The 111734-nt window shown below is 66.5% G+C and carries 113 protein-coding genes, 2 tRNA genes and 1 pseudogene (2 of these 116 running past the window's edge); 54 read left to right on the top strand and 62 right to left on the bottom strand.

Translation table 11 applies throughout. From position 1 onward, the window contains the following. The 6 genes from I7X12_RS06560 to I7X12_RS06585 form a co-directional block, all read right to left on the bottom strand. Positions 1-122 carry the beginning of an ABC transporter ATP-binding protein gene (locus tag I7X12_RS06560; RefSeq protein WP_198063046.1) on the bottom strand. 1756 nt of this gene lie to the left of the window's left edge, so only the first 122 of its 1878 coding nucleotides appear in the window; the start codon lies at positions 120-122; its stop codon lies off the left edge, out of view. After that, positions 119-1981 carry an ABC transporter ATP-binding protein gene (locus tag I7X12_RS06565; protein ID WP_198063047.1) on the bottom strand — a complete coding sequence of 621 codons (1863 nt, stop codon included), beginning with the start codon at positions 1979-1981 and terminating at the stop codon, positions 119-121. Before I7X12_RS06565 ends, I7X12_RS06560 begins: the two co-directional genes overlap by 4 nt. 490 nt (positions 1982-2471) lie before the next feature. Continuing rightward, entirely contained in the window at positions 2472-2852 is a 381-nt protein-coding gene (locus I7X12_RS06570) for a cupin domain-containing protein (RefSeq protein ID WP_198063048.1), read from the bottom strand. 31 nt (positions 2853-2883) lie between these two features. Beyond that, positions 2884-4125 carry an MFS transporter gene (locus I7X12_RS06575; RefSeq protein WP_198063049.1) on the bottom strand — a complete coding sequence of 414 codons (1242 nt, stop codon included), beginning with the start codon at positions 4123-4125 and terminating at the stop codon, positions 2884-2886. 21 nt (positions 4126-4146) lie between these two features. Then, positions 4147-4932 (bottom strand): glucose 1-dehydrogenase, encoded by a 786-nt coding sequence (locus I7X12_RS06580; protein WP_198063050.1) that lies wholly within the window; start codon positions 4930-4932, stop codon positions 4147-4149. A 78-nt stretch (positions 4933-5010) separates the two neighbouring features. Beyond that, the gene (locus tag I7X12_RS06585; RefSeq protein ID WP_198063051.1) at positions 5011-5688 is read right to left on the bottom strand and encodes a helix-turn-helix domain-containing protein; all 678 of its coding nucleotides are present in this window, start codon (positions 5686-5688) and stop codon (positions 5011-5013) included. Between the two features lie 135 nt (positions 5689-5823). Here I7X12_RS06585 and I7X12_RS06590 point away from each other — a divergent pair, with 135 nt between their 5' ends. Both I7X12_RS06590 and I7X12_RS06595 read left to right on the top strand, forming a co-directional pair. Further along, positions 5824-8541 (top strand): cation-translocating P-type ATPase, encoded by a 2718-nt coding sequence (locus I7X12_RS06590; RefSeq protein ID WP_198063052.1) that lies wholly within the window; start codon positions 5824-5826, stop codon positions 8539-8541. A 91-nt stretch (positions 8542-8632) separates the two neighbouring features. Continuing rightward, the gene (locus I7X12_RS06595) at positions 8633-9088 is read left to right on the top strand and encodes a pyridoxamine 5'-phosphate oxidase family protein (protein WP_198063053.1); all 456 of its coding nucleotides are present in this window, start codon (positions 8633-8635) and stop codon (positions 9086-9088) included. A 43-nt stretch (positions 9089-9131) separates the two neighbouring features. Here I7X12_RS06595 and I7X12_RS06600 read toward each other — a convergent pair whose 3' ends face one another. From I7X12_RS06600 to I7X12_RS06615, 4 genes are all read right to left on the bottom strand, one after another. Then, positions 9132-9710: a VIT1/CCC1 transporter family protein gene (locus tag I7X12_RS06600; RefSeq protein ID WP_198063054.1), complete on the bottom strand. Its 579-nt coding sequence runs from the start codon at positions 9708-9710 to the stop codon at positions 9132-9134. Positions 9711-9712: 2 nt separating this feature from the next. After that, complete coding sequence (locus I7X12_RS06605; RefSeq protein WP_198063055.1) at positions 9713-10003, bottom strand: DUF211 domain-containing protein; 291 nt, start codon at positions 10001-10003, stop codon at positions 9713-9715. A gap of 76 nt (positions 10004-10079) precedes the next feature. Then, positions 10080-10499 (bottom strand): universal stress protein, encoded by a 420-nt coding sequence (locus tag I7X12_RS06610; RefSeq protein WP_198063056.1) that lies wholly within the window; start codon positions 10497-10499, stop codon positions 10080-10082. 115 nt (positions 10500-10614) lie between these two features. Then, entirely contained in the window at positions 10615-11694 is a 1080-nt protein-coding gene (locus I7X12_RS06615; RefSeq protein ID WP_198063057.1) for a lysylphosphatidylglycerol synthase domain-containing protein, read from the bottom strand. 310 nt (positions 11695-12004) lie between these two features. On the opposite strand from I7X12_RS06615, the gene I7X12_RS06620 reads away from it, so the two are divergent. Beyond that, positions 12005-14224 (top strand): beta-glucosidase, encoded by a 2220-nt coding sequence (locus tag I7X12_RS06620; RefSeq protein WP_198063058.1) that lies wholly within the window; start codon positions 12005-12007, stop codon positions 14222-14224. A gap of 24 nt (positions 14225-14248) precedes the next feature. Here the strand turns inward: I7X12_RS06620 and I7X12_RS06625 are convergent, their stop codons facing one another. Genes I7X12_RS06625 through I7X12_RS06635 form a run of 3 tightly spaced genes read right to left on the bottom strand, consistent with a single transcriptional unit; the run spans position 14249 to position 16232 of the window. Further along, entirely contained in the window at positions 14249-14884 is a 636-nt protein-coding gene (locus tag I7X12_RS06625; RefSeq protein WP_198063059.1) for a cysteine hydrolase family protein, read from the bottom strand. After that, a complete protein-coding gene (locus I7X12_RS06630) occupies positions 14884-15726 on the bottom strand; it encodes a YqcI/YcgG family protein (protein ID WP_198063060.1) in 843 nt (280 codons plus the stop codon). Before I7X12_RS06630 ends, I7X12_RS06625 begins: the two co-directional genes overlap by 1 nt. A 53-nt stretch (positions 15727-15779) precedes the next feature. Beyond that, positions 15780-16232, bottom strand: coding sequence for an MOSC domain-containing protein (locus I7X12_RS06635; RefSeq protein WP_198063061.1), 453 nt, complete (start codon positions 16230-16232; stop codon positions 15780-15782). Between the two features lie 132 nt (positions 16233-16364). Here I7X12_RS06635 and I7X12_RS20860 point away from each other — a divergent pair. Beyond that, positions 16365-16667 (top strand): annotated as a pseudogene (locus I7X12_RS20860) (toxin-antitoxin system TumE family protein); the annotation flags it as partial. A gap of 23 nt (positions 16668-16690) precedes the next feature. After that, positions 16691-17095, top strand: coding sequence for an HVO_A0114 family putative DNA-binding protein (locus tag I7X12_RS06645; protein ID WP_198063062.1), 405 nt, complete (start codon positions 16691-16693; stop codon positions 17093-17095). 321 nt (positions 17096-17416) lie between these two features. Here the strand turns inward: I7X12_RS06645 and I7X12_RS06650 are convergent. From I7X12_RS06650 to I7X12_RS06685, 8 genes are all read right to left on the bottom strand, one after another. After that, positions 17417-17489, bottom strand: a tRNA-Arg gene (locus I7X12_RS06650). Positions 17490-17563: 74 nt separating this feature from the next. Then, positions 17564-18145, bottom strand: coding sequence for a 2Fe-2S iron-sulfur cluster-binding protein (locus I7X12_RS06655; protein WP_198063063.1), 582 nt, complete (start codon positions 18143-18145; stop codon positions 17564-17566). Positions 18146-18273: 128 nt separating this feature from the next. Continuing rightward, positions 18274-19188 carry a phosphogluconate dehydrogenase (NAD(+)-dependent, decarboxylating) gene (gene gnd / locus I7X12_RS06660; RefSeq protein WP_198063064.1) on the bottom strand — a complete coding sequence of 305 codons (915 nt, stop codon included), beginning with the start codon at positions 19186-19188 and terminating at the stop codon, positions 18274-18276. A 695-nt stretch (positions 19189-19883) separates the two neighbouring features. Beyond that, positions 19884-20831, bottom strand: coding sequence for an ABC transporter ATP-binding protein (locus tag I7X12_RS06665; RefSeq protein WP_198063065.1), 948 nt, complete (start codon positions 20829-20831; stop codon positions 19884-19886). Further along, complete coding sequence (locus I7X12_RS06670; protein WP_198063066.1) at positions 20828-21991, bottom strand: FecCD family ABC transporter permease; 1164 nt, start codon at positions 21989-21991, stop codon at positions 20828-20830. The genes I7X12_RS06665 and I7X12_RS06670 overlap by 4 nt, the downstream gene beginning before the upstream one ends. A 31-nt stretch (positions 21992-22022) precedes the next feature. Then, positions 22023-23093 (bottom strand): FAD-dependent oxidoreductase, encoded by a 1071-nt coding sequence (locus I7X12_RS06675; RefSeq protein ID WP_198063067.1) that lies wholly within the window; start codon positions 23091-23093, stop codon positions 22023-22025. Then, complete coding sequence (locus I7X12_RS06680; RefSeq protein WP_198063068.1) at positions 23094-24326, bottom strand: ABC transporter substrate-binding protein; 1233 nt, start codon at positions 24324-24326, stop codon at positions 23094-23096. Beyond that, positions 24323-25615, bottom strand: coding sequence for an ABC transporter substrate-binding protein (locus I7X12_RS06685; protein ID WP_198063069.1), 1293 nt, complete (start codon positions 25613-25615; stop codon positions 24323-24325). Before I7X12_RS06685 ends, I7X12_RS06680 begins: the two co-directional genes overlap by 4 nt. Positions 25616-25816: 201 nt before the next feature. Here I7X12_RS06685 and I7X12_RS06690 point away from each other — a divergent pair, with 201 nt between their 5' ends. The 3 genes from I7X12_RS06690 to I7X12_RS06700 all read left to right on the top strand — a co-directional run bounded on the left by I7X12_RS06690 (position 25817) and on the right by I7X12_RS06700 (position 28961). Then, positions 25817-26914, top strand: coding sequence for an aminopeptidase (locus tag I7X12_RS06690; RefSeq protein ID WP_198063070.1), 1098 nt, complete (start codon positions 25817-25819; stop codon positions 26912-26914). 78 nt (positions 26915-26992) lie between these two features. Next, a complete protein-coding gene (locus I7X12_RS06695; RefSeq protein ID WP_232343085.1) occupies positions 26993-28060 on the top strand; it encodes a Gfo/Idh/MocA family protein in 1068 nt (355 codons plus the stop codon). Between the two features lie 469 nt (positions 28061-28529). Further along, the gene (locus I7X12_RS06700; protein ID WP_198063071.1) at positions 28530-28961 is read left to right on the top strand and encodes a dCTP deaminase/dUTPase family protein; all 432 of its coding nucleotides are present in this window, start codon (positions 28530-28532) and stop codon (positions 28959-28961) included. Positions 28962-28980: 19 nt separating this feature from the next. Here the strand turns inward: I7X12_RS06700 and I7X12_RS06705 are convergent, their stop codons facing one another. Both I7X12_RS06705 and I7X12_RS06710 read right to left on the bottom strand, forming a co-directional pair. Next, on the bottom strand, positions 28981-29157 hold the full coding sequence (locus I7X12_RS06705) for a hypothetical protein (RefSeq protein ID WP_198063072.1): 177 nt from the start codon (positions 29155-29157) through the stop codon (positions 28981-28983). A gap of 56 nt (positions 29158-29213) precedes the next feature. After that, entirely contained in the window at positions 29214-29441 is a 228-nt protein-coding gene (locus tag I7X12_RS06710; protein ID WP_198063073.1) for a hypothetical protein, read from the bottom strand. Positions 29442-29546: 105 nt separating this feature from the next. Between I7X12_RS06710 and I7X12_RS06715 the strand changes: the two genes are divergently transcribed. Both I7X12_RS06715 and I7X12_RS06720 read left to right on the top strand, forming a co-directional pair. Continuing rightward, entirely contained in the window at positions 29547-29990 is a 444-nt protein-coding gene (locus I7X12_RS06715; RefSeq protein WP_198063074.1) for a GNAT family N-acetyltransferase, read from the top strand. 104 nt (positions 29991-30094) lie between these two features. After that, the gene (locus I7X12_RS06720) at positions 30095-30481 is read left to right on the top strand and encodes a 30S ribosomal protein S6e (protein ID WP_198063075.1); all 387 of its coding nucleotides are present in this window, start codon (positions 30095-30097) and stop codon (positions 30479-30481) included. Positions 30482-30602: 121 nt separating this feature from the next. Here the strand turns inward: I7X12_RS06720 and I7X12_RS06725 are convergent, their stop codons facing one another. The 5 genes from I7X12_RS06725 to I7X12_RS06745 form a co-directional block, all read right to left on the bottom strand. Further along, positions 30603-31775 (bottom strand): inorganic phosphate transporter, encoded by a 1173-nt coding sequence (locus tag I7X12_RS06725; RefSeq protein ID WP_198063076.1) that lies wholly within the window; start codon positions 31773-31775, stop codon positions 30603-30605. Positions 31776-31859: 84 nt separating this feature from the next. Further along, the gene (locus tag I7X12_RS06730; RefSeq protein ID WP_198063077.1) at positions 31860-32561 is read right to left on the bottom strand and encodes a DUF5828 family protein; all 702 of its coding nucleotides are present in this window, start codon (positions 32559-32561) and stop codon (positions 31860-31862) included. Beyond that, positions 32561-32737, bottom strand: a complete 177-nt coding sequence (locus I7X12_RS06735; RefSeq protein WP_232343086.1) for a hypothetical protein — start codon at positions 32735-32737, stop codon at positions 32561-32563. Before I7X12_RS06735 ends, I7X12_RS06730 begins: the two co-directional genes overlap by 1 nt. 224 nt (positions 32738-32961) lie before the next feature. After that, a complete protein-coding gene (locus tag I7X12_RS20585) occupies positions 32962-33888 on the bottom strand; it encodes a hypothetical protein (RefSeq protein WP_232343087.1) in 927 nt (308 codons plus the stop codon). A gap of 3 nt (positions 33889-33891) precedes the next feature. Beyond that, positions 33892-34131 (bottom strand): hypothetical protein, encoded by a 240-nt coding sequence (locus tag I7X12_RS06745; protein WP_198063079.1) that lies wholly within the window; start codon positions 34129-34131, stop codon positions 33892-33894. A gap of 488 nt (positions 34132-34619) precedes the next feature. Between I7X12_RS06745 and I7X12_RS06750 the strand changes: the two genes are divergently transcribed. Next, the gene (locus I7X12_RS06750; RefSeq protein WP_198063080.1) at positions 34620-34763 is read left to right on the top strand and encodes a hypothetical protein; all 144 of its coding nucleotides are present in this window, start codon (positions 34620-34622) and stop codon (positions 34761-34763) included. Further along, positions 34760-35392 carry a hypothetical protein gene (locus tag I7X12_RS06755; protein WP_198063081.1) on the top strand — a complete coding sequence of 211 codons (633 nt, stop codon included), beginning with the start codon at positions 34760-34762 and terminating at the stop codon, positions 35390-35392. Before I7X12_RS06750 ends, I7X12_RS06755 begins: the two co-directional genes overlap by 4 nt. On the opposite strand, the gene I7X12_RS06760 is transcribed toward I7X12_RS06755, so the two are convergent. From I7X12_RS06760 to I7X12_RS06775, 4 genes are all read right to left on the bottom strand, one after another. Further along, positions 35389-37254, bottom strand: coding sequence for a carbon starvation CstA family protein (locus I7X12_RS06760; RefSeq protein WP_198063082.1), 1866 nt, complete (start codon positions 37252-37254; stop codon positions 35389-35391). The two genes, I7X12_RS06755 and I7X12_RS06760, sit on opposite strands and share 4 nt — an antisense overlap. A gap of 151 nt (positions 37255-37405) precedes the next feature. Further along, entirely contained in the window at positions 37406-38377 is a 972-nt protein-coding gene (locus I7X12_RS06765) for an ArsA family ATPase (protein ID WP_198063083.1), read from the bottom strand. Positions 38378-38468: 91 nt separating this feature from the next. Next, positions 38469-38783, bottom strand: a complete 315-nt coding sequence (locus I7X12_RS06770) for a hypothetical protein (RefSeq protein ID WP_198063084.1) — start codon at positions 38781-38783, stop codon at positions 38469-38471. A gap of 61 nt (positions 38784-38844) precedes the next feature. Beyond that, the gene (locus tag I7X12_RS06775) at positions 38845-39267 is read right to left on the bottom strand and encodes an SRPBCC family protein (protein WP_198063085.1); all 423 of its coding nucleotides are present in this window, start codon (positions 39265-39267) and stop codon (positions 38845-38847) included. Between the two features lie 203 nt (positions 39268-39470). Here I7X12_RS06775 and I7X12_RS06780 point away from each other — a divergent pair, with 203 nt between their 5' ends. Both I7X12_RS06780 and I7X12_RS06785 read left to right on the top strand, forming a co-directional pair. Continuing rightward, positions 39471-40001, top strand: a complete 531-nt coding sequence (locus I7X12_RS06780; protein WP_198063086.1) for a hypothetical protein — start codon at positions 39471-39473, stop codon at positions 39999-40001. Positions 40002-40079: 78 nt separating this feature from the next. Beyond that, complete coding sequence (locus tag I7X12_RS06785; RefSeq protein WP_198063087.1) at positions 40080-40523, top strand: thiol-disulfide oxidoreductase DCC family protein; 444 nt, start codon at positions 40080-40082, stop codon at positions 40521-40523. A 619-nt stretch (positions 40524-41142) separates the two neighbouring features. Here the strand turns inward: I7X12_RS06785 and tgtA are convergent. The 5 genes from tgtA to I7X12_RS06810 form a co-directional block, all read right to left on the bottom strand. Then, the gene (tgtA, locus tag I7X12_RS06790; protein WP_198063088.1) at positions 41143-42618 is read right to left on the bottom strand and encodes a tRNA guanosine(15) transglycosylase TgtA; all 1476 of its coding nucleotides are present in this window, start codon (positions 42616-42618) and stop codon (positions 41143-41145) included. A gap of 45 nt (positions 42619-42663) precedes the next feature. Continuing rightward, a complete protein-coding gene (locus I7X12_RS06795; protein ID WP_198063089.1) occupies positions 42664-43098 on the bottom strand; it encodes a type II toxin-antitoxin system VapC family toxin in 435 nt (144 codons plus the stop codon). After that, positions 43095-43370 carry a hypothetical protein gene (locus tag I7X12_RS06800; RefSeq protein WP_232343089.1) on the bottom strand — a complete coding sequence of 92 codons (276 nt, stop codon included), beginning with the start codon at positions 43368-43370 and terminating at the stop codon, positions 43095-43097. The genes I7X12_RS06795 and I7X12_RS06800 overlap by 4 nt, the downstream gene beginning before the upstream one ends. Positions 43371-43640: 270 nt before the next feature. After that, complete coding sequence (locus I7X12_RS06805; protein ID WP_198063090.1) at positions 43641-44375, bottom strand: DNA alkylation repair protein; 735 nt, start codon at positions 44373-44375, stop codon at positions 43641-43643. A 46-nt stretch (positions 44376-44421) separates the two neighbouring features. Then, a complete protein-coding gene (locus I7X12_RS06810; RefSeq protein ID WP_198063091.1) occupies positions 44422-44970 on the bottom strand; it encodes an NUDIX hydrolase in 549 nt (182 codons plus the stop codon). 132 nt (positions 44971-45102) lie between these two features. On the opposite strand from I7X12_RS06810, the gene I7X12_RS06815 reads away from it, so the two are divergent. Continuing rightward, positions 45103-45591 (top strand): NUDIX domain-containing protein, encoded by a 489-nt coding sequence (locus I7X12_RS06815; RefSeq protein ID WP_198063092.1) that lies wholly within the window; start codon positions 45103-45105, stop codon positions 45589-45591. A gap of 34 nt (positions 45592-45625) precedes the next feature. Here I7X12_RS06815 and I7X12_RS06820 read toward each other — a convergent pair whose 3' ends face one another. Further along, complete coding sequence (locus I7X12_RS06820; RefSeq protein ID WP_198063093.1) at positions 45626-46915, bottom strand: outer membrane protein assembly factor BamB family protein; 1290 nt, start codon at positions 46913-46915, stop codon at positions 45626-45628. Between the two features lie 130 nt (positions 46916-47045). On the opposite strand from I7X12_RS06820, the gene I7X12_RS06825 reads away from it, so the two are divergent. From I7X12_RS06825 to upp, 3 genes are all read left to right on the top strand, one after another. Further along, positions 47046-47240 (top strand): hypothetical protein, encoded by a 195-nt coding sequence (locus I7X12_RS06825; RefSeq protein WP_198063094.1) that lies wholly within the window; start codon positions 47046-47048, stop codon positions 47238-47240. 107 nt (positions 47241-47347) lie between these two features. Then, positions 47348-48046 carry a type 1 glutamine amidotransferase domain-containing protein gene (locus tag I7X12_RS06830; protein ID WP_198063095.1) on the top strand — a complete coding sequence of 233 codons (699 nt, stop codon included), beginning with the start codon at positions 47348-47350 and terminating at the stop codon, positions 48044-48046. A 77-nt stretch (positions 48047-48123) separates the two neighbouring features. Next, positions 48124-48804: a uracil phosphoribosyltransferase gene (gene upp, locus I7X12_RS06835; protein ID WP_198063096.1), complete on the top strand. Its 681-nt coding sequence runs from the start codon at positions 48124-48126 to the stop codon at positions 48802-48804. A gap of 38 nt (positions 48805-48842) precedes the next feature. On the opposite strand, the gene I7X12_RS06840 is transcribed toward upp, so the two are convergent. Together I7X12_RS06840 and I7X12_RS06845 are read right to left on the bottom strand one after the other, a co-directional pair. After that, complete coding sequence (locus tag I7X12_RS06840; RefSeq protein WP_198063097.1) at positions 48843-49073, bottom strand: Lrp/AsnC family transcriptional regulator; 231 nt, start codon at positions 49071-49073, stop codon at positions 48843-48845. A 1-nt stretch (position 49074) separates the two neighbouring features. Beyond that, a complete protein-coding gene (locus I7X12_RS06845) occupies positions 49075-49755 on the bottom strand; it encodes a potassium channel family protein (RefSeq protein ID WP_198063098.1) in 681 nt (226 codons plus the stop codon). A gap of 180 nt (positions 49756-49935) precedes the next feature. Between I7X12_RS06845 and I7X12_RS06850 the strand changes: the two genes are divergently transcribed. Next, positions 49936-50166: an Lrp/AsnC family transcriptional regulator gene (locus I7X12_RS06850; RefSeq protein WP_198063099.1), complete on the top strand. Its 231-nt coding sequence runs from the start codon at positions 49936-49938 to the stop codon at positions 50164-50166. Positions 50167-50196: 30 nt separating this feature from the next. Here the strand turns inward: I7X12_RS06850 and I7X12_RS06855 are convergent, their stop codons facing one another. After that, positions 50197-51291 carry a thiamine pyrophosphate-dependent enzyme gene (locus tag I7X12_RS06855; RefSeq protein WP_198063100.1) on the bottom strand — a complete coding sequence of 365 codons (1095 nt, stop codon included), beginning with the start codon at positions 51289-51291 and terminating at the stop codon, positions 50197-50199. A gap of 119 nt (positions 51292-51410) precedes the next feature. On the opposite strand from I7X12_RS06855, the gene I7X12_RS06860 reads away from it, so the two are divergent. Continuing rightward, positions 51411-51764: a hypothetical protein gene (locus tag I7X12_RS06860; protein WP_198063101.1), complete on the top strand. Its 354-nt coding sequence runs from the start codon at positions 51411-51413 to the stop codon at positions 51762-51764. 45 nt (positions 51765-51809) lie between these two features. On the opposite strand, the gene tmk is transcribed toward I7X12_RS06860, so the two are convergent. After that, positions 51810-52409, bottom strand: a complete 600-nt coding sequence (gene tmk, locus I7X12_RS06865) for a dTMP kinase (RefSeq protein ID WP_198063102.1) — start codon at positions 52407-52409, stop codon at positions 51810-51812. Positions 52410-52548: 139 nt separating this feature from the next. On the opposite strand from tmk, the gene arcS reads away from it, so the two are divergent. Next, positions 52549-54342 carry an archaeosine synthase subunit alpha gene (arcS, locus tag I7X12_RS06870; protein ID WP_198063103.1) on the top strand — a complete coding sequence of 598 codons (1794 nt, stop codon included), beginning with the start codon at positions 52549-52551 and terminating at the stop codon, positions 54340-54342. 58 nt (positions 54343-54400) lie between these two features. Then, a complete protein-coding gene (gene aglM / locus I7X12_RS06875; protein ID WP_198063104.1) occupies positions 54401-55699 on the top strand; it encodes a UDP-glucose 6-dehydrogenase AglM in 1299 nt (432 codons plus the stop codon). A gap of 2675 nt (positions 55700-58374) precedes the next feature. Here the strand turns inward: aglM and I7X12_RS06880 are convergent. Continuing rightward, positions 58375-59256, bottom strand: coding sequence for a MarR family transcriptional regulator (locus I7X12_RS06880; RefSeq protein WP_198063105.1), 882 nt, complete (start codon positions 59254-59256; stop codon positions 58375-58377). 269 nt (positions 59257-59525) lie between these two features. Here I7X12_RS06880 and I7X12_RS06885 point away from each other — a divergent pair, with 269 nt between their 5' ends. Together I7X12_RS06885 and I7X12_RS06890 are read left to right on the top strand one after the other, a co-directional pair. After that, positions 59526-60113, top strand: coding sequence for a hypothetical protein (locus I7X12_RS06885; protein WP_198063106.1), 588 nt, complete (start codon positions 59526-59528; stop codon positions 60111-60113). Between the two features lie 80 nt (positions 60114-60193). After that, a complete protein-coding gene (locus I7X12_RS06890) occupies positions 60194-60796 on the top strand; it encodes a metal-dependent hydrolase (RefSeq protein ID WP_198063107.1) in 603 nt (200 codons plus the stop codon). A 37-nt stretch (positions 60797-60833) separates the two neighbouring features. Here the strand turns inward: I7X12_RS06890 and I7X12_RS06895 are convergent, their stop codons facing one another. Further along, on the bottom strand, positions 60834-60995 hold the full coding sequence (locus I7X12_RS06895) for a hypothetical protein (RefSeq protein WP_198063108.1): 162 nt from the start codon (positions 60993-60995) through the stop codon (positions 60834-60836). Continuing rightward, positions 60992-62254 carry a glycosyltransferase family 2 protein gene (locus tag I7X12_RS06900; RefSeq protein ID WP_198063109.1) on the bottom strand — a complete coding sequence of 421 codons (1263 nt, stop codon included), beginning with the start codon at positions 62252-62254 and terminating at the stop codon, positions 60992-60994. The genes I7X12_RS06895 and I7X12_RS06900 overlap by 4 nt, the downstream gene beginning before the upstream one ends. Positions 62255-62811: 557 nt before the next feature. On the opposite strand from I7X12_RS06900, the gene I7X12_RS06905 reads away from it, so the two are divergent. Next, on the top strand, positions 62812-63732 hold the full coding sequence (locus tag I7X12_RS06905) for an NAD-dependent epimerase/dehydratase family protein (RefSeq protein ID WP_198063110.1): 921 nt from the start codon (positions 62812-62814) through the stop codon (positions 63730-63732). A 158-nt stretch (positions 63733-63890) separates the two neighbouring features. Here the strand turns inward: I7X12_RS06905 and I7X12_RS06910 are convergent, their stop codons facing one another. Beyond that, positions 63891-64901, bottom strand: a complete 1011-nt coding sequence (locus tag I7X12_RS06910; RefSeq protein ID WP_198063111.1) for a DUF1616 domain-containing protein — start codon at positions 64899-64901, stop codon at positions 63891-63893. A 95-nt stretch (positions 64902-64996) separates the two neighbouring features. Next, positions 64997-65263: a hypothetical protein gene (locus I7X12_RS06915; RefSeq protein ID WP_198063112.1), complete on the bottom strand. Its 267-nt coding sequence runs from the start codon at positions 65261-65263 to the stop codon at positions 64997-64999. 403 nt (positions 65264-65666) lie between these two features. On the opposite strand from I7X12_RS06915, the gene I7X12_RS06920 reads away from it, so the two are divergent. From I7X12_RS06920 to I7X12_RS06935, 4 genes are all read left to right on the top strand, one after another. Beyond that, positions 65667-66863: a nucleotidyltransferase domain-containing protein gene (locus tag I7X12_RS06920; protein ID WP_198063113.1), complete on the top strand. Its 1197-nt coding sequence runs from the start codon at positions 65667-65669 to the stop codon at positions 66861-66863. Between the two features lie 260 nt (positions 66864-67123). Beyond that, on the top strand, positions 67124-68584 hold the full coding sequence (locus I7X12_RS06925) for a hypothetical protein (RefSeq protein WP_198063114.1): 1461 nt from the start codon (positions 67124-67126) through the stop codon (positions 68582-68584). Between the two features lie 193 nt (positions 68585-68777). Next, positions 68778-70271 carry a lipopolysaccharide biosynthesis protein gene (locus I7X12_RS06930; RefSeq protein WP_198063115.1) on the top strand — a complete coding sequence of 498 codons (1494 nt, stop codon included), beginning with the start codon at positions 68778-68780 and terminating at the stop codon, positions 70269-70271. Between the two features lie 344 nt (positions 70272-70615). Continuing rightward, the gene (locus I7X12_RS06935; protein WP_198063116.1) at positions 70616-71575 is read left to right on the top strand and encodes an alkaline phosphatase family protein; all 960 of its coding nucleotides are present in this window, start codon (positions 70616-70618) and stop codon (positions 71573-71575) included. Positions 71576-71603: 28 nt separating this feature from the next. Here the strand turns inward: I7X12_RS06935 and I7X12_RS06940 are convergent, their stop codons facing one another. Continuing rightward, positions 71604-72683, bottom strand: a complete 1080-nt coding sequence (locus I7X12_RS06940; RefSeq protein WP_198063117.1) for a glycosyltransferase family 4 protein — start codon at positions 72681-72683, stop codon at positions 71604-71606. 132 nt (positions 72684-72815) lie between these two features. Here I7X12_RS06940 and I7X12_RS06945 point away from each other — a divergent pair, with 132 nt between their 5' ends. Continuing rightward, positions 72816-73625 (top strand): glycosyltransferase family protein, encoded by an 810-nt coding sequence (locus I7X12_RS06945; protein WP_198063118.1) that lies wholly within the window; start codon positions 72816-72818, stop codon positions 73623-73625. 368 nt (positions 73626-73993) lie between these two features. Further along, entirely contained in the window at positions 73994-74926 is a 933-nt protein-coding gene (locus I7X12_RS06950) for an alkaline phosphatase family protein (protein WP_198063119.1), read from the top strand. A gap of 150 nt (positions 74927-75076) precedes the next feature. Here I7X12_RS06950 and I7X12_RS06955 read toward each other — a convergent pair whose 3' ends face one another. From I7X12_RS06955 to I7X12_RS06980, 6 genes are all read right to left on the bottom strand, one after another. Beyond that, entirely contained in the window at positions 75077-76186 is a 1110-nt protein-coding gene (locus I7X12_RS06955) for an alkaline phosphatase family protein (RefSeq protein ID WP_198063120.1), read from the bottom strand. 125 nt (positions 76187-76311) lie between these two features. After that, entirely contained in the window at positions 76312-78213 is a 1902-nt protein-coding gene (locus I7X12_RS06960; RefSeq protein ID WP_198063121.1) for a hypothetical protein, read from the bottom strand. A gap of 124 nt (positions 78214-78337) precedes the next feature. Beyond that, a complete protein-coding gene (locus I7X12_RS06965; RefSeq protein ID WP_232343090.1) occupies positions 78338-79519 on the bottom strand; it encodes a glycosyltransferase family 4 protein in 1182 nt (393 codons plus the stop codon). After that, complete coding sequence (locus I7X12_RS06970; protein WP_198063122.1) at positions 79516-80832, bottom strand: sulfatase-like hydrolase/transferase; 1317 nt, start codon at positions 80830-80832, stop codon at positions 79516-79518. The genes I7X12_RS06965 and I7X12_RS06970 overlap by 4 nt, the downstream gene beginning before the upstream one ends. Beyond that, a complete protein-coding gene (locus tag I7X12_RS06975) occupies positions 80829-81041 on the bottom strand; it encodes a hypothetical protein (RefSeq protein ID WP_198063123.1) in 213 nt (70 codons plus the stop codon). Before I7X12_RS06975 ends, I7X12_RS06970 begins: the two co-directional genes overlap by 4 nt. 2 nt (positions 81042-81043) lie before the next feature. Beyond that, a complete protein-coding gene (locus I7X12_RS06980) occupies positions 81044-82315 on the bottom strand; it encodes a sulfatase (RefSeq protein WP_198063124.1) in 1272 nt (423 codons plus the stop codon). Positions 82316-82440: 125 nt separating this feature from the next. Here I7X12_RS06980 and I7X12_RS06985 point away from each other — a divergent pair, with 125 nt between their 5' ends. From I7X12_RS06985 to asnB, 3 genes are all read left to right on the top strand, one after another. Beyond that, positions 82441-83592 carry a glycosyltransferase family 4 protein gene (locus I7X12_RS06985; protein ID WP_198063125.1) on the top strand — a complete coding sequence of 384 codons (1152 nt, stop codon included), beginning with the start codon at positions 82441-82443 and terminating at the stop codon, positions 83590-83592. 513 nt (positions 83593-84105) lie between these two features. Then, positions 84106-84723, top strand: coding sequence for a hypothetical protein (locus I7X12_RS06990; RefSeq protein WP_198063126.1), 618 nt, complete (start codon positions 84106-84108; stop codon positions 84721-84723). Next, positions 84720-86597, top strand: coding sequence for an asparagine synthase (glutamine-hydrolyzing) (gene asnB / locus I7X12_RS06995; RefSeq protein ID WP_198063127.1), 1878 nt, complete (start codon positions 84720-84722; stop codon positions 86595-86597). Before I7X12_RS06990 ends, asnB begins: the two co-directional genes overlap by 4 nt. Here asnB and I7X12_RS07000 read toward each other — a convergent pair. Then, positions 86591-87946, bottom strand: a complete 1356-nt coding sequence (locus I7X12_RS07000) for an RNA-guided endonuclease InsQ/TnpB family protein (RefSeq protein WP_198063128.1) — start codon at positions 87944-87946, stop codon at positions 86591-86593. The genes asnB and I7X12_RS07000 overlap by 7 nt on opposite strands. Before the next feature lie 207 nt (positions 87947-88153). On the opposite strand from I7X12_RS07000, the gene I7X12_RS07005 reads away from it, so the two are divergent. After that, a complete protein-coding gene (locus I7X12_RS07005; RefSeq protein WP_198063129.1) occupies positions 88154-88315 on the top strand; it encodes a hypothetical protein in 162 nt (53 codons plus the stop codon). A 308-nt stretch (positions 88316-88623) separates the two neighbouring features. After that, positions 88624-88782 carry a hypothetical protein gene (locus I7X12_RS07010; protein WP_198063130.1) on the top strand — a complete coding sequence of 53 codons (159 nt, stop codon included), beginning with the start codon at positions 88624-88626 and terminating at the stop codon, positions 88780-88782. A gap of 58 nt (positions 88783-88840) precedes the next feature. On the opposite strand, the gene I7X12_RS07015 is transcribed toward I7X12_RS07010, so the two are convergent. The 4 genes from I7X12_RS07015 to I7X12_RS07030 form a co-directional block, all read right to left on the bottom strand. Next, positions 88841-89755 carry a phosphoenolpyruvate carboxykinase (ATP) gene (locus tag I7X12_RS07015; protein ID WP_198063131.1) on the bottom strand — a complete coding sequence of 305 codons (915 nt, stop codon included), beginning with the start codon at positions 89753-89755 and terminating at the stop codon, positions 88841-88843. A gap of 124 nt (positions 89756-89879) precedes the next feature. Next, a complete protein-coding gene (locus I7X12_RS07020) occupies positions 89880-91667 on the bottom strand; it encodes an ABC transporter ATP-binding protein (RefSeq protein WP_232343091.1) in 1788 nt (595 codons plus the stop codon). Positions 91668-91845: 178 nt separating this feature from the next. Continuing rightward, positions 91846-92292 (bottom strand): lasso peptide biosynthesis B2 protein, encoded by a 447-nt coding sequence (locus I7X12_RS20865; protein ID WP_198063132.1) that lies wholly within the window; start codon positions 92290-92292, stop codon positions 91846-91848. Between the two features lie 9 nt (positions 92293-92301). After that, on the bottom strand, positions 92302-92592 hold the full coding sequence (locus tag I7X12_RS07030) for a PqqD family protein (RefSeq protein WP_198063133.1): 291 nt from the start codon (positions 92590-92592) through the stop codon (positions 92302-92304). A 452-nt stretch (positions 92593-93044) separates the two neighbouring features. Here I7X12_RS07030 and I7X12_RS07035 point away from each other — a divergent pair, with 452 nt between their 5' ends. After that, on the top strand, positions 93045-93785 hold the full coding sequence (locus tag I7X12_RS07035) for a hypothetical protein (RefSeq protein ID WP_198063134.1): 741 nt from the start codon (positions 93045-93047) through the stop codon (positions 93783-93785). A 113-nt stretch (positions 93786-93898) separates the two neighbouring features. Continuing rightward, positions 93899-94414 carry a DUF192 domain-containing protein gene (locus I7X12_RS07040; RefSeq protein ID WP_198063135.1) on the top strand — a complete coding sequence of 172 codons (516 nt, stop codon included), beginning with the start codon at positions 93899-93901 and terminating at the stop codon, positions 94412-94414. Between the two features lie 787 nt (positions 94415-95201). Here the strand turns inward: I7X12_RS07040 and I7X12_RS07045 are convergent. Beyond that, positions 95202-95414 carry a hypothetical protein gene (locus I7X12_RS07045; RefSeq protein WP_198063136.1) on the bottom strand — a complete coding sequence of 71 codons (213 nt, stop codon included), beginning with the start codon at positions 95412-95414 and terminating at the stop codon, positions 95202-95204. A gap of 255 nt (positions 95415-95669) precedes the next feature. Between I7X12_RS07045 and I7X12_RS07050 the strand changes: the two genes are divergently transcribed. From I7X12_RS07050 to I7X12_RS07070, 5 genes are all read left to right on the top strand, one after another. Further along, positions 95670-96107: an NUDIX hydrolase gene (locus I7X12_RS07050; protein ID WP_198063137.1), complete on the top strand. Its 438-nt coding sequence runs from the start codon at positions 95670-95672 to the stop codon at positions 96105-96107. A gap of 436 nt (positions 96108-96543) precedes the next feature. After that, positions 96544-97326 (top strand): MarR family transcriptional regulator, encoded by a 783-nt coding sequence (locus I7X12_RS07055; RefSeq protein WP_198063138.1) that lies wholly within the window; start codon positions 96544-96546, stop codon positions 97324-97326. Between the two features lie 264 nt (positions 97327-97590). Further along, a complete protein-coding gene (locus tag I7X12_RS07060; protein WP_198063139.1) occupies positions 97591-99711 on the top strand; it encodes a PAS domain-containing sensor histidine kinase in 2121 nt (706 codons plus the stop codon). A gap of 835 nt (positions 99712-100546) precedes the next feature. After that, positions 100547-101143 carry a tRNA (pseudouridine(54)-N(1))-methyltransferase TrmY gene (gene trmY / locus I7X12_RS07065; protein ID WP_198063140.1) on the top strand — a complete coding sequence of 199 codons (597 nt, stop codon included), beginning with the start codon at positions 100547-100549 and terminating at the stop codon, positions 101141-101143. A gap of 107 nt (positions 101144-101250) precedes the next feature. Then, positions 101251-101323: transfer RNA gene (locus I7X12_RS07070), tRNA-Pro, on the top strand. 211 nt (positions 101324-101534) lie between these two features. On the opposite strand, the gene I7X12_RS07075 is transcribed toward I7X12_RS07070, so the two are convergent. Beyond that, positions 101535-103520 (bottom strand): ester cyclase, encoded by a 1986-nt coding sequence (locus I7X12_RS07075; RefSeq protein WP_198063141.1) that lies wholly within the window; start codon positions 103518-103520, stop codon positions 101535-101537. A 167-nt stretch (positions 103521-103687) separates the two neighbouring features. Here I7X12_RS07075 and I7X12_RS07080 point away from each other — a divergent pair, with 167 nt between their 5' ends. The 8 genes from I7X12_RS07080 to I7X12_RS07115 all read left to right on the top strand — a co-directional run bounded on the left by I7X12_RS07080 (position 103688) and on the right by I7X12_RS07115 (position 110094). Further along, on the top strand, positions 103688-104590 hold the full coding sequence (locus I7X12_RS07080; protein WP_198063142.1) for a complex I NDUFA9 subunit family protein: 903 nt from the start codon (positions 103688-103690) through the stop codon (positions 104588-104590). A gap of 267 nt (positions 104591-104857) precedes the next feature. Next, a complete protein-coding gene (locus I7X12_RS07085) occupies positions 104858-106042 on the top strand; it encodes a tubulin/FtsZ family protein (RefSeq protein WP_006881922.1) in 1185 nt (394 codons plus the stop codon). Then, a complete protein-coding gene (locus I7X12_RS07090) occupies positions 106020-106793 on the top strand; it encodes a hypothetical protein (RefSeq protein ID WP_198063143.1) in 774 nt (257 codons plus the stop codon). The genes I7X12_RS07085 and I7X12_RS07090 overlap by 23 nt, the downstream gene beginning before the upstream one ends. Continuing rightward, positions 106794-107435, top strand: a complete 642-nt coding sequence (gene cofC / locus I7X12_RS07095; RefSeq protein ID WP_198063144.1) for a 2-phospho-L-lactate guanylyltransferase — start codon at positions 106794-106796, stop codon at positions 107433-107435. It abuts the gene before it with no gap. 320 nt (positions 107436-107755) lie between these two features. After that, positions 107756-108904, top strand: coding sequence for a 7,8-didemethyl-8-hydroxy-5-deazariboflavin synthase subunit CofG (gene cofG / locus I7X12_RS07100; protein ID WP_198063145.1), 1149 nt, complete (start codon positions 107756-107758; stop codon positions 108902-108904). 68 nt (positions 108905-108972) lie between these two features. Continuing rightward, positions 108973-109251 (top strand): AbrB/MazE/SpoVT family DNA-binding domain-containing protein, encoded by a 279-nt coding sequence (locus I7X12_RS07105; protein WP_198063146.1) that lies wholly within the window; start codon positions 108973-108975, stop codon positions 109249-109251. Positions 109252-109267: 16 nt separating this feature from the next. Beyond that, a complete protein-coding gene (locus I7X12_RS07110; RefSeq protein WP_198063812.1) occupies positions 109268-109711 on the top strand; it encodes a type II toxin-antitoxin system VapC family toxin in 444 nt (147 codons plus the stop codon). A gap of 230 nt (positions 109712-109941) precedes the next feature. Next, positions 109942-110094, top strand: a complete 153-nt coding sequence (locus I7X12_RS07115) for a hypothetical protein (RefSeq protein WP_198063147.1) — start codon at positions 109942-109944, stop codon at positions 110092-110094. A gap of 40 nt (positions 110095-110134) precedes the next feature. Here I7X12_RS07115 and I7X12_RS07120 read toward each other — a convergent pair whose 3' ends face one another. Beyond that, entirely contained in the window at positions 110135-110524 is a 390-nt protein-coding gene (locus I7X12_RS07120) for a UPF0146 family protein (protein ID WP_198063148.1), read from the bottom strand. A 40-nt stretch (positions 110525-110564) separates the two neighbouring features. On the opposite strand from I7X12_RS07120, the gene I7X12_RS07125 reads away from it, so the two are divergent. The 3 genes from I7X12_RS07125 to I7X12_RS07135 form a co-directional block, all read left to right on the top strand. Then, a complete protein-coding gene (locus I7X12_RS07125; RefSeq protein WP_198063149.1) occupies positions 110565-111086 on the top strand; it encodes an archaemetzincin family Zn-dependent metalloprotease in 522 nt (173 codons plus the stop codon). A 117-nt stretch (positions 111087-111203) separates the two neighbouring features. After that, positions 111204-111401, top strand: a complete 198-nt coding sequence (locus I7X12_RS07130; RefSeq protein WP_198063150.1) for a hypothetical protein — start codon at positions 111204-111206, stop codon at positions 111399-111401. Between the two features lie 171 nt (positions 111402-111572). After that, a protein-coding gene (locus I7X12_RS07135) for an ATP-binding protein (RefSeq protein WP_198063151.1) crosses the window boundary here: on the top strand, positions 111573-111734 show its 5' end (the start). It continues 969 nt past the right edge of the window; 162 of the gene's 1131 nt are visible here — the first part of the coding sequence; its start codon is at positions 111573-111575; the stop codon falls past the right edge of the window.

The following is a 111734-nucleotide window of genomic DNA, read 5'->3' on the forward strand; positions in this document are numbered from 1 at the left end:
GCGACGATCGTCAACAACACGGCCGCGGCGAACAACCCCAGATGGTGGCGGCCGGCGTGCCGGATGACGTAGAAGAAGGGGTACTCCACGTCGGACTCCTCGGCGAGGTCCGGCTCGCTCATCGGCTCACCTCCACGAACTCCTCGGAGACGGCGTCGATGTCCCCGACTTGCACCTTCCAGAGGTCGGCGTAGCGGTCGTCCCGTTCGAGGAGTTCCTCGTGGGTGCCTTCGGCCGCGATGGCGCCGTCGTCGACGACGAGGATCCGGTCCGCGTCCCGAACCGTCGAGAGCCGGTGGGCGATGGCGAACGTCGTGCGCTCGCCGGCCATCGATTCGAGCGAGCGCTGTATCTGCACTTCCGTCTCGTTGTCGACGTGGCTGGTCGCCTCGTCGAGGACGAGGAGTTTCGGTTCGCGCAACAGGGCTCGCGCGATGGCGACACGCTGGCGCTGCCCGCCGGAGAGCTTCACGCCGCGCTCGCCGACCGCCGTGTCGTACCCCTCCGGGAGTCGCGCGACGAACTCGTGTGCGCCCGCGAGCGTCGCCGCGCGGACGATTCCGTCGGCCGGTTCGTCCGTATCGAAGCGGTCCTCGGCGGCGTACGCGATGTTCTCGGCGATCGTCCCGTCGAACAGCTGCGGGTCCTGCGAGACGTAGCCCAGCTGCCGGCGCAGGCTCCGCAGGCTCACGTCCTGGACGTCTTGCCCGTCGATTCGGATCGTTCCGCTGTCGGGCTCGTAGAAGCGAAAGAGGAGCTTGACGAGCGTCGACTTGCCGGCGCCAGTGGAGCCGACGACGCCGACGAGTTCGCCCGGTTCGGCCGTGAACGAGACGTTTTCGACGGTGGACTCGTCGGCGCCCTCGTAGGCGAAAGTCACGTCGTCGAACTCGACGCGGCCCTCGGTGACTGTCAGTTCGTCGCCCTCGTCGGACCCGACGCGACGCGCCGGATCCGAGAGGAGACCGTCGATACGCTTGGAGGACGCGAGCGCGTCCTCGTAGGCGTCGACGGTGTCGACGGCGAGGTCTTTGACCGGTTCCAGGAACCCTCGCGAGTACAGCATGAACGTCAGGAGGGCGCCCGCAGTGAACGTGCCCGAGAAGAACGCGGGCGGGCCGGCGACGACCCAGTAGCCGCCGAGGAGGAAGACGACCTTCCCGAGGACGTTGTTCGACATCCACGTCACGAGGTCGAAGCCCAGGCGCAGACGGATGGTCTCCCAGTTGTTCTTCCTGTATCGCTTCGACGTTTCGGCGACGCGTTCGCGCTCGAACTCCTCGCGGGTGAACGCTTTCACCGTGCGAACGCCGTTCAGCGAGTCCTCCAGGCGGGCGTTCAGCTCACCGACGGTCTCGCGGACGGCTTCGTGGCGCGGTTGCAGCATCCGGGCGTAGACGCGACTGGCGACCGCGACGAACACGGGGATGACGGCGAGTACGAGCGCTAGCTGCCAGTTCAGCAGCGCCATCAGGGCGAACGCGACCACGACCTGCGCGACGCGGTTCGTGGCGCTGTAGACGGCGCCGACGATACCGCCGAAGTTCTCCGTGTCGTTGTGGACGATGCTCATCACGTCGCCGCTCTGAGAGTCGTCGTAGTAGCGCATCCGCAGGTCCGTCGCGGCGTCGTAGGCGTCCGTGCGCAGGTCGTGGGTCATCGCGACGTTTCCCCGGTTCTGGAACCACGAGGAGAGCCAGTCGAGCCCGTTCTGCGCGACGAACGCGGCCGCGAGAACCCCCGCCGTCAGCCAGAGTTGCGCGACCTGCCCCGCCGGGATCCACGCGTCGGGGACGAGGGGCAGGCTGTACGCCCGGTCGCTCAGGAGGACGGCGTCGAAGGCGACGCCGATGACGAACGCCGGGGCGCGCTGGGGGATCCGAGCGAGCAACAGCGCGAGGAGCCCGAGTCCGAAGTTCGCCGCCTCCGGGCGGGCGTACTCCCGGAGGAGCTTCACGAGCGGGTTCTCGCTCGTGCTCATCGATTCACCTGCGCGTGGTTCGGGCCGGACCGACCGGCGCCGGGCTGTGCTCGCAGTGGCGTGTGTGTCGACATCCGTATCGGTGGTGGAAGTCGGTGAAACGACGATTCGAACGACGGAGCGAGGGAGCGTCCCGGCGCGGCCGGCGGGTGAAGCCCGACCGGGTTACGCCAGAGCACTGTCCGCTACCGTAGATCCGTGCCAGAGCACGGGTCCGAGTCCGGTAGCAGACATCATACCGCGATGAACAATGGTGTGGGATTTAAATTTTGGGGATCTAAGATGTGTAGAGTTTCGACATGTCCGTCGCTGCACAGTATCGGCCGAGCCGACTATCGGTCCGAGTGCGATCGGTCGCCCGCTCGAGGATCTCGTGGCTCTCCGGCGCTCGGCGCGCCCACTCGTTTCACTTCTTGGAGCCGAAGCTCACGCACCCGAGACAGGTCTTCGAGAATACCATCCCAGTGTAACCGAGCCTGGTGAGCCCCGTTCAGGGCGCTTCCTGGATCGCGAGTTCGCCGTCCTCGGGCTCGGCGAGGAAGTAGACGTGGCTGAACGGCTCGTCGGCGTCTTCGCCCGTCCCGTGCCAGTGCTCCTCACCGGGTTCGAAGACGACCAGGTCGCCTTCCGAGACCTCGCGTTCGCCTTCGCGGTTGCCGATCATGCCGGTGCCCTCCGTGACGTAGAGGATCTGGACGCCCGCGTGGGCGTGGAACTTGGTGCGCTCGCCGGGGCGGAAGGTCACTTCGGCGGCGTTGACGCTGGTCCCGTCGAACGCGCTCTCGATACCCTCCGAGAGCAGCGGTGTTCCGACCTGTACCGGGTGGTCCGTCTCCTCGCTGTCGGCCGAGTCCAGACTGGTAACGTCCATGGTTCGGACAGAACTTGGGCCGTTTCGTCCTTCAGTCCGATGCTATGCTGAAAGCCCGTTCAAGTACACCCTGTTCGCTTTCGGGGGCGGTCCCCCAGTAGAACAGGCCGACGCCGACCACGGTGACGATAGCCAGGATGGTCAGCGGGACGCTGTACCCGCCCGTGACGCCGCGGAGCGCGCTGATGGCGAGCGGCGAGAGGAAGGCCGCGCCGGCCGTCGAGGTGTTGAGGAGGCCGACGGTCGCCGTCGCGTTGTCGGCGCCGAATCGCGTGAGCACGATCGGTGACCAGAGCGCGGCAAGCGTCCCGTTGCCGATGCCGAACCCGACCAGCACGGCGTACAGCGCGGGTCGCGACCCGACTGCCGGGAGCACGAGGACGCACGCCGCGGCAAGCGCCACGCAGGCCGCGAACACGGTGCGCGGTCCGAGGCGGTCGCCGACGAAGCCGCCGCCGACGCGAGCGAAGATGCTGACGCCGCCGACGAGGCCGAACGCGCCGGCGGCGACGGCGGCGTCGATGCCGTTCGTCGTGAGGATGTCGACCAGTTGTGACGAGAGGACGTAGTACCAGCCCCACAGCAGGCCGTAGCCGAGCGCCGCGCCGACGAAGTCCCTGTCGGTGAGTCGGCCGCGCAGCCAGTCGAGGCCGACGGTGCCCGTCGACTCCGAGTGTCCCGGGGGCCGCCGGAAGACGAGACTCGACAGGAGGACGACGACGGCGGCCGCGCCGGCGACGACGGCGAAGGCGGTGCGGAAGTCCACCCGCTCGAACAGCCAGAGCCACGCGAACGGGATCGTCAGCACGCCGAGGCCGTTGCCCGCCATCGTGATGCCCATCGCCGTGCCCTCGTGGGCGTCGAACCACTGCGGGACGAGCGAGACGACGACGATGAAGGCCGTGCCGCCGGCCGTCCCGAGCAGCGCGAACGCGGCGACGACGCCGACGTACGAGTCGACGGCGCCGAGTCCGGCGGCGGCGACCGCAAGGCCGACGCCGGCGACGGCGACGACCGACCGCAGCGGGAATCTGGCGGCGACGACGCCGAAGACGCCGCCCGAGATCAGGAACACCGCGGTCGTGATCGAGAACACCGAGGAGGCCTGCAGGTCGGTGAGACCGAACGCGGTCGAGAGCTGGCCCACGTAGACGGTGAACGTGAAGATGACGCCCCAGATGGTCGTGAGCATGGAGACGCCCAGCGCGACGAGCAGCCAGCTCCGCGCGGAGTCGAGGGCCGCTTCGTGCGCGTCGGACGCGTCAGTCGTCACGATTCGAGGTCTCGGACCCGCTCATACCGTCTGGCCTCCGTCGACGACCAGGGGGTGGCCGAGGACGAACGACGCGGCGTCCGAGCACAGCCAGACGACGGCGTTGGCGATCTCCTCGGGGTCGCCCATCCGTCCGATCGGCTCCTGGTCGACCGCCGCCTCGCGGCCGCCCTCCCTGTTGTCGGTGACGCGGTCCATCATCGACGTGTCGACGATGCCGGGACAGACGGCGTTGATACGGAGCTCGGTGTCGGCGTATTCGAGCGCCGCCGACTTCGTGAGCCCGACGACGCCGTGTTTCGCGGCGGTGTAGGCGACTTCGGGGAAGCCCCTGACCCCGGCGCCCGAGGAGACGTTGACGATCGCTCCGCCCGCCTCGCGGACGTGCGGGATCTGGTACTTCATCGAGAGGAAGACGCCGCGCAGGTCGGTGTCGAGGATGCGGTCCCACGCTTCGATCGACAGGTCCGCGGCCTTCACCGCGTCCTGCTCGACGCCGGCGTTGTTGCAGGCGTAGTCGAGCCGGCCGAACTCCGCGACCGTCGCCTCGACCGCCGCCCGCACCTCGTCGGCCTCGCGCAGGTCGCACGTAACGGCGAGGGCGTCGCTGCCCAGTTCCTCGATCCGCTCGGCCGTCTCCTCGTTGCCGTCCTCGTCGATGTCGGCGACGGCGACGGCGGCGCCCTGCTGGGCGAACGCCAGCGCCACCGCGCGACCGATGCCGCCCGCCGCGCCGGAGACGAACGCGACCTCGTCCTCGAAATCGAAGTACTCGCCCTGTGGCGTCGGAAACTCCCGTTCAGTCATCGAGTTTCACCGTGACTTTCAGCGCCGCTGCAGCGTTCATGTAGGCACCCTTTCGGGCCGACCGCCCTGAGCGTGATGCTAGCTGGAAAGCGTGTTTAAGTCGGGTTCCGTCCCGAGCGTCGACGTGAGCAGTTGCCGCTCGCCCCTTCGGAGCAGGCTCGACATGGACGGCTGGGAGATACCCATCTCCTCGGCCAGTTCCTCGGTGCTGGCCTGTCGCGGGCTCTCGTAGTAGCCGCGGCTGATGGCGAGGGTGAGCGCCTCGTGCTGGCGGTCGGTCAGTCCGTACTGCGAGGACTCGTCGTCCTCGGAAGGGTTCTGGGCGATCGAGATCAGGTCGATATCGATGCCGTACTCCTCGCAGCGGGCGCGCATCCCGTTGAACGCCTCGTAGTGCTGGAAGAGCTTCTTCTCGTACCAGCCCTCCGGCGTGACGACCGTCGGCTCCATCTGGGTGGCGGTGAACCGCTCGGGGGAGAACGCCTCCGAGACGACATCGGCCAGTTCGATGGTGACCTGATAGACGTCTTTTCCGCTGGCCCGTCCCAGCGACGTGACCTCGACCACCTCGTCGAACGCCAGGAGGTCGTCCTCGGTGACGCTCTCGTCCGGTTCGAGATAGACGACGAACACGCGGGCGTCGTGTTCGAGACAGAGCCCGTGGACGCACTCGAACTGCCCGGAGTCGAGCGACTCGGCGAGACCGACGAACGGGAGATGGGGCGAACGGATGAGAAATTCGGTCGTGACGGTCATCGGGCGAGCGTTCGCCGCGCGCATAGTTAAGCGTCGGGACTCGCGGGGTAACGGCGGCTTCGACCGGAATTCGGACGGCCGTCCGAGCGCCGGCCGGCCAAACACCGATAGGAACGGAACGAGAAGGCAGTATCAGTGACACATCCCCCACACAGCGACCCGGCCGACGAGGTGCTCGCCGATTCGGGGGTCGACGAGTCGGGGCTGTCGACCGGCGAGGCGAGCGAGCGGCGCGCGGCGCACGGCCCGAACGAGATCGCCCGCGGCGAGGGACGCTCGCCGGTCGGCATCTTCCTCGCGCAGTTCGACAGCTGGCTCATCTGGGTGTTGCTCGCCGCCGCGGCGCTGTCGGTGTGGGCCGGCCACGCCGTCGACGCCGTCCTCATCGCCGTCATCGTCGTCGCGAACGGCGTCTTCGGGTTCGTCCAGGACTACCGCGCCGAGCGGAGCCTCGAGTCGCTGCGGGAACTGACCGCACCGACGGCCGTCGTGCGCCGCGACGGCGAGACCGTCGAGGTTGCGGCGAGCGAACTGGTACCTGGTGACGTGGTCGAGCTGTCGGACGGCGACGTGGTACCGGCCGACGGCCGGCTCGTCGGGGCGACGGGGCTGGAGGTCGACGAGGCGGCGCTGACCGGCGAGAGCCTCCCCGTCTCGAAGGGAATCGAGCCGGTCGACGCCGACGCGCCGCTGGCCGAGCGGTCCTCGATGGTGTACAAGTCCACGGCGGTCACCCGGGGGAAGGCCGCCGTCGTCGTGACCGCGACCGGCGAGGACACGGAGGTGGGCGCGATCGCCCGGCAACTCGCCGCCACGGAGGAGACCGAGACGCCGCTGCAGGCCGAGCTGGACGACCTCGGCCGGACGCTCGGGCTGGGCGTCGTCGGGCTGGCCGCGCTGGTCGTCCCCCTGCTGTGGTTCCGCGGCGTCGAGCCGCTACAGACGGCGCTGACGGCGATATCGCTGGCCGTCGCGGCCGTCCCGGAGGGGCTGCCCGCGGTCGTGACGCTGACGCTCGCGCTGGGCGTCCGGCGGATGGCCGACGAGAACGCCCTCGTGCGGCGGCTGCCCGCCGTCGAAGCCCTGGGCGCCGTCGACGTGGTCTGTACCGACAAGACCGGCACGCTCACCGAGGGGCGGATGGCCGTCAGCCGGCTGTGGGTCGACGGCGGCGTCGTCGACTTCGACGAGGTGGCCGGCGGGGCGGAGGGCGACGGGTCGGCCGCCGCTAACGGCGGCGCGATAGCGGGGGTCGACTCCGAGAGGGACGGGCCTCCCGCCGAGGGCGACCGCGTCGACGTGCTCCTCCGGGCGGGCGCGCTATGCAACGACGCGACCCCCGACGAGGGCGACCCGACCGAGCGGGCGCTGGTCGCGGCCGCGGCCGAGCGGGGGTTCGACGTGGAGCGGATCCGGGCGGAGACGCCCAGAACCGACGAGATCCCCTTCTCCTCGGAGCGCAAGTGGATGGGAACGGTCCACGGGGACCGCGCCTACGTCAAGGGCGCCCCGGAGGTCGTCGTCGAGAAGTGCTCTCGCGTGCTGACCGACGACGGCCCGGTCGAACTGGACGAGGCGGGCGCCGAGCGGATCGCCGAGCGGACCCGCGAGTTCGCCGACGACGCGCTGCGGGTGCTCGCGGTCGCCTACACCGAGGACGGCCGCGGGTTCGAGGCGGACGGCGAGGGCGAACTCGACGGCGCCGACGACCTGGAGGACCTGGTGTTCGTCGGCCTCGTGGGGATGCTCGACCCGCCGCGGGCGGAGGTGGCCGACGCCATCGAGCGCACGCGGCGAGCGGGTATCGACGTGACGATGATCACCGGCGACAACGTGCGGACGGCCGCGGCCATCGGCGCGGAGTTGGGACTCGGCGGCGACGTGGTCGGCGGCGGGGAGATCGAGGGACTGAGCGACGACGAACTCCGCAGGCGCGTCACCGAAGTCGACGTGTTCGCGCGTGCCTCCCCGGAGCACAAGGTCCGGGTGCTGGGTGCGTTGCAGGCGAACGACCGCACCGTCGCGATGACGGGCGACGGGGTCAACGACGCACCGGCGCTGAAAAACGCCGACGTGGGCGTCGCGATGGGCGTCCGCGGGACCGACGTGGCAAAGCAGGCGAGCGACGTGGTGTTGCTCGACGACAACTACGCGACCATCGCGCGGGCGGTCGAGCGCGGCCGGGCCATCTTCGACAACGTCTGGAAGTTCGTCGCGTACCTGTTGAGTGCCAACGTCGCCGAGGTCGCGATCGTCTTCCTCGCCTCCCTGTGGGGGTATCTCGTCCTCCCGGCGGTCCAGCTGCTGTGGATCAATCTGCTGACCGACGGGCTGCCGGCGCTGGCGCTGGGGGCCGACCCCGAGAGCGGCGACGTGATGGAGCGGCCGCCCCGGGACCCGGACCAGGGGATCGTCGACCGGAGCATGCTCGGGGTCGTCGGCGGCACCGGGGTGGTGACGACCGCCGTCATGCTCGGCCTCCTCGCGCTCCTGCTCGACGGCGCCGCCGGGGTCAGCGACTACGTCCGGACGATGATATTCACGACGTTCGTCGTCCTGGAGTTCGGGAAGCTGTTCGTCGTCCGCTGGCTGCGCGAGACGCCGACGCTGTCGAACCGCTGGCTGTTCGCCGCCGTCGCGGGCTCGCTGACCCTGCAGCTGGCCGTGCTGTACACCCCGTTGGGCGAGCAGTTCGAGACGGTCGCGCTCGGGGTCGGCGACTGGGGGATCGTCGCCGGCGTCCTCGGCGTCACGCTCCCGGCGTACCTGCTCGTGGCCGTGGGCGTGCGGCGCCTGCGCGACGTGGACGCGGCGGCGAACGCGAGCCCCGCGGCGGGAGCGGACGGCCCGTGACGAGCGGAGCCGGCGACGAACCCCCGTGAGACCGGCCGCAGGCGGCGCTGCCGGGCGCGAGCTTATTAGCGGGACGTGCGTATCGACACACATGACCGACGCCGAAGAGATCGAGATGGACGCGGCGGAGTGCGACCAGTTCCTGGGGAGCGGCGGAACGGGAGTGCTCTCGCTCTCGACGACGGGGGACGAACCGCCGGACGCCGTCCCGGTGTCGTACGGCTACGACGCGGAGCGTCGCGTGTTTCACTTCCGTATCTCCCTCGGTCACGAGGACGACCCCGGTGACCTGGCCGGGCGTGCGGTAACGTTCGTCGCGTACGGCGACGGCGACGGGAACGGGCGCTGGCGGAGCGTCGTCGCGCGCGGTCGGCTCCAGAGCGCCGAGGAGGAGGGGATCGCCACCGAGACGCTGGCCGAGATGGAGCGGGTCGATATCCCGCTGGTCGACGTGTTCGAGGAGCCGCTGCGGATGGTGTCGTTCGATTTCTTCCGGCTCGACCCCGAGGAGTTCACCGGCCGGCGCGAGTCGCTCGTCAACGAGTGAACGGCGCGCGACTCGGCGAGGGTCGCCGCCGTCCCGCCGTCGCTCAGCCCGGCAGGAAGACGTTGATGACTGCGACGACCAGCCCCGCCAGCCCCATCCGGGCGGCGGCGACGTACCAGCGCTGACCGGATATCGAGCCCATGTACGCGCCGAACGCGCCGAGGACGGCGATACCGAGCGCGACGGAAGCGAGCGCCGCTTCGACCATCGAGAAGACGGTCCCCTCGACGAGGAACGGCAGGAGCGTGATCAGGATGCCGATGAGCGGGCCGAGGCCGCTGGCGACCGCGTGGACGATCCGGGCACCGCTCTGTTCGCGCTGGATGCGCGTGTCGTCGAGATCGGTGAGCATCGCCCGCTCGACGCGGCGGATCTCCGCGCGGGTCTCGGCGCGTTCGATCTCCCAGACGCTCCACACCGCCGAGGTGCCGAGCCCGACCGCCGCGCCGGCGCCGATCTTGAGGACGGTCGCGCCGTCGGGCACGCCCGAGAGGACCGCGCCGACGACGACGCCGATAGCGGTGAGCGTCCCGTCGAAGCCGTTCGAGACGAAGTAGCGGCGGGCGATCGAGAGCACGTCCTCCTTGCCGAGCAGGCGACGGGCGCGGTCGAGGGCGGACACGGTCAGCCGTCCTGTGGCGTGGGGCGGTCCTCGACGACGTAGTCGCCGCATGCGACCTCGTCGACCGAGTGGATCGTCCCGCTCAACTCCTCGACGGCCGACTCGACGGCGTCGAAGTCCAGGTCCTCACCCTCCAGCGTGACTTTGACGTTCTGGACCTCTTGGTCGAGTTCGACGAGCGACGTGCTCGCGCCCTCGACCGAGTCGAGGTCGCCCAGGTGCTCGGTGAACGCGAGCAGTGGCGGGTCGTGCGGTTTCAACACGTCGACGACGAGTCGGCGGACTGGTGCCATGAGCGATCGTCCGACCGCGACTCACAAAAAAGCGAGTCGCCGCTGTCCCGGGCCGCCCCGGTCCGGGTCCGGGGCCTCAGGCGGTCAACACCGGGCGGCCGGCCGCGTGGGCGACTCTATCGGCGACGCTCCCCATGTGGCCCTCCACGTGGTGGGAGTGGCCCTGATAGCCCAGGATCACGAGGTCGGCGTCGATCTCGTCGGCGTAGGTGACGATCTCCTCGTGGGGCGCGCCGTGGCAGACCCGCGTCTCGACGGCGACGCCGTGGCTGTCCGCCCGGTCGGCGATATCGCCGACGAGTTCCCGGCCGTCCTCCTCGAGTTGCTGGAGGACGATCTCGGCGCTGCTCAGGGCGGGCTCGCCGTAGCGGTCGGTGTCGACGACGTACATCGTGTGGACGGTCGCGCCGAACTGCTCGGCGATCTCCAGGGCGTGCTCGACGGCGCGGTTGGCCGGGTCGCTCCCGTCGGTCGGGACGAGGATGGTGTCGTACATCTATCTCCCCGTCGAGCGGTACGGGTCGGTCGACTATCAACTTCGACCCGGCGACCGCACGGGTCGGGGCGCGAGCGGGTCTGACCGCGACGGCCGGCGAGGGGAACGCACCGCGTCAGTCGGAGTCGGCGCCGGCGTCCGGGTCGGGGCCGCGGAACCACCCCAGCGACGCCATCGCGGCGACGGCCGTGGCGCCCGCGACCAGAGCGGGCCCCGACGTGGCGACGCGATAGACGAGGACGGCGCCGGCGGCGACCGGCGCGACGGCGCTCGTGCCCGCCGCGAGCAGGCCGACCAGCGCGGCGTCGACGCCGCTGGCGCCGGGGGCCGGAACGACCGCGGCCGCGACCGCAGCCGGGATCACGGCCAGGAGGACGCCGACCGCGACCGGCTCGCCGACCGCGCGGAACGAGAGCCACAACGCGACGACGGTCAGCCCGTGGGCGACGGCGAGCAGGGCGACGAGCGCCGCGAGTTGGCGGGGCGACCCACCGCGCAGGCGTGAGAGCGCGCTCCGGAACCGACCGACCCGCTCGGCGATGGTCCCCCGGTCGGGCGGGGTGACGCGGGGGACGACCCCGAGCGCGGCGGCGAGTCGGGCGGCCAGCGAGACGGTCCGAGCGGCCGCGCGGTCGCGGACCCGCCAGAGAGCGACCGCGCCCGCCGCGGCCAGCGCGCACAGCCCGACGCCGACGGCCGCCAGCGCGGCCACGTCGGCGCGGCCGGCGGTCGCCAGCAGGTACCCGACTCCGAGGACGCCGAAGGCGCCGACGAGGACGTTGGTGAGCGCACCGACGGCGACGACCGCTGCGACGCCGTCCTCGTAGTCGGCGTCGGACGAGCGGGCGACGAGCAGGCCGTTGACGGGTGCTCCACCGGCCTGGCCACCCGGGACGACCGTGCTGACGACCGTCGTCGCGACGTACGCGCCGAGTACGCGACTCACCGGCGCGTCGTAACCGAGGACCCCCAACAGGACGCGCAGCGCGAGCCCCCTGGCGACCAGCACCGCGACCGCGACGCCGGCGACCAGCGCGACCGTCCCGGCGTCCGCGTCGGCCAGCGCCGCCCCTATCGCGTCGGGACCGACGAGCGCGACGGCCCCGACGACGGCCGAGAGCGTCGCGACGACCGTGAGGACGGTGCGCGCGGCACGGCCGCCGGAACCCCCGGACCGGTGGGTCGCCGAGCTCACGGTACCACCCGCGAGCGACGCTGCCCGCCGTCGCCGTCGTCGGCTCGTCGCCGTGCCCGTTGGCGTGGCTGTTCGCGTCCGTACATGTGAGATCACCCGTGCCGCGTACCCGTCGAGGTGGGACCACAGTTTGGGGACACACCGGCATAACTGTGACGCGAGTGACGCCGGCCCGAATCGGGAGGCGCGTTCACGCCGTCGGTAGTCACGGGTCCGCCCGCGATTGCGGTGAGGACAGCGCCGGAGCGTCCGGGCCGGAGTGAGTGCACTCGTCACAACGGATATGCGGGTGCGGCCCGTCGGTCCGACGATGCGCGACGGCCGGATCGACGCACTCCTCGCAGAGCTGACCCGCGACGAGAAGCTCCGGCTGGTCCGCGGCCGACCCGACCCCGAGGGTCGCGCGACGGGGTACCTGCCGGGCGTCGAGCGGCTGGATATCCCGCCGCTGGGACTCGTCGACGGCCCTCTCGGCGTTCGCGACCGCGAGGCGACGGCGTTCCCGGCGACCATCACGCTCGGGGCGACCTGGGATCCCGACCTCGCTCACCGCGTGGGTCGCGCCCTCGCGGCCGAGACACGCGCTCGCGGTCACGACGTGCTGCTCGCGCCGGGGCTCAACGTCGTCCGGGTCCCCACCGGCGGGCGCACCTTCGAGTACCTGAGCGAGGACCCCCGACTGACGAGCGCAGTCGGCGCCGCCTACGTCGGCGGCGTCGAAGCGGGGGGCGTGGCCGCGACGGCGAAACACTTCGTCGCGAACAACCAGGAGCACCGGCGCGACGTGGTCGACGCCGTCGTCTCCGAGCGGGCGCTCCGGGAAGTCTACCTGCCGGGCTTTCGCGCGGCGGTCGAAGCGGACGTCTCGGCGGTGATGGCCGCGTACAACAGGGTGAACGGCCACTACATGAGCGAACACCGGCCATTACTGGAGGGCGTCCTCCGCGAGGAGTGGGGGTTCGACGGCGTGGTGACGAGCGACTGGTGGGGGACCCACGACGCCGTCGCGGCCGCCGAGGGTGGGCTGGACCTGGAGATGCCCGGTGCGTCCGTCGTCGAGCTGTTCGCCCCCCACAGCCGCGTGCTGCGCGCGATGGTCCGACTGCGGCCCTCGGACCGGCTGGACCTCGACCCGCCGCTGTTCTGGCGGCCGGTCCAGCGGTTGTTCACCGACGACGGCCAGCCCGACCCCTACCCCTTCGATCTCTTCGGCGACCCGCTCCGCCGAGCCGTCGCCGACGGGCTCGTCGCCGAGGCGACGCTCGACCGGAAGGTCCGACACGTCCTCGGGCTGTACGACCGGCTGGGGAAGCTCGGCGGGCCGCGAGGAGAGCGCTCCCGCGGGGCGCCACGGACCGTCGACTGGGAGGGCCACCACGACCTCGCCCGGGAGGTGGCCCGCCGCGGGACCGTCCTGCTGGCTAACGACGGCACCCTGCCGCTGGGCGGGAACGAGTCGCTGGCCGTCGTCGGACCGAACGCCGACGAGGCGAAGGTCGGCGGCGGCGGGAGTTCGGAAGTCACGCCCACCCGGACGGTTAGTCCCGTCGAGGGCCTGCGTGAACGGGCGAGCGCGCCAAACGTCGGCTTCGAACGCGGGGTCAAACCGGTCGCGAACCCGTCGATGTTCGACGTGCCGGGGTCGGGGCTCCGTCGGCGACTCCGTTCGGGACCCGACTTCGACGCCGCCGTGGCCGCGGCGGCCGCCGCCGACGTTACGGTCGTCGTCGTCCAGGACGGCGCGACCGAGGGCGAGGACCGCGACTCGATGGCGCTGCCCGGTGGACAGGACCGGCTCGTCGGTGCGGTCGCCGAGGCGAACCCGCGGACGGTCGTCGTCTGTCGCTCCAGCGGCCCCGTCGAGATGCCCTGGGCCGACGACGTGGCCGCCGTCGTCCAGACGTGGTACCCCGGCCAGGCCGACGGCGCGGCGCTGGCTGACGTGCTCTACGGCGCCGACCCCGGCGGCCGGCTCCCGGTGACCGTCGGCCGACGGTTCGAGGACTACCCGGTCGCCGGCGACGAGCGCCGCTACCCCGGCGAACACGAACACGTCCACTACGACGAGGGCGTCTTCGTCGGCTACCGCGGGTTCGACCGCGACGGCGTCGCCCCCCGCTTCCCGTTCGGCCACGGCCTGAGCTACGCCGACTTCGAGTACGACGACCTCGCGATCGAGCACATCGACACCGACGGCGGGGGCGACGACCTCGACGCCCCAGTCCTCGACGCGACCGTCACCGTCGCGAATCGCGCCGACCGACCCGGTCGAGAGGTCGTCCAGGCGTACGTCGAACCGCCGGCGGCGCCGGCGGGGATCGACCGTCCGCGGCGCGAACTCGCGGCCTTCGAGTCGGTCGGGCTCGACGGCGGCGAGCGGCGGACCGTCCCGCTGTCCGTTCCGAAACGGGCGCTCGCCCGCTACGACCCCCGTGACGGCTGGACGGTCGACGCCGGGGAGTACGCCGTCGTCGTCGGCCGGTCCTCGCGGGACGGACGGGTGCGGGCGAGCGTCGAGCTATCGAAGTAGCGGCGGCCGGGCGCGACCGGCCCGTCAGGAGTCGGGTTCGAGCGCGTCGAGGAGTTCCTCGGCCGACCGGATCGACGCGAACTCCCCGTCGAGCTGGGCCAGCGCCGTGCGGTGGATCAGGTCGGCGTCGAACTCCTCACGGCCGGGCTCGCTCCGCTCGTCCGACGAGCCGCCGGTCGCTTCGCTCCCGGAGACGTCGAGCGACCGGTCGAAGGTGGCGGTCGCGTCGCGGGCGACGGTCACGCCGAACCCGCGGTTCTCGGCCATCCGCGCCGTCGTCGAGACGCAGTGGTCGGTCGTCAGGCCGCAGACGACGACGGACTCGTGGCCACCGTCGCGGAGCCAGTCTTCGAGGTCGGTGTCGACGAACGCGCCGTTGACCCGCTTGACGAACGCCGGTTCGCCCTCCCGGGGCTCGAACCCGTCTTTGAACGCGAACCCCCGTCTGTCGCCCCGCAGCGGCGAGTCGGTCTCCGTCGAGTCGTGGCGGACGTGGGCGACCGGTGCGTCCGCCTCGCGCCAGGCGTCCAGCAGACCCAGCGCCGCGTCCTCGGCGTCGGGGTTGTTGCGCTCGCCCCAGCCAGGGTCGTCGAAGCCGCGCTGGAAGTCGACGAGGACGAGCACCGGTTCGGACGACGAGCGCGGGGGAGAGTCGGACATCAGTCGTCGCCCGCGGCCGTCGAACCGCGCCCGTGACCGGACCCGTGGTCGCACAGCGCGTCCGATTTCGGGTGTTCGCGTGTGACGGTGATAGGGCAGTCGTCGGGCATCGCCGAGTCGTCTTCCGAGAGCATGTACTGGACCCACTCGCGGTCGCCGTCGACGCCCCAGTCGCCCAGGTCGGCGTGGGGGCAGACGCCGTCGTAGTCTCCGAGGCGGTCCTGGATGACCTCGCGTGCGTGCTGGCCGGCGTCGGTGTCACCGGTGACGCCCATGGTCTCGAACAGCGCCCGCGGCTGGAAGGTGATCTCCAGACCGACCGGGCAGAAACGGCTCGTGCGGTCGTCGTAGAAGGGCGCCCGGCAGGTCGGGAACATCGGTTCGCCGCCGAAGGAGAACTCCCAGTAGGGGTCGTCGGGGTCGGTCGGGATATCTGTCGGCCACGGCTCCGGGTCGTGGACGTGCAGGAACTGGAGGACGTGCCACAGGCTCCGGTGGTACTCGGCCTCCGACAGCGGCTCGGCGGGCGGCCGGAAGAAGGTGACGAGCGACGCGCGGTCGCTGTGGTCCCGGTAGGTGTCGAGGTACTCGAGGACCGTCCGCCCGAGGTCGAGCAGCGCGTCCTTGTCGGTCATCGACGGGACGGCGGTGTACAGCGGGTCGCCGTTGGCGACCGACTCGACGCCGAAGAAACAGGGGAAGGGACTGCCGTTGCGCTCGCCGAGTAGCCCCTCCCGGAACGTGTTCCAGTGGGCGGCGACCCAGTCGGGGGCCGCGCCCGAGTCCACCCGCGCCGCGACGGTCTCCTGGTCGACCAGGTTCCCGACCACTCGCTTCGTCATCGATCGGATCCAGATGCCGTATCCAGTTCAATCCGTCGTTGGCGGTCGCCGAATCACGGTCGGCCGACCGGGTCACCGACCCGGATCGCGCCGCTCTCGACGATCCGGCAACGGAGGCCGCCGCGGCCGGCCAGCGCCGCTGTCGCGTCCGGTTCGTCCAGCCGGTCGGCCAGGTACGCGCAGGGTTCGCAGGGCCCCGACCCGACGCAGACCGCGTCGCCGACCCGGAACCGTTCGTCGACCAGCCCGTCGAGGTCGACGCCGGCGACGGTGACGTTTCGCCGGTGGACGCCCGCTTCGATCGAGAGGCCGTACTCGCGTTCGACCGCGGCGAGCGCCTCGCTCGCGACGAGCGTCAGGTCGCTCCCCTCGCGCGAGCCCGGCGAGTCGTCGAAGTAGCGGTCGCCCCGCAGCCCCGCGCCGGCGACCGCTTCGACCCGCTCGACCGGTTCCGGGTCGGCGCCACTCGCCGGGACGACGTGGATCCGCTCGACTGTTCCGTTCATACGGTACGGTCGGGGGCTGTCGGAATAACTGCTGGCAGACGGGAAAGTGAATCAGGTATAGCGGCTGGACGACCTATGTTATCTGATCCATAGGCCTATTCCTATGGAGGCAATACCATAGGGTAACGGAGGGCGTCCTACACGACGGTCGCCGACTGGCAGGATGTCGAAGGGAACTACGTCGTTGACGTTACCATCCGCCAGACCGAGGACGCACAGTACCCGAGCGAGTGGGACTACAGTCTCCACCTCGGGGAAATCGACGGCGACACCGTCCTCCGGTACGACAACGTCCACGAACGGACGAAAGGGCACGAGCGCCACACCGGAGACGAGGTCGAAGTGATCGACTTCCCTGGGATGCTCGCACTCCACGACCGGTTCAACGGAGAGGCGGAGGCGATGACCCCCGTCTCGTGGGACTGGCCGGAGTAGGACGCCATCGGGAGGACCACAGTATGCCAACGCTCAAAGTCACCGTCGGTGAACGCGACCGTCTCGACCAGCGCACGCGGCAGCGAATCGCGGCCGCTCAGGACGGGGAACACCTCGACGACGCGCAACCGGTCCTGAACTTCGGGTCGTACGCGGAACTCAGTCGCCTCCTCAGCCGGACGAATCTAGAACTCCTGGAGACGATCTTCGAGCACGGGCCCGAGAGTATCCGAGAGGCGGCCGAATTGGTCGACCGAGACTATAAACAGGTTCACCGGAACCTCTCGGAGCTCGAAGATATCGGTGTCGTCGAGTTCGAAGGCGGCGGTTCCGGTCGGGCCAAGAAGCCAGTGCTGGCCTACGACGGACTCGAAATCGACATTCCGTTCGCTCGATCAGACGACAGCACCGGTACAGCAGCGCCGTGAGAAAACCGGAACGCAGTCGATATGTCCTACGGCAAGCGAGCCCGCGGGGGTCTCGCGAGCGCAGCGAGTGAGACCTCGCGGGCTCGTCGACCGAGGAACGGAGTGACGAGGAAGACGAGCCCGCGGGGATTTGAACCGAGTGCGAGACGGTCGCCTCGCTCCGCTCGGCGCTGCGACTCGCGTGTTCAAATCCCCGCAGGTGACGACATTTGCCGCTCGCGAATTGCTCGCGGCAAAATGAGCGAGCCCGCAGGGGTCTCGCGAGCGCAGCGAGTGAGACCTCGCGGGCTCGGCGACCGAGGAACGAAGTGACGAGGGAGACGAGCCCGCGGGGATTTGAACCCCGGGCAACTTGGTCCGGAACCAAGCACTCTGTCCACTGAGCTACGGGCCCACGTGTCCGGGTAGCGCGCTGGGACTCTTAATCGTTGTGAGACGGCGGCGAAACGCGGAGAATCCGGGTCGCGGTCAGGGCTGCTCGCCCGTCTCGATCGTGAAGTCGTCGGTCGGGTAGGCGACGCAGGTCAGGCAGTAGCCGTCCTCCATGTCGTCCTCGAACAGCGACTCGTTCTGTTCGTGCTGGATGTAATCGAGCGCGGGGCCGTCCTGGATCTTACCGGCACAGGAGACACACTGGCCCTGCCGGCAGGCGTAGGGGAGGTCCCAGCCTTCCTCCTCGCCCACGTCGAGGATGTTCTCGTTGTTGGCGATCTCGATGGTCTCGCCCTCCTTGGCGAACTCGATCTCGTAGTACTCGACCTCGTCGTCGGCGATAGCCTCGGGGTCGAAGCCCTCCTCGTCCTCTTCTTCCTCGCCCTCGGCGAGCTCGGCGCCGCCCTCGCCGGCGGGGATGGCGCCCGCGGCACCGCCGCCGATCGAGCGATTCATCGGCTCGGGGAAGTCCGTCTCCGGCACCGCCGCAGCGCGCTGTTCGAGGACTTCCTGGGAGATGTCCGCCGGGGGCTCCCAGCCGGTCCCCCGCGCGTAGTGGACCGCGACGACGACGAGTGTCAACGCCGCCCCGATCGCGACACTCACTGTAGTGTCCATATTCGGGCTTCGGAGTGCCCGTATAACTAACTGACGCTTCAACGGTGGCCGACCGCCCGACCCCGGCCCCGAACGTGTTCTCCGGGCGACGGGACCCGCACGATGGGGGCCGGCCGACGGGACCGCGCCTACTCCTCGCGCCGCGGCACCTCGTGACGCCCGAACCCGTAGCGAAGCCGGTTGGCCAGCCGCCGCGAGAACCGCCCCGGCCCCTCGCTGCCGGACGACCGCGAGTCGAAGCGCTCTGCCAGCGCCTGGTAGATCAGGGGGACGGGAACCTCCTGTTCGAGGGCCTCCTGGACGGTCCAGGTGCCCGTCGAGCCGCCCTCGATGCGGTCGGCGACGGTGCCCAGATCGGTGCCCTCCTCGGCGAAGGCCTCCTCGCAGAGTTCCAGCAGCCACGAGCGGATGACGGCGCCGTTGTTCCACGTGCGCGCGACGGATTCGAGATCGAGGTCGTAGCGGCCGTTCGCCAGCAGCTCGAACCCCTCGCCGTAGGTCTGCATCAAGGCGTACTCGACGCCGTTGTGGACCATCTTCACGTAGTGGCCCGACCCCGCCGGGCCCATCCGGTCGTGCCCGTCGGAGCCGGTCGCGACGGCGTCGAAGACGGGGGTGAGTTCCTCGTAGGCCCACTCCGGGCCGCCGACCATCAGCGAGAAGCCCAGCTCGGCGCCCGCGGGGCCGCCCGAGGTCCCACAGTCGAGGTAGGCGGCCGTCGTCGACTCGGCGCGGCGGACCGAGTCCTCGAAATAGGAGTTGCCGCCGTCGACGACGACGTCGTCGGCGTCGAGGTGCGGTTCCAGGTCGTCGAGCGCGGCGTCGACGGCGCCGCCGGCGGGGACCATCAGCCAGATGCGCTTGTCGTCGCCGAGTCGCTCGGCGAGGTCGACCACACTGTCGGCGGGGGTCGCGCCCGCGTCGGCGGCCGTCGCGACGGCCTCCTCGTCGAGGTCGAAGGCCACCACGTCGTGGCCCGCTTCGAGCACGCGGTCGACGACGATCTGTCCCATCCGTCCGAGTCCGACGACGCCCAGTTGCATACGCCGAGTCTCGCCGGGCGCGCAAGTAGGGGTTGTGGTTTCGCGGTTCGCCCGGGCCGAACCGTGTCGGGTGCACCACCGGACCGACCGTCACGTACCCGGCGCGTGACCGGTACGTACCGCGCGACAACACTCTTGACGATAGCCACCGTATCACATAGTGCGGACGCGGCGAGGACAGATCGGACGAGCCGAGTGGGTGCGCCCGACAGGACGGGCTCGCTCGGGTTGGAGGCAAAATCGAATGGCCCGTAAGAGGGCGACGAGATGAACGCCTCGAAGGAGGACCGAAGCGCGCCAGGACCGGTCCGGCCGGCCGGATCGGTGCGAAGGCCAACTACCGGACGCCGGGTGACCGGCGCTCGGGAAGCCGGCCGCTGGCAACCGCTGGTGTGAGTCCAGCTAAAGCCCGGAAGGGCGACGCCGGGGAACCGGCTACAGCCGGAGAACGCCGGAAGAGCCGTACGGTGCGCGGAAAACGTCTCCCGTCCGAGTCCAGATCGTGGCGTCCGGCCGATTTCTTCACGCTCCCGAGCCGAAGGCGCGTCGCGACGATTCGATACACCGGCATACGCTTGACAGCGTCAGACGCCATCGGCTCGGTGGACTCGCGGAGAGGCGCGACGGGGCAGGGGGAAACCGGACGAGAGCGGCCAGAAGTGACGACGAGAGCGGCCAGAAGTGGCGAATCGCGGTCAGTCGTCGCAGTCGTCACTACCGTCGCCGTCGTGGATGGGACGCAGCGGCGTGATCTGCGGGCCGCGGTCGGTCGGGACGACCTCGGCTTCGATCTCGAACACGTCGGCGAGCAACTGCTCGGTGACGACCTCCTCGGGCGAACCCCGGCCATGAACGGCGCCGTCCTGCAGGGCGACGACGCGGTCGGCCAGCCGGGCGGCCTGCTGGAGGTCGTGGAGGACGACGACGACGGTCTTGTCGCTCTCGGCCCGCAGCGTCTCGACGATCTCCATCACCTCCAGCTGGTGGTGCATGTCGAGGAACGTGGTCGGCTCGTCGAGCAGGAGCACGTCCGTCTGCTGGGCGAGGACCATCGCGATCCAGACCAACTGTTTCTGGCCGCCCGAGAGGCTGCCGACGTCGCGGTCGCGGAGGTGGTCGACGCCGGCCAGGTCGATGGCGCGGTCGATGGCCGCGCGGTCCTCCTCGGTGAGGCCGTCGAAGAACCCGCGATGGGGGTACCGACCGTGTTCGACGAGCTTCCGGACGGTGATGCTGTCGGGCGCGACGTTCTCCTGGGAGAGCAGACCCAGCCGGCGGGCCAGGTCCTTGGCGTCCATGTCGGCGACCTCGCTGCCGTCGATGCGGACGGCGCCGGCCTCCGGGGCGAGCTGGTCGGCCATCGCCTTCAGGAGAGTGCTCTTCCCACTGCCGTTGGGGCCGACCAGCGCCGTGACCTCGCCGGGCGCGGCGACGAGCGACTCGCCGTCGACGACGGGTTCCTCGCTGGTGGGGTAGCCGACGACCACGTCCTCGGCTTCGAAGGGCGTCCCGCCGGCGTCGGCGTCACCGCCGGCGGCGATGGCGGGCGCCGAGAGCGCCGACCGGGCGTCGGGGCTCTCGTCGCAATCGGTGTGGTCGTCGTCGCGGTGCGGCGGGGTCGGGGTGGTGTCGCTCTGGCTCATATCTGTCCGAGTTGCTCCTGTTTGCGCATCAGGTAGAGGAAGTACGGGCCGCCCACGAGGCCGGTGACGATACCGACGGGGAGCTGGCCGCTCCCGCCCGCGAGGACGGGGATGGCCAGGCGCGCGCCCACGTCGGCGGCCACGAGCAGTGCCGGCCCGGCGAAGACGCAGCCGACGACGAGCCGGCGGTAATCGCTGCCGACGACGTTGCGGACCACGTGGGGGACGATGAGGCCGACGAAGCCGACGATGCCGGCGACGGCGATGGAGGCGGCGGCGGCGAGGACGCCGACCGCAGAGAGGGCGAAGCGCATCCGCTCGACGTTCATCCCGAGCGAGGAGGCGGTGCGTTCGCCCAGCAGCAGGACGTTCAGCTGGCGGGCGCCGACGAGCGCGAGGCCGACGGCGACGAGCGACCACGGGAGCGCGGTGCGGACCTGCTCCCAGTCGACGCCGGTCAGCGAGCCGGTGGTCCAGGCGATGGCCGACTGGACCACGCCGATGCTGTCGGCGAAGAAGAACAGTCCGGTCTGGAGGCTCTGGAAGACGGTCCCGACGATGACGCCCGCCAACACCAGCCGGACGGGCGAAGTCCCTCCCTTCCAGGCGATGACGTAGACGATGACGAACGCGGCCATCCCGCCGGCGGCGGCGATGATCGGCAGCGCCGCCGCGAGCACTGGGAAGACGACGAGCGTCAGGAGGATGAGCAGGCCAGCGCCCGAGGAGACACCCAGCACGAACGGGCTCGCGAGTTCGTTGCGAGTCACGGCCTGGAAGATGGCGCCCGAGACGGCGAGGTTCGCGCCGACGAGTCCGGCGACGAACACGCGGGGCAGCCGGATCGTCCAGACGATGAGCGTCGGCGTCGCGAGGTCGGGCAGTTCGCCGCCGAAGCCCGTGACCGTTCGCATCAATCCCTCGCCGAGCAGGAAGTTCAGCACCCAGCGGTGGTCGAGCAGGACGGCGGGGTCGACGACCGACCCCCACGCCCGGGCGACCGACATCGAGTACGTACCGAAGCTCACCTGGACGAGCCCGGCGACCACCGTGACCGCCAGACTCGCCAGGCACAGCCCCAGCAGCGACCGGTCGACCCAGTCGAAGCGGGCGCTCTCGGCCGCCTCCGACTCGCCCCCCGGCGCGACGTTCTCCGCCATTCGATCGTTTTAGGTATGCCTAAACAGTGGTTTAGTGGTTGCGGTTCGCCGAGGCGCCCTCCGAGCGGCCGCCGCCGTCGGGCGCATCCCCGGCGGGTGCGTCGCCGGCGGGAACGTCGTCGGGCGCGTCGCCGTCGGGGTCGTTGGCAGCGGTCCGTCCGGCCTCGATCTCGGCGGCGCGTTCGAGGACCGCGTCGTCGTCGAGGTGTTCGAGGAGTCGCTGGTGGCCGCGGTCGGTCAGATCGGCGACTTCGTCGGCGCTCCGGCGGGTGTCGAAGGCGTCGTCGATGTACTCCTCGCGGAGGTCGTCGAGGGTCGCGTCGTCGGCGTCGTGGTCCTCGGGGACGCGCTCGTCGAACCACTCGCGCCAGCGTTCGCGGTCGCCCCACTCGCCCTCGAACTCGCTGTCGGGGCGGAGCCAGTCGTAGTGGCGGGCGAGATCGACGGGGTAGCCCCGCTCGACCCGGCGGTCTTCGAGCAGCGTCCGGGCGACGTGGGCGCCCCGGCCGGCCGCGACGACGGCCTGTACGTCCCGCTGCCCGGCGGGCGAAGCGACGTAGAGCCCGTCGACGGGCGTTCGGCCGTCCGCGTCGGCGTAGTCGGGGTCGACGTGTTCGTGGGTCTCGCCGTCGTGCTCGTGGGCCTCGAACATCGCGTCACCGGTCAGCGGGCGACAGTACTCGCCGGTGTAGCGCGTCGCGGCGATCACCCGGTCGGCGACGACGCGACGGCCGTCCTGGGTCTCGACGGCCAGCGGCGCGTCCGCTGGGTCGGCGCTCTCGTCGTCGGTCGGGTCGGCGTCGCCCGCCCGCTCGACGGATTGGACGAGGTCGTCGACGAGCCGGCAGCCGGTCTCGCGGGCGTGGTCGCGGAGCAGTGCCTGGAACGTCTCGACGTCGATGCCGGCGGGGAAGCCGGGGTAGTTGCCGAGGAACGCACAGCGGTCGAGCGACGCGGTCCCGCGGTCGAAGACGACGGTGTCGAGCCCGGAGCGAGCGAGGAAGACGCCGGCCGCCGCACCCGCGGGGCCGCAGCCGACGACGACGGCGTCGGCGGACTCGAACGCAGATTCGGGTTCGCCACCCTCGCTCGCGTCGCTCATCTACAGGTCACCCGCGACGATCGCCGCGACGCGCTCGCGGTCGAACAGCTCTGCGTCGGCGCCGTACAGTTGGTTCGCGGTCCGCTCGGTCAGCACCATGCTCGTGATCGGGCCCTGGTAGAGGCCCCCGGCGCGGTAGACGTCGCCGTTCCGGACGGCGGTGAGGGTGCCGGCGGTCTGGTGGTCTTCGAGGAACGAGACGACCGTGTTCTGGAACTCGTCGGCGGACATGGCCTCGTAGCCCCGCAGCATCATCACCTCGGGGTCGACCTTCAGCAGCGTCTCCAGGTCGATGGCCGCCCGCGAGCCGTGGAAGTCCTTGATGTCCGTGCTCGCGAGCGCGTCGCGCACGCGGAGGTCGGTGAGGTGCTTGAAGCCGGTCCCCTCGCCGACGACGTAGGGGTAGTACTCCTCGGGCTCGTTGCCGACGCCCCAGAGGACGGCGACTTCCGGTCGGTCGCCCTGGTTCGGGACGACGGGCGCGAGGTTCGACTGGAACTCGTCGTGGACGGCCTCGAACGCCTCGTAGCGGTCGGTGCGGTCGAACACCTGCGCGAGCTTCTCGAAGCCCTCCATGAGGGTGTAGTAGCGGTAGTCCGAATGCCAGGGGTAGTGCTGTGCGTAGATGCAGTTGCCGAAGATGGGCCCGATCTCCGAGACGATCTCGTCGACGTCCGACTGCTCCCACCCTTTGAAGCGGTTCATCAGGAAGTTCGGGTCCATGACGTGGACGTCGGCGTCGAGCTCGTAGAACAGCTCCGTGCCGACGCCGCCGTCCTGGTAGAGCGAGACCACGTCGCTCTTGTCGACGCTGACGCCCGGGATCGAGTCGTAGTAGTCGGTGTGATAGCGGCTCTTCAGCCAGACGCCCTCCGGCGGTTCGAGGCCGAGGGCGATCCCCATGTCGGCCCACGAGCCGTTGTTGGCGACCCAGGTCTCGGGGACGGCGTCGAAGGTCACCTCACCGACGGGCTCGATCGACACCGAATAGGACGTCTCGACCGCCGACGACTCCGTACTGGCCGGTGTCTCCGTCTGTGTTCCGGCGCCGCCGGTCGGCGTCGGCGTGTCGGTGGGCGTCTCGGTCGGCGTCGCGGTGTCGCCGCTCCCGTCGGCGGGCGTGTCGGTCGCTTCGCCGCCCGTACAGCCGGCGAGGCTTCCGCCGCCGACGAGCGCGGCCGCGGTGGTCAGGTAGGCTCTGCGTGTGGGATCGGAGTCGGATTCGTCGGTCATTGTCCGGTGATGATGTCCGCAACGGTGTCGTGGTCGAACAGCTGGTCGTCGGTCGCGAGGTCGGGGTAGGCGCCCTCGGTGTAGCTCGGCCACTCGCCGAAGGCCTCGGGGTACAGTTGCTTTGCGCCCATCTCGATCTGGAAGAGATTGAGCAGCGGGCCCTGGTGGCGAGTGCCCTGGGCGTGGACGCGGCCCTCCTCGACGGCGGTGACGGTGCCGGCGACGGGGTCGTCTTCGAGCGAGTCGCGGATCGCCGCCATGTCGTGAGCGTCGACGACGCCGCCGAGGACGAGCAGCACGTCGGGGTCGGCCTCGGCCAGCCCCTCGTAGTCTACTTTCGCGCCGTTGGCGACGTCCGCGCCGAAGGCGTCGGTCGCACCGAGCGGCCGCGTGTGTGCGGCGTGGTAGCCGAGAGCGTTCACGTCGTAGGTCCACATCCCGTCGCCCGCCGTGGAGGGCAACACCATCGCCACGGAGGGGCGTTCGCTCTCGGGCGGTAGCCCCGCCTCGACGGTGGCGAGTAGATCCGCGCGAACGTCGGTCAGCGCCTCGTAGCGAGCCGTCTCGCGGAGCGCTCGCGCGACGCCGCCGAAGGTCTCCCAGAGGGTGTAGTACTCGTAGGCGTCGGCGTAGGCGTCGGGCGGCGAACCGTGCTGTGCGCTGAAGGTGTTGCCGAACCACGGGCCGACGGTGTCGGCGACCGTCTCGACGCTCTCGCGGTCCCAGTTGCCCATCGTGGCGACGTTCGCCGGGTCCGCGAGGTGGACGTCGCTGTCGAGTTCGTATACTTTCTCCTCGGGGGGGTTCCACGAGGCGAAACAGTCCGACCAGTCGACGGTCACGCCGTCGAGCGCCGGCGTGAACGCGTTCATCAGGGAGTTCGTGTAGTCGACGGCGTACACCGCGTTCACGTCGTCGCCCCGGCCCAGCGCCAGCGCCATGTCGGCGTGGCTGGAGAGGATCGTGAAGATCGACTCGGGCGTCGACTCGAAGCGCACCTCGCCCATCGGCGCCAGCTCGACGCTGTAGGGCCCCGAGGGAGTCGTCGTGGCCGTCTCGGTCGCCGTCACCGATTCCGTCGCGGTCCCGTCGCTGGGCTGTGCGGTCGGGTCGTCGGTGGGCGTCGTCGGGGTCGGGTCCGCCCCGTCGGCGGGGCCGGCCTCGGGCGTCGGCGTCCCGGTCGAGTCGCTCCCGCCGAGACAACCCGCCAGCGCACCGGCAGCGGCCAGTCCGACACCGGCTCGGACGACCTCGCGCCGCGTCCGTTCTCCGTCCGTTCCGTCGTGCATACGTTTTAGGCCAACCTAACTCCATAAAGCCGTTTCGGACTTTAGGCAACCCTAAAAAACGGATGACAGGATACCGTCGTGAAAGAAAGGGAGGGATCGAGGCGAGTTCGGACGCGACGCGGTTCGGTCGGGCGGCGACAGCAGGGAGGCCTGACTCGGGCGTCGCGCCACCGTTTAGTCCGCGGCGGCCGATGGCGGGGTATGGACGAACGCGTACGAGAGCACGCGGAGACGCTGGTCGACTGGAGTGCGCGGATCGAGGCGGGCGACGACGTGGTCGTCTCGGTCGACGAGGGCACCCACGATCTCGCCGTGGCCGTCGCCGAGGCGCTGGGCGAGCGCGGCGCGAACGTGACGACCGTCTACGCCTCCGAGGAGGTTCAGCGGGCCTATCTGCGCGCCCACGACGGCGAGTTCGACGAGGACCCCGCACACGAGTTGTCGCTGTACGAGAACGCCGACAGCGTGCTGTCGCTGGGCGGTGGACGCAACACGGCGGCGACCGCCGACGTGCCCGGCGAGCGCACCCAGCGCTACGGCCGGGCACGAGAGGGGATCAGGGAGGCCCGGCTGGCGACCGACTGGGTGTCGACCGTCCACCCGACCCGCTCGCTCGCTCAACAGGCCGGCATGGCCTACGCGGAGTACGAGGAGTTCGTCTACGAGGCCACGCTCCGGGACTGGGAGTCCCTGGCGGAGGAGATGGACCAGTTGAAGCAGATCCTCGACGACGGCGAGGAGGTCCGGATCGTCAACGAGGGCACCGACCTGACCCTGTTCGTCGACGGTCGTACCGCCGTCAACTCCGCCGCCAGCGTCGCCTACGACTCGCACAACCTCCCCTCGGGCGAGGTGTTCACCGCGCCCTACGACACCGCCGGCGTCGTCACGTTCGACGTACCGATGACGATCCGCGGCCGCGACGTGCGTGACGTGAAGCTCACGTTCAAAGACGGCGTCGTCGTCGACTGGGAGGCCGCCCAGGGCGCGGACGTGATCGACGAAATCATCCAGACCGACGGCGGCTCGCGCCAGCTGGGCGAACTCGGGATCGGAATGAACCGCGGCATCGACCGGCCGACCGGGCGTATCCTCTTCGACGAGAAGATGGCCGGGACCGTGCACCTTGCGCTCGGCCGCGCCTACGACGCCAACCTCCCCGACGGCGAGTCCGGCAACGACTCGGCGGTCCACGTCGACCTCATCACAGACATGACCGGCGACTCGCGGCTGGCGGTCGACGGCGAGGTGATCCAGCGAAACGGTGTGTTCCGGTGGGAAGACGGGTTCGAGGGCTGAATCGGATCCCGTCGACGCGGCGGAGACGAAACTTCCGCGGGCGCAAGGACTACGGGAGCACCCGCGAGACGGCTAGTCGTGACTACTCACGACGTCGCTTTCATCGGGACGGGCGACCTGGCCGACCTGAAGAACCCCAACCCCGAGGGGTTCGCGATGAACTACTACCACGCCGAAGGCTACGAGAAACTCGACGACTGCGAACTCGTCGCCTGCGCGGACCTGGAACGGGAGCGCGCCGCGGCGTTCGCCGGTCGGTTCGACATCGACGATGCCGGCGTCTTCACCGACTACGAGGCGATGCTCGCCGAGACCGATCCCGATATCGTCTCGATCTCTATCTGGCCCGCGGACCACGCCGACGTGGTCCTCGACTGTGCGCGGAGCGACAGCGTCGACGCCATCCACTGCGAGAAGCCGATGGACCTGACGTGGGGGAACTCCCGGCGGATGGCCGAGGGCTGTCGCGAGGCGGGCGTCCAGCTCACGTTCAACCACATGCGCCGGTTCAAGCCGACGTGGGTCGAAGCCCGCGAACGGATCGACGACGGTGCCATCGGCGACCTCGAACGGATCGAACTCTCCCCCGGAAACGTCTACGACGGCGGGACCCACCAGATCGACTTCGCGACGGGCGTCGCCGGCGACCGTCCGGCCGAGTGGGTGATCGGACAGATCGACTACCGCGAGGCGAATCAGTGGTTCGGCGCCCACAACGAGAATCAGGCCCACGCCCACTGGCGCTACGAGAACGGCGTCGACGCCGTCGTCTCGACCGGCGGCGACCGGTCGTTCGTCCCCGCGGACATGCGCTTCGTCGGGGGTGAGGGCGTCCTCGAAATCGGGCCCGAGGACTCCGAGGCGGACCTGCGCTGGCGTGCCGACGGCGACGACGAGTGGGAGGACGAGACGGTCGAAGAGGGCGCCTGGACGGACCCGATCCACGACGCCGTTGCCCACGTCGTCGACTGCCTGGAATCGGGCGACCGGCCGGTGATCGGCGCCGAGAACGCGCTGAACAGCACCGAGATCATCTTCGGGATCTGGGAGTCCGCACGCCGGCGCGGCCGCGTCGACTTCCCGCTGGAGATCGACGACAACCCCCTCGAAGCGATGGTCGAATCCGGCGATCTGGATCCGCAGTAATCGAGACGGCTCTCGCTCGCTCCGTCGTATTCCGTCGGGACCGGTGCTCGGTACAGGAAGTAGTGAGCGATCGCGGTGGCGCGCGCTGTCGCGAGTCTCGTCTCGCGACAGCACCGTGCGAGGGATGAGCGAGTGAGCGCAGTGAACGAGCGAATCGGCTGGGGAGGTTCGTGGCTGTCTGCAGTGCTGTGCGGCTGCGGTCCCTGGTGGGCTGAAAGGGCGAGGCGCGCTCGCGCTCGTTCAGTCGTCTGAGCGGGCACTATCCGCACGGGCCGTGCCGAGAGCGCGGATATCCCGCTCAGCGACCGCGAGCGGGCCGAGGGCTTTCATCGCTCACCGTCGAGTGCGGTCGCTGTCGTCTGCGTTTCTTTCACGGTACAATCTATCGCAACGCTCGCTCAACAAGCACGCGAGACCGAACGTCGGCCTCGACCCCACGTTTTTGAGACGAGCGGTCCCAACTGCGAGCATGTCGGACCTGACGGCGTTCGTCGACGGGATCGTTCACGAGCCGACCCAGACCGAGGGACGCGGTCTCGATCTGACGGCCGCCGAAGTCTACGAGATCGCAGAACCCGGCCGCGTCGACTTCGGCGGGGGCGAGTTGGAAGCAGCCGACCTCCAAGCCCACGACTGCCAGTATCGGAACGAGGAGGACGACTACCAGTGGTGGCACCTCGACGCCGGTCAGTACCTGATCGAGTACAACGAGTCGCTGGCGCTCCCCGAGGACTCGGTCGCGCGGGTCCAGACACGCGACGCAGTGATCGCCCGCGGCGCGTTCCATCCGACGCTGGAACTGTCGGAACTCGGTCGCGTGCCGCTGTCGGTCGGCGGCGCGGGGCTGCGCCTGAAGGAGAACGCCCGCGTCTCGACGGTCGTCGGCGTCGAACAGGCGTGACGCCGTCGAGGCGGTGACGCTACGCGGGGACGGCCCTGCGGGACAGCCGGTAGGCGACGGCGACGACGACGAGTGGAACGACGGCGAGCAGCAGCGACCCCTGGATCACGACCGCGTACCAGCACAGGGCGACGTAGGCGAGCGCGCCGACGACGAGCCACGGACGGGGGACCAGTCGCGTGAACGGTTCGGCCATAGCGGAGCGACGCCCGGCGCCGATAAAATCCTTTCCAACCAACACGTCCGGGCGGGTCACTCCCGTTCCAGCTGTTCGGCGATCCGCTGGATACCGTCGGCGATCGCCTCGACGGCGCCCATGATCCGCCACAGCAGATACGCGCCGACCAGGAGAATGCCCGGCAGCAGTCCGAGGAGGATCGCACCCTGGATGAGCAGGGCGTAGGCGATGACGAGGAGGTACGCGGCGCCGAACGCCGCGACCAGTTCCCGCGAGAGCGACGGGGGAGACCAACCGGACATGGACGGGTGTTCGGAACAACCTGTCAATACAGCTTCGTTCGAGAGCCCCCGCCCCGAACCACCGCGTTTCATCTCGGACGCTCCCGCAGGCGGAACCGAACGCCGATGGCCACCGTCAGATCCGCCCGACGGGACGAACTGGACGAACTGCTCGAACTGTACCGGCAGCTCAACCCGGACGACTCCGAACTCGCCCCCGAGGCGGTGGCGGACCTGTGGGACGAGATGCTCGCGGACGACGACCTCGATATCGTGGTCGTCGAGCACGGCGGGCGCCTGGTCGCCACTTGCCTGCTGTCGGTGACGAAGAATCTGACCAGAGGTGCGCGACCGTTCGCGCTGATCGAGAACGTGGTGACGCGCGAGACCCATCGGGGCGAGGGATTCGGCAGCCGGTGCGTCGAGGCGGCGGTCGAGCGGGCCGACGAGCGGGGCTGCTACAAGGTGATGTTGCTGACCGGCACCGACGAAGCGTGGAAACACGAGTTCTACGAGTCCTGCGGGTTCGACCGCGAGGCCAAGACTGGGTTCACGATGGACCTGCGATAGCGCCGGAGGGACAGCGACGGCCGTGCGAACGGATGGCTCGGCGGGGACAGCGACGGACGGGGCGTTCCGACGGGCTTTTGAACGCGCGTCGAGTTCGACCGGGTATGGCAGATTTCACGGTCGCCGTCTCCGACCCGGAGGACGGCCACACCTACCAGGTCGAGATCGACGGACAGGACGCCAACCGCTTTATCGGCCGCGAGATCGGTGAGGAAGTCGACGGCGGGAGCGTCGGCCTCTCGGGCTACACCGTCGAGATCACCGGCGGCTCCGACGAGACCGGTCGCCCGATGCGCGGCGACGTCCGCGGCACCGAACTCAAGCAGATCATGCTCGAAGGCGGCACGGGCTACGAGCCCGGCCGCGACGGCGAGCGAAAGCGCGTCACCGTCCGCGGCCGCGAGGTCGGCGACGCCACCCGTCAGATCAACGCCCGGATCGCCGAGCGCGGCGGCGAGGACCCCGCCGACCTCCTCGGCGACGACGAGTAAGCTCGCGACCGGCCTCCGGTCGGAGGCGCTGCTGTGTTTTGTTTCGCTCCGGCGTGTGCTGTGTGTTGACTCACGTCGAGGAGTGACGGCGGTCCGCGTATCGTCTCCGTCGGCGACCGAGTCAGAGCACGAAGTCGACGGCGGCGAACGCACCGTAACTCACGCCGAGCGCCAGCACCAGCGATCCGACCCAGGCGGCGACGGTCTTGAGCATCTTCTCGCGGCTGACGGCGCTGTTGCCGGCGGCGTAGCCGCTGCCGACGATGGCCGAGACGATGATCTCGTTGAACGAGACGGGGATCCCGAAGAAGACGGCGGTCTGGGCGATGGCGAACGAGGGGATGAGCGCGGCGATCGACCGCCGTGGGCCGAGCGAGGAGTAGTCCTGCGAGAGGGCCTTGATCATCCGCGGCGCGCCGGTCCACGAGCCGATGAGGAGACCGAGCCCGCCCCCGAGCAGGACGGCGACGATGGGGAGCCCGAAGGGGTCGAGCAGCGGGACCAGCGGGCCGATCGCGAGGCCGACCTGGCTGCCGCCGGCGGAGAAGGCGACGAGCCCGCCGAGCACGAGCAGGAAGTGCCGTTGCCCGCGCTCGCCGTTCGAGCGGATGTCGACCCAGAGCGCGAGCGCCGCGACGGCGGCAAAGGCCAGCGAGACGCCGGCGCGGACGGCGAGTAGCGGCGCGTCGACCCCAGTGGCGACTGCGGTGACGACCGAGTCCTGCTCGCCGGCGGGGCCGAGGAAGACGAACTGGACGTTGGCGAGGATGACGCCGACGACGCCCGCGAGCACGGGGACGGCGAGTCGTTCGGCGACGCCCTCGCTGCGGAGCAGGCGGGCGGTGGCGTAGGCGACGCCGCCGCCGACGAACGGGACGGCGACCCACAGCGCGGCGATCTGGCGGTACTTGGCCCAGGCGGGGTCGCCCCCGAGTGCGAGGCCGACGCCGACGACGGCGCCGGTGACGGTGAAGGCGGTGGCGATCGGGTAGCCGGCGAAGACGCCGACGGCGACCAGTATCGCGGCGGTCGTCAGCCCGACCACGGCGGCGGTCGGCGAGAGCGTCACCCCCTGGATCAGCTCCTGACCGACCGCCTCGGTGACGTTGGCACCCTGGAAGACCGCGCCGGCCAGGCCGAGGATGCCGACGACGAAGCCGGCGCGCATCACCGAGATCGCGTTGGCGCCGACGGCGGGGGCGAAGGGCGTCGACCCCGACGACCCGGCCCCGATCGCCCACGCCATGAAGAGACTCGCCGCGGCCGCAACTACGAGGATCGCCAACGATGCCATCTGGCCACGGCTACCGGACGTTCGCTTAATAGCCTGCCGACTGCGGCGGAGTAGAGCGGGGCAGAAACGAATGCACGCGACCTATCAGGTCGTCTCCGAGTCGGCCTGGTCACCCAGGTCGGGCGCCTCGACGCCTTCCGCGGCCTCGACGGCGTCGGTCTCTTTCTCGGTGTCGACGTGCCACCGGTCGACCGTCGACTCGTAGTCGGCGAGCTTGTTCGACACCTTGATCTTCAGGTCGTCGTCGTTGACGTTGATCTCGAAGACGTACTCCGGGCGGTCGTCGCCGTTGACCCGCTGGAGGTTCGCGCTGACGAGTCCGTTGTCGAAGTAGTAGGGCGCGATCTGGGTCATCACGTTGCGGTAGACGGCGTCTTCGACCTTCCGGACGGCCTTGCGGCCGGCGGAGTCGGCGGCGCGAGCGACGTAGTCCAGCGACTCGCCCCACTTGTCGACGGCCTCGTCGGTCTCCTCGTCTTCGAGCCGTTCGTAGGACTCGGTGAGCTTCTCGCCGGCCTTCTGCAGGTCCTCGTCGGGGTCCTTGCCGGCCTTCTCACCCTCGCCTTCCTCGACGCTGGCCTGGTCGGCGGTCTTCTCGTTGACGTCCTCGTCGAGTCGCTCGTGGCTCTTGGGTCGCCACTCGTCGAACTCGTCGAGGGCGGCCAGGGACACGTCCTCTTCGCCGTCCTCGCGCAGGTCCTTCAGCGCGCGGACGATCCGTTCGCCGTGTTCGACGGCGTCGACCCACCCGCCGCGCTGTTTGAACCCGGAGACGCTCTCCTCCATTATCGCCCGTAGGTAAGCCGCGTCGCGACTTCGTCTAGCTTCCCCTTGACGCGACCCAGCAGGATCTGCGGCACCGCGACCCGACGCATCTCGTCTTCGGGGACCTCGATGCGCGCGTCGCCGTACGGGTCGCGGTCGCCGTCGTCGCTCTCCGTAGTGTCGACGACGCTGCTCATGGCGCAGCGACCGCACGTTTCTGTCTCTTTCGGAGCCATCGATTCGTCTCCGCCTTGTCGCTCGGAGTGGTTAAGCTTTCGCCAGTCATCCTTTCGCCGGTCGGTGGTTTCCTCGGCACGGGCCGCGCCTGCGAGAACCCCCGTCTGCTCACGGCTTCGCCGTTCGCACGGTCCGGGGGAGCGTCGCTCCCTCGCTGCTCACGCGGAAGGCCGAGCGCGGGCGCTCACGCGTCGGCCAACCCGGGCTTGGGATTCGAGACGCGGATCGTCGTGCCGACGCGCGATGTCTCCGAGGGGACGAACACGTCCGTGTCGACCGTCCGCGTCGTGCCCGGCCAGGCGGTCCCGACCTTGCAGGTGCGGCTGGAGATGGACGCGCCGCCCGCGTCGTAGAACTGGACGAGCACGTCGACATCGACCGCCTCACCTTCGTTGCTGACGGTGAGTTCCACGCGGCCGAGTCGATCCCTGATCTCGCTCACGTCGACCTCGTTGCCCTCGCCGTCGTAGAAGACGATGCGGTCCAGAGTGACGTGTTCGGTGTCGCTGTCGATATACCGGAACAGCCCGTCGCTGATCGCCTCGTAGAGGTCGTCCCCTTCGGTTCCCTCCTCGAAGAGCGCGCCGATCGGGTTGAGGTCGGCGCGCAGGTCGCTCGCGATCGTTCTCCGGTTGCCCGTGTTGGTCTTCAGCCGGAGGTAGTCCCTGATGAACGGGTCGAACTGCTCCGGGAGGTCGCCGTCGTACATCTCGGCGTAGGTCCGAAGCTCGTCGTCGAAGTTGATCATCGGCGGGAGGGGGGCCGCCTTCCTGTCCGTTGGCACCCACGGCCGTGCGGACCTATCCGCCCGCCCGGTCGTCGCCACGGCCGCGTCACCCGCCGCTTGCTCGAAGTACCCGAGCGAATCGAGCAGCGCCGCGAAGATGGCGCTGAGAACGGTGACGAACAGGACACCGGCGGTCAGCAGGTGAGAGATCGGCTCCGGAAGCGTGAACTGGAACAGCGCGATGAACACACAGGTCACGCTCCCGACGACGAGCAGGAACGACCCGACGTTGGCGTCCTCGCCGGTGACGAACGTGATGCTCTCGAGGAATTTCGAGTCGGCTGCCGCCGCCGCGCTCTCGTCGGCAGGGTCACTCGAACTCATGGCTCAGCCGACCGCCCTGTTTTCGGCGTTCTCTCTGCTCTTCTCGACCGCCCGCTGGAGCACCTGGACGAGGTGTGACACCCACAGCCCCGCAGTGAAGCCGAACAGGGTGCCGACCGTGGTGATCCGAACGGGGTCCTGGAGCGGTGAGAGCGCGGCGACGATACACAGCGCACCGAACACGACCATCAGGCCGTACTGAACGCGCGTCTCTAGAGCCGCCCGCCGTATCTCGGGTAACATGTGTCTGAATAGAGGAGTCGTATCCGGTTAAGTCTACGGCGGGGAAACGAAGACCATCACGCGAGGATTCCCCGCCTCGACCGCGAGCGGTTCGGTTACAGGGCCGGTGGGTGCGTTCGAGTCTGACCGGCAATACCGGGACGTACCGGAACGGGACCATCGAGTGTCTGCTCGACGGCTGGCCTCCGTCCGGCCTCGCGCTGCTCGGCGATCCCCGGACGCCCGGAACGCCGAAACCGGCCGGTAGCCGAGCGTTCGGCTCGGACGCTCCGGTCACGGGGACGAGTGTTCGTCCGACTGACGACCCGTTACCCGGTTACAGTTCGACCGAGAACGAGAGTTCGACGGATTCGTGCTCTGTATCCGGCACGATTCTCTGGGAGATGCGCTGATCGGTAGGGATGCCGGTAGTCGACGAGCGAAGTGACCAGGTCGAAGATGGGGCCCGGGCCGGACGTTTATGTCGCCCGCCCACGTTCGGGTGAGACATGAGAGACCATCACGTGGAGGTGGCGGGGACGCTCTCCGTCGGGACGCCCGGGGAGACCTACGAGGTGGGGGCCGACCAGGGGGCGGTCGCGCTGGTGGTCGGCGCGCCGGCCGTCGACGACGACCACCCCTGTGAGCCATGAGTGACCGGGAGACCGCCGAGGACGCCGACGAGGTGGCCGCCGCGGATCTCGACGAGAAGACGGCGACGGGGGAGGCGCCCGAGGACGTGCCGGTCTGGGACGACGAGTACGTCGAGCGGGTGAGCGGGCGGCTCATGCACAACTTCGACCTGGAGAAGGGGCGAACGGTCGCGGGGGAGTCGTTCACGCTGTACGGCCGGATGGATATCGAGAGCCGCAAGCAGCTGTTTCACGCGGCGCTGAACTACGCGAACCACGGGTCGACCGAACACCTGTTCGTCGCCCGCCGAGATAGTGTGGGGGTCGCGGATCTGGAAGCCGACGTCGAGTGGGCCCACGACCTGGCCGACGAATGGATCGACGCCGACGAGGAGCACTTCAGCACGGACTTCACGGTGGCACTGGTAGTGCCGGCGATTCCGGCGGCGGTCCGGGAGTTCGTCGAGGGGTTCAAAGACCGGACGCTGATCAGGTACGGCTACTACGGCCACTACGAGGTGAACCTCGTCGTGGTTGCGCCGGAGCGCGAGGAGGTCGTGACGAGTCGAGCGACCGACCTCGACCGGGCGTTCGACCTGTGGGCCGAGAGCGAAGCGGAGTCGTCGGGACTCCTGAGTAGGCTGTTTTAGTCGTCGCCGGCTTCGACGCCGCCGCCTTCGGCCGAGCCGACGATGGCCTCGCGGTCGAGACCGCCGCGGGCCTCCCTGATGTTGTCGTAGCTGAACCAGACGAGGCCGAAGATGAGTCCGACGAGCACCAGCGCGATGACGCTCTGGAAGACGAGCGAGGCGGCGCCGATGGTGCCGCTGTAGTCGCCGGTCATGAGGGCCATGGGGTTGCGGTAGACGCCGATGGTCACCAGCGCGACGACGGTCACCGCGAGCATGAAAACGAGCGGCGCGCCGGTGCTGACGAGCTGTTTGTTGTCGTCCCAGTTGGCGAGCCAGACGGTCGCGACCAGCAGCGCGAGCGCCGCGAGCGCCTGGTTCGCGCCGCCAAAGAGGGGCCAGATGTTCGACCACTGGCCGGAGGCGACGAGGAAGTAGCCCGCCAGCGAGAGGACGCCGGCGTTGACGTAGCGGTTCGTGACCGTGCGTTCGAGGTCGGTCTCGGGCGTGCCGACGATCTCTTCTAACATGTACCGACCGAGTCGCATCGCGGTGTCGGTGCTGGTCAGCAGGAAGCTGACGAAGACGAGGCCGATGAACGTCGCCGCGGCGGTGACGCCGAGGCCGAAGACGGTGAGCAGGGCGCCGCCGCCCGCGGGGAAGGTCACGAGCGCGGAACTGAGCGAGTCGCCCGCGCCGACGACCAGCGAGACGGCGAGGATCGCGGTGACGGCGAGCAGCCCCTCGCCGAGCATGCCGCCGTAGCCGATGAGGCGGGCGTCGGACTCCTGGTTGAGCTGTTTGGCGGTCGTGCCCGAGGAGACCAGCGAGTGGAAGCCGCTGATGGTCCCGCAGGCGATGGTGACGAACAGGAACGGGAACAGCGCCCCCAGGTCCTGGTGGATGAAGCCGGTCCAGCCGGGGATCTGCGTGGTGAGCGACGTGACCCGGACGCCCTCGATGCCCGCGGAGGCGACGTTGATCGTGATGTCGGTGAAGCCGACCACGGTGCCGACGACGGCGCCGAGGATCATGCCGCCGACGCCGACGTACAGCAGGCTGGAGGTGAGGAAGTCGCGGGGCTGGAGCAACACCCAGACGGGCAGGACGCTCGCTGCGAAGGCGTAGAGGACGGTCACGAGCACCCAGCCGGCCATGTTGGGGTTGGCCGCGCTCGCCAGCGGGAGGAACTCGCCGCCGGAGCCGAGCAGGACGATGGTGTCGGCCGGCAGGCCCTCGCGGGCGAACATGGCGACGGGGTACTGGAGGCCGACCCAGACGCCGCCGAACACCATCGCCACGAAGGCGGCGGCCCCCGGCAAGAAGGGACCGTTCAGCTGGTAGAGGTACACCCCGAAGAGGATCGCCAGGGCGATGTAGACGAACGACGCCGTCGCCGTCCACGGGAAGGCGTCGAACACCAGCCCGATCAGATAGGCGAACGCGGCGATGACGAGGATGATCGTCAGGTACGCGAACCACAGCAGCATGTCCTTGCCCCGCTTGCCGACGTACTGGCCGATGATGTACCCGATCGACTTGCCCTCGTGGCGGACGCTCGACGACAGCGACATGAAGTCGTGGACCGCGCCGAACAGCGGGTTGCCGATCGCGACCCAGACGATCGCTGGGATCCACCCGAACGCCGCGGCGGCCGTGATCGGCCCCGCGATCGGTGCGCCGCCCGCGATACTGGAGTAGTGATGCCCGAGTAAGACCGGCTTTTTCGACGGGACGTACTCCTGGCCGTCGTCGTACTTATGCGCCGGTGTCTCGCGGTCGTCGTCGAGCTCGACGAACCGAGCCAGGTACCTGGAATACCCCAGATACCCCACCGAGAACGTTGCCAGTGCCGCGATCGCGAGCCACATCACCTGTACCATGTGTTGTCACCACACACCACACATCTCGAAAGAACACTATAAAACCGGAAGATCATGATATAGATTATTCGATAGTTAACGGCAGGGAAACGGCGGTAAGTGCGGTCGAGCGCCGGCCGCTGGATCGGTCGTCGACGCTCTGGCGGGGCGGTCAGTGTGCCGCGGGCGCGGCGTCGGCGTCGATGGCGAGGTCGTCGGCCACCGCGGCGAGCAGGTCGCCTCTCACCTCGCGGACGCGTGACTCGATCTCGGCGACGACCGGTTCGTCGAACGCCCGGCGGATCTCGTCGATCCGTTCGCGCTCGGTCGCGACGCGCTCGCGCAGCCACGTCGCGCCTCGCCCTTGCTCGTCGTCGTCGGGCGCGGGCGTCACCCGGTTGACGACGAACCCTTCGACGCCCAGATCCTGCTCGGCCATCTCCGCGACCGCCCGCTCGGTCTCGCGGATCGATAGCTCGTCGGGGTTGACCACGAGGAAGAAGGCCGCGTCCTCGCGCAGCGTCCGGCCGGCGAACTCGAAGCGCTCCTTACGGCCCTGCAGGTGGGCGATCAGCGGGTCCTCGTCGAGCTTCTGTCGGGCCTCGCGGTCACCGACGGCCGCCTTCTCGAACAGGTCGACCGACTTCGTCCGCTTGGCGACGAGGCGCTCGATCCAGCCTTCGAGGAACTCCGGGAGCGCGAGCAGCCGTAGGGTCCCCCCGGTCGGCGAGGTGTCGAAGACGACGCGGTCGTAGTCGTCGGCCTCGCGCATGACCTGGACGAATCGGTCGAACAGCGCGGCCTCGTAGGCGCCGGGCGTCCGGTGGGCGAGTTCGATCTGGCGGTCGATCTCGTTGACGATAGCGGCGCTGACCTGCTCGTTCATCCGTCGCCGGATCTCCCCCATGTGTCGCTCGACTTCCTCGTCGGGGTCGATCTCCATGGCCCACAGGCGCTCGTGGCCCTCGACCGCACGCGGGTCGTCGTCGAAGGTCTGGTCGAACACGTCGGCGGTGCTGTGGGCCGGGTCCGTCGAGACGACGAGCGTGTCCAGCCCCGCCTCGGCGCATTTCAGCGCGTACGCACAGGAGACGGTCGTCTTGCCGACACCGCCCTTCCCGCCGAAGAAGACGAACTGCTCCACGGTCAGGTCTCCCGCCGTCCGGGCCCGCTCGGGCCGGACCCCCTTCCGGTCCCGCTCGGTTCGATCCGTCCGCGGTCGGTGGACCCCGCCATCAGTGGACGTGGTACTGCTGGCCTTTGCGTTCGAGCCACGACCCCCGATCCCACATGCGGCGCTCCCAGGCCTCGAACTCCTCGGCGAGGTACGGCAGGAGTTCGGCCGTGTAGTACGACGCCGGGCTCGGAATGCCGAAGGCGTCGGCGAAACAGGCGAACAGGAACGTGTCCTCGACGTCCTCGGCCTCCTTCTCGATCTTCTCGAAGGAGGGATGCTCGACCATCCCGTGATAGAACCCGTGGAGCCACTCCGCGACCCACTCGCGGAACGACGCGATGCGGTCGACGAGCGACCGGCCGTCGTCCATCATGAACGTTCGTAGTAGACCGACGTATTTAAAGATGGCAGCGGACCGACGGGACGGCCGCTCCCTACCCGAGGTCGTCGGCGAGTCGGTCGAACGCGCGGTCGAGTTCCCCGCGGCGCTTCCAGGCGGCGACGCGGTCGGTGACGCGGTCGGTGACGGCGGCCAGCGGAAGCCCCAGGCCGACGCCCGACCGGGCGGTGACGCGCGTCCCCTCGTCGTCGGCCGCCCAGTCGATCTCGGTCCACAGCTCGTCGAACGGGCCGGCGTCGCCGACTTGCTCGTAGCGCAGGCCGCCCTCCCGGGGCTCGAACCGGAGAGCGACGCCGACGCCGCGAGCGCCCGCGGTCACGAACGTCGCCTCGTCGCGCTCCTCGACCTCTAAGACCTCGAAGCTGCCCTCGTACTCGACGACGACGCCGGGTTCGAGCGCGCGGCGCACCGCCGCGGGCGTCGCACCGACGAACCGCTCGACCGTGACTTCCCGCATCGACCCGTGTCTCGCGGCCGCGGGGCTTAAACGCTGGCCCGCCCCCGTGACTCGGCCGGATCGTCGTCCCGTCCGTCGGCCCGGTCGTCGACTCGGCGGGGAAATCCTTACCAGCGACGGGTCCGTTCGCTCGGAGACATGTGTGGGGCGCAGGTGCGCGACGGCGCGTCGAGCGACGAGCGAACGGCGACCGGGAGCGAGCCATGACCGGCGAGCCGTCCGGCCGACTCCACCGAGGGGAGTCCACCGACGACGGATCGTCGTCGGGGCTCACCCGCAGGGCGGCCCTCGCGGCGGTCGGCGCCGGAGCGGCGACGAGCCTGGCTGGCTGTCTCGGTGGCGGCCGCGAGGAAATCGTCCTCACCGGCATGGAGCTGTACAACTGGACCGGGGCCTCGATCACCGTCGAGGTCACCCTCTCGGCGGGCGGGTCGGAGCTGTTGGCGACGACCGAGACCGTCGGGAACAGTTCGAGCACGCGGGTCGTTCGCGACTGGCCGGGCGAGGCCGCGGCCTACCGGTTGCAGGTCGAGGCGGTCGACACGGATCTGGCGGTGGACGCGGACCTGCCGGACGGCACTTGGGCCCGCGGGCGCTGTGCCTGGGCCGAAGTCGACTTCGGCAGTCCCAACCGCCAGCGCGACCCCAGCGGCGCGACGGAAGCGTACTCCGCCGACGCCCGACTCCGCGACAACGACGAGGGCCCATTCGGCGAGCAGTGTCCCGCCGAGTGACCGCGGCGTCTCGCGGTCGACTTCCGTCGCGTCCGCGGTGTGGCGGCCTTGAAGTGCGTCGCTCCCGTAGCCTCGACGATGGCCGAGGAGATCCCGCGAGACAAGCCGATATTGCTGTTCGACGGCGTCTGCAACCTCTGTAACGGGTCGATCCAGTTCGTCATCGACCACGACCCCGAGGGCGTCTTCCGGTTCGCGCCGCTGCAGTCCGAGGCGGCCGAGCGGCTGCTGGACGACGTGGGTTTTCACGACTACGACTTCGACACGTTCGTCCTCGTCGACGGCGACGACTACTACACGAAATCCGAGGCCGCGTTGCGGGTGGCGAGCGAGCTGGAGTTTCCGTGGTCGCTCGCCAAGGTCGGGCGGGTCGTGCCGCGGCCGTTGCGTGATGCAGTGTACGATACGGTCGCGACGCATCGGTACGCCGTGTTCGGTCGGAAGGCCCAGTGCATGATCCCCTCCCCCGAGATCCGCGAGCGGTTTATCGAGATGAGCGCGGGGCCCGAGGCTGACGACTGAGTTCACAGTCCGCCTCGTCACGCCCGGTTCGCCACCACTCGAACAGCTCTCTGACGAAGTATACCGCGAACAGGACCACCAGCGTCGCGACGAACCACTGGTCCGGACCGACCGTGGGCGTGACGAAATCGCTCATGGTTCGATGGGACGAGCCAGCGTTGTAGGTCTTCTATCCGACTCGTGATCGAAGCGAGTGAGAGCAGACGACGAGCGATGAACGCCCTCGACCCGCTCGCTAGCTGGAGCCGTGACCGCAGCAGACGACGAGCGATGAACGCCCTCGACCCGCTCGCTAGCTGGAGCCGTGACCGCAGCAGACGACGAGCGATGAAAGCCCTCGACCCGCTCGCGGTCGCTGAGTCGGATATCCGCGCTCTCCGCACCACCCGCGCGGATAGTGCCGACTCAGACGACTGAACTGGACGCGAGCGCGTCTCGCCCTTTCAGTCCGCCAGGCACAGCATCGCAACGGCAACCGCGACAGCGCCGCAAACGGCCACGATCCTCCCCAGCCGATTCGCTCGCCTCCGGCTCGCTCATCCCTCGCACGACTGTTTCGGGCGGCTCTCACGAGGTTCGAGCACGCCCGACAGCGCGCGCCAAGACGGAAAGTGAGGGCCTACTCGCCGCCCCTCAAATTCCACAGGTCGACGCGGTCGGGCACCCCGGCGAGCGCGCTCGCGGGCCAGTCGTCGTGAGCGAGCGTGAATTCGGTGTCGGAGTGAGCGTCGACGAGGCGGGCGACGCCCGCGGCGGCGGCCTCGTAGGCGGGGGCGTCGAGGCGTTCGGGCACCTCGGCGGTGAGCGGGTAGCCGTCGGCGAGTTCGCGCGGGAACGGGCCGAACGGTGGGAGGACGTTCCAGCACTCGTCGAAGTCCTCGTGGGCGTCGCCTTCGGTCAGGAGGACAGAGTCGCCGCGCGGGTCGAGCCGGTCGAGGCGCTGGCGGTGGCGCACCACTTCGGGCCGGCGGGCGCTCTCGCCGGAGAGGTGGAAAAAAGTGTCCTTGGAGACGGGATCCGTCTCCTCGAGCTGGGCGGCGTGGTCGAGCAGCGCGCGGTAGCCGTCGAGCATCGCCGGGTGACCCCGGGCGCGAGCCTCGACGAGTTCCAGCAGATCGCCACGGCGGATGGCCTGCTTGATGGTGCGGAGTTCGCCGTAGGAGACGTGGAGGTTGTGCTCGGCGAGCAACCGCTCGCGCTCGTCGGCGCCGAGCGAGCGGACTTCCGCGGGTGTGTGGCTCGTACAGACCGGACACGAGCAGGGGAAGTAGTCCAGATCTTCGAGGTGTTCGGTGGTCCGGACCGTCATGTAGCGGTCGTCGCGGGCGTAGATGGCGTAGGCGGCGGAGTCGAAGAGGTCGCAGCCCAGCGCGACAGCGAGGGCGAACATCATGGGGTGGCCGGCGCCGAACAGGTGGACCGGCGCGCTCTCGGGGAGACCCCGTTTGGCGGCGGCGACCACGTCCGCCAACTCGGCGTAGCGGTACTCGTTCATCATCGGGACGACCGCCCCGACCGGGAACACGTCCAGTCCCGACTCGGCGGCGTGGGCGCCGGCTTCCTCCCGGAGGTCGGTGTAGGTCGACCCCTGCACCGGTGCGTTGACGAGCATGTCGCCGGTCTCCACCTCGGCGGCGGTGGCCAGGCGGTCCTGCGTGGTCCCCAGCTCGTCCTCGGCCTGTTCGCGCGAGGCGTCCGGCGGCGTCGGGATGTCGACGGGCGTCCCGATGTCGGAGCCGATGCGGCGCTGGAAGTCGAGAATCTCCTCGGTGGTCACGTCGATTTCGCCGTACTCGGCCAGCTGGAAGGATCCCGAGTCGGTGACGATGGCCCCCGAGAAGTCGAGCAGGTCGTGTAGCCCTTGCTCCTCGACGGGCTCGCGCAGGTCCTCGCTACCGTAGAGGACGTAGGAGTTGGTGATGAGGATCTCGGCGCCGAACTCCGATTCGAGCTGGGCGGGCGTGACGGTCTGGAGGTGGGGGTTGATGACGGGAAGGAGCGCGGGCGTCTCGACCGTGACGCCGGCGCGCGGGACCTCCAGTTCGCCCAGCCGCCCGGCGGCGTCGTAGCGGTCGACCTCGAAGACGTCGGTCATTGCCCGCGCTTTCCCGCGGGCGGGCCTAAGGGTTGTGTTCGGCGGCTATCCGAGATCGGCGGGGTCGATCCGGTCGACGATGCCGTCGAAGTCGTCGTCGAAGCTCAGAACCGAGTCGATACCGCGCTTTTCCAGCAGGGCGATCGTCGTCGCATCGGTGAAGCTGAGGCCCTGATCGTCGAACCGTTCGAACGTGTCGACTGCGTCTCGGAACACAGAGCGGTCGACGTGTTCGAGTGTGACGAGATCCGGGTACTCGGTAGCACCTCGCATCCGCCGCCCGACTCGTTTTGCCTGCTCGAACGAGCCCGTGCGACTGAGCGTCAGGGTCACCGCTTCGTCGTAGAGATAATCGCTTACGTACGGTCGACCTTCTTCGCCGTCGATGAGTGCATCGAACGCACGGACCGCGACATCGTGTCGAGTCGCGTCGATGTCGGCGTGGGCGTAAAATACACCGCTGTCGATGACGACGCTCATCCGTAGAGGATGTCGTCGATATCGTCTTCGTCCGTTTCGACCCCGGAGGCGAACATTCCGCTGTGGAACGCTTCGCGCTCCGCTTCCGAGAGCGGAACCGTCGAATCGCGGAACGAATCGACGATCTCGGACTTGGACTCGTGTGCGTTTTTCAGCAGCCTGGTCAGGATCTCCTGTTGGGTAACCTTGTTTCCGGTCCGTAGTTTGATCTCCGCCTGTAGCTCCTCCAGTAGCGACTTCCCCTCCTCGTCCATTTTAACTGCCGTCGCCATACTCCACGGTATCGTCCGAAACTAAGTTAATGTTTCTACCGGACCATCCATCGCCGTTTCCGTCGCGGCGGATGCCCCTCCGGAACACTGGCAGAAGAACTGGTGTCTCGTCAGCGCTCGTTGTCGACAAGCACGATTTCGACGGTGGCCGTCGACACCAGCGTGAGGACCTGACGACCGTGGTCGAACGAATGAACACGACGACACCACGCGCCGATCGACGCCGGCGGGAGTCGCCGAGGCGCTTCCCGGGACCACGGGCGTGCGCGGTCACAGCCTCGCGAGGAACTCCTCGCGATCGTCCCACTGCTCGACTCGCTCTCGGACGGAGGGATCCTTGTCGAACCACTCTCGTAGGGCGGACGCAGTCGCGCGTCGGACTTTGTACTCGCTGTCACCGGAGAGGCGATACGCCAGTTCGAGGACGTGGTCGCTCCCACCGTACGCGCCCCCGACGGCCTTGGCGGCGTTCCACCTGGTTCGTACGTCGTCAGAGCGACTCCAGCGGTCGAGGAACTCGCTGCCGACTGCTCGGTCCTTGGAGGCGACGACGCTCACCGCGAATCCCCCGCAGCTCTTCTGGACGTAGTCGTCCGAGTCGGACACCAGGTGATCGAGGAGTTCGAGGGCCGGCCGGACCTGCTCTGGTGGGACGGTCATCAACCCGACCTCGCACGCCCGTCGGACGTAGTTGTCGTCGTGTGTCACCCACTCGTGCCAGGCCCCTTTCGTCCGTTCGAACGCGTGCTCGTTCACGTACTTCAGTGCCATCGCGACGGCTTCGCGGACCCGCCAGTCCTCGTGTCGCGAGATGTCTCGGAGGTAGTCCAGCCGCTCCGGGATCGCGTCCTCGACGACTGCTTTACGCGCCCACGCCTCGGCCTTGAACGCGAGGTGGTCTCGGTCGCGCTCCGGAAGCGATTCGATGTCGTCCCACGTGTGGTCACGATAGTATTCGTCGGCACGGTCACGGATCTCGGGAAGACCGATGTCGTCGAAGTCCATCGCTCGGTCGTCGTCTTCGACCACCGGCGAAGTAAACGTTCACAGACTACGCCTCGCCGAACAGCGCGAAGTACAGCACGCCCAACATCGACCGGCCGTCGCGTAGGTCGTCCTCGCGGGCGGCGTCGACGAGGGCGTCGAAGGTGGTCGTCTCGACGCGGATGTCCTCGTTGTAGTCCAGGTCCTGCTCGCCGCGTTGCTCGCAGTCGCGGGCGACGAAGTAGTGGAAGACGGCGTCGGAGAAGCCGTTGGCGGGCTCGACGGTCGTGAGGTGTTCGACCGCGCCGGGCAGGTACCCGGTCTCCTCCTCCAGTTCGCGGGCGACGCAGTTCTCGAGGTCGGCGTCGTCGTCTTCGATGCCGCCGGCGGGGAGGGCTCGATTGACTCGCCCCACCGGCTGGCGCCACTCCTCGATGACGACCACGTCACCCTCGGGGGTGAAGGGGAGGACGACGACGCTCTCGCCCTCGGTGAGGTAGTCGAACTCGGCCTCCTCGCCGTTCGGGAAGCGCACGGAGTCGGTGAGGATGTCGAACCCCTCGCAGGTGTAGGACGTGCGGCTGTCCAGGGTCTCCCAGGCCAGGTCGTCGGGCATAGTGGCAGGGACGGCGCGAGCGGATTAGCGGTGTCGGTTGCCGACGGCGGCGGGACGAACGGGGAGCGTCCGGGTGCCGCTCCGGCGGTGGCGCCTCGAAACGCCGAAGGACGGGGCGGTCGAGGTGGGTCCATGGACGTTCGCGACGAGTTCGTTCCCCCCGAGGAGTTCGCCACCGTGTTGAACCGCGTGCCGCAAGTCTGCGTCGAGGTCGTGCTGGCGGGCGAACGCGCGGACGCGGGCCGCGTCCTGCTCGCCCACCGGACGAACGAACCCGCGAAGGGGGAGTGGTTCTGGCCGGGCGGGCGCCTCTACAAGGGCGAACAGCTGGAAGTCGCCGCACGCCGCGTCGCCCGCGAGGAACTGGGCGTCGAGGTGACCGTCGAGGGTCGTGTCGGCGTCTACGGCCACTTCTGGGACACCTCGCGGATCGACGGCGTCGACGCCCGTCACACCGTCAACGTCGTCTTCCGCGTCGCGCGCGTCGACCCCGACGCGGCGATCGAACTCGACGACCAGCACGACGACTACCGGTTCGTGGCCGGCGACGAGGAGGGGCTCCACGAGTACGTCCGGGAGTATCTGGTCGACATGGGGCTGCGCGAGCGGGCCAGCGAGTGAGGGCGGATCGGGAGCGGCGCTGATACCCGCGTCGTCACGCGCTCGCGTCGACGATCCGGTAGAGCCCGCCCGACTCCTCGGGGTCGGCTTCCTCGTCGTCGGCTTGCCTCGCGTCGAGATACGACTCGGCGGCCCGGTCGGTGAAGTAGACGGCGTCGTCGGTGACCAGCGGCGCGCACGTGACGACGCCGACGCCGTCGACGCTCCAGACCGCCTCGCCGGAGTCCTTCTCGACGGCGTAACAGGTGTCGTCGTAGGCGCCGACGAGGGCGTGCTCGCTCGTGACCGTCGGACAGCCGATGATCGACCCGCCGGTGTCGAACGACCAGCGCTCGCTCCCGTCCTCGAACCCCAGCGCGTAGAGGTTCGAGTCGTGACTGCCGACGTAGACGGTGTCGGTCTCGACCTCGATCGAGGGACCGGACATCACCAGATCGTCGGTCTCGAACGACCACTCTTCGGTCCCGTCGTCGAGCGCGACCCGGTAGATCGTCCGGTCCCACGACCCGAAGACGGCGCTCCCGTCGGCGGTGGCGATCGGCCCCTTGATCTCCTCGCCGGTGTCGAACGTCCACAGGTACTCCAGGTCGGGGTAGCTCCAGGCGTAGCAATAGCCGTCGTTCGAGCCGACGACGAGCCGGCCCGCCTCGCGGTCGATCGCGGCCGTCGAGTGGGGGTGGTTCGTGACTCGCTGGTCCTCCCAGGTCACGTCGCCGGTGACGGCGTCGACGGCAAACATCGCGCCGCTGGGCTCGTGGTACTCGACGGCGATGTAGACGGTGCCGTCGTAGTAGCCCGGGCTCGATCCGATGGCGTCGCCGAGCTTCGACCGCCAGTAGCGCTCGCCGGTTTCGAGGTCGAAGGCGTACAGCGCGCCGTCGTAGGCGCCGATGTAGACGACGCCGTTGGCGACCGCGGGCGTCCCGTGGATGCCTCGCGAGGTCGGATCGACCGACGACCGCCAGACCACTTCGCCGGTCGGCGTCACCCGCCGGATCTCGCCGTTGTCGCCGGGGACGACGATATCGCCGCCGGGCACTTCGACGGGGCTGGCTTTCGCCGCCGTGTGGTCACCCGTGTTGACCTCCCGGAGCGTCCAGTCGACTTCGGGGTCGGTCGGAACCGTCGCGTCGGGGTAGACGCCGCGTCGCTGGAGGCCGCCGCGGAACTGCGCCGTCGCGGCCTCGCTGAGCGGCTCGCCGTCGGTCTCGATCCTGCCGCCGACCTCCGTCCCCCCGGGCGCCGCTGCGCAGCCGGCGAGGCCGGTCGCGATCCCGGCGCCGACCGCCCCGAGAAACGCCCGTCGTGAGTGGGGCTCGTCCATGTAGCCGGTAGTCGTCGCCGCGTCGTTTCACTGTTACGGGCCGGCGACGCGTCTCCGCTCCGATCTATCGCGGGGGGGCTCCGGCCAGTCGGCCCGCACAGCTAAGGGCTCGGCGGCCGCGCTCCACGGTATGGCCACCGACGAGGCGCCCTCGGGGGACATCCGCGTGTTGCTCGTCCTCGACGTGCTCCTCTCGCTGCTGTTCAGCGTCGGCGCCGTCTACGCTCTGGATCTCGCCGGAGTCGGCGAGTACACCTGGCGGAACGTCGCGCTGGCGACGCTCTTTCTCGCCGTCGTGACCTACGTCGCGGTCCTCAGAGAGTGAGCGGCGGCGGACCCGCCGGACGTCGACGACCGCCCCCGCTCCGCGGAGCCGGCAAGCCGCTCGGTCGCCGGATCGGTTACCCGTCTTGATCCCCTAGCGCGCGTGCTATGACAGCCGCACTGTTCGTCGTCAGCGAGGAAGGCTACTGGGGAGAGGAGTGTATCGAGCCGCTCACCACGCTGGAGTCGGCGGGCGTCGACGTGACCGTCGCCACGCCCTCGGGCGACCCGCCGGAGGTCGACGAGCGGTCGATCGACCCCGACGAAGTCGGGGAGGAGACCGCCGAACGAGTCAGGGAGATCCACGAGAGCCACGACGAACTGAACGACCCCGACCCGGTCGCCCGCGTGTCCGCCGACGGCTACGACGCCGTCGTCTTCCCCGGCGGCCACGGGACCGAGTGGGACGTCAATCAGGACCGCCACGCCCGCGCGCTCCTGCGGGAGGCCGTCGGGGGGGAGGACGGGACGGCGCTGGTCGTCTGTCACGCCGTCGGTATCCTCGCGTTTACCCGCACCGACGACGGGAAGTTCCTCGTCGACGGCCGCGACGTGACCGGGTTCCCCAACGAGTGGGAGGACGGGATCGTCGACGACGCCGACCGCATGCCCGACGGCCGGAAGCTGCCCTACTGGGTCGAAGAGGAAGTGAAAGCCGCCGGCGGGAACTGGGACGCCGAACTCGACGCCGACGAGAGCGTCACCGTCGACGGCGACCTGGTGACTGGGCGCGGTCCCGGCTCGTCGGCCGCGGCCGCGCGGACGCTGCTGGACGAACTCGGCGTCGCCGCTCAGGCCGGGGACTGAGCGGACGGCGGGAGCCAGGACGGGACCGGCGGCGTCTCGCGCGGTGGATATTTCACGGGGCCGGCCGCACTGCGGGTATGGCGATCGAAGACCGCGGCGACGCGAGCCTGATCACCCACGCGCTCGCGTCGGACGTGTTGACCCGGCTGCGCGACGTGGAGACAGAACAGGTGGAGTTCCGGAAGGGGCTCGTGAAACTCGGTCGGATCTGCGGCTACGAGATCATCGACGGCGCGATGGAGACCGAGTACGTCGCCGTCGAGACCCCCCTCACCGAGACGATGGGCCAGCGCGTCAAGGGCCTCGACGACGTGGTCATCGTCAACGTCCTGCGCGCAGCGACGCCGTTCGTCGAGGGGCTGCTGAAGGCGTTTCCCCGGGCCCGCCAGGGAGTCATCTCCGCCAGCCGGGACGAGGCGGCGGGCATGGACGAGGCGGGCCAGTTCCCCATCTCCGTCGACTACGTGAAACTCCCCGATATCGAGCCCGAGGACACCGTGATCGTCGCCGACCCGATGCTGGCGACGGGATCGACGATGTGCGCGGTGCTGGAGCGGGTGCTAGAGGGCCAGCCCGAACCCGAGAACCTGTTCGTCATCTCGGCGGTGAGCGCGCCGGAGGGGCTGCTGGCGGTCGGCGACGCCGTCCCCGAGGCGGAGCTGCTGACCGTCGCCATCGACGACGAACTCGACGACGACGGCTACATCGTCCCCGGACTCGGCGACGCGGGCGACCGGGCGTTCCGGACGACGGAGTGAGAGCGAGCGGCGACGTTACGGAGTCGGTCGTGGGGCCGTCAGTCCATCGCGACGTAGGTCTGAGTGTCCTCGATGCCCGCTACGTTCTGGATGTGGGTGGCGGCGACGGCCTTGACCTCGGCGGTCTCGTCGACGGTGACGGTGGCGATGAAGTCCACGTCGCCGGCGACGATGTAGGCGTCGTCGACGCCCTCGACGTCGAGAATCTCGGATTTGAGCCGCTCGGCGTCGCCCGAATGGGCCTTGACCATGACGTAGGCGCGGACCATCTCAGGCACCCCCCGTGGCCGCGACGGCCTCGCCGACGACGATCTGGCGCACGTCGTCCAGTTTCTCGAAGTCCGCGAGGATGGCGAGCGTGTCGCCCGCTTCGAGCGATACGTCCTCGTCGGGGATCGAGAGCGGGTCGCCCTGCTTGCCGAAGGCGAGCAGTTCCGTGTCGGCCGGCAGCTCCAGTTCGTCCAGCGTGTAGCCGCGCATCGGCGACTCCGGCGTGACGGTGAGCTCGACGAGCTGGAGGTTCTGTGCGATGTCGGCGACGGCGCGGATGTTGCCGCCGAGGAGTGCGTTCTTGGCGACGATGGCGCCCAGCCGCTCGGGGTAGATGACCTCGTCGACGTCGGATGCGTACTTGCGGTAGATGTCCTCGCGGTACTCCTCGTCGATCCGGAGGACGGTGCGACAGCCGTGGTGTTTCCCGATCATGCAGGCGACGAAGTTCGTCGAGAGATCGCCCGTCAGCGCGCCCAGGGCGTCGGCCTCCGCCAGGTCGGCGGCGAGCAACACCTGCTCGTCGCTGGCGTCGCCCTCGATGACCTCGTATCCCTCCGCTTGCGCGCGGTCGACTTTCGCCGGGTCGCGCTCGATGAGGACCACCTCGTGTCCGCTGTCTTCGAGTGCGCGTGCCGTCCGCAGCCCGACGCGGCCGGCACCCACGATAACGAATCGCATGGTAACGCGTACGACCAGGCGGGGAATAAAGCTACCTCCGATCACCCCCGATCGGGGGCTTCGAACTCCCGGTCGAGCGGCTCGCCGATCGTGTGCGTGTCACTCTCACCCTACCGGATCAACGCGGGCTTCGAGGTCCGGGGGAAGGTTTTTGGAGTCACCGGGAGAAGTTCGGATACGATGGTGCGGGCCTTTATCATGGTGAAGACGGCGGCCGGGAAGTCCGAACAGCTGCTCGACTCGATCCGGGGGATCGACGGGGTCGAGGAGGCGCACATCGTCGCCGGCCAGTACGACATCATCGTCGAGGCGACCGGCGAGGAGGTGTACGACCTCATGCACGGCGTCGCGACCAGGCTCCGCGATCTGGGCGGTGTCGCCGACACGAAGACGTACATCTGTCTCGATTGAGCGGTCCCCGCGCTCGGGTCTCGGCGCCGTTCACTCTTCAGGGCCGTCACGCTCGGGAGCGGTGCCCTCGCTGGCGGCCCGACCGGTCTCGCCCTCGGTGACGGACCGTCGCCGGTCGCGGACTCGCGGTGGGAACGTCGCGTAGGCGTGGTCGAACACGTCGGTGGGGTCGGGCTCGCTCGCTTCGGCGGCCGCCACGGCCTCGTCCACCTCGTCCCTCGCCGCCTCGCGGGCCGCCTCGACGAATCCCTCGTCGACGACGCCCTCCTCGCGCAGGTAATCGGCGTACCGTTCCAGCGGGTCCGCGGTCCGCCAGTCGGGCAGACCCTCGGCGGCGGCGTCGCGGTAGCGGTCGGGGTCGTCGCTGGTGGTGTGGGCGCCCTGGCGGTAGGTCAGACTCTCGACGAGGACGGGGTCGCCCGCGAGCGCCGACGCGCGAGCCTCGCGGACGACCTCGTAGACAGCGAGGGGGTCGTTCCCGTCGACTCGTACCCCGTCGACCCCGTAGGCGCGGGCCTTCCCCGCGATGGTCGCGCTGGCCGTCTGTCGGTCGGTCGGCACGCTGATCGCCCAGCCGTTGTTCTCGCAGAAGAAGACGACCGGCGCCGAGAACACGCCCGCGAAGTTCGTCGCCTCGTGGAAGTCACCCTCGCTCGTGGCGCCGTCGCCGAGGCAGGCGCAGGCGACCCGGTCGTCACCGCGATAGTCGGCCGCCATTCCCGCGCCGACCGCGTGGGGGAGTTGCGTCGCGATCGGCGTCGCCTGCGTGAACGTGACCGGGTCCCGACCGGGCTCCGCGTCCGTATCGACGACGGGTTCGTACTCGGAGTACCCGCGGCGAAAGCGGAGAATATCGGCCGGCGAGCGGCCGCGGGCGAGTTGCATGGCGTTCGAACGATACGTCGGGAAGAGCCAGTCGTCGTCGACCAGGGCGTGAGCGGCGCCGACCTGCGACCCCTCCTGCCCGACGAAGGGCGGGTAGCCGCTCATCCAGCCCCTGCGCTGGAGCGCGACCGCCCGCTCGTCGAAGACGCGAGCGCGGACGATATCTCGGAGGAGCGTGCGCGCCAGCCCCGGGTCGACGTTCGTCTCGCCCAGCGACCGCTCGCCGATGACGCGGTGCATGGTATCCCGATTGGTGCGGCGGTGAGAAAGCGATTGCGTCGAGCCCGACGGCGACTCGGCCCGACTCGACGCCCGCTCGCAGTCGACACCTCAAAGAGCGCGCGGCGCCAACGGCCGGTATGGTCAGTGCCGTCGACGCGGTCGAGCTGGTCTTCCTGATCGTCGTCCACAGCGCGGTCGCCGCCCTGATGACGCGGTTTTTCCGCGTTCGGCTATCGACTCGCTGGGGTGGCTTCCTCTACGCCGGCATCCTCGTACCCTTCGCGTTGCTGGTCTCGACGCTGTTTTTCAGCGGCGTCCTGCCGCTGGGGCCGAATCTGGGGTCGGCCGGTGCCGTCGTGACGCTGATCATCCTCCTGCCGACGGTGGCGGGCATCACCTTCGACTACTTCTGGATGCCCTCGCCCGACGACGTGGACCTGCCCGACCGCTGGGACCGCAACGAACGACCCAGCCGCTACGAGGACCGCTGACCCGCCGCCGCGCGCTTCGCTCCCGCGGACGCCACCGAAACCGCGTTACTCCAGCAGCGTCAGCACCGCCGCTTCCACGTCCGAAAGCACCGCCGCCTGGGGCCGCGTAGCGTCGATCCGGACGAACCGCTCGGGGTCGTCGTCGATCAGCCGCTCGTAGTTCGTCCGCACCGATTCGAGGAAGGCAACCTGTTCCATCTTGTTGGTCGACCCCGCCCGACGGGCGCCGGTCTCGGGATCGACGTCGAGGTAGATCGTCGCGTCCGGGCGGCGAGTGAACGGGGCGTGTACGTCCCGGACGTAGTCCAGGGGGTCGGCATCGAGGTCGGGGTGGGCGTCGAGCGTCGCGCCCTGGTAGGCGTACCGGGAGTCGGAGTAGCGGTCGGAGACGACGAGGCGACCCTCGGCGAGGGCGGGGCGAACCACCCGCGAGAGGTGGTCGGCGTGGTCGGCGGTGTAGAGGAACAACTCGGCCAGCGAGTCGGCGTCGGCGTCGCCGATAGAGCGGGCGACCGCCTCGCCGTACCACGACTCGGTGGGTTCACGAGTGAACACCGCGTCGGCGGGCAGGGCGTCGCTGTCGGCGAGGTGGGCGGCCGCCGAGGACTTGCCGCTACCGTCGAGCCCCTCCAGCGTCACGAGCATACCTGCCCGTCTCGGCCGCCCCACCTAAACGACTCGGTGGCGGGACGGGCGGAGGCGAACGGCGGTGGCCGAGTCTCCGAGACGGGACCGGACGGCCCGAGACGATAGCCTCATCCCGGCCGACACCGACCGAAGGAGTATGACCGACCACTTCGAGGTCCACGAGCGCGACGGGGCGGCCCGTGTCGCCGAGGTGCGCCTCGACTCGCCGGTGACGACGCCCGCGCTGGTCACCGACGCCGACCGCGCCGACGACGCGCCCGAATCGGGGATCGCGGCGCCGGTCCTGGCCGACGCCGGGACCGGCTGGGCGACCGAACCCGACGCGCCAGAGGGGGACGACTCCCGCCTCACCGTCCTGCCCGCCCGCGGGTTCCCGTCGGGGACGCCCGACGAGGTCCAGGAGGCGTTCGCGCCGGAAGTCCCCGACGCCGACTTCCCGAGCGCCGCCGTAATTTCGGCCGACACCGCCGCCGACCTGGGCACCGACGCCTACGTCCTCTCCGGCGCGCCGGGGATCGCCGGCCACGCCGCGAAGTTCGTCGACTCGATCGTCCAGGTTCGCGAGGCGATCCCCTACGACGCCGCGCTGTATCTCCCGGGTGTCGCCACGCCGGCCAACGTCGCGACGCTGGTCTACGCGGGCGTCGACCTCGTCGACGCCGACCGCGCCGTCGTCCGCGGCACGCAGGGCCGCTATCTCACCGTCGACGACCACCAGTTCCTCGAAGACCTCGACGAACTCCCCTGTGCCTGCCCCACCTGCCAGCAGCCCCGCGAAGAGTTCGACCGGCTGGACTGCGCCCGCCACAACGTCAACGCCCTCGAAGCGGCGCTCAAGACCGCCCGCCGCCGGATCCGCGACGGCCGCCTCCGCGATTACGTCGAGGGCCAGGCCCGTCACGAGCAGTGGCTCACCGCCGTCTTCCGCCGCCTCGACCAGCAGTACGGCTATCTGGAAGAGCGCACCCCCATTTTGCGACAGGCCGAGATCACCGCGGCGACCGAGGATACCATCCGACGCGTGGAGATACAGCGCTTCGCCGAGCGGGTCACCGCCCGCTATCGCAACCGCTTCGACAACCCGCTCGTGCTGGTGCCGTGTTCGGCGGGCAAACCCTACAGCGACTCCCAGAGCCACCGGCAGTACCACGACGCCGTCCAGTGGCGCGCCCACAAGGTGTCGATGACCTCCCCCATCGGCGTCGTCCCGCAGGAGCTCGAACTCACCTACCCCGCTCAGCACTACGATTCGGTGGTGACCGGCCGCTGGAGCGAAAACGAGATCGAGTTCGTCGCGAGCGTTCTAGAGCGCTACCTGGAGAACACGGACTACCCGCGGGTCATCGCGCACGTCCCCGATGACTACCGCCCCATCTGCGAGCGCGTCGAGGCCTCGCTGGGGACGGCGTTCACCTACACCGTCGAAGACCACCCCACGACCACCGACTCCCTGGGCAACCTCGCCAGCGAGCTCTCGGACGAGCTGAAGTACGGCAAGCGCGAGCGCCAGCACAACACCATCAGAGCGATCGCCGACTACCAGTTCGGGGCGGGTGCGGGCGACGAGCTGTTCGACGACCTCGCGGTTCGGGGGAGCCACCCCGGCCTGCAGGCCCACGACGGCGACGGCGAGCAACTGGCCGTGGTCGTCCGCCCCTACGGCACGCTGGCGTTCACGCTCGCCGGCGCGCGCCACTGGGTCGACAGCGACGCCCCGACCAAGCGCGTCGAGATCGACGACTTCGTCCCCCACGGGAGCGTCCTCGCGCCCGGTATCGTCGACGCCGACGAGGACGTCCGCGTCGGCGACGAGGTCGTCTTCGAGGGGCCCAGCGCCTTCGCCGTGGGCCGCGCGGAGATGTCCGGTCCCGAGATGGCCCGGTCGACGCGCGGGATCGCCGCCCAGGTCCGTCACGTCGACGAACTGTAGTGAACACCACCGGATCGATCCGAATCCTGAAGAGCGGGGACGGCGAACCTATCGGCCAATGCACGTGAGCATCGTGGGCAGCGGCTACGTCGGGACGACGGTCGCGGCCTGTCTCGCCGATCTGGGTCACGACGTGACGAACGTCGACGTCGACGAGGACACCGTCGCCGCGATCAACGACGGCGAGTCGCCGATCCACGAGCCCGGCCTCGCCGACCTCGTGGCAGAACACGCCGGGGAGACCCTGCGGGCGACCACCGACTACGACGCCGTCCGCGAGACGGACGTGACCTTCCTCGCGCTGCCGACCCCCTCCGAGGACGACGGCGCCATCGACCTAGCCTACATGGAGGCCGGCGCCGCCTCGCTGGGCGAAGCGCTAGCCGACAAAGACGGCGACCACCTCGTCGTCGTCAAGAGCACCGTCGTCCCCGGGTCGACCGAGGAGGTCGTCGCACCCGCGATCGAGGAGACCTCGGGCAAGACCGCCGGCGAAGGGTTCCACGTCGCGATGAACCCCGAATTCCTCCGCATGGGCACCGCCGTCGCGGACTTCCTCGACCCCCAGAAGATCGTCTTCGGCGCCCGCGAATCGGCGGCCTACGACACGCTGGGCGAGGTGTTCGAACCGCTGGTCGCGGAGAGCGACGCCACCGTCGTCGAGACCGGGATCCGCGAGGCCGAGATGATCAAGTACGCCAACAACGGCTTTCTCGCCTCGAAGGTTTCGCTCATCAACGACATCGGGAACGTCTGCAAGGAGTTCGACGTCGACGCCTACGAAGTCGCCGACGCCATCGCCTTAGACGACCGTATCGGTGGGAAATTCCTCCGGTCAGGGATCGGGTACGGCGGCAGCTGCTTTCCGAAAGACGTGAATGCGATTATAGCAGCCGCACACGACGCCGGCTACGAGCCGCCGATGCTCGAAGCCGCGGTCGAAGTGAACGCTCTCCAGCCCGAACGTCTCCTCTCGCTGCTAGACGAGCGGGCAGACGTGGCCGGTGAGCGCGTCGCCGTCCTCGGGCTTTCGTTCAAGCCCGGGACGGACGACGTTCGGAAGACGCGGGCGGTGCCGGTCATCGAAGGACTGCAGGAACGCGGTGCGGAGGTGGTCGCCTACGACCCCGTGGCGACCGAGCGCTTCGACGAACACTACCCCGAGATCGAGATCGACTACGCCGACAGCGCGGCCGGAGCGCTGGAAGGGGCCCGCGCGGCGGTCGCAGTCACCGACTGGGACGAGTTCGCCGCACTCGATTCGGCGTTCGACGCGATGGCGACGCCACTGGTCCTCGACGGTCGACACGTTATCGAGCGCCGCGAAGGGATCGACTACGTCGGCCTGACGTGGTAGTCGGCCCGAACGGAATACCCGGATCGACCCGGTCTCCCGTTCACGCCCCGTAGCGTTCGCCCCCGCCTCTACCGCTTCCGTATCCCGCTGTCCGACCGATCACTATCAGATAACAGTAGTGTCTACCGGATTAAACATCAAATCGCAGATAATATATGAATAAAATACGTTTTTCGAAACTACCGGAAAATTTGTCGTTCGATACCGGTCGTTCTGACGAGCGGAAGGTCACTCGAGTGTCGACGAGAGAGGCGTTCCGGGAGCAGTCGTATCCGGTCCCGTCCGTCTCCGGAGAAGTACAGGATACGCAGCCTCGGGAGAGAGTCGCCGAGATCTCCGACCAGTCTAGAAAATCTATCGAAACCGTCGAAAACGGGCAATCGCGGCACTTTTAGAACGGGGAGCGGCCGTAACCAGCGACTTCGGGTCGATCGGCGAGCGGGTACCGACGGGAGGTCCCAGTTGAAACTGGCCGTCGAGCCATCGGATCTCGACTTTACGCTGGCTTTCCGTCGAACCGCGGATCGTGCTGCCACCCATTGTCGGGCTGTCGCGCTACTAGTAAAATAAGAATATATTTAATAAATATTGTATATTTCGTATCGACGAGGGAACAGCGCGAGAACAGTTTAGAAGTGGCAGATCTAGTGAATACCGCTGTCGGATTCGTCCGTCCAAACGAAATCCCGACGACACGTTTCCACGCGAAGGCACTGCCCGGAACGAAGCGAGTGACGACGCCGTGAGCGGGTGAAGCGACCCGGCCACACTCGGCGTCGGAACGGGAATCCCACAGAGGGAGACCATGTTCGGGTTCGGGCTGGGTGTGTGGTTGGATGGCGGACGGACTCCCCCTGTGGCCTCGGGCCACCGACGGGGCGCGGATCGTCCCCGGCGAGAAACTAGCTGACTCGCCGACTGTTCGGTGGCACCCGACGATATAGTCACCAGTCATATAAATATTTCTTAGATAACAATATGTAGATCGATTATGACTCGTCTCCTAGCAATTTCGTGAACCGAGGAAGCCGGAAGTTCCGTTCTGTTCCGTTCAGTTTCGTTCGACCGACTGTTCACTCGTACGGATAGGTGTTCGGTTGGAGCGCGGAGGACGCTCTCACACACGTGAACACCTGTGGTCGTTGCCTGACCAGTTCCCCTCGTCGTTACCACAGTTGAATTCGACGCTCCGGGATCGGGGCTCACCCGTACCGATATCCTCTTCGAACGAGGAACTAGTAGTTCCCCACGCCGACTCGAACTGTGCGCCACATCCAGTCGTTCGGTCAGTTTACCCTCCGTTCGAAACCCGTCTCTGCTCGCACTGCACCGGCATCGACGGTTTCTGGACGGGTCGCGGTTTGGCTGTCCCACATCGTGGCTCACGTTTCGTCCGCCCCCCGAGACCACGTTTCGTAGCAGTCCGAGATCGGGCCACGATCACCCGACGATCGATTCCCTACCGAAGGATCGCACCGGGCGATATCAACATCGATTCTACCCCCACGAAACCCAAATACGCTTACATAAATATCCGAATTCGATTATAATGGGCCCCCTATTTCGGTTTTCGAAGTAACCCCTTCGTGTCCGGAATGTAAGCTCGTCTAACAGCTACTGGAACGGCGCTCGCTCGCTATTGCTGGCCTCTCACGGAAATTGTTGTATTGACCGTGAACGCTTGGAACGAAGCGACGTGGTGCGTAGCCCGCGAAATAGATTACAGGACTATATATGTAATCCCAGTGCGTTCGGTGCGCCGATCGACGGTCGGTTGAGTACGATAGGCCACGCACCGCTGTACCCGAGGCATCGGAGTACCGGAGCGAATAGCGTACCGTCGTCGCACGGCAGGTTCCTCGTGGTGCCCGAGTCCATCGATCGGTTCGGTGAGTGCACCGAATCGTACTCTGTTTCGGTATTCTCGCTGGCCTCGTCGCCTTCTGGAACGGTTCGACCAGTCTCGGCGACCAAGGTGCGGTCCGAGGCGACGACTTCAGCGCCACTGAGACCTGCCGTCGAGTTGATCCAGCCCCGACGGTCGCGTCTGTGTCGACTCTCGTTGGGAGTTGCGCGAGCGAGCACCTTCACCCGGGTCGCGGTGGAGACCGACCTCTCGTGTCGTTCGTTTCCGTAGATTTTCGAGGAGCATGCGGTGTCTAATCGGCGGCGCAGCGTGTTCGAATCCGTTCGAACGCAGTTTCTGCGCTGTGTGGTGCCTGGCGTGCTCGAAGAGATCCACCGTCGGATCGTCCAGCGGTTCGTGGAGGCCGAGGCAACCGGGCCGAAAGGATTCGAGACGTGCCTGTGCGACTGTCGTGGTGTCGCTGTCCCGACCGAGCTGTACCAGCGGGGCCGTGCCGATCCCACGGTGGCGGTAGAATCCGGGACCACGAGGGCACGGTCACCGGCCATGGTGACGTACGCGCCGCCGAAACACTGCAGACGCTACCCTTCAAGGGATAGTCGGGTGTAGATCCGGTTGCGATCGATAATATCGGAAATAAATCACTTCTGGACCAACTACAGATACTGATAAGGAGCCGATCCGACCGTGGGACCACGGACTCGAAGAGGGAGCAGTCACGCGTAGCTTCAGTTCGGACTCTGGGAGGAGATATCGAACAGGCCCGTATCGACCGAGTAGCGAGCGCTTGGACGGAGGGGCGAGAGCGTCACAGAATCCGACGGAGGAGCGCCAGTTCGTCTTCCTTCGAGAGGTACTCCGCATCTAGACAGGCGTGGATGATCTTGTGGGCGAGGTCGGGGTCCCACTCCGTGGTGTCGTTCCGGACCGGTCGGTCGCCGATCCGCTCCTCCAACGAACTGATCCGGGACTCGAGGTCGTGGATCTGGTCGTCTCGGTCGGGACGGTTCCGGATCCGTGGGCCGTCGTCGCCCGGTTCCTCGTCGAACAACTGCTTCACGAACGCTCGCCGATTCGTCCAGTCGAACCCATCGATCTCGTTGACTCGTTTCGAGACCGTGGCTCTCGTCACGTCGAGGGTTGTCGCGATCTCCTCCTGAGTCGCCGTCGGCTCCCGGTGAACTACGCGGAGCGTCTCCCACTGTTTGTCCGTGAGTGCCGCGGGATCGGTCACCTGAGCCCCGTGATCCGACCCCGAATCGTCTGAATCCGCTTCGGTGAGCCGGTCGGCCGCCACTCGGTCGGTCCCCGGAGTATCGTCACGGCTGTCGGTTCTCGCTCCGGTGTCTGACTCGGGGGACACCACGCTGTCCGGTGCGTCTATATCTGTCGAACTCCCCGGCTGTCGTTCGGTTCTCGTTTCGTTCGTGAGATCCGGGACTTTGAGTTCAGTCTCTTGGTCGGGACTGTCGTCCATCGTGGATTGGTCGGTGTCGACGTCTGTATCACGGTCGCTCTCACCGTGACCGTCCGCTCGCTTGGTTCGAGGTCTGTCCTTCGCTGGGTCGCCGTACTCCTCCAGGACCCGTTCGACGAACAGCTCCGACGCTCCGTCTACGTGGTCCGCGATCCCCGTGAGTGACGCGTTCGGATTCGACTGCGCGACGTCGAGGATCTTTTTGTGAATCATCGCTCTCGGCCGCGATCCAGCACTGATAGCATGTTCGGCGGTAGTCGTTTCAGATTTACCCATCCGGATCCTCCCGTAACAAAACGATATGCAAATATAACAATAAGTCTTTCGCCCTATATTAAAGCTAACGCGCACGCGGTTGGAAACGAACGAGCGAACGAACGCTCTCACGACAGACCGATCGTCGGTCGGCCCCCCGCGGCTATAGGGTTCGATTCGGACCCGCCCGGAGGTAAAGATAAGTGAGTCGGAGACGACCCCGGGACATGGACGTGATCGATCTGGTCGAGGCCTTCGCGACCAGACTACGGCCGATCACCAGCGGTCGGCCGGGGATGGACCCAGTCGGTGAGACGGCGGCGGTCGACAGTGTCTCGCGCGAGCGCGAAACCGACGACCGGATCGACGACGTCTACGTTCCTGTCGGCGAGGAGTTCGCGGAAGACGTTCCAACACATCTTACGAACTCGCCGTTCGGTAGACCGACGCTCCCGGTCGGCGCCCCCGGAGCCAAAGACGGGACCCACGGCGTCGTCGCTTCGCTCGGAGGGGTGGTCGAGCGCGAGGGCTCCGGGGACGATACGATAGTGATCGTGGACGACGACCTGGTCAGGTTCTCCCTCTCGGACTCCCTCGGTGCGTTCGCCGGCTCGGATCTCGTGGAGAACGTTCGCGTCGTGTGCGGTGCGGCGGGAGTCGAACCGACGCTCGAAGACGCGGACGTGTTCCACGTGGTGACGCTCACCGATCGTGTGACCCGGTCTTCGATCGTCGACACCGGAACAGAGTTGGTGGGTTTGAGGGAGTCAGGGGAACAGACCGGAGCGATCGCCTCGCTAGAATCGCTCTCGTAGAGATGATCGGACGTCCCCCGAACGTCTTCGCCGGAAGTCGTTCGACGACTCCCTCCCGCTCGCTGAGTGGGTCCGCGTAGATGGAGCCGTTCGTCCACCTCGCGCTCGGGTATCTCGTCTACTCCCTCACCAGTCGATTGTGGACCGGTCGGCCACCGTCCGGTGACTCGGTGCTCGTGCTCGCGCTCGCCACACAGTTCCCGGACGCGGTCGACAAACCGCTCAACTGGTGGTTCGGTATCCTCGACGGGCGAGGGATCGGCCATTCGATACTGACGATGGCGCCGCTGTGCATCGCGCTGTACGTCCTCGCCCGACGGTCCGACCGCGGACGGTGGAGTGGCGCGTTCGCGGTCGGGGTCGGAACGCACCTCTGCTACGACGCGCGAGGCGCGCTAGGCCCCGAAGCGATCGGCGAATCGGCACCGTACCTGCTCTGGCCGCTCGTCCCCGCTCCCACGTACCCGAAAGACAGTCTCACCGATCATCTCGATCAGGCGGTCTTCGTCGCTCGTTCGTTTGCTCGGGAGCTGCCAGCAGCTCTCTTTTCCGAGGGAGTCCTACGAATCCTCGGGGTGGTGTGTCTTACCCTCTCACTCTGGGTCTACGACGGGCGCCCGGGACTCGAAACGGCTCGTTCGACGCTCCGGGAGTGGGCTCGCAAGCTACGACGGAGTGCCTGATCGGTGTCGGGCTCCGCCTCCCGACTCGCGTGGGGTCTCACTTTCGCTCCTCGAGGGATTCCACGAGCTGCAACGACTCCCGGATGTGCCGGTGCTTTTCAGCCTCGTCCTGGGTTCGCAGTGCTTCGTAGAGGTGTTCCGTGATAGATTCGGTCGTTCGGCTCTCGTCGTTCTCCATCGTTGGTTCGGTGTTGGTCATCCGGTCGCCTCGGTGGCGCCGAGCATGCTCAAGAAGAACGAGCAAAAGACCGTCTGCACACCGATCACCGTAACCGTCGATGCCAGGAGGTTCACCGACGCTGAGGGGAGGGCAGTGTAGCCCTCGATCGTCCACGCCACGACCGCGTAGCCCAGGATAGTCGCGCCGACACCGAACGTGGCGAGGCCGACAGACGCACCGTGTTCCAGACTGAACTGGGTCCGGACGAAGTCGGTAACCGGGTCCGCCGGTTCACGGATCGGGTCCGTCGCAACCGAGCTGAACATCGCGAGGCTGCCGATCTGATACGCAACGACCGTGATCAGGCTCCCAGCGATCATCGTCTGGAGACCGAACGTCACCGACCCCAGTTGCGTCCCGAACAGCGAAAGCGCCATGACCGAGATCCCGAGCAACCCGAACAGGACAGCCGGGGCCGAAAACAGGTATCCCGGCGCGTTCACGAGCATGAACTTCACGTGTCGCCACCCGTCGCGGAAGCTGTCGAGGGTCGCTTCACCTTCACGCTCGTGATACGTGATCGGTCGCTCTTCGATCGTCATGTCCTTGGCCGCCGCGTCCATTATCATCTCGCTGGCGAACTCCATCCCGGTCGTCTCGAGGTCGAGCCGGTCGAGCGCGTCCCGGTCGAGAACGCGGAGTCCGCTGTGGGCGTCGCTGACTCCGGCGTCGTAGAACGTGTTCAGGAACCGCGTCAGCAGTGGATTCCCGACGTACTGGTGGAGTGGTGGCATCGCACCCTGTTTGATCTCGCCCTCGAGGCGGCTCCCCATGGCGATGTCGACGTCGTCGCGGTTGGCCAGTTTCACCAGCTTCGGCAGTTCCTCGAAGTCGTAGGTCGTGTCCGCGTCACCGATCGCGACGTACTCGCCGCGGGCGCGCTCGAAGGCGTATTTGTAGGCGTTGCCGTATCCACCCTCCTCGGGCTCGACGACGATCGCGCCCAGGTCGCGAGCGATCTCCGGCGTCCGGTCGGTCGAGCTGTCGCTGACGAGGATCTCGGTGACGACACCGAGTTCTGCGACCGCCGATTTCACGCGACCCATGCATTCGGAGATCCCCTCCTCTTCGTTGAGTGTGGGCATGACGACCGTCAGGCTCGGTTCCCGCTCGCTGTCTGCCTGGACCAGCAGAGAGTCGGCGTGCGACCCCGACGCGGCGTTCGCACCATCTTCGAGTGGTCGTTCGTCGACTGCCCCCTCCGTCACGTCGCTGCTCGGGTCCGTGTCCGCCGACATGTCACTTCGCCTGCTCGCCGCCGTCAGCTGCGATTCGGGCGTCTGCGGACCCGTCGCACTGGACCGGACTTTCCCCACATTCGACGCACACGTAGGTGCTCTCGACGGTCTCGACGACCGGGGCGTTGCAGTTGATACACTTGATACTTGCCGTCCGTGCCGCTCGTGGATATCGACTCACCCGTTTTCACCTTCGTCAATGAATTGATTGGATGACGATCATATAATAGTTTACTCCGTTCTGATAATTGATCCTAATACGTTACGTAGCCCTCGGTAGCGGACGGTCGTTTCCGGCTTCGATCCGGCCGTGACCCCGCCTCTCGATCGCTAACGGACCGACAGTTTCCACATCGAACTATCTGTGAACCAGACCACACGTGTGAAATACAGGGAACGGACGAAACACGCCGACCGTTCGCGCGCGGCGGACGGTGTGTCGGTGCACCGTCGGCTTCGTCGCGCCGCTCGGTTTCAGACGGGATCCGAGCGCGATAGCGGCTGTGGGCTTCACGTGAACGGCTGTTTTTAATACGTCCGAGCTGGGAATTTCGGATATGCAAGGGAAACGGGCGTTAGTCACGGGCGGTGCGGGATTCATCGGGTCGAACCTGGCGAACGCCCTCGCCGAGGACAACGAGGTACTCGCGCTGGACGACTGTTATCTGGGGACGCCCGACAACCTCGACGAATCGGTCGAATTCCTCGAGGGGTCGGTCCTGGACGACGATCTGCCGACGGACGTCGACGTCGTGTTCCACATCGCGGCGCTGTCGTCCTACGCGATGCACGAGGACGACCCCACGCGGGGGGCGCGTGTCAACGTCGAAGGCTTCGTCAACACGGTCGACCAGGCCCGCCAGGATGGCTGTGACACGGTTGTCTACGCCTCGACGTCCTCTATCTACGGCGACCGCACGGATCCCTCTCCCGAGGACATGCCGGTCACGGTCAACACGGGCTACGAGGCGTCGAAACTCGCCCGCGAGAAGTACGCCGAGTACTTCGCCAACCACTACGAGCTGTCGATGGCCGGCATGCGCTTCTTCTCGGTCTATCAGGGCATGGAGGACGGCGCCGAGGAACACAAGGGCGAGTACGCCAACCTGATCGCGCAGTTCGCCGACGACGTCGCCAACGGCCGCAACCCCGAGATCTGGGGTGACGGGTCCCAGACGCGGGATTTCACCCACGTCGACGACATCGTCCGCGGCCTCGAACTCGCCGCCGACCACGAACTGTCCGGCGTGTACAACCTCGGCACGGGCGAGCAGTACAGCTTCGACCACCTCGTCTCTACCCTCAACGACGAGCTGGGCACCGACGTCGAGCCGGTTTACGAGGACAACCCCATCCCCGATGACGTGTACGTTCACGATACCATGGCCGACGCCACGAAGATGCGCGAAGCTACCGGCTGGGAACCCGAGATATCCTTCGAGGAAGGCGTCCGGCGCGTCTGCAGCCAGTACGACTGAACCGCGGCGTCGTCGCTCGCTTCGCGGTCCCGGCGGCGTGGTCGTCGTTCCTCGGGACACTCCGCGATCGTACGGTTTTCGCCCGTTTACCACCCCGATCGAGAGCCTGCGTGACTTCTCCCACGACTAAACTCCGGGTTTCCCTCACCGAGGGTGAGCTATCGTTCCCTCACGTCGATCCAGAGGCGGGCGTCCCGATAGGCGTTGTCCACCGTCGGATCAGCGGGGGCGTTCCACTTGTACACCAGATACGTGAGGCGAAGTCGATCCCCTATCATCGACGGCTGGACTGGGTGTCGGCGATGCCACGTCTCGTCGGCCGTCAGGCGGGGTTCGAACCGGTGTAACCGCTCGGATTCGACGACGGTCGTCGAGTTGTTCCGAAGCTCGACGCGGTCGAGACGAACGACGACGGTGTATGGCGTCGATACGTGCTCGTTGTTCTGTATCCCGACGACGAGCGACCGCGTCTCGTCGGCAGTGAACTCCTGCGGGTAGTTCTCCGCGACCAGGTCGCCGGATTCGTTCGCTGCGAGGAGATAGAACTCGCTGGACGGGACTCCTTGCTTCGGATCGAGTGCCACGAAGCCGACGCTCCCGACGGCCAGCAGGATGGAGACCGCGACGACGGCCGTCAGGGCGGTGTCCCAACTGGTCTCCGTCCGGAACAGGTTCGACCGAGCCGCCGAAAGCCACTGCCGATACGGCACGGAATATCGCACCTCCGAGGGCAGGGCCCGTCGACGGCGTACGGCTACGGCGACGAGCACGAGAACGAGACCGGCAAGCGAAGTGACGACGGCATCCGGGGCGAGCCCGACCGGAGACAGATCGAGAACCAAGCCGACGATGGGAGTCACCGCGATCGACGTTCCGAACGATAGTGCGACCCGTTCGTAGAGTCCCAGACCGTCGCTGACGGTCCGACCGTTGCGGCTCTGCCCCGTCTCGTGGTGTCCATGTGGAAACAGTACTGCGACGAGCGCCCAGCCGGGGACGAACAGCGCGAACGGGATCGCGACCGCTGCACGAAGTAGCGTCTCGTTCACCACCGGCAGGACGATCGTGGCGACGACGACCGACGTGAGACAGACGACCCCCGCGAGGTCGGCTGGGAGACCGTGCAGACGTCTCCCTGCGGCTTTCGCTTCCCGCAGATCAGTTCCCATGGGCGAGTGTGTCGGGGAATATTGAAAAGTTCACTGATAGTGCCACCTATCACTTCGGAATACCGTCCGTCGCTGGGGGCCGACTCGTCCGGTCGTCAGAACAACCACGGTGAGACCCTCGCGACGAACTGCCGTGCGAGCACGAACGCGAAACCAGTGAGGCCGAGGACCGTGAGCCAGTGAACGCGCCGTTGCCAGGCCAATCTCACGTAGATGGTGAGCGTCAGCTCTCGCGCCGCGAGTAGACCGATGAGTGAGCAGACGAAAAACAGCTCGTACGAGAAGACGTCGAGAGCGATCAGTGAGAGGAGCGCAGTGCATATCCACCCCAGCGAGAGAACGAGAAACCGGTCGCGGGTCATCCACATAGCACACACCACGACGGGCCACCATACGAAGGTGTCGCCGTACCCGCTGTCGGACGAACCGCGATACCCACCGGTAACGCCGAGCCCGGGGGGTCGACGGTCGCAGTCTCCGATCGAACCGTGACCCGATCTGTAGCGCTCGAACGCACGAACGTTCGTCTCCGTTCACGTGGACGTGCATTCGTTCACGTCCGAGATGGCCAACGAACGTTCTTCGGTCGTCAGATGGCTCGTCGGATGGGGCTGGGGAAAATAGATAAAGGAGTGTCAAGAAGTCCAGCCAAATGGGCGTGGTGTCGTCTGGCCGCGTGGGGGGAGCCGACAGTCTTTCCGGACGGGGGCCACCGTTTCGGCGCCGAGACAGTGCAGGTCGGTTCGAGGGTCGGGAGTGAGTCGAGTGAGTTCACTCGCAGCCGGCCTGGAGAACGACCTCCCGGAAGAGTTCGCCACACTGCTGGACTGTGGCCGAGATTTCCTCGCCGCCGGGGAAGCCGAACGAACGGGCTCTCGGCCCGGTCTCTCGGTATCGGCGACCGAGTGGCAAGCGGTTCACGAGTTAGCGAGGCGACACGGCATGGAACCGCTTCTGATCCGGTCCGTGTCAGACCTGCGCGATGACGTCGGCGCGTCGGAGTTGCAGCGAGTTCGAGAACAGCGGCGCCAGCAGTTGCAGACCCGTGCACTCGAGATGGTGGCCGAACTGCTGGCAGTGCTGGATCTGTTCGAGGAGCGTGCGGTCCCCGTTCTCGTTTACAAGGGGCCGGTCGCAGCGACACGGGCCTACGGCGACCCGTCGTATCGCGCGTACGCTGACCTCGATCTGCTGGTTTCGCAGTCCGCCCAACGGACTGCGCTCGAAGCCCTCGAACAGCGGGGCTACCGACGCCAGGCGGTCAACGGACCGGTGTTCCAGACCGTCCTCCAGCGGCCAGGTGATAGCTTCTCTATCGATCTTCATACGCACGTCGTCCCCGAGTTCTTTCCGTTCGAACTCCCCTTCGATAGGCTGTACGAGAGCCGAAAGCCTGTCGAGGTGAGCGGACGAGCGGTTCCGACTCTCTCGACCGAAGACGCGTTTCTGGTCCACTCCATCCACGGGTCGAAACACCACTGGTTCCGTCTCGAGTGGGTGCTGACCACGGCGTTGCTGGCGTACCGCGTCGAGGACTTGGATGCGACACTCCGTCGAGCGACCGATATCGGATGCGATCGGATGGCGTTACTGGGGCTCGAACTCGCCGATCGACTCTTCGACGCGTCGTTCGGTTCGGCAGTCGAACGCCGACTGGACGGTCGAACCGGATCGGCGGTTGCGGGCGCAGCAGAAGACATCGTCGACTGGGTCGTCCACGAGGACTGGTCGGCAGACAACGGCAAACGGACCCATCTCGCGGACTTCCGGCTCCGTTCCAGACTCTTCAGCCGGCGTCGCGACACGGCCCAGTTCTGGATACGGGCCCTGACGAAGCCCCGTACCGACGACGTCGAGTGGGTATCCCTTCCCGGGTGGCTCTCGCCGCTCTACAGGGTCGTTCGGCCGATTCGGTTGCTCGTGGAATACCGCCGGGCGATGACCAACGGCCTTCCGAAGTGATCGAAGCCTCCGTTCGGAGACTTCGGACCGAGCTGGTTGTCTCGCCAGTTTTTGTGTGCTAGCCGACTTACGCGCCTCCGGGGACGGGAACCCGTCCGATCCGTCGATTTACCCGACTGAGTTCCCGTCTCGTACTTCCGAGACGGAGGGTCCAGGATAAGGTTTATTGACGTATGATAGAATCATCAATTCGTGCGTCTGTCCCGCCTCTGGAGGTCCGGTTCCGAGCCTGACAGACGACTCTGAGGGGAGCAGAAACCATGAACGAGACACCGAACCACGGATACAACGTCCCCGACGAGGGCACGACCGACTGGCACCTCGCACTGAATGAGAATTTCGAGCGCTTCGATACGGAAGTCGAGATCAGAGACACCGAAGCCAACAAAGGAGACTACGAGCCGAAAGACGGCGCGAAGTACGAAGCGACAGACTCCGGTGCAGTGTATCTCGGAAACGGGAACAGTTGGGTCCTCGCTAGTCGGCGCGTCCACTCACTGGAGGCGGAGAGTATCAACAGCGTCAAAACACCCTCGGGGACGGATATCGAATCGTTCCGAGCTGCGGCTGAAGGCGGTGGCGTCGTTCGTCTGAAACCGGGCGTCACCTACGAGTGGGACGAGACGTTCATCTTCGACCCGGAAGACCGGGACAGTAACCTCCGCGTCGAAGCCCATCGAGCGACGATCGAGCACGACTCCGATCCGGCCGTAGACGTCCGTACGATATACCGTGACGGGTCGAATCTCTCTCCGGTGACACTGACGTGGTCAGGAGGCACGTTTCGGGGACCGGGAGCGAACAACGGCAGCTCTGTGGACCCGGACGGGGTTCCAGACTACGCTCCGTCCGTCGAAACCGGGTCCTGCGTGTTCAGGCTCACTGATGCCTGGAATCACACGATCGATGTTCGGGCCTGTCGTGAAGTCCGTGCCGGGATTTACGTCCGTAACGAGGAATGGTGGTCGGAAGCCAACGAACTGAGTGCGGGCGCGAACGCCGACACGGTAGATTTCTGCTACTTGTGTCTCGGTGGCAGCTATCTCGGAACCTCCGGCGGCGGGAGTATGAGGGGGATGCAATTGAAACACGATTGGGGGTCCGGGAAAGGTAGCAAGGCCACGATTTATCAAGGCGGTGCGGGTTTTCACGGAGGAAACGTCTACCATACCGGGAATCTGCCGAAGAACGGCTGGGGCTGGTGGGCGGACGGAAATCTCGAAGGAACGGACGTTCACTGGGAGTCGGAGTTCGGAACCGAAAACAGCGTAGACATTCAGTTTGAGGGAAATACCAAGACACCACCCCCGTTTACTGCTCGGTTGACCGGATCGTCGGACGAGGCGGTTGGAGACGGGGGCGGAATCGTCAATAACAGATATCAAGACGTGTTCTTCAGACAGGGAGGAAGCGAGATGGGTATGACCGGCGCCGACGGTAAGAAAGGGTACCGGATCCCCGCAGGCCCCGGAAACGACGTGTGGTCTTTCCAATCACCGACCATGCTCCATCTCGGGTCGGTCGCCACGAACAACCCCAGCGACCTCGGCGCTTCGAACGGTAGAGACAACATCGGGAACGAACACACGGAGATGCGGTTCCACAACGGCTCGGGGAGCAAGCCAGTGGGCTGGTACTGGTGGGACGAAGACGGCAGCGTCTCTGAGGGGGACCGCTGGGTCAAAATCGGCGACCCATCGACGGTCATCTCGCCGTACTAGTCTCCCGCGCACGTGTTGTTGGCTACATCGATCGAGGGGAGACAGATCTGTGGAGCGACTTCGGATCGTTCTCGGCCGGCGACCGACTTCCCGGATGTAGAACAAGTATTATATCAGACGATGATCTCTTCGGAGGTAGGTACGGCGGCCGAAGCGAGTACGTGACAGGGCAGGGTAGGACCACTCCAGAGAGATGCTCGAATACTTCCAGCGGATTTACAGGCGCCTGACTAGCGGTGAAACGACCGAAGAGCAAGCCATCCAAAGTGGCGTCTGGGTAGCCGGGATCAACGTTGGAGACCGCATTCTCCAGCTCCTGAAAGTCGTCATCCTCGCCCGATTACTCTCCCCGAAAGCGTTCGGCCTCCTCGGGATCGCTCTGTTGGTGATCAAAGGACTCCGAAGGTTTTCGAACCTCGGATTCGACCAGGCCCTGATCCAGCATCGAGATGAAAACGTCGACGCGTATCTGAATACTGCGTGGTTGGTGAAGATCGCACGGGGCCTGTTGATCGCAGCCGTCGCGGTTTTCTCCGCACCGCATCTGGCGAGGTTTTTCAGCGAGCCGCAGGCGACACCCCTGATTCGGGCCATCGGTGTCGCGAATTTACTCCTGACGCTCCAGAATCCCGCGATCGTGTATTTTCGGAAGGACCTCGACTTTCACAAGGAGTTCGGATACAAAATAACTGCTCGTTTTGCGGACTTCGGGGTCGCCGTCGGCTTCGCGTTCGTTTACCGAAGCGTCTGGGCTCTGGCGGCGGGTATCGCAGCGATGAACCTCGTACAGTTCGCGCTGTCGTATCGGATTCTCGACTACCGACCCCGATTGGAGTTCGAACTGGAGTATGCGAGAGAGATGTTCGGGTTCGGGAAGTGGATATTCGCTCAGGCCTGTCTATCGTTCTTGCTCGTGGAAGCGGACGACGGGTTCGTCGGGTGGTTCTTTACCGCGTCGATTCTCGGGTATTATCAACTCGCGTATCGCTATTCCAACGCTCCCGCGACCGAGATTACCCAGGTCGTACGGCGCGTTGCGTTTCCGTCTTTTTCAAAGATTCAGGATAATCCCGTGAAGCTCCGAAATGGCCTTTTTCGCACGGTGAATTTGACCGCTGCGGTCTCGTTTCCCATAGCAGCCGGTATCTTCGTTACCGCGCCTCAATTTGTTAACGTGGCGTTCGGTAAGCAATGGACACCGATGATTCCACTTATGCAAGCACTTGCTCTTCTGGGTGGGGTGCGATCGATCAATGAACTATTCAATTCCTTATATAAATCGCGGGGAATGCCGGAGTACGTTGCGTACTTCCTTATTGTCCAGGTAACTATCGTCGCTATTGGAATTTTCCCTGTCGCTAAGTCATTCGGCGTACTCGGAGTAGCGTATCTACTTGTCGGCCAGAGTGTAATTATTGGCCCGTTGAAAGCGTACCTCGCTTTATCTCTAGTAGATGGAACTGGATCTCGACTCCTCCCACTGGTTTTTTACCCATTTATTGGGAGTTCGATAATGGCTATCGTTGTCACTTTTGTCAGAAGATACTTGAGATTTGGGCTTATCGAGCTTGCAGTGTTAGTAATTATAGGCGCAGCATCGTATATTGCAGTAATGATAGCCATTGAAAAAAGGACAGGATACGAGCTTATCGAATCGTTCAAAGATATCAGAAGTGCTGTGTCGTAACGGTAGAGGGGAACATAGTACGATTAGCGGTGTTGTGCCAGCGAACAAAAGATCGCACCCACGATTCGGCAGCCTCTGGTTCGGCGTGATTAGAGCGGCTCGTGAGTGCGATAGTTCGGGCTTTTAATTCTCGGAAGATTCGTTTTGATGTCGTATTGACTTCCACGGCGACGCATCTAAAATGGGATTTCAGCTCGTTAGAGCCAGAGTTAGAAGGATGGGCGCCACCTGTGATGAGTACGACTTTACGAAATGAACAAAAAGTAATTAAATACTAGGATCACGTTTGTCAATACAGTCACTTCCAAAGATAATATCTTCTGCCGTTCTTAGCCAGGGGTACAATGGATCTCGACAACATTGTTTGGACAGCGCTCGACCGATCAGAAGCTGTGCTACCGTTTTCACCGAAGCAGGTGATGCGGTCACTGGGATTCATACCTTGGAGATTGCGTGGACCGATAGTGAGAGCTGCCGAGTACCGTTATCAACGGGCAACGTATCCGGATCCACTCACACCGATCTGGGAGCGGGACTGGGATCTGCTCGTTGTTCTCGACGCGTGTCGCCCAGAGTGGATGGCTGCCGTGGAGGACGAGTACGGATTTGTCTCAGATACCGGTACAATTCACTCGGTGGGGAGCCATTCGAAGGAATGGATCTCAAATACTTTTACGAGCGAATACGACTCTAAGATGGAAGACACAATCTACATCACAGGAAATCACTACGCTGAGGGATTGGGTCAATCTCCTCTTCGTAAGTTCGTGACTGCACATGAAGTTGGCGAGTGGGCCTACGAGTCTGCGTCACCTCCAGCGAATATTATCACTGATTTAGCAGTCCGAAATTGCCGAAGGACTGAATGGGACCGCTGTATTGTTCACTATATGCAGCCTCACAAGCCGTTTATTTCTAGATCAGGTGACCGTGGCGACTTCACGGTAAAGGAATGGTCAACCAGATACGGCCCATACCATCGGTACTTCAACGGCGAGCTTTCTCTCCAAGATCTCCATGAAAAGTTCGTAGAAAATTTGCGGTACGTTCTCGACGAAGTGGAAATACTACTGAACAACGTTGACGCCCCAAATGCGGTCCTAACAGCGGATCACGGTCAAGCGCTCGGAGAGGGCGGACTTTGGGATCATACTCCAGGTGTGAATCACCCCTCCATGCGATCTGTCCCCTGGGTGGAGACTAACGCAGTTGACACGCACGGTCATCAACCGAAGGAGTACGAGTCAACCAAGTACGACGACGAAACGGTAAAACGGAACCTCAAAATGCTAGGTTATCGGTGATCTCTACTTAAATTACGTCCCTTTCGGATCAGCAACTAAACTCTACTAGTGCATCATCTATTTCATCAACAATGGATGGCCAATCATGCTCTTTTGCCCATTCTATTCCATTTTGCTCGAGCTCTATCCGAAGATCTTCATTATCCTTTAGCCGTAATATCGTTTCTTGCACCGAATCTGGAGAAGGCTCACAAAGCAGCCCAGTTTTTCCATCCTTGATCGCGGACGGGATGCCTCCAGTATCAGAACCAATGACAGCAGTCCCAGCAGCATTTGATTCCAAAAACGAGATGCCAAATCCTTCGATGTTTCCTGTCTCCTCGATGTGACGTGCCGGCATCACAAAAGCGTCAGAAAGGTTATAGTACGCCGGTAGCTCATCGTCTGGGACATAGCCCGCAAAACGCACGCGATTCTGTATCCCAAGTGACTGTACTTTTTCTTGAAGTTCACTCTGTTGCTCACCCGAACCTACGATCAGATATTCGACACCACTGACGCCTGCAATGGCGTCTAGAACTATATCGTGACCTTTCCGCGGGTCGAGACGAGAGACTGTAAGAATAGTGAACATTTCGTCGTTAATCGGAATCTCAACGTTGGACTCCGAGTTCTCGGTGGCGAACCTTTGGTAGTCAGTACCATTATGTATAACTTGCATTCGGTCACGCTCCGCCCCTGAATCAAGGAGTGCCTGCTTAGTCCAATCACTCACCGCGATAAAATTGACACCTGATCGGGTAGCTACTGCGAATCCTACTTTCGATATAAAAGGCCGGTTGCGGATCACTTCTCGACCATGTGAATGCACGACTACATTTTTGAACCGCGATGCGGGAGCAGACAGAAACGGCATTATCGAACAGAAATAGATCAGATCAAACTTTGCCTGATGACGTACAATCCATCGTAAGACGTTAGCACGGCCACGGAGACCGGAGAATTTTCTCTTTACTATCGTAGCATCGGAATTAAGAGACGGATCTCCCTTGTCTTTCTCCGTTAACACAGTTAGGGAGTGGTTCGTGTGAATAGCGAAGTTTTTCATCACAGTCTGGATTCCACCTGTATCGGGCGGAAAGAGTGGTGCAACCAGCAAAACGTCCATACGTGGCATCCAAGTTGAATTTAAATATAACTATCGCTGTCACGTGATGCACTCTACGTCACTACGTCTCCAAATTGCACTGTTTAATATGGACGATCAGGTATATACCATACCCGCTACATCTGAAAAGTAATGTCACGTGGCATCTTGTATATCGCTACGGGAGACCAATATATAAGCGAGGTAAAAACTTCTGCAGAGAGCGCCAGGGAACACATGCCGGGTATCGATATTACGCTGATAACGGACGAGACGATCGATTCGAGCCTGTTCGATACCGTACAGGACATGGAGGGCCTCGATGCGGACTTCAGTTCCTCCAATCTAGAGCCCGGGATGAGCCCGTACGACCGAACCCTGTTTCTCGATACGGACACGTATCTGACCGATAGCGTTCACGAACTGTTCGACGTGCTCGACGACTGTGACCTGGCAGCAGCCCTCTCTCCGAGCCAAGACTCCGCTCCCGGTGTCCCTGACCCGTGGATCCAGTACAACACCGGCGTCGTTTCGTATCGATCGAACGATTCCGTACGGGAACTGCTCACGCGTTGGAACGAGCTCTATCGGGAGTGGCGTAACGAGCGGGATATCGTTCAGAATCAGCCATCGTTTCTGCGGGCGGTTTACGATTCGAACGTGGACGTATTTACGCTCTCGGACCACTACAACGTCCGTCTGTTTTCACCCGGTGCGATCCACGGGGACGCCAAGATCGTCCACGGACGTCCGGAAACGGGGATCGAGAACGCGGCTCACTTGATAAACAAGAGTTCCAGGTGGAGGGCGTTTTACCGAAACTCGTACGTCTCGCGGTATAGCGCGTTCAAAATCGTCGAAGATGCCAGCCTTCGCTATCACCTCGAAAAATCTGTGTCTGAACGGGGAGTGAGGCAAACGCTACTCGAGGCACCACGGTATCTCAGCGACAGACTCTTCTGAGGCCTCCATGGACGCTGTCGATCCGTCGCTTCGTCCGGGGGAATCGACCGGACCTACCGACGGCAGTGCCGAGAGAGTTTACTATGAGCCCGGAACGGCCCACCGCGAAACTTCGATCGGTCGTGTCGACGGTGCTTCGAAGCACCTGTAACAGTCGACTCCGGACCGAGTGTCCGATCCGATCGGTCGGTTCGCTCTTGCCCGCTCCGTTCTCCTCGGTTGCCCGGGCGAATGCGACGGAAACGGCGCCGGGAGATCCGTCCGAGTGGGTATTTCGCGTTCCCAACCCCGGTTACAGTGTGTGATTTATGCAAAGTCGTGTTACGTTATCGAAATCTTGATTCGGCTGTCTATCGACCCGTCGTCTGATGAAAGTACAGAGGAGTCAAATTCGTCTCGGACTCTCGAATCCGAAACTTCTCGCACGGAAATTATCTCAGTTCTACAATTACAGGCGTTCGCAGTCGGACTACAATCCGGAGGGGATCGACTTCATGACGCAGGATTGGGACTGCTTGACCATTCTCGACGCCTGCAGATACGACTTGTTCGAATCGGAAAACACGATCGAAGGAACCCTTCGAAAGGTCGTCTCTCGCGGTTCGGCGACGCCGGAATTTCTGCGAGGGAATTTCCGGGACCGCGAGTTTCTCGATACGGTGTACGTCACGACGAATCCGATGCTCCAGCGCCACGACAGCGAGATCAACACGGTGTTTCACGAAGTAATCGACCTCTGGGCCGGAGACACCTGGAACGACGAACACGAGACGGTACTGCCGGAGACCGTCACCAGAGAAGCCATAAAAGCGGCCGAGGAGTTTCCGAACAAACGGCTCCTCGTCCACTACATGCAACCCCACTACCCGTTTCTCGGTGCCGACACGGATTTCGACAAAGGACACATCGACGATTCCGCCGCGGACGACCTCACGACCTGGATGCAAGTGATGACCGGTGAAGTCGACATCGCTCACAGTGATTTGTTGGAAGCGTACACAGAGAACCTCCGACGCGCACTGCCACACGTCGAAGAACTCGTCGAGAATATCACTGGAAAGACAGTTGTGACCTCCGACCACGGGAATATGCTCGGCGAACGATCGTCACCGATCCCCATCCGAGAGTGGGGACACCCCCAAGGAATCTGGACCGACGAATTGGTCTGTGTCCCGTGGCTCGAAACGAAGTGGGAAAAACGCCGGGAGGTCGTCAGTGAACCACCCGACAGCGAGACAGCGGGTAGTGAGTCCGACGCCGTCGAAGAACGGCTGGAGAGTCTCGGATACGTGGATACGTGACCGAGAAGTGCAGTTTACGAGATCGTGGAACAGCCACCTTCGAACCCGCTCTTCCGGACCTACGACCTGAACTCTCGAGAGGTCGAGTTTCGATCTCGGTTCAACGAGTTACCGTCGGAGGTACGGATAGTTCTCCGATAGAGACGTCGATCACGCATAACCGAGGTCTTCGAGCCGTTCGTGAATCACCTCGTTTTCGAGGTCGGACGTGACGGTGTCGGTCGAGTCTCGCTTTTCGGGGACGTCGCAGTCGACCTGTAGTCGATCGAGTATCGCTGGGGTCACGTCCACGTGGCGTTCCAGTTCGAACGGCTCGGTCGCGCCCCAGACACCTTGCGTCGTGTCGTGGTCCATTCGCATGTCCTTGTCGGGTCGGTAATCGGAAGCGGGTCGCATCCCGTGATCCGAGAGCACGAGCGTCGTGTCTGGGTCGATAGCGTCGACGACGTCTCCAGTCAGTCGGTCGACCAGCTCGTAGGCGTCCCGGATGATCGACGTGTCCTCTGTCGCGTGCATGATGTCGTCGAGACCCCGAAACATGAGGAACCCGACCTCCAAATCCCGCTCGGGCGAGAGTTTTTCGTAGAGTTCGACGTACTTCTCCGCGTTCGCCTCCATCCGCCGTAGATGTCGATCGCAGTACGGCCGTTCCTGTACCGACGGGTCGTTGACGGGCGACTCCTGCTCGACGTAGTATCCGGCGTCGTCCCCATCGTAGACGGTCTCCTCTAATCGTTCGGGATATACGACCGGGTTGCTAGCCTCTTCGAATTTCGGTGCAGGGATTCCCGAAACGACGACGCCGTTGGTCTCTCGGATCGGATACGTCAGCGGAAGCCCGTATACGAGGCCGTCCCCGTCGATGTACTCCCAGAAGCGTTTGTACGGGATGTTCGTACTGTCCACTTTGTCGCCCTTCTCGCCTTTCGTACCAGCCCCGAGTGCTCCCAGCACGCGTCCGATCAGAATACGTCGAACCAACGGGGGAAGCCACGTCTGGGTGGCGAGAGAGCGTATCGGACCGGAGAGCGGGTGATCGGAGTATGGACCGTACACGAAGCCCAACATTCCGTGCTCGGAGAAAGGAGCTCCAGTCGAGATCGTCGTCCACGCGTTCGCGCTGCTGATGTATCCGGCTTCGTCGAACGGGTGTTCGGGAAGTAACCGCCCATTCTCGGACAACGATTCCCAAAACGGCAGATCGAACTGTGACAGGTGACGACTCGTTGCCGCGTCCCACCCGATGACGAGAGTCTCCATAGTGGCTCAATCCGCAGGACACCTATTAGGAGTTCTGCGTGTGAACACTGTTCACAGCCACCGATACGAACCGAGTCGCCGATCCGTGCTCTGGACCGAATTCGAAGGTACGGCCGTCTCAAAGCTCACTCTGGTGATCCCCCAGAGAGGGAGCGGTTGTTCGGCAATTCTTTTCGATACACTTCCGTCTGTCCGTTTGTGTAGACTTTCGATTCGGAGGGGCCGACCGGTGAGTCGACGAACACGAATTGTCGCCCGCCGAAGGTCAGGCCGTCACTTGCCAAGACTCCCGTTCTATTCGAGAGTCCGGAATACGAGTAGACCGCTCCCGGATCGAGCACACTCGTGTTAGCCCTCCCGGTGACTCGGCCCGTCCGTTCAATCGGGACGTCCGGATTCGGTGGAACGATCCGACTCGTGTTCTCGGACCCGAAGCTTCGACCCCAGTCTTCCCCTTCGTTCAGCTGTGCGGTATCGAACTGTCGGAAGTGGGGTATTTCGTCTCCTGCCGGCGACGTGGCCTTGTCTGCGACCGGGGACGCGAGGCTCGTCACGGCCAAGAGGCAGATCACTACTGCCACGACGCCACGCCCGGCACTGATCGAAACCTGCCCGTCGGAGAACCGGTTCGTCTTGCCGAGATAATTAAAGACGATTCCTGCACAGACGTTGAACCCGAACAGACCCAAGAGTGCGTAGAACCGCTGCGGTGCGGTGTCGACGGAGTTCGTGACGATACTCACGACGAGTAGAAGCGAGACTAGCCCTATCCAGACGAGGACGTAGTCGTGCTCCCACTCGGCCCGCCGGAACATCCAGATCGCACCGATGATAAACAGAACGAACAACAGCGTCTGTGCGGCCGTACTGACGAAGAGCACGTCGAGCGGGAGATCCGAGTATCGGCCCGGCCCACCGGCCGCTGCACCGGCCTCCGTCTCGGTCGCACCGGTCGTGACCAGAACTGCCAGTACCAACCCCGCGACCCGCGACAACAGCGCCTCCTGGTGGAGTGGATTCCCGAGGACCCCGATCGTGTACAGCCCGACGAAGAAGATCGGCGAGCCCACCGGTACCTTCTGGTACTGCCCTTTCAGAACGGTGTGGCTCAGTCCCGAAAACAGGCCGAATACGGCCAAGAAGACGAGGCCCGCGCCCGCACTGAACCGGTGTCCGAAGATGATCGCCGGTGCGAGGACGACTCCGACGGTGAACCACGCTCTTCGGTCTTCCTGACGCGACGCCTCCGACTGGTACAGTTTGGCCGCGACGATGCCGAGCAGCAGTATGATCGGATAGAAGAAGTTGAGTTTGTTCGGGTGCATGCCACGGCCGATCATCCAGCTCATCACGCTGAATACGAGCGCGCTGTACAGCGCGACTCGTTTCGGGAACACCGGAAAGACGCCGTCCAGCATCCCGAGCAACAACACGGTTCCGGTCAACACCAGCGTCGCCAAGAGATAGTACGATACCTTCGCCGAAAGACCGGTCAGATAGGCGAACTCGGTCACGTACGCGAGATGACCCGCGTACCGCGCCTGAGATGCGGGGATATGATAGCTTGAAAAGACAGATTCGATCACGGGAAGGTATCGATAGTTCGTGTCCGGCGCGTACATCCCCGCGGGAAAGAGGAACTGGCTGCTCCAGTAGGTGAAAAACGCCAGGACGAGGATCTGCGGGACGACCCGAACCCGACTCTCACCTCGAGCGATCTGGTAGCCGATGATCCCGGCGTAGCCACCGAACAGGACGTACATCAGGTCCGGACGGTAGTAGGTGTTGAACCGGAAGAGCACGACCATGCTCAAGACGTACAGACTCGCCAGCAGGATCGGGACTCGCGCGTCGAGGGGGTTCGGGTCCGCGGCATCGGTGGGCGGCTCGGTATCGCGGACCCGACCGACGAGCGTCCCGACGATAGCGATGGACGACCCGATCACGACACCGAGGACGGGGCCGACGACAGACCAGAACTCGATGGAGACGAAAAAGTACAGCAACAACCCGCCGACGGCGAGCAACAGTACCGACGCGTACGTCCGAAGCAGTGCCAACCCGCCGTGGAACGCGCGCCCGATCATGGCCGTGGGCCTCGGGGGGACTCCCGGGCGTCCGCTCCGGATACGATCACCCGATCGGAGCGAGTCACGCTCGTTCGCCCCCCGTCAACTCCGCGTACTCGAGCTCGACGCGCGACGCGATCTCGCTCCACTCGTGGTCGCCGGCCCACGCTTCGGAGGACGCGGCCATCCGCTCGTACGTATCCGGGTCGCCCAGTAACTCCTCCATCCGGGCCGCGAGTTCGCCGATCCCGTCGCGTGGGACGAGATACCCCGTCTCGCCGTCGGCGACCGCGGTCGGGATGCCGCCGACCTCGGTGCCGATCACGGGGGTTCCGCAGGCCATCGCCTCCATGAAGACGATCCCGAACCCCTCGTACTCGGAGGGCAGGACGAACAGCTCGACCGACGAGTACAGCGACGGTAACTCCTCGTCCGGGACGAACCCCAGGAACGACACGTCGTCGGCGACGCCCAGATCCGACGCCAGATCTTTCAGCGACGACTCCAGTCGCCCGGTCCCGGCGATCAGCAGCTCCGCGTCGGTCCCGTCCGCCCGTGCGAACGCGCGGATCGCCTTGTCGATCCCCTTGCGCGGGTCGAGACGGCTGAGCACCAGTACCGAGGGCCGGACCTCGCTCACCGCGGGGTGGCCCCCGGACCGCTCGCTGAACCGCTCGGTGTCGATCCCCGGCGGAACCGTCCGGAGCTTCGACTCGTCGAAGCGATACAACTCGCCCAGCTGCTCGCGGGTGTGGTCGCTGACCGCGACGATCCGGTCGGCCAAGCGTCCGCTGACGGCGTCCATCACCACGTTGATCGGGTGGAACACGTACTTGAACAGGTAGTCTGGGGGGCTCTGGGGGTCGACCGACCGAGCCTCGTCGTAGGAGGTGCCGTGGCTCGTCAACACCAGCGGCGCGTCGATCGACCGGAGCAACCACGGGCCGAGCGCGACCGTCGAAGCCGGCATCAACGTTCCGTGAATCACGTCGTAGCGCTCGAAGTCGATCCGGCGTCGGCAGGCGATACTGAAATACAGCGTCGACACCACCACGAGCGGGCGCGCCTTCGTGATCCTGGTCACCGAGACGTTCTCCTGTGTCGGCGGCGGGTCGTCGCCGTCGGGGACCGCCTGGGTGTACACGTCCACGTCGTGCCCTCGTTCGCCGAGCGCGTTCGCCAGTTCGTAGGCGTAGGTCGCGCCGCCGCCCGTCCGCGGGGGGTACATCTTCGTTATCAGGCAGATCCGGAGGCCGTCGGTCATATCGTCGCGTCCTCCGCGGCGAGGTCGTCCGTCACTCGGCGGATCGACGCCTTCTCGGTCCGCGTTCGGTCGTGTCGGTCGAGCACGGCTGAGAGCGACTCGACGACCGCCCCGTGATCCGCCGACACGTCTTCGGTCTCGTCGGAGTCCTCGTGGAGGTCGTAGAGCCGTTCGGTGGCCGTCTCACGGTCCCGGACGAGCTTCCACGACGGCGTGCGGACGGCCCGGCGTCGGTCGTTCTCCGTCTTCGACAGCACGGCTCGGTCGGTGTACGCCGTCGGGTCGAACCCCGTGGGGTCGGCCAGGTCGGTCAGCATGTCCGGCAGCGACCGCAGCGAGACCTGCTCGTCCACCTGCCCGCGGACGCCGGCGTTGTGGACGAACATGGGCACCCGGATGTTCTCGTCGTACAGCGCCTGCGGGTGGCCGAAGTTACCGTGGTCGCCGACCGCCTCGCCGTGGTCCGCACAGAAGACGGTGACCGGATCGTGCGGGGCGACGGCGTCGGCGAGTTCGTCGACGAACGCGTCGACCGAGCGGACGGCGTCGCGGTAGGCGGCGCCGATCATCTCCCGGGCGTGGTCGGGGATCGCCTCGTCGGCGCTCTCCCCGTACCAGTAGCGCAGGATCGAATAGTACATCCGCCAGGCCGACGCCTCCTCGCGGAACCGCCGCGGCGTGATGTACGGCTGGTGGGAGTCGAGGACGAACACCCAGAGGAAGAACGGTTCGGACAGGTCCGACAGCTGTTCGGTGACCAGCTCGAAACTGCCCGGCCACTGTGAGAACCACTCCTTCTTGTCGCTCCAGCCGAGAGGGTCTCCCGGAAGCGCGTCGAGGCCCGTGTCGGCCAGTTTGAACAGCGTCGAATCGGAGAGCTGCGTCGAGGAGATGTCGTCGCTGTCGGCGCTGATCTCGAAGAATCGGTCGAAGCCCGCGTCGAAGTTGCTCTCGCGGGTGGTCCAGGGGTTGGCGGTGATCCCGGCGGTCTCGTACCCCATCGCCCCCAGCCGCTCGCTGAGGTGGCTGAACCGCGCCATGTGCCGGCCGATGCGCTGCTGGCGACCGCGCCAGTCGCCCATCGACCACTCCGGGTCCTCGGCCACGAACTCGCCCGTGAACAACACCGGGACCGACGACGGCGTGCGTGGCCCGGCCGCTATCGCCTGCGTGAACGAGAGCCCGTCGCCGGCGACCCGGTCGATGGCCGGGGTCAGGCTCGAGTCGGGATCGACGAACCCGCAGTGGTCGGCACGGAGGCTGTCGACCGTGACGAACACGAGGTTGCGTCGCTCCGCGCCGGGACTCGTCATTCGTTCAGGTACCCCAGCGACTGGAGACGGTCCTCGACACCGGCGTCGTCGACCGCGAGCTCGCGCCCCTGGGCGTCGTCCTCTTCGAGACTCGCGAGCACCTCGTTCAGGACGTACCCGGCGTAGTCGTCGGCGGTCTCGAACTCCGTGTGTTCGGCGCGCGTTTCGATGCGTTCGATCAGGTCGTCGGAAATCGAGATGTCAGCCATCGTTACTTGTACCCCAGCGCCGACAGTCGGTCTTCGATCTCGTCGTCGACCGCCTCGGTCTCGCTCGCCTGCGTCGTTCCCTCCGCGTCCGTTCGCTCGGCCACGTGGCCGCGCAGTTGCGCCGCCGTCTCGCCCTCCGCGTCACCGCCCGAGAGCGAGAGGTCGTCGGCCGTCGTGTCGTACTCCCCGAACCAGGTGGCCGACTCGCTCCGAGCGCTGAACCGACGGAGATGTGCGTCGCCGTCCTCGCCGCGCGCCTGCGAGACGACCACCCGGTCGGCGTACGCTTCGGGGGAATCGACGACCGCACGCAAGTCCTCCCCGGGGAGTCCTGTCACCGGTGTGCCCGCCGTTTCGAGTGCGGTCCGCGCGACGTCGAGCGTACTGGCCGGCGTTTCGATAGTGGCCGACGGTACGTCGGGACCGGCCATCACGAGCGGGACGTGGACCAGTTCGTCGTGCAGGTATCGGGGGTGCTCGAAGTAGCCGTGTTCGCCGAAGGCGTCGCCGTGGTCGGCGGTGAGGAGGACCAGCGACTCGGAGAGAAGACCCCGCTCTTCCAAGCCGTCGAACAGCGACCGGAGCCGGTCGTCGGTGTAGTTGATCTCCGCGTCGTAGAGATCCATCAGTCGCTCGCGCTCGGCGTCGGTGATGCTCTCGGGGTCGCTTATCGCCCGCTGATAGAGGTCCTGAGCGGCCGAATCCGGGACCGCCTCGCCGTGGAACTCGCGCTGGTACGCCGCGGGCGCCTCGTAAGGCCCGTGGGGGTCCATGTAGTGGTTCCAGAGGAAGAAGGGCCCGCCGTCCAGCGAGTCGAGCCACTCCAGCGACCGCTCGTTGATCTCCGAAGCGCGCGCGTAGTGGCGGTTCCGGACCTTGTCGAGCGCCCGCTGTGCGAGCGCCAGCAGCCTGTTCTTCCCGAGGTGGAGGTCGTCGTCGAAGTGGTCGAACCCCTGGTCGAAGCCGTAAGCCCGCGACACGAACGGGTTGGAGTGGAAGCCGGCGGTCTCGAACCCGTTCGACGCGAGCCTCGCCGCGACCGTGTCCGCGTCTCGCTGGTAGCCCGCGTCGACGGCGTCGTCCGGATACCGGCCGGTCAGGATCGACGGCACCGCCTCGCGAGTGTGCGAGCTCGCGCTGAACGCGCGGTCGAACCGCGCACCGTCCGCGGCGACGGACGCGAGAAACGGCGACGTCTCCCGCTCGTATCCGTAGCACGAGAGGTGGTCGGCCCGAAGGGCGTCGAATGTGATAAGGACGATATTCCGCGGCATGGCTATCGAGTTGCTATCCCTGTCGTTCGGAGTTAATGTTTCTCCTTCACACAAATTCACACTGCCACGAAACAGCGAAACACAATTACCGTGGGCCGCGAACCGAGGACCGACGGAGTCAACCAGTGCATATCGCGTTCGTCTCCAACGTCGTCTACCCGTTCGTCAAGGGGGGTGCCGAGAAGCGGATCTACGAGATCGGACGCCGTCTCGCTCGGGACGGACACGCGGTGTCGGTCTACGGGCGTCACTACTGGGACGGTCCCGAAGTTATCGAGTACGAGGGGATGACACTCCGAGCGGTCGCACCCGGCGCCGACCTCTACGCCGGTGAGCGACGGTCGATCACCGAGGCGCTCGACTTCGCCGTTCGGGCCGCTCCCTCGCTCCGCTCGGCGCTGTCCGACCGCGACCACGACCTGGTCGTCGCGTCCGTGTTCCCGTACTTTCCCGTTCTCTCGGTGAAGGTCTCGGCGCTGGGCACCGACGTGCCGCTCGTCACGACCTGGCACGAGGTCTGGCGTTCGTACTGGGAGGAGTACCTCGGCCGGCTCGCCCCCTGTGGCAAGCTCGTCGAGCGGGTCACCGCGCGAACGCCGCAGCTCCCGGTCGCCGTCTCGGGCGTCACCGCCGACCGCCTCGCGACGCTCGGGCCCGACCGCGACCGGATCCGTGTCGTCCCGAACGGACTCGACACCCAGCAGGTCCGAGCGGCGCCGCTCCCGGACGACCCCGCCGACGGTTACGACCTCCTCTACGCCGGCCGGCTGATCGAACACAAGAACGTCGACCTGCTGCTGGAGGCGTTCGAGAAGGTCGCCGCCGACCACGACGCGACCCTCGGGATCATCGGTGACGGGCCGGAGGCCGACGCGCTCCGCCGCCAGGCCGAGACGCTCGACGCCGCCGCCGACATCGAGTTCCTCGGCTTCCTCGAAGCGTACGAGGACGTGCTCGGTCACATGCGCGCCGCGGACGTCTTCGTCTCCCCATCGACGCGCGAGGGCTTCGGGATCACGTTCGCCGAGGCGATGGCCGCCGGCTGCACGGTCGTCGCCGTCGAACACCCACACTCGGCGGCCTCGGAGGTCGTCGGCGACGCCGGCTTTCTCGCGGACCCGTCGGTCGCGGCTCTCACCGACGCGCTCGAGCGCGCCCTGGGCGGCCACAGCCCGGCCGTCGACCCGACCGAGCGCGTCGAGCGCTACGACTGGTCGTCGGTCGCACGGCAGGCCGAGCAGACGTACGAGCGTGCCATCGAGGGAGGGTGGCAGTAGTATGCCCGCACGAACCTCGCCCGAGCGCAACGGGGGGAGCTCCGCACGGACGAGTCCCGTGAACCCGTTCACTCCGCCAGCCCGGACCGATCTAATCAACGATTTTATACGATTCGCAGACGTCGAATTCGGCAACGCTCCGGTTTCGCCACCGGAATCGCACCCCGGCGGCGACTGGATCCGGGCTTCCCGGTCGCCCGACCGCGTGGTCGATCGGGTGTCTCGGTCACCAGCCAGAGAGAAGCAAGGACAGTAATGAGCTCTGAGACAAGCTACGAGTCACGGACGGTCGATTCCGATCGGGATACGAAACGGGAGGTACCACAGACACATCACGAACGAGACCGTGCCAGGGCCGGTAGCGCGAGTCTGCTGACGGTCGGCTATCGGGGCGGAGCGGTGCTACTGTTCGTGATAGCGGTCGTTTCCGGAGGGGCCGCGTCGTTCTATCCCTCCGCTTCGGATGTGCTCGCTGCGCTCGCGGGAGTCGGGGTGGTCGGGGCGGTCCTCTGTATGGTGCTTTCGAGCGGTGTTCGCCACCCCGTCGAAGTGAGCCAGAGCCTCTACGAGGCGACCGCCGACAACAGGGCCGCGATCGTGGATCACTTCGCCGTGACCGGTCATCGGACGTACGTTCCGACGGGCGAGCGTCCGGTCGACGCGCGGTTCTACGTCGGCGGGGCGATGGACCAGCCCGTCCCGCCCGCCGAGAACCTCGACTCGGTGGTCGTCGACTCCGACCGCCGCCAGGCGCTGTCGCTCGTTCCGACCGGTCGCGGCCTGGTTCGCGACTTCGAACCGTCGGTCGCGGATCTCCCCGAGGAAGACAGAGCGGTCGTACAGGCGCTGCTCGAAGGCGTCACGGATTACTACGAGCTCGCGGAATCGACGGGGCTCGAACGGATCGCCGACCTTGACGTCGCGGAACGGAGGCGAGTCACGGTCCGGGTTCGGGGAGCGACGGTCGGCGACCTCGGTAGACTCGATCACCCTATCCAGTCGTTCATCGGAGTCGGCCTGGCGGTCGCGACGGGGGGGCCGGTCGAATCCGAATCGACCGTGAAGGAGGGGACGGCCTACCTGTCCTTCGAGTGGAACACGAACGGCGACGCGTCGAGAGCGACAGAATGAGCGGGATCGTCGCGCTCTTGGATCGCGGCCGTGGCGGTGTCGATCCCGACCTGAAGGCGATGCACGAACGCATCGACCATCGGGGCCCCGACGGGGAGGGAATCTGGTGTGATGGTCCCGTCGGGCTAGGCCACCAGCAGCTCCGTTCGACGCCGGAGGCCGAACACGACGACCAGCCGTGTCGTGACGGCGCGGTCGTCGTCACCGGCGATATCCGTCTCGACAACAGAGCGACCTTGCTGGACGCGCTCGACGTCGCGAACGGCGGGAAACCGATTCCCGATAGCCGGCTGGTGCTCGCGGCGTATCGGCGGTGGGGCGAGGCGTGTCCGGACCATCTCGTCGGGTCGTTCGCGTTCGCCCTGTGGGACTCGGCGGCCGGGCGCCTGTTGTGCGCCAGGGACTGCTTCGGCGTCAAGCCGCTGTACTATCACTCCAGCCCCGATACCTTCGCGGTCGGCTCGGAGGCGAAGGCACTCCTCGCACTCCCCGACGTCGACCGAACCCTCGACGAGCGGAAGGTCGGCGACCTCCTCACTGGAACGTTCGAGGACAAAGAGCGGACGTACTACCGCGATATCCGCCGACTTCCGCCGGCTCACGCGATCAGTGTTCGCAGCGACGGTAGCCGGCTGTGGCAGTACTGGGACCTCGACCCGACCGACAGCGTCACTCTCGGGTCGGACGCCGCCTACGAACGGCGGTTCCGGGAGCTGTTCGAGCAGGCCGTCCGCTGTCGACTCCGAACCGACGGAACCGTTGGAACCGCGCTGAGTGGGGGGCTCGATTCGTCGTCGATCACGGTCGTAGCCCGTGACCTGCTGTCGTCGGCGGATCCGCTTCTGACCTTCTCGAACGTGTACGACGACGCTCCGACGAGCGACGAGCGGGAGTTCGTCGAACGGGTGACCGAGCGCGCTGGGATCGACTCACGGTACGTGTTCATGGACGAGGTCGGGATGCTCGACGACCGTGAGTCGATGGGTTGGCACTACGACCAGCCCCCCCACGATACGATGCACCACGCGATCTGGGAGCGGATGAAGCGTGCGGACGAAGCGGGCGTGAACGTCGTCCTGGAAGGCGCCCTCGGAGACAGTGCTACCGGGTACGGGCTGGGACTGATCCCGGAGCTGCTGCGGACGGGGCGATGGGGACGACTCGCGGCGGAGATCCAGGCGATCTCGGAGCGTGGCGGGGCGCCGAGACATCGGGTCTTCCTGCACCACGCCGTCCTTCCGCTCGTTCCGCCCGCAGTGCGCCGAACGTATCGACGGATCCGCGACGAGCCCGTGCTGGCCGAGCGGAAGAACCCGACGCTTCGCCCGGCGTTCGTCGACCGAGTCGGTCTCGACGAGAAACTTCGGGAGCGGTATGCGACCGGTTCGGTACTCAGGGAGACGGCTCGGCGCCGCCAGTGTCGGTCGCTCACGTTCGGAACGATCACCGCGAGCCTCGAAACGACCGATCTGGTCGCCGCTGCCTTCGGCGTCGAGCCTCGCTACCCGTTCACCGACAGGCGACTCGTCGAGTTCTCGCTGGCGATGCCGCCGACCCAACAGCTCTCTGAGGGGTGGACCAGGTCGATCATCCGACGGTCGCTCGCCGACCGCCTCCCCGAGGAGATCGGGACGCGCGTGTGGAAGACCGATATGAGCCAGGGGTTCTGGAACTCGCTCGCTCGAGAAGACGACCGACTCGAGCGCCTCGTCGCCGACCCCGGCCCGCTCGAGGACTTCGTCGACCAGGACGCGCTGCGAGCGGCCCACGAACGGTTCGCCGAAACCCAGAGCACCCGTGATGCGCGAGCACTCTGGCGCGCACTCTCGCTCTCGACGTGGATGAAGACGTGGGCCCACACGAGCGGTCAGTGACCCACGACTGACGTCGTGGGCTTGTCAGTGGACTCCCCTTCTGCCGCCGAATCGACGGAGGCGTGGAACTCGCCGTTCAGGCTCAGCGTCCCTGACGTCAGCGCACACTGACAGAGTGCGCCTCCACTCGAAGACGTCTGCCCCGAGTGGAGTCGCTCGAGCAGTTTGCGAGCGATGTTCTTGCTCGCGTTGTAGTCCGCATTCAGTTCGTACTCGCACTGCTGGCAGACGAGCTGGTGTTTCGACCGCCTGTTTATTTCGTGGGTGAACCCGCACTTCGAACACCGTTGACTCGTGTACGATGGACTTACCTGCGCGACCTCGAGACCGCACATCTCGGCTTTGTACTCGACGTACTCGAACAGGCGTCGGAACGCCCAGGCGTGGAATCGCTTTGCACCAGCCATCCGGTCACGAATATCGGTCAGGTCCTCGAAGGCGATATGCGTACAATCGTGGTCGCGAGCCTCGTCGAGAATCCGATTCGACGCGCGGTGTAATTCGTCCTGCATCCAGCGGTGTTCGCGGTCTTCCATCGACTGGATCGATAAGTGCGCCGACCGCGTGCCCGACCGTTGCATCGACCCGCGCGTCTTTTCGAACTCTCGGCGTCGGTGGGTCATCTCGTCGGCCTTCCCGACGAACGCGCCCGTCGAAGTCACGGCGAGCGAGCCATCCACGTTCAGGTCGACACCGAGGACTGTTCTGTGCTTGGCGTCCTCAGAACGCGAAGCGTTCTGATGGGCTGCATCAGACCGTGTCTGATGAACGTCTTCAGAAGGAGTCGTTGACGGCTCTTGGTCGTCTCCCGTTCGGCGCATCCGTGTGTGGAGATAGAACGACTCCGTGGAGCGGTCGTACTGGAGCGTCGAGGTGCGGAACTCGTAATCCTCGTTCAGTAGGTACTCGCCAATCGGCGTCCCCTCGGCGTCGTCGGGCAGCACGTAGTCACACTCGAGGCGACCGTTCACGGTCGAGAGCGAGACGTGGTCGCGGTAGAACGTCGCGGCACGTTTGTCGTAGACGACGCTCCACGCGTCGAAGTGCCGTTGGCTCGTGGTCTCGCCCTTCTCGCGTCGGGCGACCCCGCTTTTGGTCGCCTCGATAGCGCGTCGGATCCCTTTCTGGACGAGGTTCGCGGTTAACTCCGTCTCGTCGCGAAGTTGCTCGTAGAGGGCGTTCTCGGCCGTTCGCTTTGAACTCACGCAGTAGGCGTTCGGGTGTCTCCACGCCCACGCTGCGGTAGTGTTCGCACAGTGGAGGAACTGGTCGTTGGTCCGATGGAGGTCCTCGCACCGCCCGTCGGGTACGTCGAGTTCGACTTTGACAGTGCGGATCACATCCTCCATCTGTAGGAGACACTGCCGCGTATTTGGGTATAAAGTCTCGGCGTGGTAGGGGAGTCAGTCTCCTCTCGCTCGTGGATTGAACCGAACGGTATCGGATTCCTCCCACGGCTTGAGCCGTGGGCTTCCTCCTCGCATCTCTGTGAACTGACTTCACGCCCGTATCGGAGCAACCTTAATTATAGAAAGCCAACAATTCGGTGATGGGTCATGACAAGAGACACGGGTGACTACGGTGTACCTGAACTGACCGAATACGGGTCCGTTGAGGCAATCACGGAACAGCAATACAACAAAGACGGCACGTCGACCGACCAGTACACCGACGACACGAACGGTGAGATCGTGGGCTCGACCAGCCCGTATCCCTGACTCGTCGTCGGGTCGAAGCCGAGACCGTGCTGTCGTGACAGTCTGGTTTCCACGACAGCGCTGTGGGCCCTGCCGGGCCCCGTTCGGATGCCACTATCGTCGCTTGTGGACGCTTCCGATTAGATGTCACTGTCGAGGCGCATTCGAGATCCGAACGATGGGCGGATCCGATCCCGTCGTTTACTCTCGAATGCGCGGCAGATCACCGTTCACCAGTCGTTGGTCGTCGGTCACATATTCGTTCCCTCGGGTCACGATCCAGTTCCTACGCTAGTTTTATATTGATCGACAGGAACGATCCAGTTAGGATGACGCGTCAGCAATCCAACAGCGAGTACACGTCGCCCCAGATGACCGAATACGGACCCGTCGAATCGATCACCGAGCAGTCGAACAAGGAGGGAGGGGCGACCGACCAGTACAGTGACAACACTCCGCTCGTCGGTTCGATCTCGCCCGCGTCGTAACGTACCATCGCTTCTCGTCGGTCGATTCGATCCACCCGAAGAGACGTATCGGTCGGCGTCACCCCTCTACGAGTCGACCACACCGCGCGTCTTCGACCACTTTTTCGACCAGTTCCGGGAGTCGGTCGTGATCCCGAGGGCGCTTCAACACCCGGAACACAGCGGTATCGACCACGCGCGAACAGTGCTCGAAGTGAGTCTGGGACTGGGCCGTGTCCGAGAGCAATCCGCGCGCGTGCGTGCGAGAAACGAGTCCGAGCAGCTTCTCGTGACCGTCCAACGCCCCGAAGCCGAGGTGGTCACCGCGCTGGAGTTTGAAGCAGCGAGTGAGGGGGACGGGCTCGGGGATCTCGGACACCGACAGATACTGTTTTTCGTACCACGACTCCTCCGACGGGGTGGACCGGTCCGTGACGTTCAGTGCCACCGCGGCGTCCTCCCGCAAGCGTAGCTGCGGGACGCCGGGGAGGACCATCGGGGTCCCCGAGTCGAAACGGATCCCGACTACGTCGTCCTCCAGCATCGGGTACCCCTCGAGTTGCATCGCCGTCGCAGTGGTCGACTTCCCCGCTCCACGGGGTCCGAGGAACACGACCCCGTTTCCGTCGACGGCCACCGCGCTCGCGTGCAAGACGAGGTTGCCGCGCTGGTGGAGCAAGAGCCCGATCATCTCGTTTTCCAGCAACCGCCGAAACAGATCCCGTTCCACGAGGTCCTCGGAATCCGGATCACAGACGACGCGTTCACCCCCTTCGACCAGAAACGACCCGATCGTGTCGTACGAGAGCCGGCAGGTGCCGGGAGCCGCTGCGATCCGACGACCGTCGAACGCTTCGACCGTCTCGGCGACGGCTGTAACCTCCCCGAGACGGAATTCGACGTCGACGCTCGCGGGCTCGTCCGGGAGCGACGGGAGTTCGGGGAGCGTGAACTCGGACCGGATCGTGAGGTCGTACGCGGAGTAATAGTGCATTGGCGCCCTCTGTTGTCGACTCAGAACACCGTTGCGCGCAATTTAAAACTGCCTGCCCCGACCCCGTGACGGCGGTCGTAGCACCCCATAGCTGGTATCGGATCCGTGCCCCACGAACGATAGTTCACGATTGTGTGACGTAGAGTTCGGCGTAGGTTCCGTCTCTCTCGAGCAGTTGGTCGTGTGTTCCGGTTTCGGTGACCGATCCGTCCACCAGGGTGTAGATACGGTCGGCGCCGTCGACCGTCGAGAGTCGGTGTGCGATGCTGATCGTCGCGTACTCCGACTCGAGCGAGCGGATCCCCTCGTAGACGGTCTGTTCGATGTTCGAATCGAGTTCGCTCGTCGCCTCGTCCAGCACCAACACGTCGGCGTCCTTCAACAGGGCTCGGGCGATGGCGACCCGTTGTTTCTGGCCACCGGACAGGCGTACCCCGTCCTCACCGAGTTCCGTCTCGTACCCATCGGGTAGCTCCGGGAGAAATTCGGTGACCTGCGCGGTTTCGCACGCTCGTTCGATCGCTCGGTCGGACGCGTTTCGGTTCCCGATCGAGACGTTTTCCCGCAGACTCCCGTCGAACAGGAACGGGTCTTGACGGACGATAGCGAGGCGCTCGCGCCACTCGCGGACGTCGAGGTCCTCGATCGGTGTCCCATCGGCGCGGATATCGCCCGAATCCGGCACCTGTAGGCGGCCGAGCAGCGCGATAACGGTCGACTTTCCGGCGCCCGACGGCCCGACCAGTGCGACCGTTTCGCCGCGTTCGACCGAGAACGAGACGTCGTCGAGAACCCGTTCACTGCCCCCATAGGAGAACGAAACGTCGTCGAAGTCGACGCGCTGTACCGTCCGGATCGACCGGTCACCCCCGGTAGCCGGTGTCTCCCGTTCGGCGAGTGACTCCAGTCGGTCTCGAACCCGGAGGAGGTGCGGGAGTTGCCCGTCTAGCGTGTACAGGCGGTTGTTGATCTGATTCACCACGGGCGACAGTCGAAATATCGCGAAGAGGAACACGCCCAATCGTGCGATCGAGAGTGAGGTCAGTCGGAACCCGGCGTAGACGAGTCCGAACACGACGATTACGTTCGCGAACTGGTTGAGATTCTGCAGCGCAGCCTGATTTCGGCGGAGTCTGACGTTGCTGGCGACGTATCCGTCGAGCGACTCGTGCATCCTGTCGACGAACTCCTCGCGCATGTTGAACAGCCGAACGTCGCGTGCGCCCTGGAAGCTAGCCTGCGAGAGCGTCTGGAGTTCGTCGTTGATGTTCGCGACCTCGTCGCCGACCGCGTACGCCGGTTCGAGGACGTACCGGACGAGCAGAGTGCTCACGGTGAGACTGGCGACGGCGACAGCAGTCAGCGCCGGTGACAACAGCGTGGCCAGGATCAGGTAGACCCCACCCCGCAGCACGACTTCGGTAATGTTGAACGTGGCCATGACGATGCCGGCGGCCCTGTTCGTCTCCGTGATGAAGCTGTTCAGGAGATCGTCCGACCCGACTTCGTCGATGTAGTCGACTGGCCCGTACATCAGCGAATCGAACAGCCGTTCTCGGAGCTCACGCTGGTAACTCACGCCGAGGATAGCCCGGAGCCAGCCGCTGACGAAACTGAGTGCGAACCGGAGAAACATGACACCACCGAGACTCACGATCAGCGATTCGAGGGTGAGGGGGATCCCGAACCACCCGTAGACTCGAACGAACAGGCCCAACGGCCCGTCGGCGTCGTGCGGGGACGGCGACTGCGTGATCTCGATGATGGGCAACAAGAGACCGAGCCCGACCCCCTCGAGGAGCGCCGCCGAGAAACTCACGACGACGACCCCTGCCCCGAGCCACGGTCTGAACTGGGCCGCCTGGTACACCGCGGACACTTTGTCTCGGAGTGTCGGATCGGCTCGTGTCATTCCGAACTCACCGTCACGGCGCAACTGTTCCGGAACCCTCGCTTCGACTCCGGCGGGTGGACCCGCGTTCGCGCACACCGCCTGCGCCCGATCGAGTCCGACACCGACGTCTTCAGCCGTCGAAGGCCCGATGATCGACCGTCCGTCGTGATGCTACTCATCTCTCGAGGATATCCAATTAGCGTTCATTTCCGGTGCTTATCGGTGGGAGCGGTTCGTACTCCTCCAGATTGTCTACGTCTCCGATCAGCACTTCACCTTCGAACTCGATCCAACTGTGGGCTCTGACACTGTCGGACGAGTCTCTGTCGACGCCGATCCGGTGTTCGAACGAGTGGCCGTACGTGCGAAGCAGTACCTCCGCGGTCAGCGAGCGGACCAGACAGGTTCTGGTCCCCGGCACCCACGAATCCGCGACGTCCACCGCCGCGACCACCTGACCCGCGGTCGGTGTTCCCGGAACGACCAGGGAACCGACGTCACCGGTTCCGGCCAGTACCGATCTGAGCCGATCGAAAGAGACGACGACCAACCCTCCCCAGATGGCGACCAACAGCCCACTCGCGACCGCGAGTCGAAGCTTGTCGCCAGGTGGGGCCGAGACGAATCGTTTCACCCGGTCCATCGGCACACGTTACGGGTCGTCGACGACCCGAGCGAGGTCCTGTTCGACTAGTTCGTCGACCAGAGATTCGATATCCGACCGACATCGCTCCCGTTCGACGTCGTACTCGTTTTCGATCTGCTGTGTGATCTCGACCATCGACCGGGGTTCCTGCATCGCCTCCCAGATCCTGGTCCCGACTTCGTTGAACCCGAAGTACTCTCCCGATCCCGTATGCAGGATCACGGACTCTCCATCGAGTGTCGTCGAAAGCGCGTCTTCGACCGCGACGACGGTCGTCGAGTCCGTATAGTCGCCCATTGTTCGTAATCAGTTACACGAACGTCTTTCCAGCAGAATATAAATCCTGACCTTCACGTTGCGTTCACGCGACCGACCGACTGGAGTACGCCGCCGTATCACCCGTCCGAAAGATTTTATTACGAATAGTTCGTCCCTTGGCAGCAAGACCCTCGCTTGTCCGGTACCGTTATGACGAACACCGTTCTCCGGCTTTCGGCCGATCGTGTCCCGAGAGAGTCGATACCGGTACTCCGGGTGCGTGCCTCGTGGTCCGGCTTTCGGAACAGCGATATCACGCAGGCGACACACAGTGTGAACGAGACAGCGGCCGTGGGATCGGAGAGAGACGGACGTTCAACGGCGGTTTCTGCTGCACGTTCGGGTTCGGATGCGATCGCGGCTGAAGGCCACGGGCGAGATCACGGGGGCTGCTCGTCGAGAGTGCCCGAATCACAGGGGTGAGATCAGTCATGAACGAAGACACGGCGACGAACGCAGAGCAGCGTGACTCCGACGAACGACTGTGGCGGCGCAGCTTCCTGAAGGTCGGGGCCGTCGTCTCCGCGGTCGCGACGTCCGGGTTCGGGATGAGCGGGGTCCTCTCGAGAGACGACACCGGGTCCAGGTCGGGGACCGACACCGACGCTCGCTTCGGCTACGGCGGGACCCCCGTCACGACGACCGTGGCAGGGAAGAGGCCGGACGTCGGCGGAACGACGGCGGCCGACGGTACCGTCCCTACACAGGCCGATAGCACTGCGACCGCCGAGACGGTCGGTGATACGGCGATCCCGTCGGTATCGACGACAGCGATGCCGACCGCAGTCGGGGCCAGGAGCGAACCCCCGACGCCGACCGCGACCGGAACGACCGAGGCGACGTCGACGGCGACCGAGGAGGGGGAGAGCGGCTCCGGCAACGTCGGTGGTACAGACGGTTCGGAACAGGCGTCCACCGGAACCGCCCCGTCGACCCCCGCTCCGACCACCGCGGAGTCGTCCCCACAGACGTCCAACGAATCCGAGACCCCGGTGGAAACGGCGACCGATACGTCTGCGGCGATGGAAACGTCGACAGCTGCCCCCGGTGAGTCCGGGACGTCGACCGGGACCCCGACTCGGGCCGCCGAACCGACGGCGGCTCGGAAACTCGCCGACGAGTACGGTGAGCAGGGGTACGGCGAGTACGGGTACGGCGGTGTCCCGCCGTAGACGAGCGGTTCGACACACGGTCCGACCTGTATGCCCGAGCCGGTCCGCTGTGATCCGCAGTCGTGTGGTTCCCGCTCGTGTTTTTACGTGCGTTACCTGATAAGAGTGCGATAATGTTAGATCGAATAAACCGAGTTCGAACCACTCTCGTCCTGTCGGTCGGTCTGGCGGCCCTCGTCGTGCTGTGGGCGATCAGAACCCGCCTATCGAGCGACCCCGTCCAGGAGTACGACTGGACGACGGTGATCTTCTCCGACGACGATGGTGCCGACCTCGGTACTGCCCGCGTCAGGGTCGCCGACACCGACGCGAAACGCTACGTCGGCCTCAGTCGCACGGAGTCGCTCGAGGACGGCGAAGGGATGCTGTTCGTCCACCCCCGTGAGCAGTCGGTCTCGTACGTGATGCGAGAGATGTCGATGCCGCTGGATATCGTCTTCGTCGGCGGCGGCCGAACCGTGAGGGGCATCTATCACGCGGAGTTGCCGGCCGACGGCGTCGACGAATCGGACCTCGAACGGTACGACGGGCGCGCGAAGTACGTCCTGGAGCTCCCGTATCGGTACACGGTAGAACGTGGGATCGAAGTGGGCGACCGGATCCAGACGGCGTCGGATCCTGGCCGTTGAATCGCGGTGACTCGACTCGTTTCGTCCGTCTCTGTGACTTACCGAGCGGAGCGAGTGCGGAGTCGGATTCGGTCGAGGGCGGCTTTCCCCGTCTCGGCGGCCGAACCGATCCGCTCCCACGCGCGCACCGCCACGGTCCCGGCCGCGAGCACCGTTACGTACACCACACCGAGGGCGAAGATCACGACGACATCTTTCAGGTGTCCCACTATCGACGAACTCGAACCCATACGTCGTGTTACGACAATTCACATATAAATAACTGATCCTGCAGGTGTCGAACACGATACCCAGACGTGACGTCGAGCGGCTGCTCCTCACTTCGGGAGGCGCTTCCCGGGGACGTCGTGGCGCGGGACAGCTGTCCGGCCCCCACCCCGAGCAGCGGTCTCGGGCAGTCGAAACGGTCGCCTCGCAGTCCCTGCACCCGACGGCAGCGAGTCCGCTGTCGAGAAGCAGATCTGTGAACTGGTTCCGAATCTCCCCCGCACCAGCGGTCGCTTCGCCGCGACGACTCCAGCTGTGCAGTGCCTCAAGTATATACTATCAAGTATATATCGAACTTGGACAGTATCTCGACGTAGCAACCGCTCGGCGTGGGGGACGAACTGCACTGTCCACGCCTCGCTCCTCGGTGTGGTAGCACGTTTCGGAGGGGCGAGCACGACCGACACCGACGTCGGAACTGGTCGACGGCGGAACCGGCCGTCGGCTCGCACGAATTATTGCAAGCGTTTACCGTGCCGACCGCACCACTGCGTGTGGTCGTTTCCGGAACGTCCTGTAATCAGTCGTCGACGCCCTCGGTGATCGCTCCGACGGCCACCTCGTGGCCGGTCGGGTCACCCGCGACGGCCTCGAAGCAGTCGGGCAACCTTGCGCGGTGACACTTCGAGAAGCCGTCGACTGCGGCCACGTCGTTGCCGACCAGCCGCTCGGAGAGATGCGAGCCGGCGGGGATGGCTGTTCCGACGACATCGATCGCTGGATCCCCATCCACACGCACGCCGGAGAGACGCGACGATCCACGAGCGTCTACGGCTCGGGAGAAACGTCGAAACCGCACGGATCGGGGATTCCAGATCGAAGTCGAAGCCGCGGTAGCGGCTCCGAGTTCGATCCAGCGGTGAGCGAAGCATCGTCTCTCTCCGCGATTCACGACGTGTTCGAGCGTCGACCGTGTATTCACGCACGTCGTAACCGAGCGTTCGGGGGCCACTAGATTGAAATCAGTGTGCCTGAAATCATGATTTCGATGACGGAAACTCCGCTTCGAGCGACGGTCTCACTACGCGGCATCATATTCGGTCCCGAGGGCAGTGTGCTCGTCGTCGAGCGGACGAGCGACGGTGGGTGGGAGCTTCCCGGTGGGAGACTCGACGCCCACGAGGACTGTATCGATGGTCTCAAACGCGAGATCCGCGAGGAGACGGGTCTCGATCCCGTAGTCAGCGAGCCCGTACACTCGCTGTCGTGGCGGAACGATAGCGACAACGGTCGGTTCGCGGTGTACTATCGCTGTCACAGCACCGATCGCACGGTCTCGCTCTCCGACGAACACACGGACTGCGAGTGGGTCACGACGCAGACCGCCCGCGATCGACTCAGCGAGCCCCAGGAGACGGGCGTGGATCGAGCGGCCGAGCAGACCGCATCGTCGCTCGAAGCCACCCGCTCCGTGGCCCCGGAGTGACTGGGAGTCGATAACCGAGGTCCGAGACGACGATTCGCGTCCTCCGAGTGTCAACCGCCGAGACCCGCTGGCGAGATAGGGATGGTCTGTAGCGTCTTCGCGCCGTCGGTCGCTGCGGGCACCGTCCTACAATCGGATTCGATACCGGACCAGCCACCGGCCGAAACGCCGGACGCGTCGATAGATCCGAGGAGCGCTCCCGCGACGGCCGTCTCCAGGCTGACGGCAATCGCCGGCGCCGCAGGTACGTTCGCATGTGAGCAGCGCCGAGACGTGTTCTCGGGGAGTACGCTCTGGAACTGACCTGTCTCCGTCTCCAGGTACCCCGTCCGCCCTCGTCGTCTCACCCAAAGAGAAGGTATGAGTTTGTAGGTGCAGTTTCACGACGAGAGAACGCTGACGGGACGTTATACTGTAGCGGACTACCCTTTAGCCGATGGCATACTCTCCCGAGTCAGCAGAGCAGGACACGGCACGAGTCCCTGAGAGTGACGGTGACGGGGTGGTGGCTTACAGGGACGTGCTCGACGTCGCCAGAGAACGTCCGGACGCGTCGCCCGAAGCTGTCGCCGACGAAGTCGACGACGTTTCGGCTCCGTTCGTAGAGCGCGTCTTCGAGGAGTTCGGAGACCCCGCGGGCGGCGACCGTCGATCCGAGGGCTCCGACGAGCGGACCGCCGAGTGGAGCGCGGGAGGCGCGTCCGCAGATACCGGTCGTGACCCGACGGCGGAAGGCGACGAGAGCGACCGAGGCACGGACGTGAGCGACGACCACTCGCCAGGAGCGCTGGACGTGACTTCCGAGCAGCGAGCGGTGCTCCGGGCGGTCTACGAGCGGCCGACCGCGACGCAGGCGGAGGTCGCCGAACGGGTCGGAACGAGCAGGGAGACCGTCTCGAAGTGGCTCGACGAGATCGCCGGATTCGACTGGGCGTCCCGACGGGCGTTCGTCGAGACGGTGTTCGGCGACGGCGACGGTCGGTCGCCGAGCGCACGCGACCCCGCCGAAACAGAGTCGGAGCGTGACCGGTTGGCAGCGCTCGAGGAGCGGGTCGAGCGGCTGGAGTCGACGGTCGCCGACCGGTCGGCGCCGACCGCGACTGGCGACGCCGAGACGGTTCGACAGCGGCTCCACGCCTGTCTCGACGCGGACCACATCTCGCGGGACGCGGAGTTGCGGATCGTCCGGAGAGTGGTAGACGAGACAGACGGGGTGTGAGGAGCGTCCGTGTCGGCGCCGCCGGTGTGGTAGCGGTGCGGGTGGCGGTCCACGTAGACCGGCGCCGGTCTGGTGGGCCGACCGACGACGCGCCGTCGGACGGCAGTGGTCGCCACACGTCCGGGCCGGCCCGAACGATCCGTAGACGATGGGGGGGGGTCGCGTCTGCTGGGAGAGAGTGCGCGCGGGAGTGACAGCACCCATCGCAGTGGGACGACCGACCACGACACGGGGATTTTTCAGGATCGATTCCTATCCGCGAGTGTGGTTCAGACCGACTCGAGAGTGCTCTGTGTCGGCGTGGACTGCGAGAGCCGTCTCGTAACTCGGCTCGGCGCCGAACTGGACCACTCGCCCGTCCAGGCGGTACCGTCACTGACGGCCGCGACCGAGGATGCCCTGGCCACTGCCGGCTGTCTCGTCGCCGTCGTCGACGAGGACGGGCTGGATATCGAGGCGGTCGAACAGCTGTCGGGGCACGAGACCCCCGTCGTCGCCTTCCCCTCGCCGTCGGCCGGGCGAACCGACGCGGCGCTGGCGGCGGGCGCGACCGACGTCGTCACCGCGACCGGCCCCGACCGGTTCGCGGTGCTGGCTCACCGCGTCGGGATGGTTCGCGACGAGACGCCGGTCGGCCGGTTCGATCCGACACTCACGCCCCAGTCCGAGGCGTCGGCGACCGACGCGTCGTTCGCGGTCGTCGCGGTCGGGTCGGCGGGCCGTATCCAGTCGGCCAGTCCGTCCGTCGAGCAGCTGTTCGGCTATCCGCCGGACGAACTCGAAGGCACGCCGGTGACGCGGCTCGTCCCCGACCGGCTCTACGATACCGCTGGGCCCGAGGTCGTCGCGTCGCTCGTCGGCGACGGGCGGTCGCCGGACCGGTCGTGGATCGAGCTCCCGGGGCGCCACCGCGACGGGTCGGAGATCCCGTTGGGTGTCTCCGTCGTCGAGTCCGCCAGAGACGACGGGCACCGCGTTAGCGTGATTATCAGGGATCTGCGCGACGAGTACGACCGCGAGTCCCGTCTCGATCAACTGGCGACGGCCGTCGAGGCCTCGATGGACGGCGTGGCGTTGCTGGACGACGACGGGCGGTACGACTACGTCAACGCGGCCCACGCGGCCGTCTACGGCTACGACGACCCGGCAGCGCTGGAGGGGGAACACTGGCGAAACCTGTACGACGACGCCGAACTGGAGCGTCTGGAGTCGGAGGTGTTCCCGGTCGTCACCGGCGAGGGGCGGTGGCGCGGCGAGTTGACCGGTCGGCGCGCGGACGGGTCGACGTTCCCTCAGGAGGTCACGCTGACTCACCTCGACGACGGCGGGCTGGTGTGTGTCGTCCGAGATATCTCCGACCGAGTACGCCGACGCGAGGACCTCCGGACGGAGCGGCGCTTCGTCGAGAGCGTCATCGACGCGCTCCCGGACGCGTTCTACGTCCTCGGGCTCGACGGGAGCTTCCAGCGGTGGAACGACGAGATGCGGGCGGTGACCGGCTACAGCGACGCCGAGCTCGACGGGATGGACGCACTGACGGTGATCCCCGAGTCGGACCACGACAGGGTGGGCGCCGCGATCGCGGCCGTCGTTCACGAACACGAGACCCAGACCGTCGAGTCGGCGTTCCTGACGAAACAGGGCGAGGAGATCCCCCACGAGTTCAGCGGGCGGCCGCTCCGTGACGGCGACGGAGCGGTGGTCGGGCTCGTCGGGATCGGCCGTGATATCTCGGGCAAGCGGCTCCGCGAGCAGCGGTTGTCCGTGCTGTCGCGAGTGCTTCGCCACAACGTCCGCAACCGGACGACGGTCATCCGCGGGCGGGCACAGCAGGTCGCCGACGCGGTGACCGACTCCGAGCTGTCGGCCGCGCTCGCGGCCGTCGACCGGTCGGCGGCGGCACTGGAGTCGGCCAGCGAGCGCGCCCGGTTGGCCGAGCGGCTCCTCCGCGATCGGGACACCGAGCGACGGCCGGTCGACCTCTGTCGCATCGTCGACGAGGCGCTCGACTCGGTCGAGACGAGCGGGATCGATCTGGTGACCGAGGTCCCGGAGTCGACGACGGCGGCGGCCACGGCCCACGTCACGCACGCGGTCGCCGAACTCGTGGACAACGCTCGCACTCACTGCGATAGCCCGACGGTCCGGGTCGCGGTGACCGCGGGCGGCGACCGCGTCCGGATCCGGGTCGCCGACGACGGTCCCGGGATCCCCGCCCACGAACGCGAGGCCGTCCAGTCCGACGAGGAGACGCCGCTCGAACACGGGACCGGTATCGGTCTCTGGCTCGTCGCGTGGATCACCAGTTCGGTCGGCGGGACGCTCACGTTCGAGGCGAGTTCGCTCGGTGGAACCGCGGTCGTGCTGTCGTTCCCGGCGGCGTAGCCGGCGGTGAACACACCCGTTGCAGGATGGCGCCCCCCGACCGTAGCGCGGGACCGTTCGAACCGCTTCGCACTCGCCCTGGTGGCGGGTTTCGCGCCACCGCCCCGATCGCGTCGGTGACGATATCGGTTCGACCACCCCGGAAGAGGACCCCATCCTCGCGACGGTGTCTGCGTACCCCCGAGCGCACGTTCCCTTCGGCGCCCCGTCGTTCGTGGGACCCGGCGCTCCCGACTGGACACGAGCCACCGCCGATACTGTATATTTTGCGTACAAGACAAGATTCTCACATAATAGAGTCGTCCGCGGTCGGTGAGACGGTGGTCCGCCCGCACCGTCGAGAACGCATGCCGGACGGTACTCTCGGTCTCGATACGACCGAAATTCGTCGGTTGAGGCGGTCTCGCTCGACTTCGAAACAGGCGCTCCAGTGGCCTCTCGACGGGTTGGCTCGCCGGTATCGATCCGGCGACGTGCTGTCTCTCGTGGGTGATGCGGAGTGTCCTGGGGTCGGTCCTCGCTGGAGACGGCCACCGGCCCCGGACGGACCCACAGGGATCGAACCGCCGACGAACGTATACTTTTGTGGTACGGAAGTGGGAAACGACGTATTTCGTATGTGTTTGCCGTCCAGCGTTCGAGAGCGCTCAGTCGCGGGTCGAAGTCCCCACCGTCGGCCGCGATGCGGACCGGACGTGGCGCGACGTATCGACCGCGAGTACCGGCGCCCCGGCGACGGCCGCGAGCACCGGCGCCCCGGCGACGACCGTGAGGGTGCACGCTACGTCCGCCACACTTCGACGGAGGTAAACCGCGACCACACCTCCGTCCGTCCATGCGCCAGTTCGTCGTCCTCGGCCACGACGCGCCGACGACTCCCGACTTCTCGCTCGACGACATCGCCGGCGGCGCCGGCCGCCTCGACGTGCTCTGTCGCTGCGTCACCTCCGCCTTCTTCCTCTCGCACGATATCCGCGACGACGTGCGCGTCCACCTCGTCCTCGCCGACGAGTTCACCGTCAGTTTCGACGGCCGCGAGCTGCGCCGGCTCAACCCCGACGAGCGCTCGACTGCTGCCCTGGTCCGCGGCGCACTGGACGAGCGCGCGGAGGCCATCGGCCACCAGCCAGTCGAGACGTCCCCCGGCGTCTCGCTCACCCGCAGAGGCTTCGAACCGACCCTCGACGCTGCCGCCCGCGACGGCACCGTCGTCGAGTTGCACGAAGACGGCGACCCCGTCGTCGCCGCCGAACCACCCGAGGACCCCGTGTTCGTGCTCTCCGATCACTCCGATTTCACCGACCGGGAGGCCGGCCTGCTGGCCGACGCCGCCGACCGACGCGTACGGCTGGGACCCGAGGCGCTGCACGCCGACCACGCGGTCACGGTGGCGCACAACTACCTCGACACCGACGGTTTCACCGAATATTGACCTCGCTCGTCGGCGCTGGCGGACCGCGAGCCGCCCGTCGTCGGGCGATAGTCGCGGTTCGGAAGCGTTAAAAACGGCCGGTGTCTCTCTACAGGTGCTACCAGCACGGGCCGGTGGGGTAGCTTGGTATCCTTCGGCCTTCGGGTGGCCGTAACCGCGATTCGAATTCGCGCCGGCCCATCTCTTTCCTGATCCACCTCGGATAGGCTGAGAGCTTTCAGCCTTCGGGTGGCCGTAACCGCGTTCCCGCGAGCGAAGCGAGCGGGGAACAACGAGTCGCACGCCCGGGAAGCGACCGACGGGAGCGACCCGGAACGTCTCGTCCGTATTCGAATTCGCGCCGGCCCACCTCCTTTCGGCTGACGACTCGTCTAGCGTCGCCTTCCGGTGATCAGTCGTTCTCGTCGACCGGCTGGCCCAGCGGCGGCGCTCCGAGCTGGTGGAGCAGCCGTACCGTGTCCTCGACCATCCCGATCTCGACGACGTACCCGTCTTCGACGTGGTAGATGGCCATGCGGGAGACGGCTACGGATTCGCCGGTCGGCTCGAGACCCAGGAACGGGCCGTCGTGGGTCCCGCGGAGCGTCGTCCGGAGGACGACCTTGTCGCCCTCCGAGACCGTGTCTTCGACGGTCACCGACAGGTCGGGGAACGCCTCGCGGTAGCGGTCCACGAACGCCCAGTACGCCTCCGGCCCGTGCAGGTCGGTCTCGTCGTCGAGGTGCACCACGCAGTCGGGTGCGAGGACGCGGTCGAGCGCCTCGCGGCGGCCGTCGGTCCAGACCTCGGCCAGCAGACGGACGAGGTCTCTATTCTCGGCCGGGGCCGAGAGCTGCGTGACGACGGGCGTCGCGGTTACCCTGTCCGTCGTCGACAGCGCGGCCGGCGGGTCGATAGCGTCGATCTGTCGGAGCAGGCTCCAGTGTTCGGTCAGGACCCAGGACTCGGTGATCCGGCCGTCGTCGAGGTGATGGATGCTCGTCCCCGAGAGCGCCACGTCGCGACCGGTCGGCTCGATACCGGCCAGGGACCCGCTGTGGGTGCCCTCGCCGTGCCACCGGAGCGCGACGGAACCGGGCTCGGTGACGGCCTCCTCGACGTCGACACGTAGGTCGGGGATCGCTTCGCGCATCGCCGCGACGAACTGGCGATAGCCCTCGCGGTCGAACACCGTCTCCGTCCGCTCGGACTCGCCGCGGAGGGCGGCGCGGAGTTCGACGAGGCTCGTCGGGAGCGTCACCGCCGCGTCCGGCGACAGTCCGTCTTCGTCGTCGCTGGCGGGCTCGCCGCCGTCGTCTCGATTCCACGCGGCCGTCGCCGTCGCGCGGGCCCGACGCCGGCCGCGTTCGGTGGCGAGGAAGCGGTCGGCTCGGTCGCGTCCGTGTTCCCACAGTCGGTCGAGAAACCGCGGGGAGCGGTCGACTTTCGACGCGTAGTCGAAGGGGCGACCGGGTGAGACGGCCGACTCGTCGAGTTCGATCGTCTTCACCTCGACGGGGCTGTACACGTCGCCGAGACTCCCGACGGCACTCCAGTGGTTCAGCCGTCTGACGTGGGCGAGCTCCTGGTTCACCGAGAGGTTCCCGCCGAGTTCGTTGCGTCTGTCGGCGATGCCGTCGAGCGACTTCGGGATCGACGCCTCGCGCTGGGGGTTGATCTGGACGACCCAGATCTCGTCGGGGTGACCGCGGCGACCCGGAGCGGGCTCGAAGAGGTCCGCCAGCGGCGGGTTCTGGGAGAACAGGCCGTCCCAGTACCACCGATTTCGACCGTAGGGCCCCGTCACGGGAGCGGCGCGAAAGAGGGTCGGCACCGCGGCCGAGGCGAGCACCGCGTCGTGGCTCACGTCCCGTTCGGTGAACGTCCGGAAGGTCCCGCGCTGGACGTCGACGGCACCGATCTCCAGCCGCGGCGGGACCCGGTCGGTCCGGTCGACCGTCGCGGCGAGCGCCTCGGGGTCGACAGCGGTTTCGAGCGTTCGACGCAGCGTCTCGCGGCTCAGGTCGGACAGCGGAGTGTCGTACGGGCTGAGCGTCGGGAGCGGGACGCCCGCGTTCTGGGCGCGGACCGTGGCGACACCGAGGCTGTTGGCGACGGCGTCGCTCGGACCCTCGGCCGCGATGTCGTCCCAGATATCGGCGAGCAACTGGCGCGCTCGGGCGCGGCCGTCGGTCCCCTCGCCTTCGCTCGCGAGGCCGAACCAGGTCGCGAACGCGCAGATCGCACCGCCCGACGTCCCGCTGAGCCCCGCGACATCGAACGGTAGATCCGTCTCACCGAGCAGGCGGTCGAGGACGCCCGCGGTGAACGCCGTGTGGCTCCCACCACCCTGACACGCGATCGCGACGCTCGGGCCGTCCGTCTCTTCCTCGGTCATACACTCGTTCGACGGCTACGGCCGTCGCGATCAAGTGCGTTCTTGCCAACAAGTGGTCGATTGCTCGGGGCCGCCGACCCTCGGCCCGACGCCTGGGCCCCCGTGGCGGCGACTACACGACCAGTTGGGCGGGAACGTTTAGTGGGATGGCCTCGACTAACCCTGACATGAACGTACTCGTCGTCGGCGGGAGCGGATTCGTCGGAACGCATCTGAGCGAAGAGCTGGTCGAGCGGGGCCACGACGTGACGGTTCTCTCGCGGAGCCCCGACGGCGAGGGACTGCCCGCGGCCGTGAGCACGTACGCGGGCGACGTGACCGACTACGACAGCATCGAGGGCGCCTTCGAGGGCACGGACGCGGTCGTCTACCTCGTGGCGCTGTCGCCGCTGTTCAAGCCCGACGGGGGCGACGAGATGCACGACCGCGTCCACCGCGGCGGGGCCGAGAACTGCCTGCGGGCCGCCGAGGAACACGGCGTCGAACGGTTCGTCCAGATGAGCGCGCTGGGTGCCGATTCCGACGGGCCGACCCACTACCTGCGGGCGAAGGGCCGCGCGGAGGAGCTCGTCCGCGACTCCGACCGCGACTGGGTGATCTTCCGGCCGTCGATCGTCTTCGGCGAGGGCGGCGAGTTCGTCGAGTTCACGAAGAAGCTGAAGTCCTGGTTCGCGCCGGGCGTGCCGGTGTATCCGCTGCCCGGCGGCGGGACGGAGACGCGCTTCCAGCCCATCTGGGTCGGGGAGTTCGTCCCGATGATAGCCGAGGCGGTCGAGGACGACGATCACGTCGGCGAGACCTACGAGATCGGGGGCCCGGACGTGCTGACGCTCCGGGAAGTGACCGAGCTCGTCTACGACTCCGAGGGCAAGTCCGTCTCGATCGTCCCGCTGCCGATGGCGATGGCGAACGTCGGACTGTCCGTGCTCGGCAGCGTCGGGTTCCCGATGGGCAAAGACCAGGTCCGGTCGTTGCGGCTGGACAACACGACCGACCGCAACGACGTGGGGAGCTTCGGCGCCGACGCGTCCGAACTGACGACGTTCCGGTCGTACCTCGGCGTCGCCTGAGTGACCGATTCGCTCGGTAACGACGATCTACCGGGCGGTATCGACGGCTTTCCTGCCGGTTGACTGCGGGACGTGTGCGGGTCGGCCGCGGAGGTGCAGCCGGCTATCGCTCGCTTCCCGCCGTGCTGCAGTACGATCCGCTTATCGGGCCGCGGTATCGCGGTTTCGACTGAACTAGTTACTGTGGTGACTTTTTCAGGTTCGATACCCGGACAAAAAGCTTATATCCGCGTTGGGATTGTTTATTTCTCAACGGTAACGGCAGCTATGAAATTGGCGATGATCGGCTTCGGGCAGGCCGGCGGGAAGATCGTCGACAAGTTCCTCGAATACGACGAGGCAACGCAGAGCGGGATCGTCCGCTCTGCAGTCGCGGTCAACACAGCGAAAGCGGACCTGCTCGGGCTAGAACGAATTCCGGAGGAGAATCGAGTACTGATCGGTCAGGCGCGCGTGAAAGGTCACGGCGTCGGGGCCGACAACGAGCTCGGCGCGGAGATCGCCGAGGAAGACATCGACGAGGTGCAGGGGGCCATCGACAACATCCCCGTCCACGAGATCGACGCGTTCATGATCGTGGCCGGGCTCGGTGGCGGGACCGGATCGGGCGGTTCGCCGGTCCTCGCGAAGCACCTCAAGCGGATCTACACCGAACCGGTGTACGGTCTGGGTGTGCTGCCCGGCGGCGACGAAGGGGGCATCTACACGCTCAACGCGGCGCGGTCGTTCCAGACGTTCGTCCGCGAGGTCGACAACCTGCTCGTGTTCGACAACGACGCCTGGCGCAAGTCAGGCGAGTCGATGGAGGGCGGCTACGAGCAGATCAACGACGAGATCGTCCGACGGTTCGGCGTCCTCTTCGGCGCCGGCGAGGTCGGCGCGGGCGACGAGGTCGCCGAGTCGGTCGTCGACTCCTCGGAGATCATCAACACGCTCTCGGGCGGAGGCGTCTCCACGGTGGGGTACGCCGCCGAGACCGTCGAGGAGCAGGATTCGGGCGGGCTGCTCTCGCGGTTCAAGGGCGACGACGACGGCCTCGACGACAGCGGGATGGACACTGCAAACACCACCAACCGGATCACGTCGCTGGTCCGGAAGGCGGCGCTGGGACGGCTGACGCTGCCCTGTGAGATCGACGGTGCCGAGCGGGCGCTGCTCGTGATGAGCGGTCCGTCGAACCACCTCAACAGAAAAGGCATCGAGCGCGGTCGCAAGTGGCTCGAGGAGCAGACCGGTTCGATGGAGGTCCGCGGCGGGGACTACCCCGTTCGCGAGAACAACGTCGCCGCGTCGATCCTGCTGTCGGGCGTCCACAACGTTCCGCGGATCAAGGAGCTCCAGCAGGTGGCGATCGAGGCACAGGACAACATCGACGACATCCGCCAGCAAAGCGAAGAGAACTTAGAGGACTTGGTTGAAGATGACGAAGATGAGCTGGATCCGCTCTTCTAAGAGCGCCGCTCTGGTCGCATTGCTCGCCCTCTCGCTCGCCGCGGTCGGGACAGCCGGGGCTATCTCGGTTTCCCCGGGAGAGGTCCCGAACGAGACGCAGGTCGGCGAGACGGTGACGACGACGGTGACCGTCGACGACCCGTTCGTCGACATGAACGACCAGTGGACGCTCCAGGGGAGCACCGAACTCACCAACGTCAGCTGGACGGTGACCGTCCTCCAGCAGGGCGAGGAGGTCGACCAGGCGAGCTACGGCGAACAGTCGTTCGAACAGGCGCTCAACGCCAGCAACGGCGGTGACACCGTCGAGATCGCACTCACCGGTGACACGCCGGCCGTCGAGAACTACACGTACGAGCCCCGGGAGACCTACACGCTCTACGACTTCGCCTCGGTTCAGGGCAGCTCGACGAGCGACCTGAACGCCACCTCGGTCCACCACTACACGAACGCGAGCGACAGCGCGCGGCTGGCGATCGACGACGCCAGCGAGGCCATCAACGCCTCCAGCGGTAACAGCGACGCCGAGAATCTGCTGAACAACGCCATCTCCGCCTACGAGAACGGTAACTTCGGCAACGCCGAGGACCTGGCCGGTCAGGCCCAGAACCAGGCCGAGCAGGCCCAGCAGTCCGCCCAGCGCAACCAGACCATCCTGATGGGTGTCGGTGCGCTCGTGGTCCTCGCGATCGTCGTCGGGGGCGTCTACTACTGGCGGTCCAACCAGAACGAACCGACGAAACTGCAGTAGATGCGCGTCGTCGTCCCGTTCGCCCCCGAGCGGCCCAAGACCCGCCTCGCACCGGTCCTCGACGAGGCCGAGCGGGTCGCGTTCGCGCGGGCGATGCTGGACGACACTCTCTCCGCTCTCTCGACGCTCGACCGCGAGCGGGGCGTCTCGGTCGACCCGCTCGTGCTCTCGACGGCACCGCTCGACTGCGACGCGCCGGTCGTCGTCGACGACCGCTCGCTGACCGAGGCCGTGAACGACCACGTGCCCGCGGACGACGGTGACGCCCCGGTCGCGGTAGTCATGGCCGACTTGGCGCTCGCCACCCCCGACGCGCTCGGGCGGTTGTTCGAGCCCGAGGCGGACGTGGTGATCGCGCCCGGCCGCGGCGGCGGGACGAACGCAGTGGTCGTCCGCGCCCCCGAGTTCCGCGTCGACTACCACGGCGCGTCGGTCCGCGACCACCGCGAGATCGCCCGCGAGGCCGGCCTCTCGGTCGCACACGTCGACTCGTTTCGGCTCGCGACGGACGTAGACGAACCGGCCGACCTCGTCGAGGTGGTGCTCCACGGGACGGGCGCGGCTGCGGCGTGGCTCCACGATGCGGGCTTTTCGGTCGTCACGGCCGACGGACGGGTCGATATCGAACGGAATTCGGGCTGATCCCGAACGAAATTCGGACAACGGTTTTCATGTGTCGAGCCAACGTTTCACACGCACGGGCCGACCCCGTGCAGGCGGGTCGCGCCTCGTAGCGCACCTGGACCGCGTCGTCGGTGCCGCTCCCAGACGCCCCCGACGCTCGGACGCGGCTGTTCGTTCAGCGGCCGGCGGTCCGTCGGGTCCGCCGCCGGCCATCCATTGTTCATCGCAGTCCGACGGAGTCCGTCCCTCGGCGGACCCGCTCCTCCGTTGGCTCCCCGCGTCGACCACGCACCTCCGGGAGCGTCAACGCTTTGGCGGTCGAACGCAGACGAGGGAACGTGATCCCCGGCGCCGACGAGTACGACGTGACCGTCGAGCCCGATACCGAGGAGATCGAGCGCCTGCTCGCGGTCACGCCCGGCGACGTGACGGCCGCCGCCGAGCTCACCTTCGCCCGTAACGTGTTCGTCCCACTGACGACAGCCTGCCGGTACACCTGTACCTACTGCACCTACTACGACCCACCGGGTCAGGCCGAGCTCATGTCCCCCGAGGACGTGCGCGAAGTCGTCCAGCGGGGCGCCGACGCCGGCTGTACCGAGGCGCTCTTTACCTTCGGCGACGACCCCGACGACCGCTACACCGCCGTCCACGAGCAACTGGCCGAGTGGGGCCACGACTCCATCCACACCTACCTCCGGGAGGTCTGCGAGATCGCCTTAGAGGAGGGGCTGCTCCCCCACGCCAATCCCGGCGACCAGACGCGCGAACAGATGGCGACGGTCGCCGACGTGAACGCCAGCATGGGCGTGATGCTCGAGACCACCGCCGACGTGCAGGCCCACGGTGGTCCCCGCGCCAAAAACCCGGGCCAGCGCCTGCACACCATCCGCACCGCGGGCGAACTCGGCGTCCCGTTCACGACGGGTATCCTCGTCGGCATCGGCGAGGACTGGGAGGATCGGGCCGAGAGCCTGCTGGCCATCCGCGAGTTGCACGACCGCTACGACCACGTCCAGGAGGTCATCGTCCAGCCGGTCCGGGAGAACGAGCGCTGGACGGGCGGCTCGCCGGGCGTCGAGACGCTCCGGCGCACGGTCGCGATGGCCCGCGCGGCGCTGCCCGAGGAGGTGTCCGTGCAGGTCCCCCCGAACCTCGCGCCCGTTCGCGAGGTGATAGCGTGCGGCGTCGACGACCTCGGTGGGGTTTCCCCGGTCACCGACGACCACATCAACCCCGACTACGAGTGGCCCGCGCTCCGGGAACTCGAAGCTATCGCCGAGTACGCGGGCGTCCCGCTCTCGGAACGCCTGCCGGTGTACGAGCGGTTCCTCCCCGCTCGGCTCCGGTCGGCGGGCGTGGACCCGGCGGACCCGCCCGCCGAGGCCGACCGCTGGATCTCCGCGCGGGTCGCCGACGCCATCGACGCGAGCGACGACGCCGGACGGCGGTATCGGGCGGTGCTGTCGGACGAAGCCGCCGACTGAGTCGCTTCGATCCGGGGCGGCTCTGTCCGCGTCGAAACGGATATCTGCCTCCCACAGGTAGTGGGAACATGGTCACCGTGGACTCGAAAGGGCGGATCGTGCTCCCTCAGGAGGTGCGCGAGCGCCTGGGTCTCACGCCCGGCACGGAGGTCGACGTTCGCGAGCGAGACGGGAAAGCGGTCGTCGACCCCGAAGACGACCCCGAAGCGATCCTCGAACGGATGGAGCGGCTGGTCGCGGAGACGGCGGCGAGCGGCGGGGACACAACGCCGCTCGACGAGGGCGCTCCTCCGGTCGCCAGGAAGCACAGAGACGCCGTCCGTCGGGGCGCGGACAGCGACGAGTGACCGTCGCGGTCCGTATCTGCTCGACGTCGGGGTGATCGCGCTCGCACACACGGACGCTCCGGTTCGCGACACCGCGCTCTCGTACGTCCGCGACGCCGTCACCGGCGATATCGACGCGGTCGTGCCCTACCCGGCACTGTTCGGAGCGCACACGGTCCTGACGACGTACTACGGGCGCTCGAACGCGGACGCGTCCCGGTTGCTGGAGAACTTCGCAGCGGCGAAACGCATCCGCTGGTGCGGCGATCTCTCCAGGGACACGGTTCGAGCGGCGCTCTCGCGGGCGAGCGAGGCGAACATCGGTGGCTGGGACGGCTACTACGCGCAGATGGCGGTCGAGGAGGGGGTCGAGACGGTCCTGACCATCGACGACGATTTCGAGCGGTTCGACGCCTTCGAGACCGACGTGATCCTCTCGGCCGACGAGTTCGAGGAACTGAACCGATTCCTCGCCGACTGAGCCGCCGCGATAGCCCGATTCTCGGCCCCAGCAGCCACCGACCCGTCCCCGTGTCGTTCGCGGTCGGACGGTCCAGCGAGAGCGGACAACCGCCCTCGCCCCCGCCGACGAACTCGACGGTCATCGCGACACCGCTCGGGATCGCCCGGACGATGTCACGGAGGTAGTCGACCGAGTACAGCGACTCGACGGCCGCCTCGCCCGTCGCTCCTGCCGTCCCCGCGTCGAGCGTGAGTCGAATCGGGTCGCTCACGCTCTCGGAGCTTGCCTACCTCCGCGAGGCCGAAGACGTGAGTCTCGACCGCTTGCTCGACCGCTACGCGACCGACGTCGAGACCGACGCGGACGACGACTGGGTACAGGCGAAGATGACCAGCTTCTGATTGGCACTCGGGGTCCGGGAACGGGACAGTCGACCCGTCGTCACCCTCGGGCGACGAACAGCGTCTCGGCGGGGAGCATCTCCCGCTCGACGGGGACGAGCGGCTGGTCGGTGCCGAGTGTCGTGAACATGAACGTCGCGCCGGTCTGACGGGCGGCACCCAGGGTCGGCCGGTGGAGCTCGGGCGGGAGGTTCAGCGCGTACACCAGGTCGGCGTCGGCGTACACGGCGGGGTCGGGGTCGGTCACGTCGTCGACGACGAAGCGTACGGAGTCGGGGACCGACCGCACCCGGCGGTCGGTTGCGACTACGTCGGTGTCGGTCTCGGCGAGCGCGTCGGCGACGACGGACCGGCGGCCGATCCCGACCTCGACGGCGGCGTCGAACTCGGCGAAGCGGGCGACGAGTGCGTCCAGCGTCTCGGGGATCACGTCGGGGAGTTTATACCGGCGGCACGCATAAACGTCCCGTATGCACGTCGACATCGTGCCGGTGGGCGACGTCCGCGCCGAGGTCAAGCGCGAAGCCTCGGCGAGCCTCCGGGCCGTCTACGAGAGCGACGTGACGATGCACGACACGCAGTCGATCCCCTCCGGCGCGTACGACCGCAATCGCGACCAGTACAGCGCGGAATCGTTCATCAAACTCGCCACTCGCGTGGGCGACGGCGACAAGAACATCGCCATCACCCCCAAGGACCTGTTCTACCACCGCCGAAACTACGTCTTCGGCCTGGCCTACCTCGACGGCAAGGGGTCGGTCATCTCCACCTACCGGCTCAACACCTCCTCCGACGGCGGCATCTCCCGTCGCTCGGACGAGGACGTGTTCTCCGACCGCGTCCGCAAGGAGGTCATCCACGAGATCGGCCACACCATGGGGCTGGAACACTGCGACAACAAGCGCTGCGTCATGAGTTTCTCTCCCACCGTCCGCGAAGTCGACATCAAAGACGAGGCGCTCTGCGGGACCTGCCAGCGCCAAGTCATGTAACCCGCGTTCGGCGTATCCACCGCACAGCCCCTCTACCAATAGTTTTCGCCAGTTTGCAGCACCATGCCAACGTGGTTAGGCACCAGCGCTATTCCAAGGCCCCGCGAAGCAGAGGTGATGAGTGAATCCCAGAATCGCGATCGAACGCGTGAACTCGGCGAACTGTTCGTCTCGGTCACCGGCGACGACACCGTGACGGAGTCCCAAGAAGAAGACGGCGAGAAGGTCTCCGAGTCGGAAGACGACGAGTACGCGGTGGGCGACGACGGCCTCGACGGCGCTATCGACGCGGATCTGGACGGCGCGTCGAACTGACCGAGCGAGTGCGGTCGCGTCGACCCGGTGGTCGGTTTCGGCCGCTCGGCCCGGCGCTGCTCGTTCCCCCGCCGCTCGCGAGCGGTTCGAACTGTGCAGACACCTCCGCAGCGGCGAGATTTCGGGCAGTAAGGCATCCGATTGAAAACGGAGTAGACGCAATCGATGGACATGAACACGAACCGTCGGTGGGAGGTGGGCCCGCTGGCGATCGGAGTCGTGGGACTCGTACTCGCGGCGACGGCGTTCGTCTACCACGGGGCGGAAGCGGCGGCGCTCGACGCGTTGCGGGGGCCGCTACTCGCGTTGCTGATCGACGGAGCGCCGGCTGTC

This window comes from Halosimplex litoreum, from assembly GCF_016065055.1.
Taxonomy (GTDB): Archaea; Halobacteriota; Halobacteria; order Halobacteriales; family Haloarculaceae; genus Halosimplex; species Halosimplex litoreum.

Bases quoted from the DNA above. Each gene is read 5' to 3' on its own strand.
- I7X12_RS06770 (WP_198063084.1), bottom strand. From the start codon at position 38,783: ATGATGGACGACGGCCGGTCGCTCGTCGACCGCATCGCGTCGTTCCGC.
- I7X12_RS07010 (WP_198063130.1), top strand. From the start codon at position 88,624: ATGACGCGTCAGCAATCCAACAGCGAGTACACGTCGCCCCAGATGACC.
- I7X12_RS06750 (WP_198063080.1), top strand. From the start codon at position 34,620: ATGAGAGACCATCACGTGGAGGTGGCGGGGACGCTCTCCGTCGGGACG.
- I7X12_RS06795 (WP_198063089.1), bottom strand. From the start codon at position 43,098: ATGAGCGTCGTCATCGACAGCGGTGTATTTTACGCCCACGCCGACATC.
- I7X12_RS07085 (WP_006881922.1), top strand. From the start codon at position 104,858: ATGAAATTGGCGATGATCGGCTTCGGGCAGGCCGGCGGGAAGATCGTC.
- I7X12_RS06930 (WP_198063115.1), top strand. From the start codon at position 68,778: ATGCTCGAATACTTCCAGCGGATTTACAGGCGCCTGACTAGCGGTGAA.
- I7X12_RS06735 (WP_232343086.1), bottom strand. From the start codon at position 32,737: ATGAGCAGCGTCGTCGACACTACGGAGAGCGACGACGGCGACCGCGAC.
- I7X12_RS06565 (WP_198063047.1), bottom strand. From the start codon at position 1,981: ATGAGCACGAGCGAGAACCCGCTCGTGAAGCTCCTCCGGGAGTACGCC.
- I7X12_RS06890 (WP_198063107.1), top strand. From the start codon at position 60,194: ATGGAGCCGTTCGTCCACCTCGCGCTCGGGTATCTCGTCTACTCCCTC.
- tmk (WP_198063102.1), bottom strand. From the start codon at position 52,409: ATGCTCGTGACGCTGGAGGGGCTCGACGGTAGCGGCAAGTCCTCGGCG.
- I7X12_RS06730 (WP_198063077.1), bottom strand. From the start codon at position 32,561: ATGGAGGAGAGCGTCTCCGGGTTCAAACAGCGCGGCGGGTGGGTCGAC.
- I7X12_RS07030 (WP_198063133.1), bottom strand. From the start codon at position 92,592: ATGGGCGACTATACGGACTCGACGACCGTCGTCGCGGTCGAAGACGCG.
- I7X12_RS06755 (WP_198063081.1), top strand. From the start codon at position 34,760: ATGAGTGACCGGGAGACCGCCGAGGACGCCGACGAGGTGGCCGCCGCG.
- I7X12_RS06595 (WP_198063053.1), top strand. From the start codon at position 8,633: ATGACCGACGCCGAAGAGATCGAGATGGACGCGGCGGAGTGCGACCAG.
- I7X12_RS06940 (WP_198063117.1), bottom strand. From the start codon at position 72,683: ATGGACGTTTTGCTGGTTGCACCACTCTTTCCGCCCGATACAGGTGGA.
- I7X12_RS06970 (WP_198063122.1), bottom strand. From the start codon at position 80,832: ATGACGAGTCCCGGCGCGGAGCGACGCAACCTCGTGTTCGTCACGGTC.
- I7X12_RS07040 (WP_198063135.1), top strand. From the start codon at position 93,899: ATGTTAGATCGAATAAACCGAGTTCGAACCACTCTCGTCCTGTCGGTC.
- I7X12_RS07130 (WP_198063150.1), top strand. From the start codon at position 111,204: ATGAGTGAATCCCAGAATCGCGATCGAACGCGTGAACTCGGCGAACTG.
- I7X12_RS20865 (WP_198063132.1), bottom strand. From the start codon at position 92,292: ATGGACCGGGTGAAACGATTCGTCTCGGCCCCACCTGGCGACAAGCTT.
- I7X12_RS06885 (WP_198063106.1), top strand. From the start codon at position 59,526: ATGGACGTGATCGATCTGGTCGAGGCCTTCGCGACCAGACTACGGCCG.
- I7X12_RS06685 (WP_198063069.1), bottom strand. From the start codon at position 25,615: ATGCACGACGGAACGGACGGAGAACGGACGCGGCGCGAGGTCGTCCGA.
- I7X12_RS06645 (WP_198063062.1), top strand. From the start codon at position 16,691: ATGCCAACGCTCAAAGTCACCGTCGGTGAACGCGACCGTCTCGACCAG.
- I7X12_RS06620 (WP_198063058.1), top strand. From the start codon at position 12,005: ATGCGCGACGGCCGGATCGACGCACTCCTCGCAGAGCTGACCCGCGAC.
- I7X12_RS06665 (WP_198063065.1), bottom strand. From the start codon at position 20,831: ATGAGCCAGAGCGACACCACCCCGACCCCGCCGCACCGCGACGACGAC.
- I7X12_RS07105 (WP_198063146.1), top strand. From the start codon at position 108,973: ATGGTCACCGTGGACTCGAAAGGGCGGATCGTGCTCCCTCAGGAGGTG.
- I7X12_RS06605 (WP_198063055.1), bottom strand. From the start codon at position 10,003: ATGGCACCAGTCCGCCGACTCGTCGTCGACGTGTTGAAACCGCACGAC.
- aglM (WP_198063104.1), top strand. From the start codon at position 54,401: ATGCACGTGAGCATCGTGGGCAGCGGCTACGTCGGGACGACGGTCGCG.
- I7X12_RS06825 (WP_198063094.1), top strand. From the start codon at position 47,046: ATGGCCACCGACGAGGCGCCCTCGGGGGACATCCGCGTGTTGCTCGTC.
- I7X12_RS06895 (WP_198063108.1), bottom strand. From the start codon at position 60,995: ATGACCAACACCGAACCAACGATGGAGAACGACGAGAGCCGAACGACC.
- I7X12_RS06975 (WP_198063123.1), bottom strand. From the start codon at position 81,041: ATGGCTGACATCTCGATTTCCGACGACCTGATCGAACGCATCGAAACG.
- I7X12_RS06950 (WP_198063119.1), top strand. From the start codon at position 73,994: ATGAAAGTACAGAGGAGTCAAATTCGTCTCGGACTCTCGAATCCGAAA.
- I7X12_RS06760 (WP_198063082.1), bottom strand. From the start codon at position 37,254: ATGGTACAGGTGATGTGGCTCGCGATCGCGGCACTGGCAACGTTCTCG.
- upp (WP_198063096.1), top strand. From the start codon at position 48,124: ATGGCGATCGAAGACCGCGGCGACGCGAGCCTGATCACCCACGCGCTC.
- I7X12_RS06715 (WP_198063074.1), top strand. From the start codon at position 29,547: ATGGCCACCGTCAGATCCGCCCGACGGGACGAACTGGACGAACTGCTC.
- I7X12_RS06680 (WP_198063068.1), bottom strand. From the start codon at position 24,326: ATGACCGACGAATCCGACTCCGATCCCACACGCAGAGCCTACCTGACC.
- I7X12_RS06830 (WP_198063095.1), top strand. From the start codon at position 47,348: ATGACAGCCGCACTGTTCGTCGTCAGCGAGGAAGGCTACTGGGGAGAG.
- I7X12_RS06705 (WP_198063072.1), bottom strand. From the start codon at position 29,157: ATGGCCGAACCGTTCACGCGACTGGTCCCCCGTCCGTGGCTCGTCGTC.
- I7X12_RS06780 (WP_198063086.1), top strand. From the start codon at position 39,471: ATGACCGGCGAGCCGTCCGGCCGACTCCACCGAGGGGAGTCCACCGAC.
- cofC (WP_198063144.1), top strand. From the start codon at position 106,794: ATGCGCGTCGTCGTCCCGTTCGCCCCCGAGCGGCCCAAGACCCGCCTC.
- I7X12_RS07000 (WP_198063128.1), bottom strand. From the start codon at position 87,946: ATGGAGGATGTGATCCGCACTGTCAAAGTCGAACTCGACGTACCCGAC.
- I7X12_RS07125 (WP_198063149.1), top strand. From the start codon at position 110,565: ATGCACGTCGACATCGTGCCGGTGGGCGACGTCCGCGCCGAGGTCAAG.
- I7X12_RS06935 (WP_198063116.1), top strand. From the start codon at position 70,616: ATGGATCTCGACAACATTGTTTGGACAGCGCTCGACCGATCAGAAGCT.
- I7X12_RS07090 (WP_198063143.1), top strand. From the start codon at position 106,020: ATGAGCTGGATCCGCTCTTCTAAGAGCGCCGCTCTGGTCGCATTGCTC.
- I7X12_RS06855 (WP_198063100.1), bottom strand. From the start codon at position 51,291: ATGCACCGCGTCATCGGCGAGCGGTCGCTGGGCGAGACGAACGTCGAC.
- I7X12_RS06775 (WP_198063085.1), bottom strand. From the start codon at position 39,267: ATGCGGGAAGTCACGGTCGAGCGGTTCGTCGGTGCGACGCCCGCGGCG.
- I7X12_RS20585 (WP_232343087.1), bottom strand. From the start codon at position 33,888: ATGAGTTCGAGTGACCCTGCCGACGAGAGCGCGGCGGCGGCAGCCGAC.
- I7X12_RS06820 (WP_198063093.1), bottom strand. From the start codon at position 46,915: ATGGACGAGCCCCACTCACGACGGGCGTTTCTCGGGGCGGTCGGCGCC.
- I7X12_RS06580 (WP_198063050.1), bottom strand. From the start codon at position 4,932: ATGACTGAACGGGAGTTTCCGACGCCACAGGGCGAGTACTTCGATTTC.
- I7X12_RS06745 (WP_198063079.1), bottom strand. From the start codon at position 34,131: ATGTTACCCGAGATACGGCGGGCGGCTCTAGAGACGCGCGTTCAGTAC.
- I7X12_RS07035 (WP_198063134.1), top strand. From the start codon at position 93,045: ATGAACGAAGACACGGCGACGAACGCAGAGCAGCGTGACTCCGACGAA.
- I7X12_RS06955 (WP_198063120.1), bottom strand. From the start codon at position 76,186: ATGGAGACTCTCGTCATCGGGTGGGACGCGGCAACGAGTCGTCACCTG.
- I7X12_RS06980 (WP_198063124.1), bottom strand. From the start codon at position 82,315: ATGCCGCGGAATATCGTCCTTATCACATTCGACGCCCTTCGGGCCGAC.
- I7X12_RS07080 (WP_198063142.1), top strand. From the start codon at position 103,688: ATGAACGTACTCGTCGTCGGCGGGAGCGGATTCGTCGGAACGCATCTG.
- I7X12_RS06800 (WP_232343089.1), bottom strand. From the start codon at position 43,370: ATGGCGACGGCAGTTAAAATGGACGAGGAGGGGAAGTCGCTACTGGAG.
- gnd (WP_198063064.1), bottom strand. From the start codon at position 19,188: ATGCAACTGGGCGTCGTCGGACTCGGACGGATGGGACAGATCGTCGTC.
- I7X12_RS06815 (WP_198063092.1), top strand. From the start codon at position 45,103: ATGGACGTTCGCGACGAGTTCGTTCCCCCCGAGGAGTTCGCCACCGTG.
- arcS (WP_198063103.1), top strand. From the start codon at position 52,549: ATGACCGACCACTTCGAGGTCCACGAGCGCGACGGGGCGGCCCGTGTC.
- trmY (WP_198063140.1), top strand. From the start codon at position 100,547: ATGCGCCAGTTCGTCGTCCTCGGCCACGACGCGCCGACGACTCCCGAC.
- I7X12_RS07005 (WP_198063129.1), top strand. From the start codon at position 88,154: ATGACAAGAGACACGGGTGACTACGGTGTACCTGAACTGACCGAATAC.
- I7X12_RS07055 (WP_198063138.1), top strand. From the start codon at position 96,544: ATGGCATACTCTCCCGAGTCAGCAGAGCAGGACACGGCACGAGTCCCT.
- I7X12_RS06925 (WP_198063114.1), top strand. From the start codon at position 67,124: ATGAACGAGACACCGAACCACGGATACAACGTCCCCGACGAGGGCACG.
- I7X12_RS06840 (WP_198063097.1), bottom strand. From the start codon at position 49,073: ATGGTCCGCGCCTACGTCATGGTCAAGGCCCATTCGGGCGACGCCGAG.
- I7X12_RS06655 (WP_198063063.1), bottom strand. From the start codon at position 18,145: ATGGACACTACAGTGAGTGTCGCGATCGGGGCGGCGTTGACACTCGTC.
- I7X12_RS06725 (WP_198063076.1), bottom strand. From the start codon at position 31,775: ATGGCATCGTTGGCGATCCTCGTAGTTGCGGCCGCGGCGAGTCTCTTC.
- I7X12_RS06965 (WP_232343090.1), bottom strand. From the start codon at position 79,519: ATGACCGACGGCCTCCGGATCTGCCTGATAACGAAGATGTACCCCCCG.
- I7X12_RS06670 (WP_198063066.1), bottom strand. From the start codon at position 21,991: ATGGCGGAGAACGTCGCGCCGGGGGGCGAGTCGGAGGCGGCCGAGAGC.
- I7X12_RS07020 (WP_232343091.1), bottom strand. From the start codon at position 91,667: ATGACACGAGCCGATCCGACACTCCGAGACAAAGTGTCCGCGGTGTAC.
- I7X12_RS06570 (WP_198063048.1), bottom strand. From the start codon at position 2,852: ATGGACGTTACCAGTCTGGACTCGGCCGACAGCGAGGAGACGGACCAC.
- I7X12_RS06905 (WP_198063110.1), top strand. From the start codon at position 62,812: ATGCAAGGGAAACGGGCGTTAGTCACGGGCGGTGCGGGATTCATCGGG.
- I7X12_RS06675 (WP_198063067.1), bottom strand. From the start codon at position 23,093: ATGAGCGACGCGAGCGAGGGTGGCGAACCCGAATCTGCGTTCGAGTCC.
- I7X12_RS06610 (WP_198063056.1), bottom strand. From the start codon at position 10,499: ATGTACGACACCATCCTCGTCCCGACCGACGGGAGCGACCCGGCCAAC.
- I7X12_RS06900 (WP_198063109.1), bottom strand. From the start codon at position 62,254: ATGTCGGCGGACACGGACCCGAGCAGCGACGTGACGGAGGGGGCAGTC.
- I7X12_RS07075 (WP_198063141.1), bottom strand. From the start codon at position 103,520: ATGACCGAGGAAGAGACGGACGGCCCGAGCGTCGCGATCGCGTGTCAG.
- I7X12_RS06700 (WP_198063071.1), top strand. From the start codon at position 28,530: ATGTCGGACCTGACGGCGTTCGTCGACGGGATCGTTCACGAGCCGACC.
- I7X12_RS06945 (WP_198063118.1), top strand. From the start codon at position 72,816: ATGTCACGTGGCATCTTGTATATCGCTACGGGAGACCAATATATAAGC.
- I7X12_RS06915 (WP_198063112.1), bottom strand. From the start codon at position 65,263: ATGACCCGCGACCGGTTTCTCGTTCTCTCGCTGGGGTGGATATGCACT.
- I7X12_RS07050 (WP_198063137.1), top strand. From the start codon at position 95,670: ATGACGGAAACTCCGCTTCGAGCGACGGTCTCACTACGCGGCATCATA.
- I7X12_RS06630 (WP_198063060.1), bottom strand. From the start codon at position 15,726: ATGACGAAGCGAGTGGTCGGGAACCTGGTCGACCAGGAGACCGTCGCG.
- I7X12_RS06845 (WP_198063098.1), bottom strand. From the start codon at position 49,755: ATGCGATTCGTTATCGTGGGTGCCGGCCGCGTCGGGCTGCGGACGGCA.
- I7X12_RS06710 (WP_198063073.1), bottom strand. From the start codon at position 29,441: ATGTCCGGTTGGTCTCCCCCGTCGCTCTCGCGGGAACTGGTCGCGGCG.
- I7X12_RS07015 (WP_198063131.1), bottom strand. From the start codon at position 89,755: ATGCACTATTACTCCGCGTACGACCTCACGATCCGGTCCGAGTTCACG.
- I7X12_RS06850 (WP_198063099.1), top strand. From the start codon at position 49,936: ATGGTGCGGGCCTTTATCATGGTGAAGACGGCGGCCGGGAAGTCCGAA.
- tgtA (WP_198063088.1), bottom strand. From the start codon at position 42,618: ATGACCGACGTCTTCGAGGTCGACCGCTACGACGCCGCCGGGCGGCTG.
- I7X12_RS06880 (WP_198063105.1), bottom strand. From the start codon at position 59,256: ATGATTCACAAAAAGATCCTCGACGTCGCGCAGTCGAATCCGAACGCG.
- I7X12_RS06625 (WP_198063059.1), bottom strand. From the start codon at position 14,884: ATGTCCGACTCTCCCCCGCGCTCGTCGTCCGAACCGGTGCTCGTCCTC.
- I7X12_RS06805 (WP_198063090.1), bottom strand. From the start codon at position 44,375: ATGGACTTCGACGACATCGGTCTTCCCGAGATCCGTGACCGTGCCGAC.
- I7X12_RS06810 (WP_198063091.1), bottom strand. From the start codon at position 44,970: ATGCCCGACGACCTGGCCTGGGAGACCCTGGACAGCCGCACGTCCTAC.
- I7X12_RS06720 (WP_198063075.1), top strand. From the start codon at position 30,095: ATGGCAGATTTCACGGTCGCCGTCTCCGACCCGGAGGACGGCCACACC.
- I7X12_RS06635 (WP_198063061.1), bottom strand. From the start codon at position 16,232: ATGAACGGAACAGTCGAGCGGATCCACGTCGTCCCGGCGAGTGGCGCC.
- I7X12_RS06990 (WP_198063126.1), top strand. From the start codon at position 84,106: ATGGTGCTTTCGAGCGGTGTTCGCCACCCCGTCGAAGTGAGCCAGAGC.
- asnB (WP_198063127.1), top strand. From the start codon at position 84,720: ATGAGCGGGATCGTCGCGCTCTTGGATCGCGGCCGTGGCGGTGTCGAT.
- I7X12_RS06785 (WP_198063087.1), top strand. From the start codon at position 40,080: ATGGCCGAGGAGATCCCGCGAGACAAGCCGATATTGCTGTTCGACGGC.
- I7X12_RS06910 (WP_198063111.1), bottom strand. From the start codon at position 64,901: ATGGGAACTGATCTGCGGGAAGCGAAAGCCGCAGGGAGACGTCTGCAC.
- I7X12_RS06690 (WP_198063070.1), top strand. From the start codon at position 25,817: ATGGACGAACGCGTACGAGAGCACGCGGAGACGCTGGTCGACTGGAGT.
- I7X12_RS06585 (WP_198063051.1), bottom strand. From the start codon at position 5,688: ATGACCGTCACGACCGAATTTCTCATCCGTTCGCCCCATCTCCCGTTC.
- I7X12_RS06860 (WP_198063101.1), top strand. From the start codon at position 51,411: ATGGTCAGTGCCGTCGACGCGGTCGAGCTGGTCTTCCTGATCGTCGTC.